Annotated in this window: 64 protein-coding genes; 43 read left to right on the top strand and 21 right to left on the bottom strand. The window is 64.5% G+C overall.

Features of this window, described 5'->3' with window-relative positions; all coding sequences use genetic code 11:
* From AAGA68_17540 to eda, 5 genes are all read left to right on the top strand, one after another.
* The coding region (locus tag AAGA68_17540; protein MEM9386868.1) for a copper chaperone PCu(A)C at positions 1-531 on the top strand (531 nt) is incomplete at its 5' end.
* A gap of 34 nt (positions 532-565) precedes the next feature.
* On the top strand, positions 566-2,041 hold the full coding sequence (gene zwf / locus AAGA68_17535) for a glucose-6-phosphate dehydrogenase (protein MEM9386867.1): 1,476 nt from the start codon (positions 566-568) through the stop codon (positions 2,039-2,041).
* Complete coding sequence (gene pgl / locus AAGA68_17530) at positions 2,038-2,742, top strand: 6-phosphogluconolactonase (GenBank protein MEM9386866.1); 705 nt, start codon at positions 2,038-2,040, stop codon at positions 2,740-2,742. Before zwf ends, pgl begins: the two co-directional genes overlap by 4 nt.
* A gap of 15 nt (positions 2,743-2,757) precedes the next feature.
* A complete protein-coding gene (gene edd / locus AAGA68_17525; GenBank protein ID MEM9386865.1) occupies positions 2,758-4,629 on the top strand; it encodes a phosphogluconate dehydratase in 1,872 nt (623 codons plus the stop codon).
* 23 nt (positions 4,630-4,652) lie between these two features.
* Positions 4,653-5,276 (top strand): bifunctional 4-hydroxy-2-oxoglutarate aldolase/2-dehydro-3-deoxy-phosphogluconate aldolase, encoded by a 624-nt coding sequence (eda, locus tag AAGA68_17520; protein MEM9386864.1) that lies wholly within the window; start codon positions 4,653-4,655, stop codon positions 5,274-5,276.
* 206 nt (positions 5,277-5,482) lie between these two features.
* On the opposite strand, the gene AAGA68_17515 is transcribed toward eda, so the two are convergent.
* Positions 5,483-6,256, bottom strand: coding sequence for an amidohydrolase (locus AAGA68_17515; protein MEM9386863.1), 774 nt, complete (start codon positions 6,254-6,256; stop codon positions 5,483-5,485).
* Positions 6,244-7,392, bottom strand: coding sequence for a methionine aminotransferase (locus AAGA68_17510; protein ID MEM9386862.1), 1,149 nt, complete (start codon positions 7,390-7,392; stop codon positions 6,244-6,246). Before AAGA68_17510 ends, AAGA68_17515 begins: the two co-directional genes overlap by 13 nt.
* A 74-nt stretch (positions 7,393-7,466) precedes the next feature.
* On the opposite strand from AAGA68_17510, the gene AAGA68_17505 reads away from it, so the two are divergent.
* From AAGA68_17505 to AAGA68_17485, 5 genes are all read left to right on the top strand, one after another.
* On the top strand, positions 7,467-8,162 hold the full coding sequence (locus AAGA68_17505; protein ID MEM9386861.1) for a hypothetical protein: 696 nt from the start codon (positions 7,467-7,469) through the stop codon (positions 8,160-8,162).
* The gene (locus AAGA68_17500) at positions 8,149-8,607 is read left to right on the top strand and encodes a hypothetical protein (GenBank protein ID MEM9386860.1); all 459 of its coding nucleotides are present in this window, start codon (positions 8,149-8,151) and stop codon (positions 8,605-8,607) included. The genes AAGA68_17505 and AAGA68_17500 overlap by 14 nt, the downstream gene beginning before the upstream one ends.
* 78 nt (positions 8,608-8,685) lie before the next feature.
* Complete coding sequence (locus AAGA68_17495) at positions 8,686-8,967, top strand: peptidylprolyl isomerase (protein ID MEM9386859.1); 282 nt, start codon at positions 8,686-8,688, stop codon at positions 8,965-8,967.
* Between the two features lie 79 nt (positions 8,968-9,046).
* The gene (locus tag AAGA68_17490) at positions 9,047-9,553 is read left to right on the top strand and encodes an OsmC family protein (GenBank protein MEM9386858.1); all 507 of its coding nucleotides are present in this window, start codon (positions 9,047-9,049) and stop codon (positions 9,551-9,553) included.
* A 3-nt stretch (positions 9,554-9,556) separates the two neighbouring features.
* Entirely contained in the window at positions 9,557-10,414 is an 858-nt protein-coding gene (locus tag AAGA68_17485) for a hypothetical protein (protein MEM9386857.1), read from the top strand.
* 59 nt (positions 10,415-10,473) lie between these two features.
* Here the strand turns inward: AAGA68_17485 and AAGA68_17480 are convergent, their stop codons facing one another.
* The 4 genes from AAGA68_17480 to AAGA68_17465 form a co-directional block, all read right to left on the bottom strand.
* Entirely contained in the window at positions 10,474-12,924 is a 2,451-nt protein-coding gene (locus tag AAGA68_17480) for a TonB-dependent receptor (protein MEM9386856.1), read from the bottom strand.
* Between the two features lie 148 nt (positions 12,925-13,072).
* Positions 13,073-13,747: a response regulator transcription factor gene (locus AAGA68_17475; protein MEM9386855.1), complete on the bottom strand. Its 675-nt coding sequence runs from the start codon at positions 13,745-13,747 to the stop codon at positions 13,073-13,075.
* Positions 13,744-15,159, bottom strand: coding sequence for an ATP-binding protein (locus AAGA68_17470; GenBank protein ID MEM9386854.1), 1,416 nt, complete (start codon positions 15,157-15,159; stop codon positions 13,744-13,746). Before AAGA68_17470 ends, AAGA68_17475 begins: the two co-directional genes overlap by 4 nt.
* A complete protein-coding gene (locus AAGA68_17465) occupies positions 15,156-17,195 on the bottom strand; it encodes a S41 family peptidase (GenBank protein MEM9386853.1) in 2,040 nt (679 codons plus the stop codon). The genes AAGA68_17470 and AAGA68_17465 overlap by 4 nt, the downstream gene beginning before the upstream one ends.
* Before the next feature lie 303 nt (positions 17,196-17,498).
* On the opposite strand from AAGA68_17465, the gene AAGA68_17460 reads away from it, so the two are divergent.
* Positions 17,499-20,405 carry an efflux RND transporter periplasmic adaptor subunit gene (locus AAGA68_17460; GenBank protein MEM9386852.1) on the top strand — a complete coding sequence of 969 codons (2,907 nt, stop codon included), beginning with the start codon at positions 17,499-17,501 and terminating at the stop codon, positions 20,403-20,405.
* Positions 20,406-20,738: 333 nt separating this feature from the next.
* Here the strand turns inward: AAGA68_17460 and AAGA68_17455 are convergent, their stop codons facing one another.
* The 4 genes from AAGA68_17455 to AAGA68_17440 form a co-directional block, all read right to left on the bottom strand.
* Complete coding sequence (locus AAGA68_17455) at positions 20,739-21,497, bottom strand: SDR family oxidoreductase (protein ID MEM9386851.1); 759 nt, start codon at positions 21,495-21,497, stop codon at positions 20,739-20,741.
* Between the two features lie 20 nt (positions 21,498-21,517).
* Positions 21,518-22,333, bottom strand: coding sequence for an SDR family oxidoreductase (locus AAGA68_17450; protein ID MEM9386850.1), 816 nt, complete (start codon positions 22,331-22,333; stop codon positions 21,518-21,520).
* Entirely contained in the window at positions 22,330-23,379 is a 1,050-nt protein-coding gene (locus AAGA68_17445; protein MEM9386849.1) for an alpha/beta hydrolase, read from the bottom strand. Before AAGA68_17445 ends, AAGA68_17450 begins: the two co-directional genes overlap by 4 nt.
* Positions 23,380-23,585: 206 nt before the next feature.
* Positions 23,586-23,894, bottom strand: a complete 309-nt coding sequence (locus AAGA68_17440; GenBank protein ID MEM9386848.1) for a phosphopantetheine-binding protein — start codon at positions 23,892-23,894, stop codon at positions 23,586-23,588.
* A gap of 404 nt (positions 23,895-24,298) precedes the next feature.
* Here AAGA68_17440 and AAGA68_17435 point away from each other — a divergent pair, with 404 nt between their 5' ends.
* The 12 genes from AAGA68_17435 (at position 24,299) to AAGA68_17380 (ending at position 46,455) form a co-directional block, all read left to right on the top strand.
* The gene (locus AAGA68_17435) at positions 24,299-25,474 is read left to right on the top strand and encodes a tetratricopeptide repeat protein (GenBank protein ID MEM9386847.1); all 1,176 of its coding nucleotides are present in this window, start codon (positions 24,299-24,301) and stop codon (positions 25,472-25,474) included.
* A gap of 380 nt (positions 25,475-25,854) precedes the next feature.
* Entirely contained in the window at positions 25,855-26,424 is a 570-nt protein-coding gene (locus AAGA68_17430; protein ID MEM9386846.1) for a hypothetical protein, read from the top strand.
* A 57-nt stretch (positions 26,425-26,481) separates the two neighbouring features.
* Positions 26,482-32,937, top strand: a complete 6,456-nt coding sequence (locus AAGA68_17425; protein ID MEM9386845.1) for an SDR family oxidoreductase — start codon at positions 26,482-26,484, stop codon at positions 32,935-32,937.
* Between the two features lie 109 nt (positions 32,938-33,046).
* Positions 33,047-37,957 (top strand): beta-ketoacyl synthase N-terminal-like domain-containing protein, encoded by a 4,911-nt coding sequence (locus AAGA68_17420; protein ID MEM9386844.1) that lies wholly within the window; start codon positions 33,047-33,049, stop codon positions 37,955-37,957.
* A 37-nt stretch (positions 37,958-37,994) separates the two neighbouring features.
* Positions 37,995-38,927 (top strand): TauD/TfdA family dioxygenase, encoded by a 933-nt coding sequence (locus AAGA68_17415; GenBank protein MEM9386843.1) that lies wholly within the window; start codon positions 37,995-37,997, stop codon positions 38,925-38,927.
* A gap of 5 nt (positions 38,928-38,932) precedes the next feature.
* Positions 38,933-39,877, top strand: coding sequence for a sulfotransferase (locus tag AAGA68_17410; GenBank protein MEM9386842.1), 945 nt, complete (start codon positions 38,933-38,935; stop codon positions 39,875-39,877).
* A gap of 76 nt (positions 39,878-39,953) precedes the next feature.
* Positions 39,954-41,432, top strand: a complete 1,479-nt coding sequence (locus AAGA68_17405; protein ID MEM9386841.1) for a hypothetical protein — start codon at positions 39,954-39,956, stop codon at positions 41,430-41,432.
* Positions 41,429-42,331, top strand: a complete 903-nt coding sequence (locus AAGA68_17400; protein ID MEM9386840.1) for a sulfotransferase — start codon at positions 41,429-41,431, stop codon at positions 42,329-42,331. The genes AAGA68_17405 and AAGA68_17400 overlap by 4 nt, the downstream gene beginning before the upstream one ends.
* 3 nt (positions 42,332-42,334) lie before the next feature.
* A complete protein-coding gene (locus AAGA68_17395; protein MEM9386839.1) occupies positions 42,335-43,222 on the top strand; it encodes a sulfotransferase in 888 nt (295 codons plus the stop codon).
* Positions 43,215-44,579 (top strand): hypothetical protein, encoded by a 1,365-nt coding sequence (locus AAGA68_17390; protein MEM9386838.1) that lies wholly within the window; start codon positions 43,215-43,217, stop codon positions 44,577-44,579. The genes AAGA68_17395 and AAGA68_17390 overlap by 8 nt, the downstream gene beginning before the upstream one ends.
* A gap of 10 nt (positions 44,580-44,589) precedes the next feature.
* Positions 44,590-45,558: a PHB depolymerase family esterase gene (locus AAGA68_17385; GenBank protein MEM9386837.1), complete on the top strand. Its 969-nt coding sequence runs from the start codon at positions 44,590-44,592 to the stop codon at positions 45,556-45,558.
* 30 nt (positions 45,559-45,588) lie between these two features.
* Complete coding sequence (locus AAGA68_17380; GenBank protein MEM9386836.1) at positions 45,589-46,455, top strand: phytanoyl-CoA dioxygenase family protein; 867 nt, start codon at positions 45,589-45,591, stop codon at positions 46,453-46,455.
* An 86-nt stretch (positions 46,456-46,541) separates the two neighbouring features.
* Here the strand turns inward: AAGA68_17380 and AAGA68_17375 are convergent, their stop codons facing one another.
* Both AAGA68_17375 and AAGA68_17370 read right to left on the bottom strand, forming a co-directional pair.
* Positions 46,542-47,072 (bottom strand): hypothetical protein, encoded by a 531-nt coding sequence (locus AAGA68_17375; protein MEM9386835.1) that lies wholly within the window; start codon positions 47,070-47,072, stop codon positions 46,542-46,544.
* A gap of 74 nt (positions 47,073-47,146) precedes the next feature.
* On the bottom strand, positions 47,147-47,857 hold the full coding sequence (locus tag AAGA68_17370; protein ID MEM9386834.1) for a sulfotransferase family 2 domain-containing protein: 711 nt from the start codon (positions 47,855-47,857) through the stop codon (positions 47,147-47,149).
* Between the two features lie 358 nt (positions 47,858-48,215).
* Here AAGA68_17370 and AAGA68_17365 point away from each other — a divergent pair, with 358 nt between their 5' ends.
* On the top strand, positions 48,216-50,603 hold the full coding sequence (locus tag AAGA68_17365) for a PQQ-binding-like beta-propeller repeat protein (GenBank protein MEM9386833.1): 2,388 nt from the start codon (positions 48,216-48,218) through the stop codon (positions 50,601-50,603).
* A gap of 80 nt (positions 50,604-50,683) precedes the next feature.
* The gene (locus AAGA68_17360) at positions 50,684-51,748 is read left to right on the top strand and encodes a hypothetical protein (protein MEM9386832.1); all 1,065 of its coding nucleotides are present in this window, start codon (positions 50,684-50,686) and stop codon (positions 51,746-51,748) included.
* A gap of 35 nt (positions 51,749-51,783) precedes the next feature.
* Here the strand turns inward: AAGA68_17360 and AAGA68_17355 are convergent, their stop codons facing one another.
* A complete protein-coding gene (locus AAGA68_17355; GenBank protein MEM9386831.1) occupies positions 51,784-52,758 on the bottom strand; it encodes a sulfotransferase in 975 nt (324 codons plus the stop codon).
* A 274-nt stretch (positions 52,759-53,032) separates the two neighbouring features.
* Here AAGA68_17355 and AAGA68_17350 point away from each other — a divergent pair, with 274 nt between their 5' ends.
* From AAGA68_17350 to AAGA68_17340, 3 genes are read left to right on the top strand one after another with little or no spacing between them, the layout of a single operon-like run.
* Positions 53,033-53,593: a hypothetical protein gene (locus AAGA68_17350; protein MEM9386830.1), complete on the top strand. Its 561-nt coding sequence runs from the start codon at positions 53,033-53,035 to the stop codon at positions 53,591-53,593.
* The gene (locus AAGA68_17345) at positions 53,594-55,219 is read left to right on the top strand and encodes a hypothetical protein (GenBank protein MEM9386829.1); all 1,626 of its coding nucleotides are present in this window, start codon (positions 53,594-53,596) and stop codon (positions 55,217-55,219) included.
* Between the two features lie 53 nt (positions 55,220-55,272).
* Positions 55,273-56,160: a class I SAM-dependent methyltransferase gene (locus tag AAGA68_17340; protein ID MEM9386828.1), complete on the top strand. Its 888-nt coding sequence runs from the start codon at positions 55,273-55,275 to the stop codon at positions 56,158-56,160.
* An 8-nt stretch (positions 56,161-56,168) separates the two neighbouring features.
* Here the strand turns inward: AAGA68_17340 and AAGA68_17335 are convergent, their stop codons facing one another.
* The 3 genes from AAGA68_17335 to AAGA68_17325 are packed head-to-tail and all read right to left on the bottom strand — an operon-like array spanning position 56,169 to position 59,551.
* A complete protein-coding gene (locus AAGA68_17335) occupies positions 56,169-56,996 on the bottom strand; it encodes an ABC transporter permease (GenBank protein MEM9386827.1) in 828 nt (275 codons plus the stop codon).
* Positions 56,993-57,928: an ABC transporter permease gene (locus tag AAGA68_17330; GenBank protein MEM9386826.1), complete on the bottom strand. Its 936-nt coding sequence runs from the start codon at positions 57,926-57,928 to the stop codon at positions 56,993-56,995. Before AAGA68_17330 ends, AAGA68_17335 begins: the two co-directional genes overlap by 4 nt.
* 12 nt (positions 57,929-57,940) lie before the next feature.
* Entirely contained in the window at positions 57,941-59,551 is a 1,611-nt protein-coding gene (locus AAGA68_17325; GenBank protein ID MEM9386825.1) for an ABC transporter substrate-binding protein, read from the bottom strand.
* A gap of 89 nt (positions 59,552-59,640) precedes the next feature.
* Between AAGA68_17325 and AAGA68_17320 the strand changes: the two genes are divergently transcribed.
* The 4 genes from AAGA68_17320 (at position 59,641) to AAGA68_17305 (ending at position 62,887) form a co-directional block, all read left to right on the top strand.
* Positions 59,641-60,291, top strand: a complete 651-nt coding sequence (locus tag AAGA68_17320; protein ID MEM9386824.1) for a hypothetical protein — start codon at positions 59,641-59,643, stop codon at positions 60,289-60,291.
* Between the two features lie 85 nt (positions 60,292-60,376).
* Positions 60,377-61,150, top strand: coding sequence for a pyridoxine 5'-phosphate synthase (locus AAGA68_17315; GenBank protein MEM9386823.1), 774 nt, complete (start codon positions 60,377-60,379; stop codon positions 61,148-61,150).
* A 392-nt stretch (positions 61,151-61,542) separates the two neighbouring features.
* Positions 61,543-62,121: a hypothetical protein gene (locus tag AAGA68_17310; GenBank protein ID MEM9386822.1), complete on the top strand. Its 579-nt coding sequence runs from the start codon at positions 61,543-61,545 to the stop codon at positions 62,119-62,121.
* Complete coding sequence (locus AAGA68_17305) at positions 62,111-62,887, top strand: SprT family zinc-dependent metalloprotease (GenBank protein ID MEM9386821.1); 777 nt, start codon at positions 62,111-62,113, stop codon at positions 62,885-62,887. Before AAGA68_17310 ends, AAGA68_17305 begins: the two co-directional genes overlap by 11 nt.
* Before the next feature lie 16 nt (positions 62,888-62,903).
* On the opposite strand, the gene AAGA68_17300 is transcribed toward AAGA68_17305, so the two are convergent.
* From AAGA68_17300 to purB, 4 genes are read right to left on the bottom strand one after another with little or no spacing between them, the layout of a single operon-like run.
* Positions 62,904-63,728, bottom strand: coding sequence for an NAD(P)-dependent oxidoreductase (locus AAGA68_17300; protein ID MEM9386820.1), 825 nt, complete (start codon positions 63,726-63,728; stop codon positions 62,904-62,906).
* 55 nt (positions 63,729-63,783) lie between these two features.
* On the bottom strand, positions 63,784-66,453 hold the full coding sequence (gene acnA / locus AAGA68_17295) for an aconitate hydratase AcnA (protein MEM9386819.1): 2,670 nt from the start codon (positions 66,451-66,453) through the stop codon (positions 63,784-63,786).
* 41 nt (positions 66,454-66,494) lie between these two features.
* Entirely contained in the window at positions 66,495-67,658 is a 1,164-nt protein-coding gene (gene mnmA, locus AAGA68_17290; protein ID MEM9386818.1) for a tRNA 2-thiouridine(34) synthase MnmA, read from the bottom strand.
* Between the two features lie 17 nt (positions 67,659-67,675).
* Positions 67,676-69,082, bottom strand: coding sequence for an adenylosuccinate lyase (purB, locus tag AAGA68_17285; protein MEM9386817.1), 1,407 nt, complete (start codon positions 69,080-69,082; stop codon positions 67,676-67,678).
* A 107-nt stretch (positions 69,083-69,189) separates the two neighbouring features.
* Between purB and AAGA68_17280 the strand changes: the two genes are divergently transcribed.
* The 10 genes from AAGA68_17280 to AAGA68_17235 all read left to right on the top strand — a co-directional run bounded on the left by AAGA68_17280 (position 69,190) and on the right by AAGA68_17235 (position 81,311).
* Positions 69,190-70,599, top strand: a complete 1,410-nt coding sequence (locus tag AAGA68_17280; protein MEM9386816.1) for a class II fumarate hydratase — start codon at positions 69,190-69,192, stop codon at positions 70,597-70,599.
* 21 nt (positions 70,600-70,620) lie between these two features.
* Positions 70,621-71,286, top strand: coding sequence for a CoA pyrophosphatase (locus AAGA68_17275; GenBank protein MEM9386815.1), 666 nt, complete (start codon positions 70,621-70,623; stop codon positions 71,284-71,286).
* A 16-nt stretch (positions 71,287-71,302) separates the two neighbouring features.
* Entirely contained in the window at positions 71,303-72,085 is a 783-nt protein-coding gene (gene mazG, locus AAGA68_17270) for a nucleoside triphosphate pyrophosphohydrolase (GenBank protein MEM9386814.1), read from the top strand.
* A 125-nt stretch (positions 72,086-72,210) separates the two neighbouring features.
* Entirely contained in the window at positions 72,211-72,762 is a 552-nt protein-coding gene (locus tag AAGA68_17265; GenBank protein ID MEM9386813.1) for a glycine zipper 2TM domain-containing protein, read from the top strand.
* A 101-nt stretch (positions 72,763-72,863) separates the two neighbouring features.
* Positions 72,864-73,271, top strand: a complete 408-nt coding sequence (locus AAGA68_17260; GenBank protein ID MEM9386812.1) for a PepSY domain-containing protein — start codon at positions 72,864-72,866, stop codon at positions 73,269-73,271.
* 48 nt (positions 73,272-73,319) lie between these two features.
* Positions 73,320-74,003, top strand: a complete 684-nt coding sequence (locus AAGA68_17255) for a response regulator transcription factor (GenBank protein ID MEM9386811.1) — start codon at positions 73,320-73,322, stop codon at positions 74,001-74,003.
* Entirely contained in the window at positions 74,004-75,371 is a 1,368-nt protein-coding gene (locus tag AAGA68_17250; GenBank protein MEM9386810.1) for an ATP-binding protein, read from the top strand. It abuts the gene before it with no gap.
* Complete coding sequence (gene hrpA / locus AAGA68_17245) at positions 75,361-79,377, top strand: ATP-dependent RNA helicase HrpA (protein ID MEM9386809.1); 4,017 nt, start codon at positions 75,361-75,363, stop codon at positions 79,375-79,377. Before AAGA68_17250 ends, hrpA begins: the two co-directional genes overlap by 11 nt.
* A 174-nt stretch (positions 79,378-79,551) precedes the next feature.
* On the top strand, positions 79,552-80,313 hold the full coding sequence (locus AAGA68_17240; GenBank protein ID MEM9386808.1) for a hypothetical protein: 762 nt from the start codon (positions 79,552-79,554) through the stop codon (positions 80,311-80,313).
* Between the two features lie 44 nt (positions 80,314-80,357).
* On the top strand, positions 80,358-81,311 hold the full coding sequence (locus AAGA68_17235; GenBank protein MEM9386807.1) for an NAD(P)-dependent methylenetetrahydromethanopterin dehydrogenase: 954 nt from the start codon (positions 80,358-80,360) through the stop codon (positions 81,309-81,311).
* A 63-nt stretch (positions 81,312-81,374) separates the two neighbouring features.
* Here AAGA68_17235 and AAGA68_17230 read toward each other — a convergent pair whose 3' ends face one another.
* On the bottom strand, positions 81,375-82,907 hold the full coding sequence (locus AAGA68_17230; protein MEM9386806.1) for an aldehyde dehydrogenase family protein: 1,533 nt from the start codon (positions 82,905-82,907) through the stop codon (positions 81,375-81,377).
* Between the two features lie 177 nt (positions 82,908-83,084).
* On the opposite strand from AAGA68_17230, the gene AAGA68_17225 reads away from it, so the two are divergent.
* A complete protein-coding gene (locus AAGA68_17225; GenBank protein MEM9386805.1) occupies positions 83,085-84,455 on the top strand; it encodes a 3-deoxy-7-phosphoheptulonate synthase class II in 1,371 nt (456 codons plus the stop codon).
* Positions 84,456-84,534 lie beyond the last annotated feature (79 nt).

Raw genomic sequence — 84,534 nt, 5'->3', positions numbered from 1 at the left:
GGAGCCGTCCCCCAAGTGCCCTCGCAACGCCCCAACTCCAGTTTCCTAGGCGCTCTTTGCACCTGCCTGCTGATCCTGCTCAGTGCCGCCTGCTCGCCGAGAGCGGGCGACGAGCCAGCCTCCTCTGCGCTTCCGCCAGGCGCCGAGGCGTTGGGGGATAGCGGCCTGTGGGTCAGCGCGCCGCTGCTACGACCGATGCCTGCCATGAGCATGGGGGCCGCCTACTTCAGTGTTCACAACCGCAGCGGCCACGACGATCAACTGCTCGCGGTGAGCGTGGAGACCGCGGGCGGCGCAGCGCCCATCGAGGCGTCACTCCACGAGACCCGGATAGTCGACGGCATCTCGCGCATGCGATCGCGGGCGGAGGGTTTCGCCTTGGCCGACGGCGCGGACCTGGTCCTAGCGCGCGGTGGCGCGCACGTGATGCTGAACGGTGATCTGGCGCCCGAAACGCCCCTGGCGATGACCTTGCGCTTCGAGCGTGCCGGTGCCTTTACGATTACCGTGCCGACTGCCGACAACCAATAAGTTGAGACGACCCTGACCCTAATCCGGAGCTCCCATGGCTAAGTTCGTACCTGTCGAGCCCTTCGACCTCGTCATCTTCGGCGGCACCGGTGACCTTGCGATGCGCAAGCTGTTGCCCTCACTGTTCCATCGCGACATCGACGATCAGATCTCCGATGACAGCCGCATCGTCGCCGTTTCTAGGCGCGAGATGAGTCACGAGGCGTTCATCGAGACGGTGCAATCGGCGCTTCGCCGATTCCTGCCGGAGGGGCATTTTGACGAGAGCGTATGGCAGCGCTTTGCCTCGCGCCTTAGCTACTACGCGGTCGACGTGCTCGAGGAAGATGGCTGGGGCGAGCTGGCGGGCGCGGTCGGCGCACACACCGATCGGGTGCGCGTCTTCTACCTCGCCACTGCGCCGCAATTGTTCGGCCCGATCGCCACGGCACTCGGTCGCCACGAGCTGCAGCACGGACAGACCCGGATCGTGCTGGAGAAACCCGTCGGTAGCGACCTCGAGTCGGCGCGCGCGGTTAACGGCGCCGTTGGCGCCGTATTCAGCGAAGATCAGGTTTACCGCATCGATCACTACTTGGGTAAAGAGTCGGTGCAGAATCTGCTCGCCCTGCGCTTCTCCAACTCGCTGTTCGAACCGCTCTGGCGTCGAGGAACGGTGGATCACGTGGAGATCACCGTGGCAGAGGACATCGGCGTCGGCACCCGCGGTGAGTTCTACGATCGCACAGGTGCCCTGGTCGATATGGTGCAAAACCACCTGCTGCAGCTCCTTTGCCTGGTGGCCATGGAGCCGCCAGCAGGTCTGGATCCGGCGCAGATTCGCGGCGAGAAGCTCAAGGTATTGCGCGCTTTGCGTCCGATCACCGAGCTCGATGTGGAGGCGAGCACCGTACGTGGCCAGTATCGGCGTGGCGCGGTCCACGGTGAGGCAGTGTCCGGCTACGGCGAAGAGACCGGCATCGAGAGCAGCAGCACGGAGACCTTCGTCGCGATCAAGGCGATGATCGACAACTGGCGCTGGGCCGACGTGCCCTTCTACCTGCGCACGGGCAAGCGCCTGCCGATGAAGACTTCCCACATCGTGGTGCAGTTCTCGCCCGTCGCCCACTCGATCTTCCCGCCGCAGACCGGGCGCCCGGAGCCCAATCAGCTAACGATACGATTGCAGCCGGATGAGGGCGTGACCCTATCTCTCATGACCAAGGAACCAGGTCCCGGAGGATTCAATCTAAGGTCCTTGCCCTTGAACCTGACCTTCTCCGAGCAGTTCCACGTGCGTTACCCCGACGCCTACGAGCGCCTGTTGATGGAAGTGCTGCGCGGCAATCAAGCCTTGTTTATGCATCGTGAGGAGGTGGAGTCCGCGTGGGCCTGGATCGATGATGTTCGCAACGGCTGGGAGCAGCGCGGCCAACCGGTTGTCCCATACGCGGCCGGCACCTGGGGACCCACCGATTCCGCCTTGCTCGTAGGCCGCGACGAGCGTCGTTGGTTGGATCCGACCGAATGAGTACGCGTAGTAACCCCACGATTGAGCGCTTCGCTACGCGCGAAGAGGCCACCTCCGCCTTGAGCGGCGTGATGGCGGTGGCCATCGAGCGGGCCGTTGGAGCTGATCGACGCGCCTGGTTATGCCTGAGCGGTGGATCATCGCCAGTGAGCCTGTTCCGGACCCTCGGTCGACAGACCCTGCCGTGGGGCAGCGTCGACCTGACGCTGAGCGATGAGCGCTGGGTGCCCGTCGATCATGCCGACAGCAACGAAGCCCTCGTGCGCCGTGAACTTCTGCAGGGCCCGGGCGCAGCGGCGCGCCTCCACGGTCTTTACCGAGAACAACCGGCTCCGGAAGACGCCGTAGACGCAGTCAACCGCCATTTCGCCACGCTCGACGAGCCCTTCGACTACTGCCTGCTCGGCATGGGCGCGGATGGGCACACGGCCTCCCTGTTCCCCGATGCGACCAATCTCGCCGCCTTGCTCAGCGAACGCGAGGCAGCTGCGGCGGTCTACGTGCCGCGCCTCTCGCAGCCGCGCATCACGCTGAGTCCTCCGCGCCTGCTGGCTTCCCGTGAGATCGGCCTACTGCTGTTCGGCGACGAGAAGCTCATCGTGCTTGAGCGCGCGATGGGGGGGGATGATCCGGCGGAGTTACCGGTGCGATGCGTGCTGCAGCAGGCCCGTGTTCCTGTCACTTGTTATTGGGCGCCTTAGCAGGAGACTCATGCGATGAGCGACCAGACCTTACATCCCACCCTGGAGAAGATCACCCAACGGATCGAAGCGCGTAGCCAGGTCGCGCGGGCCGCTTACCTCGAGAAGATCGAACACGCGCGGCGCAACGGTCCCCACCGTGGGGTGCTCTCCTGCGGCAACCTGGCCCACGGGTTCGCTGCCTGTGCGGAGGACGGCAAGGAGGCCCTGTCCGGCAGCCGGCGCGCCAACATAGGGGTCATCTCCGCTTACAACGATATGCTCTCCGCGCATCAGCCGCTCGAGATCTATCCCCGTTGGATCAAGGAGGCTGCCTGGGCGGCGGGAGGTATGGCGCAGTTCGCCGGTGGCGTGCCAGCCATGTGCGACGGGGTCACGCAGGGCCAACCGGGCATGGAGCTGTCCCTGTTCAGTCGCGACGTCATCGCGATGGCCACCGCCGTTTCGCTCTCGCACAACATGTTCGATGCGGCCATCTGCCTCGGTGTGTGCGACAAGATCGTGCCCGGATTGCTGATCGGTGCTCTGTCCTTCGGGCATCTGCCGGTGATCATGGTGCCGGCAGGGCCGATGCCCTCCGGGTTGCCAAACGATGAGAAGGCCCGCGTTCGCCAGCTGCATGCCGAGGGCAAGGTGGGGCGTGATGCGCTGCTCGATGCGGAGTCGAAGTCCTACCACTCACCGGGGACCTGCACCTTCTACGGCACGGCCAATAGCAACCAGCTGATGATGGAGTTCATGGGGCTGCACTTGCCGGGGACGTCCTTCGTGAACCCGGGCACGCCCTTGCGCGAGGCGCTGACGCGCGCTGCCGCTGTGCAGGCCCTGCGCATTACGGACTTGGCGGACGATGCGGGTGCTTACCGTCCCATCGGCCAGGTGTTGGACGCTAAGGCGATCTTAAACGGCATGATCGGCCTACTCAGCTCCGGCGGCTCCACAAACCACACGATCCATCTCGTCGCGATTGCTCACGCGGCGGGCATTCAGATCGATTGGACCGATTTCGCGGAGCTGTCCGACGTGGTGCCACTGCTGGCGCGCGTTTATCCGAACGGCTCGGCCGACGTGAACCACTTGCACGCGGCCGGCGGTATCCAGTTGATGATGCGCGAGCTGCTCGGCGCAGGCCTCCTGCACGGTGATGTCCTCACCATCATGGGCTCAGGGCTCGATGCCTACCGAGACGAGCCCTACCTCGCCGGCGACGATCTCGAATGGCGTGGAGGTCCAACCAGGAGCTTGGACACGGACGTGCTGCGCCCGGTCAACGAGCCCTTTTCACCCACGGGTGGCATTAGGCTGATGGAAGGGAACCTCGGGCGCGCGATCGTCAAGGTGTCGGCGGTGAAGGACGAGCACCGCGTGGTGGAAGCACCTGCGCGAGTGTTCCAATCCCAAGGTGCTGTGCTCGAGGCCTTCAAGGCAGGCGAGCTAGACCGGGACTGTGTAGTGGTCGTGACCTACCAGGGTCCATCGGCGAACGGCATGCCCGAGCTGCACAAGCTCACGCCGAGCCTAACGGCCGTGCAGAGCCGCGGTCACTCGGTGGCCTTGGTCACGGACGGGCGCATGTCTGGCGCGAGCGGTAAGGTGCCGGCAGCGATTCAGGTCACGCCCGAGTGCCTCAACGGCGGACCCCTCGCCAAGGTGCGCGACGGGGATTTGCTGCGCGTAGACACTCACGCTGGCGAGCTGTGTGCCCTCGTCGACACAGCCCAGTGGGACAGTCGCGAGTCCGTGCCCTGCGCCACGCGCGATACGCTCGGCATGGGGCGCGAACTGTTCGAGGTGTTCCGCAACGTGGTCACGGGGGCGGAGCAGGGTGCTGTGTACACCGGTGCGGCGGATGAGATTCAAGCGACTAGCATGCCCCAAGACGGCTGAGCCAATTTACGCGAGAGACTGATATGGACATTACGATCGATACGGTGCTGGAGCGCTCTCGGGTCGTCCCCGTGGCCAGTATTCCTGATGCCACCTACGCCGTGGCTATCGGCGAGGCGCTGATGCAGGGCGGCGTGCAGATCATCGAGGTGACCCTGCGCACCCGCGATGCCTTGGCGGCGATTGAAGCCCTGCGCCGCGAGCTTCCTGATCTGCTCGTCGGAGCGGGCACCGTGTGGACAGCTCACGACTGGGTGCTGGCCGAAGAGGCCGGAGCGCAGTTCATCGTCTCGCCCGGATCACCCCCGGAGCTCGTGGCCTCGGCACGCCGTCGTCGCTTGCCCTACCTGCCGGGCGCTCAGACCCCGACGGAGGTGGCGAGCTTGGTGGCCTCGGGCTATACGGCGGCCAAGTTCTTCCCGGCGGGACCTGCCGGTGGGGTCAGCGCGCTCAAGGCCATGTCCGCCGTGTTCCCGGGGATTCGATTTTGCCCGACGGGCGGGATCTCCCTGGATACGGCGCCCCAGTACCTCGCGCTCGGCGCTGTCCCCTGCGTGGGCGGCAGCTGGTTGCTGCCCCGCGAGGCGGTGGATGGACGCGACTGGTCGGGGATTGCGGAGCTGGCGCGCGGTGTACGCGAGCTCTGAGTTAGGTTGCATCGTTCATCGTCGATTGCATTGACAGGTGCTGCTGGGCTGCGCCGCGCGCGGCGCTTAAGCGCCTGAATCGCGACCCTCTGTGTGGCGTTGGCGCGGTCGTTGCAGCTACTTCCCAAAAACGCGCAGGGTTGCGCTTATGTCAGCGAGACGGTCGGAGCTTCCCCTCCCTTCGCCGTCTCGCTGGCCCCCCTCTCTCAGTCGTCAAGCGCGAACGTGTCCGCATCGAGGTGGAAGGGGAATCGATCGCGGAAACGCATCAGCGGATCGCGCTCGATCGTCACGCTCACGTGCGTTTCCACCTCCGCCAGGGTGGCGAGCGGCTTGCCTAGGTAGTTGATCACCGCCGAATCGCCGCCGTAGGGCACGCCGTTGCCATCCTCTCCCACTCGGTTCACCCCGGCCACGTAGCTTACGTTCTCGATCGCGCGGGCGCGCAGCAGAGTCTGCCACGCCGTGCGCCTTGGCGTCGGCCAGTTGGCGACGACGATCATCAGGTCGTACTGCTGCGTGTTGCGGCTCCATACGGGGAAGCGTAGGTCGTAGCAAACCAACGGCAAGATCCGAAAGCCGCGGAAGTCGACCGTGCATCGGGAGGCTCCCGCCGCGTAGTGCTCATGCTCGCCCGCCATGCGGAAGAGGTGGCGCTTGTCGTAGGTGGTCAGCGCGCCGTCGGGCGTCACCCAGCAAAAGCGGTTGTAGTAGAGACCCTCTTCAACCACGATCAGCGAGCCGCACACGGCAGCATCGGTGGCGCGTGCCTGCGCGCGCAACCAGCCCACCGACGGGCCGTCCGTGGGCTCGGCCAGAGCCGCCGCATCCATGCTGAAGCCCGTGCTGAACATCTCCGGCAGGACGATTACATCGCTCGGGGGTAGGCGCTGGATATGTTGGCTTAGTACCTCGTGGTTGCGCTCAGGGTCGTGCCAGGCGAGGTTTGCCTGAATCAGGCTGAGGGTTAGAGCTGACATAACTTCTCCGCCGCTTGACGTAGGGTGTCGTCGTCCTTGGCGAAGCAGAATCGCACCAGGCGACGGTCAAAGGACTCGCAGAACACGGAAACGGGGATTGCCGCGACGCCGACGTCTATCGTGAGTTGGCGCGCGTAGGCCACATCGTCTAACTCACTTAGGGCGCTGTAGTCGGCGAGCTGGAAGTAGGTGGAAGGTGTCGGCGTAAGCTCTAGGCGCGAGTCTTGTAGGAGCGACACGAACAGGTCGCGCTTGCCCTGGTAGAAGGACGGCAGTGCCTCGTGGTGCTCGGGGTGCTGGGTCGTGAACTCAGCCAGTGCGTGCTGCATGGGTGTGCTCACGGCGAAGGGAACGAACTGATGAACCTTTCGAATCTCTTGGGTGATGGGTGAAGGCGCCGTGCAATAGCCAATCTTCCAGCCCGTGCAATGGCAGGTCTTGCCGAAGGAGGATACGACGACCGCGCGGGTGGCGAGGGCAGGTCGGGTCAGCAAGCTCAGGTGCGGGCGCCCGTCGTACACCATGTGTTCGTAGACCTCGTCGCTGACCACAGTGAGCGGATGGCGCTCGAGGAGAGCTTCCAGGGTGTCCAAGTCGTCGTGCGTTAGGATCGCCCCAGTGGGGTTATGGGGGAAGTTCAGCATTAGCAAGCGGGTGTTCGGCCGGATCGCGTCCTCCACCCGTTGCCAGTCGACGCTGAAGTCCTCGCTGCGAAGGGCGACGCGTCGCACGGTGCCGCCGGCCAAGCGGACGGCGGGCTCGTAGGCGTCGTAAGCAGGGTCGAGCACTATGACCTCATCGCCCGCATGCACCAGGGCTTGCACGGCGCTGAAGAGTGCTTCGGTGGCGCCGACCGTGACCGTCAGCTGCGAGGCCCAATCGCCCTCATGGCCATAGAGGACGCGGTGTTTCTCGCCCAGCGCTTCGCCTAGTGCTGGGAGGCCAGCCATGGGCGCGTACTGATTGGCGCCGCTGTTGACGGCGCGGGTCAGGCCGCTGAGCAGGGCTTGCGGCGGATCGAAATCGGGGTAACCCTGAGACAGGTTGATGGCGCCGTGCTCGGCGGCCAGCTGGCTCATTACGGAGAAGATGGTAGTGCCGACGTCCGGCAGCTTGCTTTGAATGGATGCGGACATGGGCGGGCGAGTACCTAACATCGAAGGGTGGATCGCCTCCGGTACGGCCGGAGTTAAGGACTAGGATACGGGATATGAACAGCGAAGCGCACAAGCCCGCGACAGACACGCAAGATCAGGCGCGCCCGCCGCAGGAAGCAGCCTTGATGGCAGACGAGTGGCAGGCGGCCCTCGGTCAACTCCGTCAGGCGATGCACGGGGCGATAGCGGCCGGGGCGGTCGGGCTGGTGAGCTTGTTGGGAGCCTTGGTCCTCGGCGGTGCCTGGAAGTGGATCGTGGCGATCCTTGGCGCGCTGCTCGTCGCCGGTGCCTTGGGCTTCGTGGTGTTAGTTCACCGACGTATCGATCAGGAAGCACGTGGCGCTATCGATGAGTACCGCGGGGCGCTCTCGCTGCTTGCCTCGCTACAGGAGACCTCCGGCGCGATGGGCGAGTTACTCGGCGCGATGCGTACGACCAGCGTAGATGGGTTGCTGCTGCTCGATCGCACGATCACGCAAGTCTCCAACGTCGTGCGGCGCATTCCCTTGCTCTCCAATCCACTGACGGATCTCGGACTGGACGCCGTCGCTGGGGTCAGCCGGCTGGTCATCGATGGCGCGGATCGTGCGGCGCAGTTGGCGCAGGGATTGGAGGAGGCCGTGGCCAGCCTCGACGTGACGGCTATGGAACGCCAATCGCGGGCGATGCGACAGCTAGCCGCGGATCTGCGCCAGGGGGTCGACGGCTCCTCAGGCTCGGGCGGCGGAGCGAGCCGTGTCGGCGGGTAAGCGGCGGACCTCTCTGGTAAGCGGTGCGCTCTACGGTCTGACCGCCTCAGGGGCATGCGCCGCGGCGGCTTGGCTAAGTCCCCTGCTGCCGAGCGAAGGACGCTGGATCGGCGCGGCGATCTTCTCGGCTGCAAGCCTATGGTTCGGTGCTAGCTACGGGGCTCGCTACGTCACTCGCCACCCTGGCCGCGACCGTACCCCGCTGTGGGTGTTGCTCTACGCGGCGGTGCTCACCGCGGTGGCGTGGGGCTACGGTTACGCCTGGTTTTTTGATCCGGCCGTGACCCCCTTATCGATCATGGCGCCGTTCGTGGGGATCGCCCGGGGCGTGCACTTCACTGCGCTATTGCTCCTCTCCGCCTCTCCGCTCCTGATGCCGGCGTGGTGGGCGTGCCACCGCTTGCTGCAGCGTGTCGCCGAACGCATCTACATCTCTGCCCTCTAAGCAGAGCTCGGCGGGCCGGTTGTTCCTGATGCAGGCGTCCGCTACGCTGCTCGGCCTTTGTCCTTGCGGAGATGATCGATGGCACAGGCTAGTGCGCGGCATATTCTCGTTCCGACGGAGGCGCAGTGCCTCGAGCTTAAGCAGCAGATCGCCGATGGTGCGGCGTTCGCCGAGGTGGCTAGGGAGCACTCCCAATGCCCTTCCGGCAGCCGAGGCGGTGAGCTCGGTAGCTTCGGGCGTGGCCAGATGGTGCCAGAGTTCGACCGGGTCGTATTCAGCGCTCCGCTAAACGAGGTGCAAGGCCCGGTTCAGACCCAGTTCGGCTTCCACCTCTTGGAAGTGACTGCCCGACAAGACTGAAATCGCATCATCCGACCCGGCGTCCTGCGAGCTACTCGAGGGGCGTCGGATGAGCGACGGCTGTAAGGAGTGTTCTCGCATGTCCGATCACCGCGTCTCTATCGAGTGGGCCCGTGGCGCGCACGCGTTCACCTACGAAGAATATTCACGTGATCATCAATGGTACTTCGACGGCGTCGGCGCGCCGGTAGCCGCCTCGGCGGCGACCCAGTTTCTGGGTAACGGCGAACTGGTGGATCCCGAACAGGCCTTCGTCGCGTCGCTCGCCAGCTGTCACATGCTCACTTTCTTGGCCGTGGCGGCGCGACGACGGTTGGTGGTGGAGAGCTACCGGGACGACGCGGTGGGCGTACTCGCGCGAAACGGTGAGGACCGTTTGGCGCTGACCAGCGTGACCCTGCGGCCGGTCATACGGTTCGCCGATGATAGTGAAGCACCGGACCCGGCGGCCCTGCGCAGCCTGCACGAACGGGCTCACCGCGAGTGCTTCCTAGCCAACTCTGTGCTGTGCGAGATTGAGGTAGATCTATCGACGCAATGGGCGACCAGCGATGGTGCGCCGGCCCTAGACGGCGCTGACGGCTAGGCGATGGGCCGGATTGCGCTGCTCACCTGTCGCGATCTTCCCGAGCCTGATCCGGACGAAGCACTCACGCTGCAGGCCTTTCGTGCGGCGGGATACGACGCCCAGCTGCTGGCGTGGAACGCGCCCGGCGAGTCACCAGGGGCCTTCGATCTGTGCATTATCAGATCCACCTGGGACTACATTTGGCACGTCGAGGCCTTCGACGCCTTTCTGTCTGAGACGGCGCGCGTCACCCACCTGTGCAATTCCCTGGAGGCTGTGCGATGGAACGTCCACAAGCGCTACCTAGCCGCGCTGGAGGCAGCCGGCTTGCCAGTCACCCCCACCTTGCACGTGGGTCGCGGCGAGCCCCCCACGATGCATGAGTTCGCCCAGCTCGATTGGGGCTCGGTCGTGGTGAAGCCGGCAGTCTCCGGCAGCTCCTACGCCACCCGGCGCTTCGCAGCCCATGCGCACGACGAGGCACTCGCGTTTCTGCGTGATCTCACGGCGCGACGTGACGCCATGGTGCAGCCCTACATATCCACGGTGGAGCAGGGTGGGGAGCGAGCGTTAGTTTGCATCGACGGCGAGCTCAGTCATGCGATTGTCAAAACTGCACGTTTTAAAGGGGATCAGGAGCAGGTGTCGGCGGCCCACGTGCCCACCGGGCAGGAGCGTGCGTTCGTGCAACAGGCTCTGGCCTGCCTGCCGGCATCGCTACGCGAAGGCTTGCTCTACGCGCGCGTCGATGTCTTTGACGACGGAGCGGGCGGTCTGCTCTTGAGCGAGCTCGAGTTGATCGAGCCGTCGCTTTACTTCGTGCAGGCGCCAAGGGCTTTGGACGCCTTTGTGGCGGCGGTTGAGCGCCGCCTCAGGTAAGGGCCCGGCTGAACAGGTGGCTAGACGCCCGTCCAGCCGGGTTGGATGGCGGGACTGGATTACTTGAGTGAGAAGGTCACTCCCACCCACGCTGCCAGCGGTGCCCCAGGGGTGAGAAAGCGCGAATCCTCGAAGTCGTCCCCGAGCACTTCGTCGGCTTCGCCGAGCAGACCGAGCGTGGCGTATTCCTCGTCGAAGAGGTTCTCCACGGTGACGAAGATACGCGCCAGGTCACTCAGGCGATACTCACCCCGCACGTTCACCGTGGTGAAGCCGTCGAGCGTGGGCAGGATGTTCGCCTCGTCCCCGCGCAGGAAGCGCTCTGAGGAGTAGTTGATGTCCGCACCGAAGGTGAAGCGTGGCGTCACATCGTAGCTAAAGCCTGCCTTGGCCAGATGCTCCGGAATGCCCGGCAAGCGATCCCCCACCTCCACGTCGATCTGCCCGTCCTGCGCGAGGGGATTGTTGGGGCTCGACACCGCGAAATTCTCGTCGAACTCTGCTTCGAGGTAGGTGTAGTTGGCGAACCAGCTGCCGCGGCTACCAAAGTTGCCATTGAACATCACTTCCACGCCGTCTCGCGTGGTGTTGCCCACGTTGTCGAAGAAGCCCGAGTTGGTGAAGGGGCCGGCGCTGATGAAGATGATGTCGTCGCGGTTGCGCGTGTGGAAGAAGCCCACGCTCCAGTCGAGGTACCCGTTGGACCCGCGGATACCGGCTTCTATCGTGCGTGCCACCACCTGATCTAGGGGGGGATCCGCGAGGAACGCGTTCGGCAAACGGCAGGGATCGTCCGGATCGGCGCAGGTGAGCTCTACCGGCGTGGGTGCCCGGGCGGACTCGAAGTAGCCACCGTAGAGCTGGATGCCGTCCGTCACGTCGAAGGTGATGCCGCCGGCGGGGTTGAAGCGGTAGAACGAGTGATCTCCGTTCAGCGCCGTGCCAAGCTGGTCCTCGAGCACGATATTGGTGGCGTTCCACTGACCCGAGAGCAGGATGCTGACCCTGTCGCTGGGCGAGAAGGTGTTGATGAAGAACGCGCTGTAGTTCTCCGTTTCCGTTTCCAGGTCCGTGAAGGCCTCGTTCACGAAGAAGCCGCTGCCGATGGCCTGACGAGTGTCGTCCAGGGTGCCGAGCTCGGTGCTGGCATTGAAGTCGATGGCACTAGAGACGAAGTTACCGCCGATTACGAACTGATTGCCGCCGCCGTTGGCGAAGGTGCTCTCCAGAGACACCTGCAGGTTCAGGCCGTAAGTGTCTTGCTCAGTGTTGGTGCGGTTGACGGTGCCGCCGATCGTGTTGGCGTTGGCCGGGATCGGGTTGCCGTTGGCGTCGACGACGACTTCCTCTTCCTCGTCGTCATCGTCATCGCCGTCGTCATCATCGTCGTCGTCGTCGAAGTCATCGTCATCATCGAAATCGTCGTCGTCGTCACCGAACTCGTCGTCGTCGTCGTCGTCATCATCATCGTCGTCGTCGTCACCCTCGCAGATAAACCCGATGTTGTCGTCGTCGGCACACTCGCCGAAGTCGGAGTCGTCGCCGTTAAAGGATGAAATGTCGCTGCGACGGTAGTAGGCGTTCCAGCTCACCTTGGCCGCGCCGAAGGCATGAGACCCTCGGAAGTTCAGGGTGAAGAGGTTGTTCTCAGTCTGATCAGGCCGCGTGAAGATCGCTTCTCGGTCCTGGTCAGCGAGCTCGAAGGGAATCGCACCGTTACCGATCAGATCCGTGTCCGCCCAGGTGATGTCGGCGTCCAGCGTGCTGTTGTCGCCTTGCCAGGACACGTTGGCAAAGACTCGGGCAGCTTCAGATGGCGAGAAATCGCGCCAGCCGCTTTCTTCGAAGTAGGAGCCGTTGATGTAGAAGCTTACATCCTTGTCGTCAGTGAACGCGCGGCCCGTTTCGAAGTCCGCGGTTACCCGGCCCCAAGCGCCTGCGCCAGCCTCGACGTTGGTGCCGGGGTTGGTGAAGCCGTTCTTCGTGCGGATGGCGATGGCGCCGCCGAGGCTATTGAGCCCGAACACGGGATAGGCGCCGGGAATCAAGTCGATGCTGGCTACCGCGGATTCGGGCATCAGCGCCCAGTTCACCGTGTCACCGAATGGTTCGTTTAGGCGGACGCCGTCCTGGTAAACAGCCAGCCCCTGGGGTAAGCCAAGTAGGGGAGAGGCGGTGTAGCCGCGGAACTGGATGTCCGGCTGTAGTGGGTTCGTCGTGCCTTCGTTGACGAAGACACCGGCGAAGTTGCGATTGAGGTAGGCACTCAGGTCAAGCAAGTGCTGTGCCTGGATGTCCTCATCTGTGGCGCTGCGGACGTTCGACGGCAGCTTGTCGCGGTCTAGCCCATCGGCGCCGAGGGGCGTAATGCCAATGACCTCCACTTCCTCGTCGACGTCAGCGTCCTGTCCAACGGCCGTGTGCCCAGCCAGATTGACCGCGAGCATGAGACCCAAGGCCACTACCCCAGGGCGCAGTCGGCCCGCTCTCGTCCGTGTCGTATTTATCATTCCTACCCTCAAGGTCATCGCCAAGTCGTTGTCGGAGCCCCAAACTCCTGAACTAAAACTCGGTAAAACAGTGGCATAGGATAGGCGCTATTACCCCTGCTGGAGGCTCCCCTCTGGACGAGTCGGGAAAAAATCCTGCTGCGACGCGTCAATCTACGGCAGTGGAATTCGGAACCTCTGGTGAGTCCACAACCCCTTGACTTACCGCGAAATAAACGAGCTCGGTCCGGTTCTGTACACCGAGTTTCTTGCGAATCTGCGTGGCATAGTTGGCGACAGTTTTTTCGCTCAGGCGCAAGCGCTGACCGATCTCCGAGTTGCCGTGGCCTTCCGCCAGCAGGCGAAAAATGCTGAACTCACGTGGCGAAAGGGCGTCGATCGCCGCACGTTGGTCGCTCGCCGGGGTGATATCGCCGAGCCGCGGATCCAGGAATTTTCCTCCGCAGACCACCTGGCGGACCGCTTCGACGAGCAACTCGGGAGCACCTCCCTTGGTCACGTAGCCCTTCACGCCCACGCTGAGTGCCTGGTGGACGAAGGCGGATTCCTCGTGCATCGAGAACACGATGATGCGAGCCTTCGCGTCTCGCATGAGGATTCGTCGCGCCGCTTCCAAGCCGCTGATCCCCGGTAGCGATACGTCCATTACCACCACGTCCGGTTGCTCCTCCACGTAGCGTTGGCAGGCCAGCTCGCCTGTGTCCGCTTCCGCGATGAGGGCCATGTCTGGCGCATCCGCCAGCAGTACGCGATAGCCCGCGCGCACCACCGCGTGGTCATCGACTAGTAGCACACGCACGGTCTTCGGTAGGGGGTTCATCATGCCGGTGTCACGGTCTGCATAAGTGGCGAGCGGCGGCTCGCGGGTTCTGCTTCGTGGGTGAGCGATTCACCATGGGGGATTCGTGCGTAGACGATTGTGCCCCCATCGTCGTGTTGCCGATCCAAGGTCAGCGTGCCGCCGAGGGATTCTATTCGCTCGCGCATCCCCACCAACCCGAGGCCCTTGCGTAAGGTCGCGGGGGTGATGCCGACGCCGTCGTCGCCCACGAGCACGGTCAGTTCGTTTTCATCGATGGCGATATGCACATCAACCCTGGTGGCGCCCGCATGTCGTGCCACGTTGGTGAGCGCTTCCTGCACGATGCGATAGATCTTGATCGTTACGTCTTCGTGCAAGTCAGCCAGCTCCCCATTGATGGTAAGCTGAGTCATCGCGCCATGGTGTCTGTCGCTCCAATCCTCCACCAGCTTCTCGATGGAAGCGCGCAGCCCTAAATCATCGAGGGCAGCGGGTCGAAGCTCGCTCATAAGGCGGCGCACTACCGAATACATTTGATCGCTCACATCGCATATTGTAGACGTGCGCTCAGTAACCGCTGTCGCATCGCCCGCGCGCTGGCGCGTGGAGACCGCCAGCGCTTTGATCGCGGAGATGGCCTGGCCGAGCTCGTCGTGTAGCTCCTGGGCCAGGTGGCGACGCTCCGCCTCCTGGATGGCCAGCGCCTGGCGACTCAGCTCCTGGTTCTCCTCGGCCTGCTCGGACAGCGTGGTGGCGACGTGGTTCAGGCGGTCTGAGATGCGCTGCAACTCGGGTAGGTCGAAGCGCTGTACACGAGTGGAGTAGTCGCCTTGCTCGAGGCGATCTAGGGCGCGTAGCACCTTGTCCACGGGACGTAGGGCGCGATGGCTCATCCAACCCGTAAGTAGCATTACGAGGAAGGCGAAGCTCACCAGTAGGGCGAAGGTGGCCCGCGACTCCTTCCATGCCTCATCGACTTCATCGCCGGGGCGTGGGCGCAGGGCGATACCGACGCGACGACCCTGAAGGGCGAGCTGGTAGCGGTACTCGACGGGCTCCGGTTCGACCAGGCGAGCAAACCAGCGCGGCGCGGATCCCTCAATGCCCATGCCGGCAGGGACAAAGGGCTGCATGCCATCGTTTCGAACCAGGCCGATGTCCACGTGACGCACATCACGCAAGCGCGACACGCGGGCGATCAATGCTGAGACCACGGCGTTGTCGCTCGGCAGCGCAGCTGCCTGGGATTCAGCGCTTAGATCCGCCCCAGCGCCGGACAGCGCCTCGAGGAGCTGTAGGGTCAGCGTGAGGGCCGAGTCGGTCTCTTCGGCGACCGATTCCCTCGCCTGCGTCAGAATTAGGCTGACGGCGCCACCGAGGAGCAGGAGCAGCGCCAGGGCCACCATCAGATTGAGGCGAAAGGCGAGGTTCATTGCTGCTGAGGGGGGGCGACGGCCGACGGTGCGGCCGAATGGTGGGAGGCGACAGGCTCCGCGTTGTCCTCATCGACCAAGCGTCTTAAGAGGGTCAGTGCGTCCTGGCGCACCAGCGTGCTCCAGAGAATTGGCAGCGGGGCCGTCATATCCAGCCCGTCTTCGCCGAGGCGCTCGAGCAAGCGACCGCGAAAGGCCTTCCGCTGGGATCGAGCGGCGGCGTGCGAGTCGATGGTCACGACTGGCTCGGCATCTTGAGAGGCACGCAGGTAGGCCGGGCGCGTCTGCCACAAGCCCGTGCTCTGTAGGGGTAGTTCGTCCGTGGGTAAGGCCATGGCCGACAGCGTCTCCGCCTGATACTTCGCCGCCGCGATGCGGTCTGCGGACATCGGCCAGTACTCGAAGCGCTCGCCGTAGCGGCCGTTGGTCAGGGAGGCGGGCAAGGCGATATCGGGCGTGACGCCATTTAGCTGAGTGCTCTCGCCGTTAACCCGAAAGAACTTGGCGGTGGTGAGGGACACCCGGCCGACGGCCTGGGCGAAGCCATCGGCGTTGCGCAGGTCGAAGGGCTCTTGGACCGAACCTTTGCCGTAGGTGAGTTCGCCGATCACAGTGGCGCGCTCGTAGTCTTGGAGGGCGGCGGCGACGATCTCCGAGGCGGACGCTGCATAGCGGTCGACGAGCACGGCCAAGGGGCCCTTCCAGGCCCGTCCCGGCTGGTCGTCGTCGAATACCTCCACGCCGCCATTAGCGTGTCGAACGCGCACCACCGGCCCCTCATCGATGAACAGGCCAACCATGCGTACCGCTTCGATCAGTGCGCCGCCACCGTTGCCGCGCAGGTCGAGGAGTATCGCACCGAGGGAAGGGGCATCGCGCCGCAAGCGCACGAGGGCTTTGGCCACGTCAGAGGCTGCACTGTCGTAGTTCGTTTCCCCGCGACCCAACCCCGCATAGTCTACGTAGAAAGCGGGCACCCGAATGATGCCAATTGGCATTCCGTCGACCTTCACAAGTTCCGCCGACACGCGACTGCGATCGAGTACGATACGGTCGCGCATCAGGCTGACGCGGGCAGGCAAAGAGGACTCCTCCGCCCCCCGTGGTAGCACCTCGAGCGTAACCTCGGAGCCGCGAGGCCCGCGGATGACGTTCGCCACTTCCTCTATCGCCCAGCCGACGACGTCGAGTGTCGCGGCCGGGTTTTCACTGTCCGTGACCGAGAGAATGCGGTCCCCGGCGTTCAGTAGGCCGCTTCGTTCTGCCGCGCCGCCGCCGAGCAGCCGTTGTAGCTGGATGTAGTCGCCATCGAAGGCCAGGGTGGCGCCAATGCCGAACAGATCGCGTGGAGCGGGCCGTCCCCCGCGCGCGCGGCGCGGGGGGGATCGGTAGCCCGAATGGGGATCGAGGGCGGCGAGCATTGCATCGAGGAACAGTTCCAGTTCTTCCATCGGTGTGCGTGCCGCGGCGCGCTCCGCGAGCCGTCGGTAGCGTTCGACCACCACCGCATCGGCCTGTCCAGGAGACTGACCGTTCGCGAGCAACCAGGCGAGCTCCTGCGCTCGCCTGGCGGTCCAAAGTTGATGCGCTTGCTCAGCGGCGGTCGCTTTAGGCTCCTGACGGGCGGCGCCTTCCTTGCCCAGCTCACGCACCCAGGCGGCACGTTGCACTAGGCGGTCGCGCTGGCGAGCGGCAAGTGCGTGGACAGCGTGCAGATCACCACTGGCGAGGGCCTCGGCGACGGCCTGATCGTCGAGCAGCGCCAAGTCCTCTTCCAGCAACAGGTCGCCCCGGGCGTCGAGTTGGCGGATAAAGGCCTCGCGGGTCCGGCGCAAGTGCTCCTTGACGACAGCAGCGTCCAAGCGGTCGCCAAGGTAGTGGTTGTCGCGTGCCAGCGACACCACCGCGCGTACCGTATCGACCGCGATCGGATCAACTCTCGGGGTGTCCTCGGCGATCGTGCAAACCCAAGCACCGGAGGCGAAAGCGACCAGTGCAAGGTGGGTCAGGGCGCGCCTGGGCGTGCGGCAGAACATGCGTCCCTCGGGTCCGTCGACATAACGCTGTCGGCGTCGGGTCGAGCGTTTACAATGGGTGAACAGAATAAGCCACGGTAGCACCAGCCATGTGATGGATCGAATGCCGTGCATACCTGAGAACGCGGCCCAAGCCGGAAGCGGGAACTGCGACCTTGCGTCGCAGCGATCACAGGGGATACTTTCCATCCTGTCTCGTCAGGATGTTGCTTCGCGGCATCAAGCCGCCCACCAGGATTACAACAATCGGCGGCGCCTGCGATTGCGCCCTGACACTCTCAGACCAAGCTCGAGGCTCAGCGTTTGCTAAACCAAGAAAAAGAAACGGCCGCCGCTCCCTGGCCGTCGATGCGCGATGACCTGCAGATAACGCGGGCGCGCGTCGCCGACGGCGGTGGGTTCCTGGTCACCGATCTCGCCAGCGGCGAGCTGTTCGAGTTTAGTCAGGAAGACTACTTCCTTCTTCGCTGTATGGACGGGCGCTCCGGCGCGGAAATGACGATCCATCTGTTCGAGCAGCGCTTCGGCCAGCGCATCACGCCGGAGCAGCTGCGTCTGTTCATCGCCATGGTGGACGAGTGGGGCTTGCTGCGAAACGGCGGCGCCTGGGTGGATCGTACGATCGATGGTCAGACCGTCCCCGACAGCCCGGCACTCGAGATGGATCCCGATGCGGTAGTGCCCGTCGGCGCTGGCGCAGAGCGGGGCGGGCGTCGTCGCGGTGGCGCCGGTGGCCCGCGCGGGCGAGCCCGGCCTATAGCATCGGCGGACGACGCGAGCGGGGCGGATTATGAAGCCATGCTCCGCAGCGAGGTCTCAGGCGATGGCCTCGACGAGGACGAACTGGCCGGCATGCTCGGTGATGACTTCGGTCTCGGCGGCGGCCCGGGCGGCCGGCGCCGCGGCCGCGGTCGCGGTGCTCGGGGTGGCATGGGGGGAGCCGCGTCGCTAGAGGGGGGCGGTGGCTTCGGGGGCGGCGGACGCTTCGGCGGCGGCGCGCGGGCTGGTGCCTTCGGCGGTGGCGGCGGCGGGCCCGGTGATGGCGACGGTGGCGCCTACGAGATTCCCCTAGGGCCCGGTGCTGCGAAGGAGGGCGATGGTCCCTGGGCGGCCTTCGAGGCGGACGAGAAACGTATAGCGTTCACGCTGTTCCGCCCTCAGGGCCTGTTCCGTTTCATCGCCTCCACGCTGATGCCCTTCCGGATCATCTTCATGCTGCTGCCCCTGATCGCTGGCATCGGTTTGGCGACAGTGCTCAGCAACTACGACGTATTCGCGCAGGATGTGGCACGCGAGCGCGGCGGCATTCCCCTGGTGCTGCGCCTGATCTTTAGCTTCCTGACGGTAAATCTAGTTACCGAGATCTCTCGCGGGGTGATTGGCGCCGGCTTGGGCGGCGAAGCCTACAAGTTCGGTATTCGGATGTTCCTTGGGCTGATCCCGCGGTTCTACACGGCCGTACGTGGAATCTCCTGGTTCACGCGACGGGACATACTGTGGCTCTACGGTGGCCCGATCCTGGCGCGGCTCGTGCTCTTCGGCATCGGGGTAGTGACTTGGTGGGGCACGCGCGGCGACGGTACGTTGATCTCGACCGGCGCTATCTTGCTCTCGGTGGTCTCCGTGATCTCCTTGATCTTCAGCTCCAACCCGCTCGCCCGTAACAACGACGGGTATCACGTGCTGGCCGCGATTCTGCAGATTCCGGATCTGCGCAAGCGCGCCAACCGTGCGCTGATGGCGAAGATTCGCGGTAAGAAGGTCCCCGGCGAGGAGACTGATCCTGACTCCGAGCGTGCCCTTCGTGCCTACGCGGCGGGCTCCATGCTCTTCGTACTCATCGTCATCGGGATCGTGCTGTTCATCGCGGCACAATGGCTCGAGACCGAGTATCAGGGCACGGGCGTCGCTATCTTCCTCGCCTTGATGCTCTACATCGTGCTGCACCTTCGCGGGCAGATTCGCCAGCAGAAGGCGCGTGTTGAGGAGTGGAAAGCGGAACAGCGCGCTGAGCGCGTTCGCTCGGCGCTCGCCCAGCGTCGCGGTGGCGGGGTCCCCGCGCTGCCGGGCCCGATGATGGGGGGCGGCGGAGCCGCGCCCGGCGCAGTGCCAGGCGGTGCCGGTGCTGTCAGCGCACCAGGGGCGGGCGCAGCAGCGGCCGGCGGCGGCGGGCGATCGGATAGTAAGCCGAAGTCCAACCCGCTGGTAGGCTGGATACTGATCGCCGTGCTCGGCGTGATCGCTGTTCTGCCCTACAACATTCAGCCCGGCGGGCCTGTGCGGATCATGCCGTCGCAACAGCGCGACGTGCATTCGGAGATCTCGGGCATTGTCGAGGAAGTGTACGTGAGCGGCGGTCAGTACGTGGCTGCAGAAGAGATTATCGCCCGCATCACTAACGCCGAAGAACAACGTAAGGTATCGACCACCAATGCCAGCATTGCCGAGCAGCAAGCAGTGCTCGAGGAGTTGATCGCACGACCTCGTCCGGAAGACGTGCGCCTGGCTCGCCAGGAGCTAGAGACCGCGCGCGTGCAGCTGCAATTCAGCGCAGAAGAGGTGGATCGCCTCAAAAAACTCAGCGATGAGGGCTTTGTCTCCAAAGACGAGTATCAGGAGGCGGTGAAGAAGCGCGACGTCGATCGGGCGCAGGTCGCCGAGGAAGAGGCCAACCTGACTCGTGTGAGTACGCCTGCGCACCCGAAGGAGATCGAGGCCGCGGAGGCACGTCTTTCCGGCCTGCGGGAAGAACTCTCCTACTACCAGGGGCAGCTCGAACGTACGGAACTGCGTATGCCCTTCGATGGCCGAGTGGTCACCCTGAATCTCGAGGACAAGGAAGGCAGGTTCCTAGATAAGGGCGAGTTCTTCGCCACGGTCGAGAATGCCGAGTCCGTCCGCGTCCAGTTCAAGATCCCCCAGTCCGACGTCTCTGAGATCGGCGTAGGGGGCTCGACCTTGGTGAAGTTCTACTCGTATCCGAATCGCACCTTCGAGGGTGAGATCGTGGATATCTCTACGGCCGTGGAGGAGGAAGAAGCGGGTGAGGTGGTGATCGTTACCACGGTGATCCCGAACGAGGACGGCCTGCTCAAGACGGGCATGACGGGTTTCGGCAAGGTGCAGGGAGAGCAGAAGACGGTGATCGAGGCCTTCTCCCGAGCCATCGTGCGGTTTTTCCTAGTCGAAATGTGGTCCTGGCTCCCCTGATGCGGGCTCAGGGTGCGAGGTCCTGTGTTGTCGGGCCGCCGCGAAATGCTCGCGCCGCGGGCGTGGCGCTCTGACCTGTCCAAACTGCCAAAGCGGCCGCGGGGCGCAGGCGCGTGCGCCGCGCCGCGCCTCCTTGCGCAGGCCGTGAGGATTGCGCTAGTGCCGGTCCTGCCTGCACCTGGCGGCAAAGCTAGCTGGGCGGCGGATACGCTCAGCTGTTCGCTCCTGACTTCTACTCCGCTCGAGACCCTCAGCGAGTCCGTAGCGGCAGTCTCGGAGTAGCTTCAGTCAGCCTGGCGGAGCTTAGCGGGTTCTCCCTTGGTGCCCGCGCCCCTAGCCTTTGCGCCTTTTCTTTGCCTTGAACGGGGCGATGACCGGGTTCATCAGGTAGGTGTCGCGCGGCATGGCGAGCAGGTAGGCGATGAATTCGCCGACGCGCTCAGCGGGCAAGGTCTGAGCGGGCTTCAGGGCACCGGGTCCGTTCTGGTCCCACAGCGGTGTAGCAACAGCGTCGGGCAGAACAGTCTGCACTCGAATGCCGTAGCGGCTGACCTCTTCCGCCAGCGATTCAGTCAGCCCCACGATGCCGAATTTGCTCGCGCAGTACGAGCCGTCGAAAGGGCGCCCCTTGAGACCAGAGGTGGAGGAGATGTTGATGATGTCACCTTCGCGCTGTTCCATCATCGCTGGCAGTACGGCGCGGTTACTGAGGAACGTGCCGGTAAGGTTGGTCTCGACGATGGTGTTCCATGCCTCAAGGGTGGTGTCTGCGACGGTCTTCAGCTCGCTTCCCACGCGCAAGATGCCCGCGCAGGCGACGAGGGCATCGATTCGCTCGAAGCGAGCGATGGTTTGCTCGGCCATCCGCTGCATGTCGGCCTCGTCTCGAATGCTGGCCGCCATGGTGAGCAGGTTGGACTCGCTGACACCCGCGCCTAGGAGTTCGCCCTTCACTTCGTTGAGGCCGTCATCGCGCAGATCTACGAGTGCTAAACGGGCCCCTTGGGAGGCGCAGATGTGAGCGCACGCGCGGCCAATGCCGCTGCCGGCGCCGGTGATGATGACGACTCGATCGCTCAGGGGATGACTCATAGCGGGCTCCGTGATCATTGCTATTGTTGGGTGGCGGGCGGGCGCTGCTTGGCGGCAGCTTGCTCGAAGTAGCCACGAAACGGCAATAGGTGGGGGTGCACCAGCACACCGTCGACTGGGTGTCGGGCCAGGAACACCACCGCGTCTGCAAAGTGCTCGGCCTTTACGGCGCCGCCGAAGGGTCGTGCCAAAATGGTCTGATCCACCAGCGGCGTTTCGACCGGGCCGGGGAAAATGACCTGGGCGCGGACACCGTGGCGCTCTTCCTCTTGAGCGATCACTTCCGTTAGGCCGACCATGCCGAACTTCGAGGCGCAGTACGCGGGGCCGAAGGGGGTGCCACGCAGTCCTTGCGGGGTTGTAGATGAGCCGACATTGATGATCTGGCCGCGTCCCTGCGCGCGCATGGTCGGCAGTACCGCGCGGTTGCTCAAGAAGATGCCGCGCAGGTTGACGTTGATCACCTCCTCCCACTCGCTGAGGGGCAACTCGGCGGTGGGGTGGGGCATTACACGCTTTGTGTCTGCTCGCTTGCCCAGGCCGGCACTGGCCACGAGGAGGTCGATGCGTCCGAAGGCGTCCACGGTTCGGTCCGCCATGGCCCGCATGTCCACATCTTTGGCGACGTTGAAGGGCAGGCCTAGGGGTTCAAAGGGCTGGCGCGCCTGCGCGCTCGCTGCGCCAATCAGGGTGAGGCTTTGGGTGAGTCGCTCCATGGAGCGACCGACGACGGCGACTCTCCAGCCGTCTGTCGCTAAGGCGACCGCCACCGCCTGGCCGATCCCGCTGCTGCCACCGGTGACCACAGCAACGGGTGCCTCGGCGCTGTCGATCATCGTAGGCCGGTTTGGCGAGCGCGAGCGGCGATCGCAGCCGCGCGTTTGCGTCCGACCGGCAGGGCTTGGGCTGCGCTTGCACCCGGATGCTCACGCAGGAAGTGATCCAGCAGCTTCACAAAGCGTCGTGGTTTGACCGCTGGGTGAAAGTGGCCGGCTTCCGGCACGATGGCGACGTGCGTACGCGGAATGAGCTTCTCAAGCTGTCGACAGGATGGAATGCAGTGCGAGAGCGCGCCGTACATGGCGAGGGTCGGCACGCGGATTCGCGCGATGGCCTCCCGGGTCAGCGGCTGTTCATCGGCGAATTCCGCCTTGGCGCTCGTCTGCTCCATGAGTTCCGTCCAGCGCGCGGCTCCCTTACGCCCCATGTCGCGACGGCGTAGGGAGGGGGCGCCTTTGCCGGCGCCGCGTGCGCCGGCGGCCGCCGCGCGACGCGCTGCGCGCTTCTTGTTCAGCGGCGCCGGGAGCTGCGTGTCCTCGGTGAGGGCTGCCGGGGAGCCACTGGCGAGGGCGCCGTGAGCGAAGCCGGAAGACAGGTCGTTAAAGTGCTTCAGCAGCTCGAAGGTGATGATTTCCTCGTCGTCGGGAAGCCCTCGGTGACCCATATCCACGAGTTCGCGCTTCCACCGAGGCCAGTGCGGCCACTCGCGCAGACGCATCGGGCCCTGCAGGCACTTCGCCTGAGTATCGGCGATCGTGAGCGTCGCTTGGCGGTGCGGCGCGAGTACGGCGTGGGCTAGGGCCACGCGAGCGCCGAAGCTGTGACCGACGATGTGGGCCCTCTCGATCTCCAGGTGATCGAGCAGGCCATTGAGGTCCTCTACCATGTGCGGCAGCAGGTAATCGTGGCGAGGCATGTCGCTCCCGCCGTGTCCGCGCAGGTCGTAGCAGACGATATGGTAGTCGCGTGCCAACACGCGCCCTACGCTCATGAACCAGAAAGCGAGGTTGGCGCCCAGACCGTGGATTAGCACAATGGTCTCGCCAGCACCTGCGCGCTGGAAATGGATGGTGGGCTGGTTGCCGACGACCAGGTTGGGCATCACGTACTCTCTGCTGAGCGCGCCTTAGGGGCGACGCCGGGCTGGTGGCGGTCCCGCGCCCGTCGGGAACCCCGCCGAGGGCTAGACCTCACCTACGTGCACGCAGGCTCCTCGAGACCGACCCGAGGCCCGGTGCGCGCAGCGACGGCGCTGCCGGAAGCCAGTCGGCGCAGCGCCCCGGCCATCGGCCGGGGCACTGCGAACGATCAGCTGGCGAGCTTGTCGCGTAAGAACCCGGCGATCTCCTGGATCGTCAGGTCGTCGACGTAGTCCCCATCGCGCATGAACAGCTGCTCGAAGGGCAGGCCGCTCTGCTCAAAGTGCTGCTCTAGATGTACGGCGAGCTGTACGATATCGATCGATTCGAACTCGAGATCTCCCATCAGGCTGGTGCCCGGCGAGATGGCAGAAACGTTGTCCAGGTCCCAGTCGGACACCATTTCGTTGATCACTGAGATGACGCCATTCTCGACGTCGTCGCTGCCCTGTGCTGCGGTCATTTCGTTGTTTGACATAGTCCTTAGAACTCAAGGAGTGATGGGTTTGAACGCGTGCTGACGGGCTTGTCGCGCGGTAACGACAACGGGCCGTCCGCAAGACTTCCTATCGCAGTGCATCGCGAATCATCCACGCTCGGATTTGGGTTGTCAACGAATCAGTTCGCACAAAAACGAGTGCGACAAAAACGCTCATAAACTCGCAAAGAGTCGCTCATTAACAACGAGTTAACACGACGTAAGGCCGTGTGATAGCTCTACTACGAACTCGTGCGGAAAACGCGATCAGTGCAATTGACGTGGCGCAGCAGAGCGCGCACACTCACTTTCCTTCACCGCCGAACTACAAGCGCTCCGGACGGTGTGTGCGGCTCCACGCACGGCCGTTCGGGAGGCAACATAAACGAATAGAGGTCAATTGGATGGCTACTTCTTCCTCGGGAGAGTGGACTCCCAAGGCCCGACGACTCGGTCGCGGCGTCAAAGCGCATATGGAGCTCGGCAAGGCTCATATGCAGGCGGAGCGCTACGACGACGCCCTGGCCGAGTACGAAGCGGTCATCGAGCAGAATCCAAACCTTGCCCCGGCGCACGTCGCCATCGGCAACGTCTACTACAAGCAAGGCAACTTCGAGGGTGCGCTCAAGCACTATCAGTCAGCCGTCACCATCGACGAGAAGCTCGCACCGGCCCATATGCTGAGCGGCAATGCGCGACTCAAGCTTGGGGACTCCGCCGGTGCCCTCGGCGAGTACGAGCAAGCGCTCAAGCTCGACCCGAAGCTCACCAGCGCGCAGGTGCGCGCAGGTCAGCTATATGCAAAGGAAGAGCGCTACGAGCCTGCAGAAAAGGCCCTGCGCGAGGCGCTGCGCCTCAACCCACAACTGACTGCTGCCCGCCTGCTGATTGCCAACATCAAGCAGAAACAGGGCGAGGATGAAGCGGCAATCGGCGAGCTGCAGCACGCTGTGCGCAGCAAGGCCGACCTCTGGGCTGGGCACTACCAGCTCGGTCGCCTGCACATGAAGAAGTCTGATCACGGGGCCGCTCGAGACGCCTTTGAGCACGTGGTCAAGCTGCAGGCGGACAACCCGTTAGGGCATTTCTGGCTCGGTATGGCACAACGCGAACTCGGCGACAACGCTGCCGCTGAGCAGGCGCTGCGCGAGGCGGTACGATTGAACCCTCAGATGCCTGCCGCAAAGATGCAGCTCGCCCGCACGCTGCAGTCGAGTGAGAAGTACGACGAGGCCCTGTCGCTGTTGAGGCAGATGGTCAAACATAAGAGCGACTCCGTCACCATCCATGTCATGATCGGGGACGTCCACTTTGCGCAGGGGCATCACCAGGAAGCCGTAGAAGAATATGAAGCGGCCATGCTGCACGGCGAAGACCTGGCGGAGAAGTACCCCGAGTTAGAGAAGGTCAAATCGTCATCGCGAGATGTGAAGGCGAAAGCGCAGGCCTACCGGGATGCCTTCGCAAAGGTCACCGCCGAACGCGTGGAAGACCGCGAACAGTCCCGAGAAAAGCCGCAGCAAAAGCGTCGCAAGCGGCGCGCGCTACGCCTTCGCAAGCGCGGTGGTGCTGGCAGCTAGGTCTGCGCAACGAACAAGAAACAACAACAACCAGGTGAGCGGGTGAGCGGTGCGTCGGCTTCGGCGCAGCTTCAGGAACTGCGACAGGTGACGGCGACGCTGCGGGTACCCCGTCGCGTAGGATCGACGCAACAGGGCGAGATTGTCCGCGTACATCGGCTAGATTCACGAACGAACCGATACGCCCACGCAGCCCACTCGAGACGACAGAGATCGACGGTGGCGGCCTGGTGACTGAAGCGTCAACCCATACCTCGTGCCGATGTCCGCCGCGACCGGGTGGTGGCACGAGCAGGCAGCCCCGGGGGCGGTCTCGGCGCTCACACAGCTAACGCCGGCGGCGCGCCGCTGACATACGACAACGCCAGGAGCACATACCCATGGCAGAGACCAATGCGAACGAGTCGGCGGATCAGCGCCGCGAGAAACTGAAAGCTTTGCGCGAGCGGCGCGGCCCCGGGAACCGCAAGCCCGCTGCGGCAGGCCCTGGTGCTGGGGCTGGCGGTGGCGAGGGCGGTGATCGTCGCGCGAAGCTGCGCCAAATCATGCAACAGCGCGCCGACGGCGGCGCCAAAGCCGGCGCCAAGGCCGGCGCCAAGATGGGCAAAATGGGCGGCAAGATGGGGGCCAAGGCTGGCGGTAAGATGGGCGCGAAAGCCGGCGGCGACAAGCGCGCCAAGCTCATGAAGGCCATGAAGAACCCTCAGCAGCGAGAGAAGCTCATGGAGCGCTTCCCGCAGCTGCGCGAGAAGATGGGCGGCGCTGGCGCCAAGGGTGGAAAAGGTGCCAAGGGTGCGAAAGCGGCCCGCCGCGGTGGAGCGGCCGGCGGCGGCGACAACCCTGCCTTAGGCCGCCAGGTAAAGGCCCTCGAAGGTCGCGTGGCTGAGCTCGAGCGCGAACTGAAGAAGGTTCGCGTCGACGATCCGAAGAAGCCTAACAGCGCAAAATAAGAGAACAAAAAGACTCCCGATCGACGGGGTGAGTTGAGCATGTCCGGAGACAGCCGAATGGACGAACAGACGCGAGCGGAAGCGCAGTCCCCGCGCGGAAGGCGGCAACAACGGCCAGCCGATGTTGCCATCATCGGAATCGGTGCGGCGCTGCCCGGTGCGCGCAGCGCGCGGGAGTACTGGGAGAACATCCTCGATCGCGTAGACGCGATCACCGAGATCCCCCCTCACCGCTGGGACTGGCGACTGTACTTCGATGCAGATCGCAACGCGCCGGACAAGATTTACTCCAAGTGGGGCGGCTTCCTGCCGGACATGCCCTTCGATCCTCTCAAGTACGGCATTCCGCCGAACGCCATCAAGGCCGTCGATCCGCTTCAGCTCATGACTCTTGAGGTGGTACGTCAGGCCCTCGAGGACGCTGGCTACGGTGAGCGTGAATTCGACCGCGAGCGGGCGTCGATCATTCTCGGCGCGAGCGGCGGCGCCGGTGATGTGGGCGCTCAGTATGCCGTCCGGTCAGAGCTGCCGCGATTCGCGGGCGCGCTCGATGGTGAAACTGCCCAGCGCCTGCCGAGTTGGACCGAGGACAGCTTCGCGGGAATCTTGCTGAACGTGGCTGCCGGCCGCGCCGCGAATCGCTTTGACTTCGGTGGCCTGAACTACATCGTCGATTCTGCCTGCGCCTCTTCGCTCACGGCCGTCTATCAGGCGGTGAGCGAACTAGAGGCGGGCCGCAGCGACCTTGCTGTCGCCGGCGGCGTCGACACGGTGCAAGGTCCGTTCGGATACCTGTGTTTCTCGAAAACTCAGGCGCTAAGTCCGCGCGGGCGCTGTCGTACCTTCGACACGTCTGCTGATGGCATCGTCATCTCCGAGGGGATCGCGATGCTCGTGCTCAAGCGCGTCGAGGACGCGGAGCGCGACGGCGACCGGATCTACGCTGTGATCAAGGGCGTAGGGGGATCGAGTGACGGTCGCGCGCGCAGCATGACGGCACCGCACCCGGACGGTCAGATCCGCGCCCTAGAGCGCGCCTACGACGCAGCCGGTTACTCCCCGCAGAGCGTCGGACTATTTGAAGCCCACGGCACGGGTACCGTCGCCGGCGATACGGCTGAGCTTGAAACCGTGACCCGCTTGCTCGGCGAGCACGGGGCCAAGCCGAAGCAATCCGTGATCGGTTCGGTCAAAACCATGATCGGGCACACCAAAGCCTCGGCCGGCGTCGCCGGGCTGATCAAGACCTCCCTCGCCCTGTATCACAAGGTGCTTCCTCCGCATGCGAATGTGGAGAAGGCCAACTCCCGCATCGCGGATGCCGATAGCCCCTTGACCATCGTCGATCAAGCGCAGCCTTGGGTGAGCGATGGGCCGCGACGGGCTGGGGTCAGCGCGTTTGGATTTGGTGGCACCAACTTCCACGTCACCCTCGAGGAGCACGCAGCGGAGCGACCTGCGCACGAGGGGGCAGCCCTTCGCGACGCGTGGCCCGCGGAGCTACTGATCTTCTCAGGTTCTGGCGTGCACGAAGTGGGCGAGCGCATCGAGCAGGTGGCGGCACAGCTCGAAGCCGGTGCCCAGCCGACCCTGCGTGACCTGGCTTACTCGCTCGCTCGTCAGTACACGCCAGGCGATCGAGTGGCGACCCTCGTCGCACGGGCCGGCGACGATCTGCCTACTTTCCTACGTATGCTGCTGGCGCATGTTCGAGCCCCCGAGCGGGCCCCGTTGCCGCCGCAGGCTGCGTTCACGGCCAGCCCGCTCGCTGGTCGCGGTCAGTTAGCGGTTATGTTCGCCGGCCAAGGGTCGCAGTACCCGAACATGTTGCGCGAGGTGGCGCTTGCCTTCCCGGAGATCGCGCAGGTTCTCAAGGGTGCGGATCAATGGCTCGCCGACGAGATCGAGCGGGCGGTGCCCGGCAGCCGCTTGTCGCGGCTCATCTACACGCAAGCCTTGTTGTCGCCGCAGGAGGAGCAGGAGGCGGTCGGCACCCTGATGCGTCCGGAGATCGCCCAGCCGGCTCTAGGCGTGGTCGAGGCGGGTCTGTGGCAACTTCTACAGCGCTTCGGCCTCAAACCCGATATGGCGGCCGGTCACAGCTACGGCGAGTACGCCGCCCTCTACGCGGCTGGCGTTGTCGATCTCGAGTCCTTTATCCGCCTCTCCGAAGCCCGTGGTCGCTTTATTGTCGAGGCCGCGAAAGGGCGCGATCTCGGCACCATGGCGGCCGTGCAGGCTGACAGGGGCGATGTCGAGCAGATCGCCCAGGATTACACCGACGTCCTGGTGGCTAATCACAACGCGCCCAAGCAGAGCATCCTCTCAGGTTCGCGTGAGTCGATTGGCGCCGCCGTCGAGCGCTTGCTCGAGGCAGGCTTCGACGCTAAGCCGCTCAAAGTGGGGGCGGCCTTCCATTCGCCCTTTGTCTCGCCGGCCGCTACCGAACTGGCCAACTTCATGGCGCAGGTACCGTTCCGCGTGCCGGATTTCCCCGTTTACTCGAACACCACTGCGAGGCCGCACGAGCGCAGCCCCGAGGGTATTCGCCGGATCCTCGCGGAGCACCTCGGCTCACCGGTTGAGTTCGTGGCCGAGGTTGAGGCCATGTACCGGGATGGCGCACGGGTCTTCGTCGGTCTGGGACCAAAGAACGTGCAGGCGAGCTTAATCGATCAGATCCTCGAGGGTCGCGAGCATTGCGTTGTGCGTATCGATGATCACGAGGGTGGTCTGAAAGGATTGGTGCAGGGTGTTGGTACCTTGCTTACCCAGGGCGTTAAGCTGGATGTTAGCCCGCTGTTCGCACAGCGAGAGTGCCGCGAGATCGATCTAGCGAACCTCGCGTCTGCATCGCGCGAGCAGGAGATTGGGCCGCACATCTGGATGCTCAACGGCAGTGCCGCACGCCGCGCCCTCGACGCGCCGCGCCAGCCGCTGACCGTTGAGGAAGTCGCCGATCGCCAATCAGCGCTCAGCTCGAGCTCGCCTCCAGTCATGACAGGCACGTCCGCCGCGTCGGCGCCGGCGCCGAGCACGACTGCCCCCACGCCAACTTCCCCGTCGACTGCTCCCACCCCCGCCCCCGCGCAGGCACCTGGAGCGGCGACATTCCCGGGCGTCGCCACGGCGACCGCCCACCCGGTAGCTAGCCCTCTGACCTCTCGACCAGAACAACCATTGCACAAGGAGACAACCGTGTCTGAACGACCCGGAAGCGGTGATGCACCGCCGGCGCAGGATTACTACGCGCCCTTAGAAGGTGAGCGGGAGTCCGTGCTCGCGCTCTACCAAGACACGATGCGCCAGTTCCTGGCTACGCAGGAGAGCGTGATGACCGCCTACCTGACCGGCACGCCTGCGGCGTCTCGCGAAGGCGGAGCGTTGCTTGCGGCTCGGCGCGCGGCACCGCGCGTGCGACGGGTGGCTGCACCGGTGGTGCCCCAGGTCGCGGCGCCTGCCCCGACTGCGGCGCCGGTGGAGGTGCCCGCGCCAGCAGCCGTAGTCGCTCCCGCCCCAGCGCCCGTTCCCGCACCCGCACCCGCACCCGTCCCTGCGCCCGTCGCGGCCGTGCCCCCACCGCCGCCTACACCGGCACCAACGCCAACGCCAGCTCCGACACCTGCGCCGGCGACAGCCGCCGCAGCGGGCAGTGGCGACCCGGAGTCGGTCAAGAGCTTGCTGCTCGGCATCGTGGAAGAGCGCACGGGTTACCCGCAGAGCATGCTCGGCCTCGACCAGAACCTGGAGGCCGATCTCGGCATCGACTCGATCAAGCGAGTTGAGATCGTCGGCGCCCTGACCAAGCAACTCCCGGCGGCGCTCGTCGGAGGCCGGGAGGACGAGGTCACCGAGGCACTAAACGGTCAGACCACGCTGCAGGGCATGATCGACTGGCTAAGCGCAGGTGCAACGCAGAAGGAGGCTGCTGCAGCCCCTTTTGAGTTGACCGGGGCGGAGGAAGCGGGCTGCGCCGCTCTGCCCCGGTTCATCGTTCAGGCGCAGCCGGAGGGTGTTAGTGGGGTGACGGTCGATCCGCTTGCCGCTGGCCTCTTCGTGATTACACGGCATAGCGGCTTATCGGCGCAGGTGGCCGACGCCGTCGAGGCTCAGCTACAGGCGGAGCCTGGTGTTGCAGTCGCCTACTGGGACATTCCGGCGGCCGTCGATGAGACTGCGTTCGAAGCGTGGCTCGCGCAGGTACAAGCCGAGCATGGTCCACTTCGCGGTGTGATCCACACCGCGTGCCTGTCGGCGCCCGTACTGGCGTTGGGGAGTACCTCATTGGAGGGGTTTGGCACGGTCACCGGGTGGACGGAGAAGGCCTTTGCTCAGCTGCTTCGCGCCGGCGGGGCGGAGCTGTCGCAGGGCGGCCGGGTAGTCGCCGGTACAGCGCTCGGTGGTCGCTTCGGCCGTGGCCAGGATCGGATCGGCGGTGTCGCGCCCCAGGGGGGCGTCGTGGGCCTCATAAAGTCTGTAGGCGAGGAATGGCCTGAGGCACAGCTCAAGGTGGTCGATCTGGATCCTGCTCGACCGATCGATGAGTTGGCGACCACGCTGCTGACGGAGCTGCGCTTGCCCGGTGGGCGGATCGAGACGGGATACCCCGGCGGGGTTCGCCACGTGTTCCGATCCGTTGCTGTGCCGGTACAGCGCAGCGAAGCGCCCAGTCCCCTGCGCTTGCCTTGCGCGGATTGGATCGTGTTCGCTACAGGCGGTGCCCGCGGGGTGACGGCAGAAGTGCTGCGGACGATCGCAGCCACCGGAGCTACCTTGGTGCTGGCTGGCCGCAAACCGTTGCCCGAGGCGACCCCAGCGGCCTACGAGGGACTGGACGCGAATGCACTGCGTGGTCAGCTCCTGCGAGAGGCCCAAGCAAGCGGTGAAGCCCTGCGGCCGGTCGATGTGAATCGGCGAGTCCAATCGATCCTGCAGGATCGGGAAATCTTAGCCAACCTCGCTGACTTTCAAGCCCTGGGGGCCACCGTCGAGTATCGCGTTTGCGACGTCCGGGACGAGGCGCAGGTCGCATCGACGCTAGACGACCTGTACGCTCGTTTCGGCCGCGTCGATGGCGTCGTACATGGCGCCGGTATCCTCGAGGACAAGCTCCTCGCGGACAAAACGCCCGACAGCTTCGCTCGCGTCTTCGACACGAAGGTCGATAGCGCCTTTCTCCTCGCCCGGCGCTTGCGTACGGATACGCTGAAGTTCTTCGCGCTCTTTACTTCGGTGGCCGGTCGCTACGGCAACAGTGGGCAGACGGACTACGCTACGGCAAACGAGTTACTCAACCGCATGGCGTGCCAACTGCACGCCCTGTGGCACGGGCGGGTGAAGGTATCCGCCATGAACTGGGGGCCCTGGGAGGGCAGCCGGCACGGCCAGGGGATGGTCACGCCCGAGACGCGACGTAAGTTTGAGTCGCGCGGGGTGCGCCTGGTGCCTGCTGCGGGCGGTGCCGCCGCTTTCTTCGACGAGATCGTGCACGCCCCCTTGGAAGATGTGGAAGTGGTGTTTGGCGAGGGTCCCTGGGAGCAGCACGAGCTAGATGCGGGCGCCTGGCGAGCCGAAAGCGCTACGCCGCTGATCCAGGCCGTGACCGGGGAGGGCCCGAAGTGGCCACTGCTGGCGGGCATGCAGTCGACGTCCAGCGAGGGCGGGGTGCTGCTGTACCGACGAATCCACACGGGCCTGGACCACTATCTCGCCGAGCACCTGCTAGATGACATTCCGGTGCTACCCGCTGCGGTCGCGGTCGAGCTGTTCGCCGAATGCGCTGGCAGCCTATGGCCGAATCGCTACGTCACCGAGGTGGTGGATCTGCGGGTGATGCGCGGTTTGCGCCTAGATGACGGTGGCTTCGACGCTCAAGTGCTGGTCAGCCGGCCCGTGACTGAGAGCGGGGATGCCGACTTCGAGGTGGCTCTGGAGCTGCGTACGGCGGGGCTGGCCGGACCGCCGCACTACCGCGGCATCGTTCGCCTGGCCAGCGAGGTCCCTGAACCCACGGCATACCAGTCTGTCCTGCACCCGGCGGCGTCGCCGGTGTCGGCGCGCCAAGCCTATCAGGAGCGCCTGTTCCACGGTCCCTGTTTCCAGACTGTTACCCGCCTAGCGGGGATCGATGCCCACGGGGCCTTGGCTGAAGTGCAGGCGAGCGAGCCAAGCGAGTGGCTGCCGCAAGTACGGGCGTCCAATGGCTGGTTGTTTGATCCAGGCTGGACCGATGCGGCTGCCCAGATGGGTCTGCTTTGGGCCCACGCCATGGAGGCGGAGTCCGCTCTGCCAAGTCGCTTCGGCCGCGTACGGCGCTTTGGTGAGGGATCGCTCGGGCCGTCGCGTATGCACTTCCTAGTGTATCCGGAGCGCCCGCCCCATCAGGTGCGGGCCGATGTCGCTTTCGTCGACCAGGACGGTCGGCTGCGCCTGTACATCGAGCGTCTGGAGTGCACGTCCAGTCCAGCGCTCAATCGTCTGGGTGGCACCTGGAAGGGCGAGATCTGCGTCTGACACGGTGGCGCAGTGCCTGCGCGGTACTGCGCCCCGGTTCCTAACGAGACGGCAAGGTGCGTGCGCCTCACAGGCATCACCACCATGAGACCGCGAGGCACGCAATACGATGAGCGATCACGATCCGATCGGCGGCACGGCCGAGCCAGAAGCGAACACCGCCAACGCGGATGTCGCCATTGTGGGCATGGCTTGCATGTTCCCCGGAGCTCGAAACCTAGAGCACTTCTGGTCGAACATCCTCGGCCAGGTAAGCGCGATCGGTGAACCGTTGCCGGAGTGGGGTGCTGAGCGCCACTACCTGCCGGACGATGCAGACCGCAATCGGATCTCCACCACTGCTGGAGGATTCCTGCGCGATCTCTACGCCTTTGACAGCCTCGAGTTTGGCATCATGCCCAACTCCGTAGACGGCGGTGAGCCCGATCACTTCCTAGCCCTGAAGATCGCTCGAGACGCGCTGGTGGACGCGGGCTATCTCGAGGCGGATCACACCAAGACGGGCGTCATTCTCGGTCACAGCACCTACCTGCATCGCGGCAATGCGAACGTCGTTCAGCACGGGGTCGTCGTCGATCAGACCGTGGAGCTCCTGCGCGGCCTCCTGCCAGATGCACCCGATGATGCCTTCGATCGCCTGCGCGAGGAGATGCTCGCCAAGCTACCCCCCTTCAATGCCGACATTGCGCCAGGCTTGGTACCTAACGTGATGACCGGGCGTATTGCCAATCGCCTCGATCTAAAGGGGCCGAACTACATCATCGATGCCGCCTGTGCCTCGTCTCTGCTCGCCGTGGGTGCAGCCATCGAGGAGCTTCGGCGTGGCGATAGCGACCTCATGATCGCCGGCGGCGTCAACGCTAGCATGCCGGCAGAGGTGCTCGCGGTGTTTACGCAGCTAGGCGCACTCTCGGATAGCAACGCCCCGCGACCCTTCGACGCTCGGGCCGACGGTACGCTGCTTGGGGAAGGCCTTGGCGCTGTAGTGTTGAAGCGCCTGGATGATGCTCGCCGCGACGGCGACCGGGTCTACGCGGTGGTGAAGGGCGTTGGTCACTCCAGTGACGGGCGAGCCCTAGGCTTGCTTGCCCCGAATCGCGACGGCGAGATCCTCGCCATGCAGCGCGCCTACCGCCAAACCGGTGTTCCCGTGGAGAGCGTCGGCTTGCTCGAGGCTCACGGTACTGGAATACCCCTCGGCGACAAGACTGAAATCGGCGCCCTGACGGAAGTGTTCGGTGGTCGCGAGGGGCGTCTGCCATCCGCAGCCATCGGCTCAGTGAAGTCGATGATTAGCCATACGATCCCGGCGGCAGGGGTGGCCGGGTTGATCAAGATGGCGCTTTCGCTCTATCACCGCACCTTGCCGCCGACCTTGTGCGAGGATCCAAACCCTGCGCTCGAACTCGAGCAAACGCGGTTCTGCGTGAACACGGACACGCGACCGTGGGTGCAAGCGGGGGAGGCGCCGCGCCGCGCCGCGGTGAACGCCTTTGGTTTCGGTGGGATCAATACCCACGCCGTGCTCGAGGAGTTCGACAGTAACGTCGAAGCTGAGGGCTCCGCGCTCTACGAGTGGTCGAGCGAGTTGGTGGTCATGAGCGGTGACGACCGCGAGGCCTTGGTGAGCGAGCTGGAGACGGTAGCAGCGGATTGCGATAAGGCAGGCGCGCGCTTGCGCGACATCGCCTACACGGCGTCGGAGCGCAGCGAAGGCGGTCGTCAGCGTTTGGCGATCGTCGCTACCAGCATAGAGGATCTGCGCGACAAGCTCGGCCGCGCGCGAAAGCGTCTCGCCGATCGCGGTCGATTACAGTTCCAGACGCGCAGCGGCATGTATTTCAGCGCAAAGCCGCTCGGCGGCAAGGTCGCTTTCCTGTTCCCCGGTGAAGGGGCTCAGTACCACGGTATGCTCTGTGAGCTCGCTCTCGCGTTTCCTCAGGTACGCCAGTGGTTCGACTTCTGGGACGGCATCTTCGCCGGACAGCGCGAGTTCTCACCCTCCAGCGCCGTGTTCATGCCTCCCAACGGCGTCACGGACGAGAACCGCGAATGGCTCGCATCGCAGCTGCACACGTTGCGCATCGGTTCCGAGTCCATGTTCATCGCCAACCAGGCAATCTTTCACCTGCTCAAGGCGTGCGGGGTAACGGCCGACGTGATGGTGGGGCACTCGAGTGGCGAGAACAGCGCGCTCGTGGCTTCGGGCATGATCCGTCTCGAGAGCAAGGACGAGCTGCGCGATCATATCCGCAACCTCAACCGTATGTACGAACCCATGGAGGCGGCCGGTGCCGTGGCCCGCGGGGCGTTGTTGACGGTTGGGGCTGTGCCGAGGGAAGACGTACAGTCGCTCATCGCGCAGTCCAACGGCGAGGTGCACCTGGCGCTCGATAACTGCGCGAACCAAACGGTTCTGTTCGGTTCTCAGGAGAAGATGGAGGAGGTGGCCGCGGAGCTTCGCCGTCGTGGTGGCCTTTGCGTGTTCTTGCCCTTCGACCGGGCGTACCATACGCCGCTCTTCTCGCCCGTGGCGGAGGCCGTCGAGTCCTTCCTGCAGGAGGTGGAGTTCGTCGAGCCCGCGGTGCCCGTGTACTCCTGTGTGAATGCTGAGCCTTTCCCCGCTGAGGCTGGCCAGAAGCGGCACCTGGCAGCGGTACAGTGGGCGTCCACCGTGAAGTTCGTCGAGACCGTTGAGCAGCTGTACGCGGACGGCGTACGCCACTTCTTAGAAGTGGGGCCGTCCGGCAACCTCACCTCCTTTGTCGACGATATTCTGCGCGACCGACCGCACGTGGCCGCTTCCGCCAACAGCCGCTCGAAGCCTGATCTACAGGTCTTGCAGCAGCTGCTCGGTCGACTCTACGCCGCAGGCCAGTCCATGCGCTGGGAAGCCCTCTACGCCGGGCGCCAGGTATGCCGCACGGACGCCGAGCATTACGCGGGCAAGGGGCTGCGGCCCGCATTGCCTGTGCCCAACACGTTGCCCTACATCCGCTTGGACGACGATACGGTGGCCGAGCTGCGCGAGGCGATGGTGCCGAAGCTGCCCGCCACCGTCCACGAGGCCCTGCCGGCGGCGCTCCCTGTTCCGGAGGGGCGTTCCCTAGCACCACCCACGGCTGATACGGCTGATACGGCTGGCGAGGGTGATGCGGCCACCGACCTAATGCGCGCGCACCTCGGTTTGATGCAGGACTTCCTCCATCAGCAGACGCGCGTCTTCGACGCCCTGGGGGGAACGATTCCGGGCACCACCGTGTCGGTCTCCCAGCCCCCGCATGTGCAAGCCGATGTTCCCGCCCTGGCCGCCCCGCAGGTTGAACCGCCCGCGCCCGGCCGTGCCCTTGTCTCTCGCATCCTCACGCACTCGCAGACGGAGGTGACGGCCGAGTTCGACTTCGACCTCGCGCGTCAGCGCTTCCTACGTCATCACGTACTCTATGCGCGCAGCGTATCCGACCTCGATCCGTCCCTGATGGCGTTGCCCGTATCGCCGCTTAGCGTGAGCCTTGAAATGTTGGTGGAAGTCGCGGCTCTGCTCACGGATCAACCGCTCGTGGTGGCTCTGGAGAATGTCCAAGCCTTCAACTGGGTGGCCGTAGATGCGGGGACGCGCACGATTCGCCTACGGGCTAAGCGGGGCAACAGCGGCGCGCGCGTAAGGGCTTGGCTGGAAGATGAGATGGGGCAGCTATTGGTGGAGGGCGAGGTGATCTTCGCCGAGGCGCCCCTGCCTGACGGTGGTCTAGTGGAAGCGCTGCGCTCGCCGCGTGCGCCCCTGTGGGAGGACGCGGACCTCTACACCACGGGCATGTTCCACGGTCCCCTGTTCCACTCCGTAGCGAGCCTCCTGGCCTTCGATGAGACGGGTATGGATCTGCGGCTTGCCAACACGCCAACCGGCGGCTTCTTCGAGGAGGAGCACGCCAACGGGTTCTTCCTAAATCCCGTGCTACTCGATTCGATCGGCCATCTGACGGCCTTTTGGTTGGCGCAGAGTCTAGGCACGGATTTCTCGTCCTTCCCCTCCAGCATCGGCCGTATCGAGCTACTGCAGGCCCATCGCGAGGACACGGGTGACTGCTACCTGCGTGGTCGCCTCGGCTTCCTCGATGGCGACGCCTCCAACGCCCGCTTCCTCGGCGGTAGCTTCGACTGTCTCGACAGCGAAGGTCACGCCGTCCTGCGCATCAGCGGCTGGCGCGACCGTTTCTTTCGCGTGCCCCACAGCTTTTATGAGGCGCGAACGAACCCGCGCGAGGGTTGGTTCGGTGAGGACTGGACGCCACTCTTCCCGGAGGCCGAGGCCGACGCTGTCGTTTGGTATCTGCCCGCGTTCCCCCATGGGTTCTTGGAGGATGCCGGTGCCGTCTGGAAGCGCCTGCTCGCCTTCACGGTGCTGAGCGCTGCTGAGCGGGCCGAGTGGCATGAGCTGCGCCTAAATCCGAAGCAAATGAGTGAGTGGATCGTTGGCCGCCTCGCACTCAAGGAGGCCGTTCGCTACTGGCTCGCGCAAACCGAGGGTCTGCTCCTATGCCCGGCAGACATCACGGTCGGCCACGACGGGCAGGGTCGGCCCCAGGTTCACGCAACGGGGCTGGACATTCAGATGCCCGCCGTCTCCCTCGCCCACGTGGGCGGTATGTGCCTGGCAGCGGTTACCCACGGACAGCACGAAGTGGGCGTTGATCTGGAGACGCTCGGACGCGTCGAACTTGGCTCGTTCCTCGACGGTGCCTTGACTGCCGCGGAGCGGGCGTTGGTGGCGTCCCGGCCAATGGATGCGCGCGAAGACTATGCCCTGCGCCTCTGGTGTGCCAAGGAGGCCGTGGCCAAGAGCTTCGGCACTGGGTTGCAGGGTCGACCCTCCGACTTCGAGGTAGCCACTGTGGATGAGACGCAGCAGGTGGCGACAGTGGTCGCCCACGGGCGCACCGTAGCGGTCAGCGTGCGTCGACACGAGGATAAGATCGTCGCCCTGGTTCGGGGTGGCGATGGTTCACCCTTGGCGGCATGATGCCGCCGCACGACGAGAAGAAGATGGAGTGCCTGCGATGAGTGACATCATCATCGAGCCGTTTACTGATGTGGCTGGCGCCGTGGCGCGCCTGAGCGATCCTGTGGTGGATCTGGATGCGCTAGACATCGCGCCCGCGCAGCAAGCGCTGAAGGACTTCGGTGCGGTCGTCTTCCGCGATTGGAAGATCAGCCTCGAGCAGTTCGAGGCGTTCTCCAATCGTTTCAGCGATGACTACATGGACAACACGGGCAGTGGCTCTTACCGCAAGAATGCCGAAGATGGCAAGGACGGCACGATCCAAAACGTGGCCTACGTCTACGGTGTCAAGAAGCAGCGCACCTTCGGCCTGCCTCTGCACGCGGATCGCGCCTACGTGAAGACCCAGCCCGAGCTGATCTGGTTCTACTGCAAGCGACCAGCTGATGAGGACGGCCTAACGTTCATCGCCGACGGCGAGCGCATTTGGGAGAGCCTGAGCGACCACGCGCGTGAGGTGTTTGAGGCGCGTCGCCTGAAGTACATCCGGGACTACCCAGATGGGCAATGGCAGGTGGCCTTCCACAGCGATGATCCGAAGGAGATGCGGGCCTATTGCGAAGACAACGATCTCGCCCTGGAGATGCGTGACGACGGCTCGGTCGTGACCGAGTACGTGAAGCCGGCGGTGGTGCCGAGCACGCGTTTCCGCGATCGAAAGGCCTTTGTGAACAGCATTCTGATCCAGCACTGGCAGGAGGAAGGCCTCGGGCGCAAGAACGCCCTCGTGCGCCTAGAGGACGGCGAGCCGATTCCTAGTAAGGTGCTGGACGAGGTGAAAGAAGTAGGCGCACGGCTGACTCGCGAGATTCCGTGGGCGGCGGGCGACTTTGCCATGATCGACAACACTCGCATGATGCACGGCCGCACGTCCTTCGAGGACCACGAACGCGACGTGTACGCCCGCATGTGTCGCAGCGTAGCGTGGTGAGGTAGATGACCGCCGCTGCCCTAGCTCCTCTATTTATCTTGGCGCCACCGAGGTCCTTCACCTCGGTGATCTGCGGGATGGTGGGGCAGCACCCCGATCTCATGGGGCTGCCAGAGGTGAACCTCTTTGCAGCCGACAACTACTCCGGGCTCAACGATGGCATCTACAAGCTGCGACCGGGCTTCCGCCACGGCTTGCTGCGGGCGGTTGCGGAGATCGGTCTCGGGGAGCAAACGGCGCAGAACATCGATGCGGCCGCAGGTTATCTAGAGGACAACAGCGAACTGCCAAGCGGGGAGATCTTTAAGGATCTCGCCACGTGGGCGATGCCGAGGCGTCTGGTCGACAAGAGTCCGATCTACGTCTACAGCGAGTCCTCCCTCGCGCGCATCGCCGAGACCTTCCCCGACGCCCGCTACCTTCATCTAACCCGTCATCCGCGGGGAACTTGCGAGTCTGTGTTCAAGCTGCGCGAACGCGTGCAGGGGGCAGTATCCCGCCTACGGGGCGGCGCCGGCGGTGAGCGCCCCGGCAAGGGACGCGGTGGCAATCGCCTCGCGGAGGTGGAAGATCCTGAATCCATGTGGCTCGCGCCGCACCGGCGCATCATGCGCTTTCTAGGCGATGTGCCCGAGCCGCGGCGCCTGTGGTTCCGCGGCGAGGATTTCATGGCTGCGCCCGAGGAACACCTCAGGCAGGTAGCCGAATGGCTGGGCGTGGACGCGGATGCCCAGGCCATCGAGGCGATGAAGCACCCCGAGAACTCACCCTTCGCCTCCCTGGGACCTCCAAACGCTCGCTTTGGCAACGACCCGAGCTTTATGGAAAGCCCCGAGCTGCGCCCCTACGAGCCGCGACCGCAGCAGCTCGACGGAATCCTAGCGGGCAGTGACGGTATCGAACTCAGCGACGCGGTCAAGGAATGCGCACTCGGGTTTGGCTACAGTTGAGCCCTGCCTCGAAGCAACACGCGATCGGCCTGAGCGGACCGATCCCCACGAACCACCCAATAGCGATCCTCACACAATGAGCAGAGACCTCGCCGACAAACTGGAGCCCCAGAGCATCCACCACGATCCGAATCAGGAAGGCCTTCAGCTGGAGGACTTCGAACTGATCGATCTGCCGCCCTGGAACTCCGCGACCCGAACCAGCCAGGCCGCCCTCTGGTACAAGGGCGCCCTTTACGTGGGCACGGGCCGCGCCATGCTTGGCTTCATGGGCCGCTACACAGCGCGCCAGGGCTCGGGCCTACAGGATCAGGGCCGCTTCGGCTCCATGCGTGCTGACACGGGCGGCAACGATGACGAGGGCGCGCAAATCTGGCGCTACGACCCCACCACCCGCGAGTGGAAGCTGCTCTACGACAGCCCCATGGTCGAGGGTCGCGATGGCACCACGCGCGTGCGCGATCGCAGTATCCGCGCCGGTGGCATCTGCCAGGCTAAGGGCGATAAGGAGCCCGTGCTCTACATGGGCATCGGTACCTTGGAGTACCAGTGTGTGTTCTTGCGCTGTGAGGACGGCGAGAACTTCGTGGAATGCGACCAGCAAGGCTTCGGCCTCGGCGATGAAGACGTGCCGTCCGTGCGCAACATAGAATCCGTCAACGGCAAGCTCTTCTCCACGCCTACGGGCAAGAACTTCGGTCGAGGCATGTTCGATGACAACCTCACCGATTTCCCCTACATCTACGAGACCGAGGATCCGCTGCACGGGAATTGGGTGCCCACCTGCGAACGAGCCTTTGGCGATGAGACCAACCTCTCGATCAACGAGATCAAGGTTTTCAACGGCCACCTCTACGGGGCCACGATCAACAAGCGCAAGGGCTTCCAGATCTGGAAGTGCAAGCCCGAGGGCAAGCCGCCGTACAAGTGGACCAAGATCGTGGAGAACGGCGCCTGGCGCCCGATCAGCTCGGTTCCCTCATCGATGACCGTGTTCAACGGTGCGCTCTACGTCGGCTGTACTCTCCAACGCCAGGGACGTGGCGGACGCGATCGCTTCGGCCCCTTCCCAGCGGAGATGATACGAATTCACTCCGACGACAGCTGGGATCTGGTCACCGGGCAGCCGCGCTTCACGCCGCACGGCTACAAGCGCCCGACCAGCAACCGTCTCGGCGGCCTCGACGACTTCTTCACCCACGTGTTCTGGCGTTTCGCCGAGCAGGACGGTTGGCTTTACCTCGGTACGGCGAGCTGGAAGTGGATGCCCACCTATCTGAAGGACCGCTGGGATCTCTCGGAAGAGAAGTACGCCTGGCTGGAGGAGGAGACCGCCAAGCGCGAGGAGGGCGAGTTTCGCCTCTGGCGCACGCGCGACGGGAACGACTGGGAGCTTGTCAGCGACGTCGGGTTCCCTGGCGGCAACCCCCTCAACTACGGCATCCGAGAGGTGGTGGGTACGCCCGTGGGCCTGTTCGTCTTCCCTACTTGTAAGGCCGGCGCCAACAAGGGCGGCGGACTGGAGATCTGGCACGGCAAGAAGGTGAACCCATGAGCGCGCCTGAACCGCTCTTTATCCTGGCACCGCCGCGGTCGTTCACGTCCGTCGCGTGCGCCATGATCGGCAGCCATCCGCAGATGTGTGGGCTGCCCGAGACCAACCTGTTCGCCGCTGATAGCTACGAGGAGCTCACGCGGCTGTATCGCCTGCGGCCCCGCTTCCAGCACGGCCTGCTTCGCGCCGTTGCCGAGCTCGGACTCGGCGGTCAGGCCGAGTCGGACATCGAAGCAGCGAAGCGCTGGCTCGAGGAGAATTCCCATCTCACTTCGGCCGAGATGTTCAACGACATCCGCAACTGGGCCGCGCCGCGCGCCGTGGTGGAGAAAAGCCCTATGTTCGTGTTCCTGGAAGGCGCCCTCGACCGCATCGTCGACGCCTACCCGGAGGCCCGCTTTCTGCACCTCACGCGCCATCCGCGCGGCACCCTCGAGTCGAACTACGAGACGCGCCAGATGCAGGAGAAGGCGACCGGCAAGATGGGCCTCGGTCGCAGCGACGAGGGCGATGACAACATGACGCCGGAGAAGATGTGGCTGCAGCCGCACCTGCGCGTCATGGAGACGCTCGAGACATTGCCCCCTGACAACTACATGACGCTGCGCGGCGAGTCCTTCATGTCGGCGCCGGACGTGTACCTGCCACAGATCTGTGAGTGGCTCGGCATCAGCACGGCGCAAGCCGACGTGGACCGGATGATGAAGCCGGAACTCTCGCCCTTCGCCTGCATGGGGCCGTCCAACGCACCGCTCGGCAACGATCCTAACTTCCTGCGTAGCCCGGAGCTGCGACCCTACAAAGAGAAGGAGAGTGATCTCGACTCGCCGATGAGTTGGGATGACTCGCTGCACTTCGACGAAGCGGTGCAGCACTACGCTATGTATTTCGGGTACTGAGCGATGGCCGAAGAACGTAGAGCGCCGCTGATCATCCTGTGCCCCATGCGATCGTTCTCTTCGGTCGTGTGTGCCGTGCTGGGCCAGCACCCACAGACCTACGGCTTGCCGGAGGTCAATCTGTTCATGGCGCCGACGGTAGGGGAGCTGATGAACGCCCACGCCTCACGCCCCCACGGCGCCCATGGGCTGCTGCGCACGCTCGCCCAGCTGCAGCACGGGGAGCAGACCGAGTCGACCGTGGCGGCCGCGCAGGGATGGCTAGACGAGCGATCCGACTGGACGACTGGGCAAGTCTTCGAGTTCATCTGCGAGCAGGTGGCACCGAAGATTGCCGTCGATAAGACGCCACGCACGGTCCTGAGCCCGGCGTATCTGGAGCGCGCCTACGAGAGCTTCCCCGACGCGAGCTTCCTGCACCTCACGCGCCACCCACGTTCGACCGGCAAGTCCCTGCTCAACAACCTGAAGCGCAACAGCGAGTGGGGCGGCACCTTTGATGCAGACCGTGTGGATCCGGAGAACATCTGGCTCCGCGCCCACACCAACATCACCGAATTCGCCAGCACCCTGCCTGAAGGCCAGTGCCTGCGGATAAAGGGGGAGGACTTGCTCACTGACCCCGACCTCTACCTGCCGCAGATTTGCGAGTGGCTCGGTATCGACACCAGCGCGGAGGCGATCGACGCTATGCTCCACCCGGAGCGCTCGCCCTACGCCTGCTACGGCCCGGAGAACGCGAAGATGGGCAACGACCCTGAATTTCTCGAGAAGCCGGCCTTCCGCCGGGCAGTGGTAAAGGAGCCAGAGCTCTACGGTCCGCTCGACTGGTCCGGTGAAGAGTTCCGTAAGGAGACCATCAAGCTATCTCGGGAGCTCGGTTATGCTTGATGGCAGCCGTTTCACGGAGATCGGTGCCGGCGGCATCGGCAACCCCCGCAGCCTGGTCGCCCAGTCCATGGCCTGGTACGACGGCCACGTGTACCTCGGCGTGACTCACCCCACGGGCGAAGGGCCCGAGGACGCCGCGCGCATCTTGCGCTACGACGTGCGCGCGGATGAGTGGGAAGTGGTCTACGAATCCCCCCTCGTGCAGGCCGATGAGAATGCCATCGTCAAAGACGTCTACCGCGGCGAGGGCGCTCGCGCCCTTGGTAAGCTCCAAGACGAGGAGCAGCTCGTGCCGCAGTACCGGGGCTTCCGCTGCATGGCCGTGTTCCAGAAGGCGGGCTCCGACAGACCCGTCCTCTTCGCGAGCACGCTTTCGCATTGGGGCTCGCAGCTGATCGCCAGTGAGGATGGTCGCAATTTCCACGCCGTGTGCGAACCCGGCTTGGGCGATCCCGACACCTTATCTTTCCGGTCCATCATCACCTTCAAGAACAAGCTCTTCGTCTCGCCCGTGGGCAGCGTGAAGGAGGGCGTCATGGATCGGAACTTTGGCGATGTCGCAAAGCTGTTTGTCTCTGACGACCCCCTGAACGGCGGCTGGGAAGAGGCCATGCCGCACAGCTTCGATGATGTGACCAACCTCTCGGTCTTTTGCATGGCGGTCTACAACGATCAGCTCTACGCGGGGACGGGGAATCCGGAGCGCGGTTTCGAGCTTTGGCGAACGGATGCTGACGGTAAGCCGCCCTACAAGTGGACCCGCGTGCTGACCCGAGGGGCGGAGCGCTTCAACGTCAACGAAACCACCGCGTCGATGACGGCGTTCAACGGCGCCCTCTACGTGGGCAGCGGGCTGCCGGGGCTTGGCTACGACAAGGCGCACGACGTCGGACCGGCGGCGGCGGAGCTGATCCGCGTGAACGCGGACGATAGCTGGGAGCTGCTCGTCGGTGCCTCCCGCTTCACTAGGGACGGCCTGAAGATACCCCTCTCGCTGATGGGCCCCGGCTACGACGATCACGCCAACTCAGCCCTTTGGGCCATGGCGGCCTACAAGGACGCAATCTACGTTGGTACGCACCATTGCCAGGCCTTCCACGACGCTCTCGGTGGTGCCGAGCACATAGGCGGTGGTTTCCAACTGTGGACCAGCCAAGACGGGGAGCACTGGGAGGCGGTGACGATGGACGGCTTCGACGATCCGTTTGCCACCGGTGTTCGTACCTTGCTGCCCACCCCGATTGGGTTGTTCCTCGGTACATCGACGCACCGAGAGGTTCAGCGCCTTTGGACCAAGCGCACCGGACTTCCGATCCAGCGGGAAGGCACCGGACTATCGGTTTGGTTAGGTAGATAGGTCGGTCGGTATGATCCTAGATCGCAGCCATCGGTGGCACCAGAGCGTTCGAGTGTGGTCGCTGCTCGCCCTAGGGGCTCTAGGCGTTCTCGCTGGCGGCGGCTGTATGGAGTCAGGGGATGCCGTCGCAGCAGCCTCTGCCTTCGACAGTCGCACCCTGACCGTCGGCAAGGAGCGGCGTCAGTACGCGCTGTACACGCCGCAGCGACTGCCGCCGGCCGGAGAGCGCTCGCTGGTGCTCGTCTTTCACGGCGGCGAGGGCTCGCCGGACAAGATCGCGCGCCAAACGGGCTTCAACGAGGTGGCGGATGCGCAGGGTTTCCTCGTCGCCTACCCGCGCTCGATCGAACACTGGAACGATGGCCGCGCAACGACACAATCCTACGGAGATGACATCGGCTTTGCCCGGGCGCTGATCGACGCGTTGGTGGCGGACGCCGGAGTCGATCCGCGTCGCGTATACGCCACCGGTGCTTCCAACGGCGGCATGATGACCCTGCGCCTAGCCTGCGAAGCAAACGATGCGATCGCCGCCTTCGCACCGGTCATCGCGAGCTTCCCCGTGCCTTATGTCGAGCGCTGCCGACCAGAAAGGGCCGTTGATATACTCATGATCAATGGCCGCAAGGACCGCTTGATCCGCTGGGGCGGAGGGCGTATTCCGAAGGGACGTCGCGCGGGCGTAGGCGGGGAGGTCATCCCGGTAGCGCAGACCGTGGACTGGTGGCGCACCCATAACGGCTGCGCGAGTCCAACGCGCGATGATCTCGCCGATCGGGTGGATGACGGTACCACCGTCGTGCGTGAGCGTAACGGCGCTTGCGAGCGCGGCGGTTCAGTGATTTTTTTCGCCATAGAAGGTGGGGGTCATACCTGGCCCGGGTCTCCCGTTCCAGCCAACGCGCTGGCCGGGCGAATAAGCCAGGAGCTATCCGCCAGCCAAGTCATCTGGCAGTTCTTCGCCGACAAGCGGCTGTAGATGACAAAAACAACTATCAAAGGTGAGCAGATGAGTTCGTCCGCCAAGGATGCAAGCAGCGCGCAGGAGCAGTACGGCCTGACGCAGGAGCAGATCGACTTCTTCGAGGAGAACGGTTACCTCGGGCCGATGGAGGCGATCGGTGAAGCGGAGATGGGTGAGCTGCGTAGCTGGATCGACAAGCTTGGTTTTCTCGATGGCCCGTCGCCCGTGTATGACATGGGTGCTGACTACAAGCACCGCATCCTGCGAGACTGGCATCTGGTGTACAAGGAGCTGATGGAGCTTTCCTCGCTGCCCGTCATCGTCGAGGCGATGGCGTCGCTAATGGGGCCCAACCTGGTCCTTTGGCGCTCCCAGTTCCAGTACAAGGATTCTGGTGGCGGCGCGGTGGCCTGGCACCAAGATCTCGGCTTTCCTGGGCACCTGTTTCGCCCCGCCATCGATCCGGTGAAGAACATCTCCGCGTGGATCGCCATCGACGACTCCAACCTCACCAACGGCTGCGTGCGGATTGTGCCTGGCAGTCATAAGCGGGAGATCGAGCGGCGTATGAGCCGCGTCGGTCCGGAAGACAAGGGGCTGTTCGGTCGCCGCTACAAGGTGGAGTACGTAGTCGACACGAGTGATGCGGTCGCTCTCGTGATGAAGCCTGGCCAGTTCTTCCTGTTCAATGAGAGCTCTCTGCATGGGTCGACGGGTAATCCTACGGCTAAGCGTCGGATGGGCTTCTCAACGCGCGTCACCACGCCCGAAGTGAAGATCTATGAGGGGCAGGACGTGGACGGTCAGGGGTTTCCCCTGGACCACTACTCGCCAGTGCTGATTCGCGGAGAAGACAAGTACGACCAGAACGGAATCGTACAGGCGTCCGATCTGGAGTTCGTGACCCAGTAGGGGCTTGCTCGGAGGGTCGTTGCCGTCGGCTCCTCCCTCGAGTCTTCCAAAGGGAGCGCGATCAGGGCGATCGCGTTCCCGTCGTCTTAGCCCTTGTAGCTATCGAGCTCTTCGCGTAGGCGAGCCACCTCGTTCTCAAGCGCTTGGTAGCCGCGGGCGACGCCCTTTAGCGCCTTGTGCAGCGGCTTGTTGTCCTGGCCTTGCGTGTTCATGCGGGCGATCACTTGCTTGAGAATCTCCTTGCCCTTCGCCGCGGCGTCGTCACCGCCTGCGTTGGCGGCAGCGCCGCGACGCGCTTGGAGGGCGGCGCGACCGCCCCCGCCACCTGCGGCACGCCGCGCAGAGAGTGCACCGGACGGGCCCCCGCGGCCACTCCCCGGACGGGGACCGGTGCCGGAGCGTCGGGCACCAGCGATCGCCGCGCTGCCCTCGCCACCGGTGCGGCGCTCGCGAAAGGCGCTGAGGCGATCGTGGAGTGAGCCGCTCTCACTGTCCGGATTCGATTCTTCGCCCTGGGTTTCGCTCGGGGCGACCGCGCCGGGGATATCGTCGACGCTCAACGGCTTGTCTTCTTGTACGGCGGCAGTCTCCTGCGCCTGCGCCTTTTTCTTGCTCATCTCGTTCGTCCTCTTGTTGTTTGCCGACTGGTGTCGACGCAGGGCTTCCATGATGCGTGCGCTATCGCTCATCGTCACAGACCGCGGCGCTCGCACTCTTCGTCAAACCAGCCGCACACCTGGCTGTAGATCTCGTAGTCCCCGTCGTTCAATGAGCGCAGCTCGTCCAGGAAGTCATCGCGCACGTCCTGACGAGTAAAGCGCTTGGTCTGAGACACATTGGCCTCTTCCAAGCGCAGCACGCCTAGTTCGGGGTACACGTTCTGCAGGAGTTCGAGGCTGCGACCGTACTGCTCGGTGATGCCGATGAAATCGAAGTCAGAGATGTACTCCAAGACGCCGTGAGATTCGTACACGTTCTGAGTCCGTTCCATCCGTACGAAGTCCTCGAAGGATAGCTGCTCGGCTCGATCAGGCATGGTCACGAACATGTGGTTGTAGGCAGAGATCAGGCGTTTCAGCGGATCGCGCAAAAAGGTGATGCAGCGTGCGTTCGGGAACAGATCGCGCAGGGCGAATAGGGTGTAGTGCCCGTGGATGCAGGCCACTCCGTTGGTCTCGCAGTAATCGACCAGGGCTTGAGCGTCGGCATCGGCCAGGTGCTCGAGGGAGCGACCCTGAAAGCCACAGACGTAGTCGTTGCCGCACATCACCCGACCCAGGTAAGTGAGGGCGACCCGATCCTCGCCGAGTTGGGCCTGCAGCGCCTGCCGGAAGGAAGTGCCAGCAGTTTTCGGAATATGCACAGAAAGCAGCATCGCCAGATCATCCAGGGACACGTTCACGGAGCGCGATGTTACACCGGCGTGAGATGCCTCGATAGCGCCGAGCCTGCAAAGCGGGCATTCGGGCTGTGCGGCCGGTCCGCTGCGCCCGCGGGGCCTCCCGTAACGGACAATAAGACGCTGCACCTGCGCATGGATCGGGCATTACGTCACATTTTTGGCAGGTGGGGAGCCTTGAAACAAGGGCTTACGGCGGCTGTGATCTCCATGTGACCCGGCTCACGCTCTGCGAGGCTACAATCCTCGACAGGATCAATCCTTGGTCCAAAACCAAGAGTCCGGCTAACTGGACCTTCAAAGTACGGAGACCCCCAATACCATGCGACTGAATGGTTCTGAGCCTGGGAAGGCTACTTCAATGCTTAATGTCCTCGCGCCCGCGATCGCCCTTAGCCTGGGTATCACCGTAGGCGTGCCCGCGTTGGCCGACTTTGTCGTCGACGATCAGATCATCTCCGATATCTCTAGCGACCTCCCCGCACCGGAGTTCGACGAGTCCGAGAACCGGATGATCTGGCAAGACCGTTTCAATCAGCTTTGGATCGCCCGAGTCGATCCTATCACCGGCGACATCAGCCCCCTGGACGGCCGCGGTACGCTGGTCGATTCGGGGCTCGCATCTGTGGGCGAGGTGGGCAACACCCCGCGCATGAGCTACGGCGAAGAAGACGTCCTGATCTACACCAAGGATGTAGAGGGGACGAAGTGGCTCGCAGTAGCGCGTAACGTGGCGCCGAGCGTCTGGACCACGGAGCTGCTAGAGCAGGGCGATAACCGTCTGCGAGCGAACGGCACGCAGCCTGGCTTCAGCGGCACGGCGCGGATGGTCTACAACCGCATCCAGCCCGATGGCGAGATCGTCGTGTCCTGGCGCGACTGGAACGATCCCGCCAGTGAGGGCAGCGCCACGGTGGTCGCGGAGGGCGGTCGCTTCCTAGGCACTGAGCCTACAGTGCTCACCCTGGCCACGGATCAGATCGGTCGCACGCAGGTCATGCAGATCGATCTGGCCACTGGCGACGGTGAGCTCATCACCTCCTCGCCTAACAACAAGATCAACCCGTTCATTTGGTTTGCGCCGGAGTTCAACGATTTCGCGTTCGTGCTGATGATCAACTTCACGGACCTCGCGGTCTATCGCCGCGTCGACGGCGTATGGACCGAGTACAACCGGTTTGTGATCCCCAGCGATAAGCAGCTGCTGAGCTCGCCGGAGGCCTTCTCCCTAAACGGCCGATCCTACGTCACCGTGGTGGCCGCGGAGGAGCTAGGGCAGGGCGATACCTTCCCTGGTCAGCCCGTTGGCCCAAGCGAGATTTGGCTGGCCGGCATCGACCCGGACGCCCCGTTCTTCCGCCGCATCGACGATCCGCTCACCGACGAGCAGCGCTCGGAGCCTGAGCCGTACCTACTGCCCAGCGGGCCTGTCGCTTACTACACTGAGCGTCTTGCGGGCTTTCCGGGCACACGCTTCCTGCGCCGCGCCGACACCGGTCTCGGTCCGAGCTTCGAGTACGATCTGCCCGTGAGCTACGGTGGCCCTTGGGCGGGTAGCAATCGTGACAATCGCAACTGCAACTGCGTGCCCTTCGCCATCAGCGACACGTTGGTGGCAGGTGAGCCCATCGACCTGCCGGGTGCCCAGTTCGCCTGGTCGTCACTCGCCAGCGACGGCACCTTGCTCTACAGCAACCGCAACAACAACCTGGGCGTGACCGAGCTGATCGCCCTCGACACCAACACGGGCACCGAGAAGTTCCGCATCGATCAGTCTCAGACGGGCACCCAGCTGTCCCAGGTAGGGGCGCTTGTAGATCGCGATGGCAACTTCTTCGTGACTGCTCAAGAAGCCATCACGAAGTTCGCTCCCGATGGTACGGTGCTCTGGTCAACGGCGGTGATCGGTCTGTCTCGCGGGGCGCAGTTCCTGCCGGACGGCCGCCTGGTGATGTTCACGTGGAACGCTCAGGCCTACATCCTGGATCCCGCCGACGGAACGGTGCTCGGTGAGCAGCAGCTCTCGCCGAACCGCAACTTCCCGGCTACGCCAAACTGCTTGCTCGGCGGTGCCGAGGCCGCCTGTGCCTACTCCTCAGGCATCGCGGTGGAGTCTAGCGACGGCACCGTGTACGCGTCGCTGACGCGTGGTACTGGCTCGGGACTCCTGCAGGCGTTCGACTACGATCCTAACACCGTGACTCTCACTAGCCGTTGGGGCTTCGCCTCGCCCGCCCTGGCACGACCGGCAAGTGCGCCGGTGATCAGTCCAGCCGGTGATGTGATCTACACCCAGGAGCGCAACGGCACCTTGAGCGCAATCAACCCAGCCGCCCCAGCGATTCGTTGGCAGGTGAGCACGGGCATCTCCACCAAGGATACGCCGGTGCTGAACGGTAACCTGATCCTCCCCGCGGGCACCGCGGCGGAAGGAGCGACCGGCATCACCGTGTATCGCAACACCGGCGCTGCGGCGGAGGTGGCATTCCAGAGCACCGACTACCTGCCACGCTCGCTGGGCGCGGCCGCTGGCGAGGGGCGTTTCGTCTTGGCTGTCCAAGAGGTGGCAACAGGCGATCTGCAGCTAGCCATCATCGACGTCACTGCGGGTACGCTCAGCACGTCGCCTTGGGCCACCGGCGTGTCGCCGAACACGCTGCGGGCGCTGACCGTGCGTCAGGATGGCGCCGTGGTCGTGCAGTCCTGGGGTCGCAGCGACAACATCGTAGTGTTCAGCCCCGCACCTTGAAGACCCCTACGGTGAGGGTGGGGCATTCATTGTCCCACCCTCGATGTGAGGATCACTCGTAGGCAGACGTCGAGCGCCCTATGCTGAGAATCCTAAAGCGTTTGCTAGGCGGGGCACCGACCGCTAAGCCTGCGCCGCGGGCGAAGCAGCGAGTCGGTGCGAGGGACGCACCGGCCCCCGCCGCCTTGAGCGATGAGCATCGCGCGCTGGTAGAGGCGGCCGTGCTGCCGCGGGCGGCCACGCGATCGCCACCGCACGGCGGCCCTTTCCCCGTCAAGACGGTCGATTCCCTATATCTGTGGGACGCGGCCAGGGCGCGGCTAATCGAAGTGCGCATCGCGTTTCCCGTGGGCGGTCGCGACCCGCAACCGCTGATCGTGTTCTCCCACGGTGCACGTGGTAGCAAGGACGACTACCAGCTGCTCACGCAGTGCTGGGCGAGTTGGGGCTACGTGTGTATCCAACCTAGTCACTCCGATGCACGGCTCGCCGTGGAGGCGGAGATTGCGGATAGCCCGCCGGCCAGCGCCTTTGGCGATTGGCCTAACAGACCTCGTGATGTGACCTTCATTCTCGATTCGCTTATCGACATCGAGCATCGCACGGCAGGGCTCAAGGGGTTGATCGATCGCGATCGTATCGGGGTGGGCGGGCACTCCTTCGGCGCGAGCACGGCCCAGCTGCTTGGCGGCGCTTTGGTAATCCGTGACGGTCGTCGCTCACGCCCCTACCGAGATCCGCGGGTGAAGGCCCTCGTGATGATCTCACCCCAGGGTCGCGGTCAACTGCACGCGGATGGGTCTTGGGATGAGCTGGACCTGCCCGCGATCACCGTCACCGGCACGCGGGACCGCGGCCGTGATGGGCAACCTTGGGAATGGCGCCTTGAGCCCTTCCACGCCGCGCCGGCCGGTCGGCAGTACGCGGTGGTCCTCGAGGAGGGCGCCCACGATATGGGGGGGCTCGATCGTGCGTCCGTGCACCTACCGAACCTATCGGACGAAGCCATCGCGCAGCTCGTCTTGGAGAGCACCCTGCAGTTTTGGAATGCCTGGCTCAAAGAGCGCGCCGGTGATCAGGCGTCCTTGCGCCAGTCCCGCACGCTCTTTCAGGGGGGTGCAGAAGCGCGCCTGATGGTCCGATGAGCCGGTGCCGCTCGCCGAGGCGGCAGGCGCGGGCCCTAGGAGTAGCCGAAGCGCTCCGCCATCGCCCGCACCTCATCGCTGAAGCCCACATCGTCCTGGCGCCAGGGCAATGGGCCCTCGAGGGAACTCGGGCGTATCCGCGCATGGCGCAGTGCCGGGGAGCGCAGGTAGTTGATGTCGTTTCCAAGGTGGGCACCGAGCGGGCCGAGGCTGGCGTAGGGCGAGTCCTCGGGATGCATCATCGCCTCCAGAGCCTCGTCATCTGTGCGCAGTCCGAGCCAGCGGCAGATTTTACGCAGGGCGCTGCTGGGGGCGTTGAGCACGTCTTCGCCCCGGAGTGTCATCTGCCGGTGCGCCGGCACGTTGGCGAGGGCCTCGACGATGTTCTGCTGCACGTCCAGCCAGGAGATCTGCGGATCGACGACCGGTGGATCGGCCGAGTAGTCCACGGAGTTGGAGAGGATAGCCATCATGCCCTTGGCGATCTTCATGATCGAAACGCCCTGGGTGCGCGGATGGCGCAGTAGATGCAGGAAGTAGGCGTCAGGGAATGCCTCCATCAGGCGCGCCAGGTATTCCGGTTTGGAGCTGTAGACAGGGCTCTTATCCACGACTCGCAAGGGCGCGACCCGTTCACACAACTCCAGGTAGACGTCCTGGGTGCTGTGATCGAGGCGCGTGAGCATCCAGCGCTTGGCCATATCTACCGACACCAGGCTCTGTTCAGCGCCGTACAGCTGGGCCACGACGCGCATCAGGCCGTGAATCTGGATTTGCCGATAGCCGGCAAACTCCTCGATCAGATCACGCACGGAGTCGGTCACGAACAGGTTTAGCTCCGGCATCCCGTAGGCTTGGGGGTGCTGGCCCAACATGCCGTTGATCAGAGAAGTGAACGAGCGCGGCGAGCCCAAGATGAAAAGAGGCGGCGGCGGCGGCTCGACCTGCCTGAGGGGCACCCCACCCGCGTGAGCGTTTAGGGAGGAGCTGTCGGGTGCGGGCGAGGACATGGGAACCGTTGGCGTCTCAGCGATCGTCTAACAGGGAGTCGAAGCGCGGCACCTTACCAGAGCGGCGCCGCCTTGGGAGTGATCTGCGTGTCAGGCCTCGAAGAGGTGAGAACCGTGCGGTGCGCCCGGGAACTGGCGTTGCTCCTGGGGCACACTCTCAAGCATTTGCCGTATCGCGGTATCATATTGGTTTTGCGGAAGTAACCGAATAACCAACCGGGTGACAGGCGACCGACGTCGGCGCCACCCACCGCACCATCTATCGAGAAGGCCGTTGGAAACAAATCGCAGGCTCAACACCGTAGATGCCGATCAGCTTAGCGAGGAAGAGAAGGCCCGCCAGCTGCGTCTGCTCGCCCTGCGTGAGCGGATCTCTCCCGATGCGTCGGTCTCGCCGCTGCTCTCGGGGTCCCCGCCGCCGCCGCCGCGCGCCGGCGATTCTCAGGCCGGGGATGCCCCGCCGGTGGGAGAATCCGGGGATGAAGGCGAGGAGATCAACGCTTTCCTCAAGACCTTGGTGGATAAGCGCAAGGCGCGCCACCACCAGCTGCAGATCATCCAGGACTTCTTCGAGAACCCGGTCGAATTTGGCGTCGAGATCGACTTCATACCCAGCGGCACACCGCTGAGCGAAATCAAGGCTCGCAAAAAGGAGCTGAGTTACCGCGTGAAGCTGCTGAACAGCGTGCTTGACGCCTTCCAGGGTGAGCTCGCGATGCTCGAGCAGGCTGAGCGCTCCGCCTTGAGTCCCACCGTTGATGAACCCGGGGAGGGTGCTCGTACGCGCGAGGACATCCATCCCCAGCTGCCCGCGGCCGATGGTAAGGAGAGCTGAGTGGCCAGCGTGATCGCTAGGCCGCGTCCCTACGAGCCGGCGCCCAATCCCGGATTGGGGCTGGATCAGTTCCGCATGATCGCGCCGAACGGGTTCGGTGACGGCCACAACAGTTTCCCCCACTCGGTCGCTTGGTATCGAGATCGCGTGTACGTCGGAACCACGCGCTCGAATTTCCAGATGATCAAGATCCAGCACACCTTTAAGAACATGCCTGTGCCCCTGTGGCCGGTGGAGGGGCCCGACGACGCAGAGGGGCTCTACCGCGACTTGGATCGACGCGCGCAAATATGGGCCTTCGACCCAAAGACCGGCGTGTGGGATATGGTGCACGTAGCGCCGGAGGTGCCCGCGATCGGCGGCCACTTCGGCATGGTTGCTCGCGAGACCGGTTTTCGCAGCATGGCCGTTTTCCAGGGCGAATCTGATCCCGAGCCCGCGCTGTACGCGGCGACCTGGGCGGTGAGTCGATCTCCGGGCGCGCTGCTGCTGCGCTCCACGGACGGCAAGGAGTTTCACCCGGTGTCCCCATTCGGCATCATCGAGGGTCTGCCGGTCACCGCGACCCGAGTGCTGATTCCCTTCAAGGGGCGCCTTTTCACCTCACCCACTGGCACCCGCGGCTTCGACGTCAAGTTTGTGATCAACGTGTCCGGGAACCCGGTGATCTACGAGAGCCGAGATCCTGCCAACGGCAATTGGGTGCCCGTGAACGAGCCAGGCTTCGGCAATCCAGATAACCAGGGCGTACTGATGCTCTGCGAGTTCCAGGATCGCCTCTACGCCACCACCTTCAACAACAATGGCTTCGAGGTGTGGTGGAGTGATTGTGAGGGCGAACCGCCCTACCGCTGGGAGAAGGTGCTAGACAAGGGCGGCGGCCGTGGTGCTGAGAACCAGATCGGCGTCACCATGCACGTGTTCAAGGGCGCCCTCTACATCGGTACGGCGATTCAAAATGGTGGCAACGATCTCAACAACAAGATCGGACCCGCCGGTTCCGAGGTGATTCGTATCAATGCGGATCACACCTGGGATCTAATCATTGGCAGCGCGCGCTACACCGATCAGGGCAAGAAGATACCGCTAAGCGGCGTCGCCGCCGGCTTTGGCAACGTGTTCAACGGCTACTTCTGGTCAATGACCGCGCACGACGGCTGGCTATATGTTGGGTCCATGAACTCTACGATCTGGGTTCGATTCTTGAACAGCGATACCTACAATGCGGGCATTCGTAACGTGGTTGGCCACGTAGGTGCCGAGAACATCGTGGACAACGAAGGTGGCTGCTCCCTGTGGCGCACGGCTGACGGTGAGAACTGGATGCCCGTCACCAAGGTCGGCTTCGATAACAGGTACAATCTCGGTATCCGGAACCTGCTTTCTACGCCCCACGGCCTGGTGGCCGCCGTGGCCAACCCCTTCGGCCCTCGCGTCGCCGTACGCGGCGAGAACGAAGAGTGGCACTACACGGACAACCCTCGCGGCGGCTGCGAGATGTGGTTCGGACGCTTCTGGGATGAGGATCCGCCGGAACACCCGCTACGCCGGTGCGCCAAGAGCGTGTCGGATTGGCTGGAGTCTTCACGGGGCGAGGCAACCGCCTGGTTCGGCGGCGAAGAATAACTCCTACACGTAACACCCACCATCAACAACACACACAAATGGCGGCAGACCCAATGGAAGTTGTAACTACTTACGAACCGTACGCACAGGAGCCGGAGTACATCGGGGCCAACAAGGCCCTGCTTGAGACCATCGAGCTCGGGCCGGTTAAGCGCGTGCTCGACCTCGCTTGCGGCACGGGCCTGATGACCGATCTGCTCATGCAGCTCAAGCCTGGAATTGCCGTCAACGGTATCGATCTTTCCGGCGAGTCCCTCGCCATTGGCCGTCGTCAGCTGCGTGAGAAGGGCGTACTGGTCGAGTCTCAGGAAGAGCTGGACGCGGCCGCCGCTGAAGGGCGCAGCGCCATGTACATGGTGGAAGGCAGCGCCATGGACCTCGACCATTTTGCCGATAACACCTTCGACATGTGCATGATCGGCAATGCCATCCACCTGATGCCAGACAAGGATCAGTTCGTGCGCAACGTGTACCGCGTGCTCAAGCCCGGCGCCCCGTTCGCCTTCAACTCGGTCTTCTTCACCGGCACCTTCGGTGAGGGCAGTGAGCCGGTGTACAAGGAATGGATGATGGGCGCCGTGAGCATTCTCATGGAGAAGAACGCGGAGCTGATCAAAGAGGGCAAGGCGCCGATCAAGCGCAAGCGCGGGACGGCAGGCAAGGCCTTTGACAAGGACTGGAAGACCCCTGAGGGCTGGGCCGGTGTACTCGAGCAGGCGGGCTTCGACGTAGAGCGCGTTTACAAGCGCCCGATTCCGATCGACCAGCGTGGCCTTGAGCTCGTGGGTGCCTACGGCGGTCTCGCCGAGGTGCTGATGAGCGGCTACCCCGTCGACATCTCCAGTGAGTGCCTGCAATACGCGGTCGGCCCCGCCTTCGAGAAGATGGGTGTGACCGAGGTCGTGCGCTACTGGCTGGAAGTGACCGGCGTCAAGAGATAGCAGCGCTCCTAGGCGCGGCGTGCCTGACCGTGGGGCGCGTTCGCCGCATCGCCTAGCAGGTTGAGCGCCATCACGGTGAGCACCATCGCACTCGCTGGCGCTAAGCATACGTGGGGGCGAGTCTCTAAGGAGGCTCGCCCCTCTGCGATCATGGCCCCCCAACTCGGTGTTGGCGGGCTGACCCCAAGGCCCAGGTAGCCGAGCGCGCCTTCCAAAACAACCACGACCGCTGCCACTAACGTGCACAGGGTCAGCAAGGGCGGCAGCACATTCGGTAGCACGTGATGGCGTAGCACGGTGAGGTGGCTCGCCCCGAGCGAGCGGGCCGCGTCGACGTAGGGCAGCTGGGCGATGACCCGTGTTCGCACGCGCGCGACGCGCGCGAACACAGGCGTGCTGAGTAGCCCGAGCGTCCAAACGAGCGTGGTTACCGATCCGCCGATGGATACGGCAAGCAGCATCGCAATGAGCAGAGCGGGCAGGGCGAGTAGCGTGTCGGTGAATAGCCTCGCTATGCGTTCGGGCCAGCCGCCAAGGTAGGCGGCTAGTACGCCTAGGGTGCCTCCCACCAGCAGTCCGAGCAGGGGGCAGAAGACGGCCACCGCAAGGGAGATGCGCCCGCCGTAAAGGACGCGGCTCAGAAGATCACGACCGAAGCTGTCAGTGCCTAATGGATGGCTTATGCTCGGCAGGGCGCGCCGATCTCCAAGGGCCATCGCCGATGGGTCCGCCAGGGGCCAGAGATCGGCGCTCAGTGCGCCACCGCCGATCAGCGCCAGCCAAAGGCTAGCGAGTGACAGCATGCGCCGAGGGTGGTTGCTTGCCTTGCCGTTCATGCGCCCAGGCCGCGACTTCGTGGATCGAGCCAGGACGCTAACGCGTCGGCCAGCAGATTGGCCAACACGAAAGCGGCAGCTACGATCAGGACGCAGCTTTGCACCGTGGGCAGATCCCGCGCGAGAACCGCGTCCTTGAGGAGGCGGCCCATGCCAGGTAGGGCAAAGATTGACTCGACAACCACGGCGCCCGCCATCAGGTGACCGGTGTTGAGCGCTACCAAGGTGATCAGCGGCAGGCAGGCTGCGCGCAGCACGTCGCGCACCAGAAGCGAGCCCTCGCTGGCGCCGAAGGCCCGCGCAGTTCGAGCCCAAGGTTGATTTAGCAACTGCAGCAGTTCTCCTCGCAACATGCGCAGGTAGATGGGCAACTCCACCAGGGCAAGGCTTAGGGCTGGCAGGATCAAGGCGCGTAGAGGCCACATGACGCCGGCCGCGTCAGCGGGGTAGCCGCTCGCGGGGAACCATCCGAGAGTGATCGCGAAGATCAGGATCAAGCCCAAGGCGAGGATGTATGCGGGCGTCGACAGGGCGATGAAGCTTAGGGCGCCGATCAACTGATCGAGCATGCTGCCTGGGCGGCGGGCACTGAGTAGGGCCAGTGGTACGGCGAGGCCGAGGGCGATCACCTGGGTTAGAACCATGAGTGCGGCCGAGACTCCAAGTCGGTTCATGACGGCGGGACCGACGGCCTGCCCAGTCCGCGTGGAGGTGCCGAAGTCTCCTCGCGCTGCGTGACTCAGCCAGTCGGTGTAGCGCGCCGGCCAGGGCCGATCTAGTCCCAGCTCTGCGCGCAGGGCATCCACTTGAGCGGCTGTCGCGCTTTCGCCCAGCGCCGCCAGGGCGGCATCGCCCGGAAGGGCGTCAGTCAAAAGGAAGCCGCCGAGGCTCGCTAGCAGCCCCACCACTAACAGATGTAATAGCCGCTCCAAGGTGGCTATGCCTCAGGGGATGGCTTGGGAGGATGGGGCGATACCGCGAAGACTGAGCAGTCCCCCGCGCAGGGAAAGCTCGCCCGCAAGATCCGCTCGGGCGATGGCGAAGTAGGTGTTCTCGGCGAGGTAGAGGTAGGGCACTTGATTGGCCAGATAGCGTTCCAACGCACAGTACGCCTCGCCTCGTTGGGTGGGGTCTATCGTATTGCGTGCGGAGGTTAACAGTCCGTCGAGCTGCGCTGACGCCAGCCCGGTGACGTTAAAGGGGCTAGTCGAGTGAAACAGCCCGTAGAGATCCGGGTCTGGATCGACCGAATCGCGCAGGCGCCACGGGCCGACCTGAAAGCGGCGGCGGAACACGCTCGCCACCAGCTGCACCTGCTCCATCGGCTGCAGTGTGACCTCGACGCCGACCGCCTGCCAGAACTGCTGGAAGATCTGCCCCGCTGCTTGGCCACGGGGAGTCGCCGTGTGGCCGAAGGTCACGGCCACGGGCGCGCCGTACTCGGCGAGTAGGCTTTTGGCCTTTGCGGGGTCGTGCTCGGGCCAGTGGGAGTCGCAGTGAAACGGCGAGCCAGGACCGTAGGGATCGTCGGCGGCAAGGACGCCGTCTTCCGAGACGGCGGCGACGTAGGCCGCCGAATCGCTGGCGTGAGCTAGGGCGCGACGCACCCTCACGTCGTCGAAGGGCGCTTCGCGCGTGTTCAGGACCAGCAGGCGAGCTCCCGCGCCGCGTCGGCGTTGCACGCGTAGGCCGAGCGCCTCCGCACGGGCCGCGCTGCTCCCGTCCAGGGTCCAAATGACGTCCACATCGCCGGCCCGTAGGGCGGCGAGGCGGCCCTGCTGATCGGGCAGAATGCGGTACTCGAGGGTGCCAGGGCGCAGGTCGATCTCATCGCCTTTGGTGGCCCAATACTGGTCATTGCGGGTCAGGGTCACCACCTCGCCGTCGCGCCATTCGGTGAAGCGGTAGGGGCCCGTTCCTACGGGGGCGCGGTTGAAGGTCTCGCCGTCACCTAGGGCGGCGGGGGAGCCGATTAACGACACGACTGACGGCTCGCCGAGTACCGCAGGCAGCGCTGCCCAGGGGCTGCTCAGCTCAAAGCGCAGCTCGTACTGCCCGCTGACCACCACCTCTCGGAGGGGGCCGAGAAAGGGTCGACAAGCGCAGCGATTGGCGGGGTCGATCAGGCGCCGAAAGTGGTTTGCGACCGCCGCCGAATCGAGCGCGCTACCATCGTGAAAGGTCACGCCCTGGCGCAGGACCAGGGACCACACTCGCAGGTCCGCCGAAGGCTCTAGCGAGAGGGCCAGACGCGGCTGGATCGCGCCGCGCTCGTCTAGGGTGATCAGGGTATCGAAGACTGCGTCTGCCACCGTGAGCGTGCTGACGCCCATGAGGCGTGTGCGCAGGGGGTCGAACCCCTGCAAATCGGCCTCGAGACCGATTCGCAGGGTAGCGGGCACGCTGGCCGCTGCGGCGGGCTCACCGCCGCCGGGGGCGTTGGCAGGGGGCGCGGGTGAGCACCCGGCCAGACCGAGCACGGCGATGACGAGGAAGGCATCGCAGACCCTCGGCGAGCGCGTCTTGCGGGCAGGCGGGCGGGAGATCGAATGCATGTACGAGAGTTTACATCGCGCTCGCGGCGGCTTCGGGTAGAATTCGCGCATCGCTGAAACGGATCAGCGGCCCATCAAAGGAGTGTTCTATGAACTTCAGCCGTACCCTCGCTGCCGCCGCCCTAGCTGGCGTTGTCGCGTCTGCCGCCGCTTACGCGCAGGACGAGCGGTCTTCCCGCTGGGACGAGCTCGATCCCGACACCCAGGCAAAGCTGCTCGAAGAGTGGGAGTCAAAGTCTCCGGAAGAGCAGGCCGCATTCAAGCAGGGCGTCCAGGAGCGCCGTGCCCGTTTCCAGGAGCTCTCCCCGGAGCAACAGGAAGCCATGCGTTCTCGCCGTGAGGCCAACAAGGCCGAGTACCAGAACCTGAGCGACGAGGAGAAAGCCGCTGCTCGCGAGCAGGCTAAGGACCGTCGTGCGCAGTTCCGCAACATGTCCGAGGAGGAGCGCCAAGAGATGCGTGCCCGCCGCGGCGAGGGTGGTGCTGCAGGCCGCGGTGGCAACCGCGACCGCATGGTCGAGGGCATGCAGGAGCGTGCGAAGGACATGACGCCGGAAGAGCGCGAGGCTGCCCGCGAGCAGATGCGCTCCCGCGCCGGTGAAGTGTCCAAGGAAGATCGCGCTGCGCGCCGTGAAGAGATGCGTGGCCGAGCCGCCAACATGACCCAGGAAGAGCGCGACAACGCGCGCAAGAAGTGGGAAAACCGCAAGGAAAAGGACGACGGCGATAACCGTCGCTAACATCTGACCCACGCGACTTCTCGCGCGAGGGCCGGGGCGAAAGCCTCGGCCCTCGTTTCGTTTTCTCTCCGCCTCAGGGAGCGCCATGACAACCGTTCTTAGCGTCAACGTGAATAAGGTGGCGTGGCTGCGCAATGCGCGAATGGGACACGACCCAGACGTGCTAGAGATGGCACAGCTGTGCGTGGATGCAGGCGCGGACGGGATTACGGTGCACCCACGCCCGGATCAACGCCACATTCGCCCCGATGATGTGCGCACGCTGGCAGCCGCGCTGGGCCCACAAAGGGTGGAGTTGAACGTCGAGGGCAACCCCTTTAACGGCCCCACCGACGAGGGGTATCCGGGCTTCCTCGCCCTATGTCGGGAAGTGCTGCCCACGCAGGTGACGCTCGTGCCCGACGCTGAGGATCAGCTGACCTCCGACCACGGGTGGCAGATCGCCCCTAACGCACAACGCCTGGCACCGATCGTCGCTGGCCTGCGCGAGCAGGGCGCGCGGGTGTGCCTTTTCGTCGATCCTGGATGTTCGGAGCTGGAGGCGATTGCAGCCCTCGGCGTCCATCGAATCGAGCTGTACACGGAGGGCTACGCGCGACTGTTCCGGGCCGAGGAGGGTACAGGAGAAGCCTTGAGTGAAACCCTGGCACTGTATGCGGCGACGGCGCGGGAGGCACAGGCGGCTGGCTTGGAGGTCAATGCAGGGCACGATCTGAACCTGCACAACCTGACGACCTTTTGCGCTGCAGTGCCGAACATCCTCGAAGTGTCGATCGGACAAGCATTGATCGCCGATGCCCTGCGCTTTGGCCTCTCGGAAACGGTCCGGCGCTACCAGGCAGCGATCGCGCGCGCCTGAGCGGCAGCGCGGGAAAGGGGCGAGGCCCGCGCACGTCCAGCACACTGCTCCCTTAGGGGGCACAGGCCGCCCCGAATCCGAGCACCGTGAACAACTTGCGCAAATGCGTGAGTGTGCAATGATGTGCTCGTTGCCAACGATACGCGGTGAGCTAGGGAGAGGCCGTCGCGAGGTGACGCTCGACGCCGCGTACGCGTTCGCAGGTACGCATCGTCGTTCCCTATAAAAAGACTCCAAGAAAATTCGGACACATCCCGGGGGGTGCTATGGGGAATCGCGTCTGCGCGATCCTGGTCGCCGCCGTTGCAGCTGTCGCAGCAGGTTGCAACGGGGCGGTGAGCGAAGACATACGCGTGCTGGCAGGAACGACCAGTCACGCCGGAGCGATAAGCGTGAACGGCGACGTGCTCGTGGCGGAGCACGTCGCGGCTGGCGGGGGCGCGTTTCGTACGGTCAATGGAGATATCCACATCGGCGCCGGGGCGCAGGTGGATGCGTGTACGTCCGTCCATGGGCGGATTACCGTGGGTGAGGGCGCGAGGACCGGGCCCCTAGAAGCTGTCAACGGTGATCTAGCCGTGGCCCGTGCCGCCTTGGTGAATGGCCCCATTAACTTGGTCAACGGCAGGGTGTCGATCGAGGACGACGTACGGGTCGTCGGCGGCGTCGGTACGGTGAACGGGGAGATCAAGATACGCGGCAGCGTGGTGGGAGGCGACGTGGTGAACTACAACGGCGCGATCACACTGACGGAGGGCACGGAGGTGCTTGGCGATGTCATCGTGCGTGACACGGTGGGGGTGAACGGCCAGCGCGTGCCCCGCGTGGTGATCGGTCCGAACAGCGTTGTGGCCGGTCGGCTCGTGTTCGAACGCCCCGTGCGACTGTACATCCATGAGACGGCAACGGTGGCGGACACCGGTGGCTTCGCGAGTGCGACCTTCTCCACCGCTTCCTGGGATGGCCGCTGAGCAACCCGCAAGCGGGGGGCAGCTAGCCCTGCCGGAGCACCAACCTACCGGCAACGTGCTGGAGGGGTTGCGTATCCGTGAGAGCACGCGAGCGAAGCGGCTGTCGATTCACGTATGCCCGCACAAGGGCGTGGAGGTGGTCGTCCCGCGTGCGACGTCTGCGGCGCGCGTTCAACGCTTCGTGGAAGAGCACCGTGGCTGGATAGAGCAAACGCGCGCGCGCCTGATCGCCTCGCCATGTGCTGCTTTCGATCAGTCCCTGCCCGACCGCGTGGATCTGCGCGCGATCGATGCTGCCTGGCGCGTGTTGTTGGAGCCGGAGGAGTCCGCGCTCGAGGGGCGCGTGCGCTTAAGCGAGTCTGCGACGGACCTGATTCTGCGTGGAAACACCGGCCACACGGGGAGGGCTCGCGATGAGCTGCGTCGGTGGTTGGCCGCCAAGGGGCGTACATACCTGGTGCCCTGGACCGCGCGCCTCGCCAAGCATCATGGTTTCGAGCACGGGCGCATTCAAGTTCGCGGCCAAAAGACGCGTTGGGGCAGCTGCTCTTCGCGCGGTACCTTGAGCCTGAACTATTCGCTCCTATTTCTGGAGCCGTCTCTGGTGCGCTACGTGATGTTGCACGAGCTGGCGCACACCCGGGTCATGTCGCACAGCGACCGGTTTTGGGCGCTTCTATGCGCCATGGAGCCGCGGGCGCGGCAGTTAGATCGCCAGCTCAACGATGCCTGGCGCGACATTCCCGGGTGGGCGATCCCGCGCTGACGGTTCCGTGGCTGCATCAGTTGATAAACAGGTCGTTGATCAGCGGCTCGCCGGGCTCCACGGCGTAGTCGCGCAAGTCATCTACGCCCTCCTGGCGGAGCACCTGCTCGTCCGTGTAGAAGTTGCCTGTGCAGCTGCTCGCCTCGCGGGTGACGACCGCGTGTGCCGCATCGGCCATGATGCTCGCCTTGCGCGTGTGCTTGTGGTCGACAGGGCCGCTGGCCATGATTAGCGCCGACGTGGCGATCGCCGTGCGTGGCCACAAGGCGTTGACGCCTATGCGCGGCGACCCGCACTCCGCGGCAAGCCCCATGGCGATCATGCTCATCGCATACTTCGACACGGTGTAGGCCGTGTGATCCTTGAACCACTTCGGCTCCATGCTTATCGGCGGTGAGATGTTGAGGATGTGTGGATTGTCCGCGCGCTCCAGGCTGTCGAGGCAGGCGCGTGACATGGCGAACACGCCGCGCACGTTGATGTCGAACATGAGGTCGAAGCGTTTCATCTCCGTCTGCTGAGCGCGGCTTAGGCTGATGGCGCCGGCGTTGTTGATCAGCACATCGATACCGCCGAAGGTCTCGACTGCCTTGGCCACTGCCGCCTCAATCTGATCCTCGAAGCGCACGTCCATCTTGACCGCTAGGGCCTTACCGCCGGCCGACTCCACATCACGCGCTGCCGTGTGGATTGTGCCGGGAAGCGTGGGGTGCTTTTCGTCGGTCTTGGCCGCGACGACCACGTTCGCACCGTCGCGGGCGGCGCGCACCGCGATGGCGTGACCGATGCCGCGGCTGGCGCCGGTGATGAAGACGGTCTTGCCGCTCAGTGTTCTCGACATGGACTTACTCCGATGCAAGCGGGACGCTTGTTCCTACTGTTGGGGGCTAGCTGGCTCACTTCGCCGCCAGCTGACGCAGCACGTATTGCAGGATACCGCCGTGGCGGTAGTAATCGCGCTCCTTGGGGGTATCGATACGCACGATGGCCTCGAAGCCGCGCTCCGTACCGCCGTCGGGCAGCACGCGGATCGTGACACGCTCGGCGTCGCCGCCACCTAGGCCATGCACGTGGTAAGTCTCCTCGCCGCTCAAGCCCAGGGAAGTCGCGTCCTCCCCGTCGATAAACTGCAGGGGCAGCACGCCCATACCGATCAAATTCGATCGGTGGATGCGTTCATAGCTCTTGGCGAGCACTGCGCGCACGCCCAGTAGGAGGGTGCCCTTAGCGGCCCAGTCACGGCTGGATCCGGTGCCGTATTCCGCCCCGGCGATCACAAGCAGGGGGATACTGTCCTCGGCGTAGCGGATGGCGGCATCGTAGATCGATAACTGCTCGCCCGATGGTATGTGCCTGGTCCAGCCGCCCTCCGTGCCCGGGGCCAACTGATTGCGCAAGCGGATGTTGGCGAAGGTGCCGCGCATCATAACTTCGTGATTGCCGCGCCGTGAGCCGTAGGAGTTGAAGTCCTTGGCCTTGACCCCGTGGTCGATCAGGTAGCGCGCTGCCGGTGAGTCCTTGGCGATGCTGCCCGCGGGCGAGATGTGATCGGTAGTTACCGTGTCGCCCAGCAAGGCGAGGACGCGAGCGCCCTGAATGTCGCCGATCGGGTTCGGTGTCGCTTGGAGCCCGACGAAGTAGGGCGGCTTGCGTACGTAGGTGGAGTCGTCTTCCCAAGCGAATTGACCGCCCGTGGGCACGGGCAGCGCCCGCCAGTGCGCATCACCGGTGAAGACATCCTCGTAGGTGGAGGAAAACATGTCAGCGTCGAGGGAGGTGCCCGTCGCCGCCTGGATGTCCTGCTGTGAAGGCCAGATATCGCGCAGGAAGATCGCATTGCCGGCGGCATCGTGGCCGAGGGGCTCGTTCGGTAGATCGATCTGCATGGTACCGGCGATGGCGTAGGCCACCACCAGCGGAGGTGATGCCAGGAAGTTCATGCGCACGAGGGGGTGGATACGACCCTCGAAGTTGCGATTGCCGGAGAGTACGGAGCAGGCGGTCAACTGACCTTCGGTAACGGCATCTGCGATCTCCCTGCGCAGGGGGCCGGAATTGCCGATGCAGGTGGTGCAGCCGTAGCCCACCACATGGAAGCCCAGAGCCTCCAGGTCGGCGAGCAAATCTGCTCGCTCGAGGTAGCGGGTCACCACTTGTGAGCCAGGGGCCAGGCTGGTCTTGACCCACGGCTTGGTGCGCAAGCCCCGCGCTCGAGCGTTGCGGGCGAGCAGGCCGGCACCGATCATGACGGCCGGATTAGAGGTATTCGTGCAGCTGGTGATCGCGGCGATAAGCACTGCGCTGTCGCGCAGAGTTTCGGTCTCCCCGGCGGGTGTCTCAAAGGTGATACTCGCATCGCTCGCCCCCGCTTGCCTTAACAGTTCGGTGATAGTCGCCTTCGCCTGGCTGATGGCGATGCGATCCTGGGGGCGGTGAGGGCCTGCGATGCTCGGCTCCACGCTGGCGAGGTTCAGCTCGAGTAACGCCGAGTAACGTGCCGGCGGCGCACCAGTCTCGCGCCACATGCCCTGAGCCTTCGCGTAGTCACGCACCAGCGCGATGTGCTGTTCGCTGCGCCCGGACAGTGCCATGTAGCGCAGGGTCTCCTCATCGATGGGGAAGATGCCGCAGGTTGAGCCGAACTCCGGCGCCATGTTGCCAAGGGTCGCGCGATCGGCCAAAGGCAGGTGGTCAAGTCCGTCACCGAAGAACTCTACAAACTTACCGACCACGCCGAGCTCACGCAGCATCTGCGTGCAGGTGAGCACCAGGTCTGTCGCCGTAGCCCCCTCGGCGAGCTTGCCCGTGAGTCGGAAGCCGACGACTTCGGGCACGAGCATCGTGATGGCTTGACCGAGCATCGCGGCCTCCGCCTCGATACCGCCCACGCCCCAACCGAGTACGCCGATGCCGTTGATCATCGTGGTGTGCGAGTCGGTGCCTACCACCGTATCCGGGTAGAGTAGGGCACGGCCGTTGGCGCCGTTGGCCTCGCGCCGAAAGACCACGTGCGCAAGGCGCTCGAGGTTCACCTGGTGCACGATGCCCGTGTTCGGCGGTACCACGGCGAAGTTATCGAAGCCCCTTTGCCCCCAACGCAAGAAAGTGTAGCGCTCACGGTTGCGGTCGAACTCGATCTGCGTGTTGCGCGCCAGCGCGTCTTCCGCGCCATACACGTCCACCTGCACAGAGTGATCGATGACCAGTTCCGCCGGGGATTGGGGATTGATCACCAACGGATCACCGCCGAGCTCGGCGACCGCATCGCGCATAGTGGCGAGATCAACTACCGCCGGCACGCCCGTGAAGTCCTGCATGATCACGCGCGCAGGGGTGAAGGCGATCTCCCCGCCGCGGCCGCTCTGCGGATCCCACATCGCCAGCGCCTTGATGTCATCGGCCGTGACGTCCGCGCCGTCTTCGTGGCGAAGTAGATTCTCGAGGAGGATCTTCAGCGAGTAGGGGAGACTGGGTAGATCGATGCCAGGGATTGCACTCAGGCGATAGTAGTCGTACTGCTGACCGTCGGACTCGAGCGTGTCGCGCGCTTTGAAAGAGTCAGTCATGCCGTCTCCGGTGCTGTCGGGACCCGCCACAGCCTGAGCTGTCAAGAAGTATAGTGATCGGCCGATGTGCTGTCGGTTACCGGTGCCCTTGCATCACGCGTTCGATTGGCGCTGGCGCCGGCGATGATGCGCCGCTCGCGGTGGATGGTGGCGCCGCCGAGGCAGCGCTCGCCGTCGTAGAACACAACGAACTGTCCCGGCGTCACGGCGCGTTGGGCGTCGTCGAAGCGAACCTCCAGCGCGCCGTGTTGGTCGGCGCTGGCGAGCACCTGGCAGGCCTGGGGCGCCTGCCGGTAGCGAACGCGTGCTTGCAGCGTGGCGGGAAACACGGGCGGCGTGTCGCCGATCCAGTGAGGGGCCTCGGCCCACAGTCGATCGCTCAGGAGCTGGTCATCATCGCCCTGGGTGACGATCAGCCGGTTCTCTTCCACGTGCTTGTTCACCACGTACCAAGGGGCATCCTTGCCGTCGGCACGACCGCCAAGGCCCAAGCCCCGGCGCTGGCCCAGGGTATAGAACATCAGGCCCTGGTGTTCCCCGACTTGTTCACCTGCAGGCGTACACATGGGCCCTGGTTGCGCGGGCAGATAGCGCGCCAGGAACTCGCGAAAGGGTCGCTCGCCGATGAAGCAGATACCCGTGCTGTCACGCCGATCGTGGTTGGCCAATCCCGCCTGTCTCGCCTGCTCCCGCACCTCCTGCTTGTGCAGCTCGCCGAGGGGAAAGTAGGTGATGCGCAGCGCTGCCGCGCTGACGGCGTGCAGAAAGTAGCTCTGGTCCTTGTGCGGGTCCACGCCCTTGAGCAGCTGGGGGCTCGATCCGGTGTGGCGAACCCGCGCGTAGTGGCCGGTGGCAATGGCCTCGCCACCTAGCCGTCGTGCGTAGCGTAGGAACACGCCGAACTTGATCTCTCGGTTACACAGCACGTCGGGGTTAGGGGTGCGGCCGCGTCGGTACTCCTCGAGCAAGTAGGTGAACACCGACTCGCGGTATTGGGTCGCGAAGTTCACCCGGTGCAGCGGGATGCCCAGTTCGCGACAGCAGGCAGCGGCGGACTGCACATCCTCGGCGTTGGTGCAGTACGCGTCGTCGTCGCCGTCCCAATTGGTCATGTGCAGGGCCTGCACATCGTGCCCCTGTTCGAGTAGGCGCAGGGCAGCGACCGCCGAGTCCACGCCACCGGACATGCCAACGATAACCTTCACGCTAATGGGTTTCCTGGCTAGGATTCGTCGCCGGCGAGCAGCGGCAGCACTAGGGCCTGGGCCTGCTCCGCCGCATTGCCCGTGTAGTCCGCCGGCTCCATCGCTAGCAGCCGCGCCCGCGCGTCGTCCGGGATGTCGAGGCCGCGGATAAACTCGCGCAGCGTCTCAAGATCGATACGGCGGCCGCGGCTCAAGGCCTTCAGCTGCTCGTAGGGTGAGTGGAGGCCGTAGCGACGCATGACCGTCTGCACCGCCTCGGTCAGCACTTCTACGTTGCCGGCGAGGTCCTCTGCCAAGCGTTCTTCGCCGGCGGCCAGCTTGTCGAGGCCGCGCATCAGGGAGACCCAGGCCAGCTGCGAGTAGGCCACGGCGCTGCCCACATTACGCATGACGGTGGAGTCGGTGAGGTCACGTTGCCAACGGGAGATGGGCAGCTTGGCGGCGAGGTGTTCGAGTAGCGCGTTGGCGAGGCCGAGGTTGCCTTCCGCGTTTTCGAAGTCGATCGGGTTGACCTTGTGCGGCATGGTGGAGGAGCCCACCTCGCCAGCCACTGCGGCCTGGCGGAAGTAGCCGACGGAGATGTAGCCCCAAACGTCGCGGGCTAGGTCGATCAAGACCGTGTTTAGGCGGCGCAGGGCATCGCAGTACTCGGCGATCCAATCGTGCGGTTCGATCTGCGTGGTCAGCGGGTTAGGCGTGAGGCGCAGCTCGGTGATGAAGCGCGCACTGAGGCTTGGCCAGTCCACCTGTGGATAGGCCGCATAGTGGGCGTTGAAGTTCCCCGTGGCGCCGTTTAACTTGCCGAGGACGGGTACCTGCTGAAGTTGGCGATGTTGGCGCATGAGGCGATGAAGAACGTTGGCCAACTCCTTGCCAAGGGTGGTTGGGCTCGCGGGCTGACCGTGAGTGCGGGCCAACATCGGCGTGGCTTGGTAGCGATGGGCGAGCTCCGTGAGGCGTTCGCGGAGCTGGGTCAATGTGGGGTCGATCACCTCGTGGCGCGCGGATGCGAGCATCAGCGCGTAGGCGAGGTTGTTGATGTCCTCGGAGGTGCACGCAAAGTGTAAAAACTCAGCCCCAGTCGCGAGGGACTGCCGTTCGGCAAAGCACTCCTTCAGGAAGTACTCCACGGCCTTTACGTCGTGATTGGTGGTGGCTTCAAGGGCCTTCACACGGGCTGCGTGGGCCTCATCGAAGCGCGCGTCAATCTCGCGCAGGTAACCGCGATCCGCATCGGACAGGGCGGCCAGCTCTTCGATCTGGGGTTCGTCGCTGAGCGCTTCGAACCAGGCCAGCTCTACTTTGACTCGATGATGGATTAGGCCGAATTCGCTGAACAGGTTGCGCAGAGCGCTCGTGTGGCGGGCGTAGCGCCCATCGAGGGGGCTGATCGCCGTAAGGCTGGAGAGTGCGAGTGGCTCCACGGAGGGGGTCTGTTACCGGCCTGGGATGATGGCGCACTATATCGCAAAGCCAGGGCCGTCGCCGCGGCGACGGGTCTTCAGGATCACCGAGATGACAGGGAGCTGCTATGACCGATGAGGGTGCGAAGTTTCGCGTTGAGAAAGACAGCATGGGGGAGCTGCAGGTGCCGGCGGCCGCCCTGTGGGCCGCCCAAACGCAGCGCGCCGTGCAGAACTTCCCGATCAGTGGCCTGACCATGCCGCGCGCGTTCATCCGCGCACTCGGGCTCATCAAGGGCGCCGCCGCCGATGCCAACGCCGGCCTGGGCTTGCTGCCAGTGTCGCTAGCGGAGGCGATTCGCGGCGCCGCCGAGGAGGTGGTGGCGGGGACTCACGATGCGCACTTCCCGGTTGACGTGTTCCAGACCGGTTCTGGCACCAGCTCCAACATGAACGCCAACGAGGTGATCGCCCACCTTGCCAGCGCACGCCTAGCGCACGGTGAGACTGCGCATCCCAACGATCACGTGAACATGAGCCAGAGCAGCAACGATGTGGTGCCTACGGCGCTGCACGTGAGCGCCGCGTTGCTGTGTCACGAGTTGCTGCTTCCCGCCTTGGACGACTTCGTCCAGGTCGCGCGAGCGCGGGCGACCGCGCTCGACGGCGTGATCAAGACCGGCCGGACTCACCTGATGGACGCCATGCCGGTGTCCTTCGGTCAGGAGATCGGCGCCTGGGCCGCTCAGGTGGCCGCGGGCAAGGCACGGGTGCAGGCGTGCCTGCCGCGTCTGCACGGATTGGCCCAGGGCGGCACCGCTGTGGGCTCGGGGATCAATGCGCACGAGGAGTTCGCGGATCGCTTCGCGGCGGCGCTCTCCGGGGCCACGGGTATCGACTTCTGTCGGGCGGACGACCCCTTCGAAGCGCAAGCCACCGTAGACACTGCCGTCGAGCTTTCTGGCGCCTTGCGTACCCTGGCCGTCAGCGTGATGAAGATCGCCAATGACCTGCGCTGGATGAACAGCGGCCCGCTAGCAGGTCTTGGGGAGATCACCCTGCCAGCCCTGCAGCCTGGGAGCAGTATCATGCCGGGCAAGATCAACCCGGTCATCGCCGAGGCGGCGGCCATGGCCAGCGCCCAGGTGATCGGCAACGACGCCACGATCACCATCGCGGGCCAGTCGGGCAACTTTCAGCTCAACGTCATGCTGCCGGTTACCGCCTATAACCTGCTGCAGAGTATCGAGCTCATGGCGCGAGTCACCCGCGCTCTAGCCCACGATGCGATCGCGGGCTTCGAGGTCAACCACGAGCAGGTGGAGCAGGCTTTGGCCCGCAATCCCATCCTGGTCACGGCGCTCAATCCCGTCATCGGCTACGAGAAGGGTGCCGCTATCGCCAAGAAGGCCTACGCCGAGGGTCGACCGATCATCGACGTAGCCCTGGACGAAACCGATCTCGATCGCGCCACTTTGGAGCGCCTGCTCGATCCCGCCCGCCTGGCACAGGGGGGCATCGTCGGCAATGGCGGTTAGCACCCCGTGGGCTGTCGCCAGGTGAACGACGGACCGCCATCGTCGTCTGATGATCCCCTGCTGGCGCGACTGCACGCCCGCTTGCTCGGCACCTCGCCAGGCCTCGCGCCTGAGTCGTTCCGCTTACCTACCCGCTCAGGAGCAGGCCTGCTGAGGCGGCGGATCGGCGAGGCCGGGAGCTTGCGCCAGTCGGCCGTGCTGGTGCCGCTGGTGGAGCGCAATGGCGGCACCACGGTCTTGCTCACCGAGCGCAGTTCAGGGCTCAAGCACCATGCGGGGCAGGTCTCCTTCCCCGGCGGGCGTATCGAGTCCCACGACGAGGACCCGCGCGCCGCCGCGTTGCGGGAGACTGAGGAGGAGGTGGGAATCGCCCCGGCAGAGGTGCAGGTGATCGGCTACCTCGATACCTACGTGACCGGTACCGGGTTCTCCATCGTCCCCGTGGTCGGGCGGGTACGGCCCTATCGCGAGCTCGATCTTGACGCCACGGAAGTGGCGTCGGCCTTCGAGGTTCCCCTGGACTACCTGATCGACCCGGCAAACCAGCGAATTGCCTCCCGAGAGTTCTACGGCGAGCGGGTCGAGTTCTATGAGATCGACTACGGCGGCCGCCTAATCTGGGGGGCGACGGCTGGAATAATCGTTGGGCTTTACGAGAAATTACAAGGTTTTGAAGATAAAAATTGAGAAACTACTAGAGATTATGGCGCAGCTGCGCCATCCCGACCGAGGATGTCCATGGGACGTGCAGCAGTCCTTCGCCACGATTGCGCCGTACACGGTAGAAGAAGCGTATGAGGTGGCAGATGCCATCGAACGCGATGATCTCGAGGATCTTTGCGACGAGCTTGGCGATCTACTCTTCCAGGTGGTGTTCCACGCCCAGATGGCCAAGGAGGCGGGCGCTTTCACCTTCGACGACGTCGTGGCAGGCATTGTCGCCAAGATGATCCGTCGCCATCCCCATGTGTTCGACGCCAAGGGTGCCCTATCCGGTGGCGCCGACGCCGTGATGGGGGCCTGGGAGGAGCATAAGAAGGCCGAGCGCGCCGCGAAAGCGCGCGCCGGTGGGCTGCTTGGCGATGTGCCTCGAGCCCTTCCGGCGCTGAAGCGCGCGGCGAAACTGACCAAACGTGCGGCGACTGTGGGCTTCGATTGGCCCGAGGTGGAACAGGTGCTCGGCAAGCTGGAGGAAGAACTCGGGGAGCTGCGCGAGGAGATGGCGGCATCGAGTGATGAGGCGGAGCCAGAACGCCTGCAGGAGCGCCTGGCCGACGAACTCGGTGACGTGCTGTTCGTGCTGGCCAACCTGGCGCGCCACCTCCGAGTGGATCCAGAGTTCGCGCTGCATCGCAGCAATGCCAAGTTCGTGCGCCGTTTTGGCTACATCGAGGGGGTGCTCGCAGCACGGGGCCAGCGCCCGGAGGAGGTGGATTTGGCCACCATGGATGCGCTCTGGGACGAAGCCAAGGTGCGCTTGGGGTAGGCGGCATCTCTGTTGGTAGACCGAAAGAGCGCCTATTCAGGATCGATTCAGCGAGGCCTCCGTAACCTCCACTCCAGCGTCGCAGTGGTCGGCGCGTCTCAACCCCCGAGTGGAGGACACGAACAATGAACGCAACACCCGCCGGAATCGCCACCCTGACGGCCGGCCTTCTCGCCACCATGCTGCTGACCCCCGCCGCCCACGCCGGCGATCGCATCGGTAACGGTCGCAACCTGGAGTATGCCCGGGTGGTCGATGTGCGGCCCATCGTTCGAGAAGTTGCGGTGGAGTACCCGGTGCAGGACTGCTGGACCGAAGTGGTGCACCGCCAGCCGCGTCGCCGCGGCGCGCCTGCCGCCACCCTCGCCGGTGGTGTCATCGGAGGCCTGGTCGGCAACCAGTTCGGTAGCGGCAAGGGCAACACGGCGGCTACCGTGGTCGGCGGCCTGCTCGGTGCGACGATCGCCAATGACGTGGCACGTAACAACCGAGATCGCGACCGGGGCTACAGCGAAGAAGTGCGACGCTGTGAGACGGTAACGGAGGTTCGCTACGAGGAGCGTGTGGAGGGATACGACGTGACCTATCGCTACAACGGTCGTACCTACCAGACACGTACCCAGAACCATCCGGGTGATCGCATCGCCCTGCGGGTGTCCGTGACCCCCGTCGGGTAGGGTCTGGGACAAGCACATGGGGCGGTTCTCCCACACTTCTTATCGTTCGGAGACCACCCCGAATCATCCATCGCAAGAGGACTTCGCGCATAATGACGGGCATGAAGATACACGCAGCGCCAGCTCTCGCCCCCGTGGGCGCGATGGTCGTCGCGTTGTGCCTGGTGTTTGCCGGAGTGCTGGCGAGCCCAGCCGACGCGCTTACGACGCACGATCGTGCGTCGCTCACGCAGGAGGGGAGGGATGGTGATCGCTCGCAGATCGTGCAAGCGCTCTCTGTCTTGGCGACGGGGGATCGTCGCCCCCTGCGCCTGGCCCAGAGCGAGCGTCCACGCGTCTCCTTGGACGATGCAGTTTCTAAGGTGCGTACCCGCTACCAGGGGCGAGTGATCCGCGCGGAAACGCGTTACGCCCAGGACGGCCGACCGACCCATTACGTCAAGCTCCTGTCTCCGGACGGACGCGTGCGCACCATCCGCGTGGACGGTCGTACCGGCCGCATCCGATGACTGCGGGCGCAGCCACGGCTCAGCGCCCCGCCCCTCGAGACCACGCCGATGCGCTTACTCATCGTTGAAGACGAACCGACGCTGCTCAGCTCTCTGAGCGATCAGTTCCGCGCTGCCGGCTTCGTGGTCGACGCGGCCGCTGACGGCGAAGAGGGCTTGTACCTCGGCCGAGAGTATCCGGTGGATGCGGCCATCGTGGACCTCGGGCTGCCAAAGCTATCCGGGATGGAGGTGATCTCCTCGCTGCGGGCGGATGGCAAGTCCTTTCCCATCTTGATTCTCACGGCGAGAGATCGTTGGCAGGAGAAGGTGGCGGGGCTCGAAGCCGGCGCCGACGACTACGTCACTAAGCCCTTTCAACCGGAAGAAGTGCTGGCGCGCATTCAAGCGCTCTTGCGACGCTCCGCCGGTTTCGCGAACCCTGTGCTTAACGCCGGTCCCATCGCCCTCGACACGCGAAGCCAACAGGTCACGCTCACGGAGGAGGCGGTGGAGCTCACCTCCTACGAGTACCGCGTGCTCGAGCATTTGATGCTGGCGGCGGGCAAGGTGGTGTCCAAGACCGAGCTCACCGAGAGTCTCTACGACCAGGACTTCGAGCGGGACTCGAACGTCATCGAAGTGTTTGTCGGACGCCTGCGGAAGAAGCTCGATCCGGACAACGCCCTGAAGCCCATCGAGACCTTGCGCGGGCGAGGCTACCGCTTTGCCCTCGAGGTGGACAGCGGCTGAATGGGATCGCTCAGCGGACGGCTGCTGTTGGCCGTCAGCCTGCTGCTTACGGTTTTCTTCGGTATCACCATCGTGCTGCTGGACAGCGCCTTTCGCGCCAGCGCGGAGGAGGCGATTCGCGATCGGCTGGACGTGCAGCTCATCGTGCTGCTCGCAGCCGCTGAGCCCACCGCCACCGACCCCCCGTCGCTGCTCATCGCCGATGCCCTGCCGGAGGCGCGCTTCGAGACGCCGGGCTCTGGGCTTTACGGCCAGATCTCCGATCGCCGGGGCCAGGCCCTGTGGCGATCGCCGTCGGCGATCGGCAGCGGGTTGCAGGGTGTTGAGCCGCTGGTCGCTGGCGGTCGACGCTTCGCGCGTACGATGACGGCGGATGGTGTGGACGTGTTCGCCCTCAGTCTCGGTGTGGTGTGGGAGTTTGCCGACGATCTTGAGACGGCCTTCGTCTTCACTGCGGCTGAACATCTCGAGCCCTTCCGGCACGAGGTGGATGGGTTTCGCCGCGCGCTGTTCGGCTGGTTCGCGCTGCTGATGGTGTTTCTTCTGGTCGGGCAGGGCGTGGCCCTGCGCTTGCTGTTGCGCCCCTTGCGGCGCGTGCAGGAGGAGATCGTTCGCATCGAGCAGGGGCGCTCCAGCGAACTAGGGGATGACTACCCGCGCGAGCTGCAGGGTGTGACTGCGAATCTCAATGCCCTGATCGCCGGCGAGCGTGAGCGCCTTGCCCGCTATCGCGACACGCTCGGCAATCTCGCGCACAGTCTGAAGACTCCCCTGGCAGTCATGCGCAATGCGGTGGCCAACGATGAGGCCTCGCCGCAGGTGATGGAAGAGCAGCTCGATCATATGCAACAGATGGTGGGCTACCAGCTGCAGCGCGCCGCCGCTTGGGGAGCGGCGTCCCTCGGCGCCAAGCCCATCGACGTGGCGCCGATAGCCGAGCGCCTACAGCGCTCCCTCGCCAAGGTCTACGCCTCGAAGGACGTCGCACTCGTCGTCACCGTGCCGGCCGAGGCAGCGTTCTTTGGCGATGAAGGCGACCTGATGGAAGTGCTGGGTAATCTCTTGGACAACGCCTGTAAGTGGTGCGCTCGCCGCGTCAGCCTGAGCGTGGAGGTTATCCCCGTGAGTGCCCAGCGGCGACGCCCGGGCGTGCGCCTGCGGGTGGAGGACGATGGGCCAGGCATCGATCCGGCCCAAGCGGAGCAGCTGACCGAGCGCGGGGTGCGTGCCGATGAGCGCGTGGCTGGACATGGCATCGGCCTCAACATCGTACGCGAGATCATCAATCTCTATGGCGGTCAGCTGCGCATCGATCGGTCTGTTTCCCTAGGCGGCGCCCAAGTCGAGGCGGTCTTCGATGTCGAGTGAACAAAGCCCTGCGTCGGGTACGGAGGCCTCGCAACCCGAGGGCGCACCGGACCCGGTAGAGCAGCTCGAGCGCCTACGGAGCATGTTAGCGCATTGCATGCTAGCGGACGCGGGACGCTTGCGCACCCGCATCCAGCGCCTGCTCAAGCGGGCTCGCAGGGGGCAGCCCGTCGACCGTGGAATGGGGGAGGTGATCGAGGCGATTAGCCAGTCCTCCGCGCTGCGCAAACGCCGTGCGCAGGCCCGACCGCACATCGTCTTTCCCCAAGAGCTGCCAGTTTCGAGGCGACGCCAGGACATCGAACACGCTCTCGCCGAGCACCAGGTGGTGGTGGTGTGCGGGGAGACGGGCTCGGGCAAGAGCACCCAGCTGCCCAAGCTGTGTTTGGCCGCCGGCCGCGGCGTTGCCGGGACGATCGGGCACACGCAGCCACGGCGCCTCGCCGCGCGCTCCCTGGCTAAGCGGATTGGCGAGGAGACCAATCCTAAGGTAGTGGGCTACAAGGTGCGCTTCACCGACGAAACCAGCCCTAGCTCCCTGATCAAGTTGATGACCGACGGTGTATTGCTCAACGAGTTGCGCAGTGATCCTCAGTTGCTCGCCTACGACACGCTGATCATTGATGAGGCTCACGAGCGCAGCCTGAACATCGATTTCCTGTTGGGCTACCTGAAACGGTTGCTTCCGCAGCGCCCCGATCTAAAAGTCATTGTGACTAGCGCCACGATCGATCCGGAACGCTTCTCACAGCACTTCGACGACGCGCCCGTGGTGGAGGTGTCTGGGCGGGGCTACCCGGTGCGGGTGACCTACTTAGAGCCCTCACCGGAGGAGGACGAAGAGGAGGAGGGCAACGCCCAAGCTCCTCGGGGTGAGGGCAAGGGTCGGCCAAAGCGCAACGCTGCAGAACGGCCCGACGGCGAGGGAACGGCCCTGTTGCAGGGGCTGGAGCTGGTGGCTGCCGATCCCGACGGTCGCAAGGGCGACGTTCTGGTGTTCCTGCCGGGCGAACGACAGATTCGGGAGGCCGCGCTGTTGCTCTCGCGACATCTGCCCAAGCGCCCCGTACTACCGCTGTATGCGCGGCTCAGCGCGGCGGAGCAGGACAAGGTGTTCTCCGGCGCGGGGAACGGACGCATCGTGCTGGCCACCAACGTCGCCGAGACTTCCCTGACCGTACCTGGAATCACCGCGGTGATCGACAGCGGGCTCGCGCGCATCAGTCGCTACAGTCATCGCGCGAAGATCCAGCGGTTACCAATCGAGCGCGTCGCCCAGGCGAGTGCCGAGCAGCGCAAGGGGCGCTGCGGGCGCATCGGCCCGGGCTTCTGCGTGCGTCTGTACACGGAGGCAGACTTCGGCAAGCGTCGCCAGTTCACGGAGCCGGAGATCGCGCGCACCAACCTTGCTAGCGTGATCTTGCGCATGGCGTTGCTAGGTCTCGGTGATATCGAGCAGTTTCCCTTCGTCGAGCCACCTGAGCGGCGGCTGATCAACGACGGCTACCGCTTGCTGCAGATCCTCCAGGCCATGGATGAGGATCGGAACATCACAGAGCTCGGTCGGCGGATGGCGGAGATTCCCGTGGATCCGCGCCTCGCCCGGGTGCTGCTGGCGGGGGCTGATCACGATAGCCTAGCGGAATTACTAATAATCTGCAGTGGCCTGGCGATCGCTGACCCTCGCGAGCGTCCGGCGGAGAAGGCGCGCTCGGCGGATATTCAGCATGCCAAGTTTGCTGTCGATGGGTCAGATTTCCTTACCTTCCTCAAGATCTGGGAGGCCTACCAAGTGCGCTTGCGCAGCGATGGGCGTAAGGCCGTACGGCGCTGGTGCAAGAAGCGCTTTTTGAACGCGGCGCGTATGCAGGAATGGGAGGAGCTGCACCGGCAACTCGCAGACGTGTTGACGGCGATGGCAGGGGTGAGCGTCAACGAGATGCCAGCGACCCCCCGTCGCATCCACATCCCGCTCCTGCGCGGCTTCATCGACATGATCGGTCAGCGCGTGGAGAAGCACACCTACCAGGGGGCTCGCAGCCTGCAGTTCCGGATCTTTCCCGGCTCCGGCCTTCACGGCGGGGCACCGCGCTGGATTATGGCCGCGGCGATCATCGATACCTCCCGGCCCTACGCGATGACCGTGGCTCGGATTCGCCGTGGTTGGATGGAATCGGCGGGGGAGCATCTGCTTAAGCGTTCCTACTTCGATGCCCATTGGAACGAAGTGAAGGGGCGCGTGGATGCCTACGAGCAGGCGACCCTGTTCGGCCTACTAGTCTATACAAAGCGTCGCGTCGCCTACACGGACCTGGCACCCGATGAGTCCCGAGCAATCTTCATTCAGGACGCGCTGCTTCGCGACAAGGTGGAGACGGAAGGTGAGTTCAGTGCCCGCAACAAGGCCCTGCGCGATGAGTTGGAAGGTTTGGAGAATAAGCTGCGCAGTCGCGACATTCTCGCGAGCGAAGGGCAGTTATTCGCCTTCTACGACGAGCGCGTACCGGCGGGGATCGCCAGCAATCGGGCCTTCGAGCGTTGGCGTCGAGAGGTAGAGAGCGAGTCGCCGGGCCTGCTGGTCATGGCCGAGGGGGACGCGCGGCGTCCCGGCGCCCGGGAGGCGAGTACGCAGGACTACCCAGATACGCTGGTGCTCGATGGCAATGAGCTGCCGATCAGCTACCGCTTCGACCGTGAAGATCCTGCGGACGGCGCCACCCTCACCCTCCCCGTGGCGCTGCTGGGCCACCTGACCCAGGGCATTCTCGATCGTCTCGTGCCGGCGTGGCTCGAGCCGCTCTTGGTGCAGCTCTTACGCGCCTTGCCGAAGGCAACGCGCAAGCGCCTGCCGCCAGCGCCCGACACGGCACGTTGGTTGCGCGATGACGTGGTGGCGGACATGCGCCCGGTGCCCGAGGCCTTCGCCGCGGCAATCGAGAAGCAGTACGAGGTGGCCGTGGATCAAAGCGCGTGGGATCGCAAGCAGCTAGAGCCGTGGTGTTTGGCGCGTGCCCTAGTGATCGACGAGCAAGGCAGGGTGCTCGGCGCTAGCCGCAGCGTGTGTGACCTGCAGGCCCGCTTCGCTCACCTCGCAGAGCGGGTGTCCTCAGGTCATGACTTCAGTCGCGAAGGCCTGAGCACCTTCGACATAGATGAGTTGCCCGAATCGATGCGATTGCAACAAGGTCCAGTGGAGGTGACCGCCTATCCCGCGCTGGTGGACCGCGGCAAGACGGTCGCGCTGGAGCTGCTCGCAGAAAAGGGTCAGGCTAAGCGAGCGACCCGCGACGGCCTGGTGCGCCTGTTCATGCTGGCGCTCCCGCAGCAGGTGCAACTGCTGCGCAAGGACTTTACGCGGGACCAGCGCCGAATCCTCATGGCGCAGGGGCTGGGGGCCCTGGAGGCGATGTCGAGCGATCTAGCCTTCGTCGTATTCCGCGATGCATTCACCTTCGCACTGCGTGCGCCGATCCGCACGCGCGAGGCCTTCGAGGCGGCCCTAGAGCGTGGTCGCGCGCAGGTGCTCGCACTCGCCGAGCGCCGCCAGGCCATGATGTCGCGAGTGCTCGAACGCTACTCGGCCGTTCGTTCACGCCTGGCGCAAGCCCATCCGGCTGCAGCCGAGGCTGTGAACGACGTGCGCAACCAGCTCGAGGTGTTGCTCGCACCCGGGTTCGTGCGTCATACGCCAGAACCGTGGTTGGGGGAGATCCCGCGCTACCTCGAGGCGATGCGCATACGCCTGGAGAAGTTGGCGCAAGCACCGACGCGCGATGACGAACCGCGTGAACTGGTTCGCGAGTACTGGCTGCGCTACCTGCGCGTTGCGCCCTCGCAGGCCCAATCGCTCGCGTCGAAACCTGAACTCACGCTTTTCCGTTGGCAGGTGGAAGAGCTGCGCGTATCACTCTTTGCCCAGCCGTTGGGCACGCGAGTGCCCGTGTCGCCCAAGCGCCTGGACAAGCAGTGGGCCAAGGTGCAGGCCGAACAGCAACGTAGCAGCTGAGAGGGAAGGCGGCGCACCGCAAAGTGTCGATCGGTATGCAGTTCTGTATGCCACACCTCAATTGGAGCGTCGTGCGATGGCTCAGTGCCGTGAGGCTGTGACTGGGCTCGCGGCGATTACGCGACTTCCGTCGCTATCGTTCGTCCATTGCCAACGACCGTGAGGTTACTTCAAGTGATTGACCTGGATGCTGCCGGCCGTTCGGGCCGGACTCTGCTTTGCTCGACCGCCGCCTTGGCCCTCGCCACTGTCACTGCGACTGCGCCTGTTATCGCAAACGCGCAGGGCGTGGACGACGATGGTCGTCGGGGGCGGGGTGGAAGTAACGTAGGCAGCAAGCGCGATAGCTTCTACCTCTCCGCTAAGGTCAGCACCTTGGGGGTGGGCGTGGACTTCTCTCGCAGCTTGGCCAACCGCTTTGCTTTTCGCGTCGGCTACAGCGGATTCTCTACCAGCTTCGACGAAACGGAAAGCGGCATCGACTACGACATCGACCTGGATCTGCGCTCCTTCGCGGTTAGCGGCGATTGGCACCCTTGGCAAAACGGGGTGTTTCTCACCGGTGGAGCGCTCATCAACAACAATGAAGCTAACGCACTCGGTAATGGTGACGGCGTCGATATCACCATTGGCGATCTCACCTTCGATGCGGGTTTGGTCGGTGATCTCACCGCGCAGGTGGACTTTGACGACGTCGCGCCGATGGTCGGATTCGGCTGGAACAGCGCCTTTGCGAAGCGTCGCCTGGGCGTGGTGTTGAGTGCTGGCGTGGTCTTTCAGGGCGAGCCTCGAGTCACCCTGCAGGCGGATGGCGCGATTGCTGACGATCCGCTGTTCCAACAAGAGCTGCAGCGCGAGCAGGATGAACTCCAGGAAGACCTGAATGACTTCACCCTCTACCCCGTCGCGTCCTTCGGTTTGAGTTACCGCTTCTAGAAGCAGACAACAACAGACTTACGCCTTAGCTAGGGAGTACCCCGATGACCGATCAACGCATCCTCCACGTGCTCGTACCAGGCGGGCAAGTAAGCCCCTTCGATTTGACCATGGCCCTGGATGCGGGCTACGACAACGTCCTTCCCTACACGGGCGCGGGAGCCGATGAGGTAGTTCCTCTCGTGCAAGACGCGATCTTCTGCCGACCGCCAAAGCGCTTTGCGAGCACAGGGGTGTTGATCGCCGGTCACGACGTCAACCTCGCGACGCAGATGCTGGAGCTTGCGCAAGGTGCGCTAGTGCCCCCCTTCCAAGTTGCCCTATATGCAGATCCCAACGGGGCGTATAGCACCGCGGCCGCGCTCGTCGCGATGATCGAGCAGACGATCGATGAGCGTGACTCGAACGGCTTCAAGGACCGGAAGGTGGCGATCTTCGGCACTGGCCCGGTCGGGCTGTGCACGGCGGTACTCACGGCGAAGTTAGGAGGGCAACCGATCCTGTGCCAGCTAACGGAGAGTGACGACGTGAACGCTGCGGTGCGCTTTTGCGAGCATTACGGTGTGGTCGTGCCTTGGGTGTCTGCCCTGAGCCAGAGCGGCAAGATCTCTGCGGTCGAACATGCAGGCGTCGTGGTGACGGCGGCGAAGGCCGGCGTACAGATTCTGTCCAAGGACGTGCTAAGCCACGCCAAGCAGTTGGTGGTCGCGGCGGACCTGAATGCGGTGCCGCCGAGCGGCATCGAAGGCATCGGGGCGATGGATAACAACGTTCCCATGGACGTGGCGCAAGATGTGTTCTTCGCCCTAGGTGCCCTCGCCATTGGCGACATGAAGTACAAGCTTCAAAAGAACCTGTTCCGCCGCATGATCGATCCCAACAAGCCGGCCGCGGTGATCGACTTCATGGGTGCCTACGACGAGGCGACCAACATGCTCAATCGTCAGAACATGTTGGTCCAAGGCGATGGCGAGGGGCAGGCGGCAAAGGCCGGCTGAGGCCTTTGCTAGCGGTGCCGCCGGCGGGTTGGCCATTACAGCCGACCCGCCGGCGATCGAACGCTAGAGCTTAAATTCGATCCCCTGCGCCAAGGGTAGATCGCTCGAGTAGTTGATGGTGTTGGTCTGGCGGCGCATGTAGGCCTTCCAGGCATCAGACCCGGCTTCGCGACCACCCCCGGTTTCCTTCTCACCGCCGAAGGCTCCACCGATCTCGGCGCCCGAGGTACCGATGTTGATGTTGGCGATGCCGCAGTCGCTGCCGGTGGCGGCGAGGAAGGCTTCCGCGTGCTGCAGGTTGTTGGTGAACAGCGCCGACGACAGCCCTTGGCGCACACCGTTCTGCATCGCGATAGCCTCGTCGATGTCCTTGAAGGGGATCACGTAGAGGATCGGTGCGAAGGTCTCGTCCTGCACCACGTCCCAATCGTTGCGGGCGCTTATCAGCGTTGGCTCCACGAAGTTGCCTGCGCGGTCCGTGAGCACGTTGCCGCCGTACACCACTTCACCGCCCGCCGTGCGAGCGCGCTCGATTGCGTTCTGGTAACGCTTGACCGAGTCCTGATCGATCAGTGGTCCCATCAGCGTGTCACTGTCCAGGGGGTCGCCGATACGTACCTGTGCATAGGCGCTCTGCAGCTTTCCGAGCAGCGCGTCGTGCAAGGATTCGTGGACGAACAGCCGACGCGTGGTGGTACAGCGCTGGCCAGCCGTTCCCACCGCGCCGAACACGGTGGCGGGGATGGCGAGTTCGAGATTGGCGTCCTCGTCGATGATCAGGGCGTTGTTGCCGCCGAGCTCCAGCAGGCACTTGCCCATGCGGGCCGCCACCTGCTTGCCGACCTGGCGGCCGACGGCGCTGGAGCCGGTGAAGGAGATCATGTCCACGCGCTCGTCGTCGACGAGGGCGCTGGCGAGACTGTTGTGAGCATCAATGAACGTCTGGAAGATGGGCGGCAGACCCTGCGCTTGCAACACGTCGGCGCAGATCTTCTGCACGGCGATGCCGCACAGGGGCGTCTTCGGCGAGGGTTTCCAGATCGAGACGTTGCCGGCGATCGCTGCGATTAAGGCGTTCCAGGACCACACGGCCACGGGGAAGTTGAAGGCGCTGATGATGCCGACGAGACCTAAGGGGTGCCACTGCTCGTACATGCGATGGCCCGGGCGCTCCGAGTGCATCGTGTTGCCGTAGAGCATGCGCGACTGGCCGACTGCGAAGTCGGCGATGTCGATCATCTCCTGCACCTCGCCATCACCCTCGGGCTTGATCTTGCCCATCTCCAGGGCCACCAGGCTGCCGAGGGCATCCTTGTGCTCGCGCAGGGCTTCGCCGCACAGGCGGACCGCTTCGCCGCGGGCGGGGGCTGGCGTGCGGCGCCAGGTTTCGAAGGCGGCGCGGGAGGAGGCGATGATGCGCTCGTAATCGGCCGCGCTAGCACTGCCGACGCGGGCGATCACGTCCCCGCTAGCCGGGCTCTCGCTGGCGAGAATGGGGCCCTCGCCGCGGGTCCAGCCGCGCTCGCCGTCCCACACGCCGGCGAGGATGCCGTCGCTGTCCGCTTTCATTCCCAGAGAATCAAGAATAGATGACATGGATGTCCTCCCACAGACGTGGCCGGAGATGCGGCGGCTCGCGGGGAGCGAGGGCGGCCGCGGAAGAGCGCGCATTGTGCCAGAAAACCGACCCAGGTCGGCGTTCCGAGTACCGTTATCCATGTCATGGAATCTTCGGTGTTGCAGAGCCAAAAAGCGCGGTAGCATCGAGACACTATGACTCGCACTAACTCCTTGGCCGATTGGCACCCCACGAGCTGGACGCGCAAGACCGCACTCCAGCAGCCGACCTACCCAAACCAGGGTGCGCTCGAGCGCACGCTTGGAGAGCTTGGGGCCCTGCCGCCCCTAGTCACCTCCTGGGAGATCGAATCGCTCAAATCCCAGCTGGCCGAGGCCCAGGCGGGCCGTGCATTCCTCCTCCAGGGCGGTGATTGCGCGGAGAGCTTTGCCGAGTGCACTTCGGAGCTGATCGCGAAGAAGCTAAAGATCCTTCTGCAGATGAGCGTGGTGCTCCTCCACGGCATGCGCAAGCCCATCGTTCGCGTCGGGCGGATGGCGGGGCAATATGCCAAACCGCGCTCGGCGGACACGGAGACCATCGACGGCGTCACCCTGCCGAGCTACCGCGGCGACCTGGTAAACCGCCCTGAGTTCACGGAAGCCTCCCGCGTGCCCAACCCGGAGCAGATGCTGCGCGGGTATGAGCGGGCTGCTCTTACGTTGAATTTCGTTCGCGGCCTGGTCGACGGTGGGTTCGCCGATCTGCACCACCCGGAGAACTGGAACCTCGACTTCGTCCGCCACTCGCCGCTCGAGGCGCAGTACAACCGCATCGTCGATTCTATATCCGACGCCCTCGACTTCTACGCCCTGGTGGGCGGCCACCCGGCCCACGAGGCGAGCCGAATCGATTTCTTCGCCAGCCATGAGGGCCTCCACCTGCACTACGAGCAGGCCCAGACGCGGCTCCTCGCGCACCGCGGTCAGTGGTATAACCTGTCGACGCACTACCCGTGGATTGGCATGCGCACGGCGGCCGTCGATGGCGCGCACGTGGAGTTCTTCCGCGGTATTGCCAACCCCGTCGGCGTGAAGGTAGGGCCGGGGATGACCGTGGAGTGGCTGCAGGAGCTGGTGGCGCTACTGAACCCCAACAACGAGCCCGGTCGCCTCACGTTGATCCATCGTTTCGGTGCCAACAAGATCGAATCGGGCTTGCCCAAGCTGATCGAGGCGGTGCGTGAGACGGGACATAACGTGCTGTGGGTGTGCGATCCCATGCACGGCAATACGGAGAAGACGGCGCAAGGCCTGAAGACGCGGCGCTTCGATAACATTCTGGCGGAGGTCGAGTCGGCCTTCCGAGTGCACCAGGAGATGGGGAGCTACCTCGGCGGCGTACACTTCGAACTCACGGGCGATGACGTTACCGAGTGCACGGGGGGCGCGCGCGGGTTGAGCGATGCGGATCTGGCGCGGGCGTACCGTTCACAGGTGGATCCGCGCCTGAACTACGAGCAGGCCCTCGAACTCGCCATGCGGATCGCCGGCAACCGGTCGACCGCGACAGGCCCGCGTACCTAGTGGGCCGCTTGGCAAATAAGGTAACGCTCAGTCTGCGTAGGGGCAGCGTCAGCAAGGCGCGTCGCGCAGCCAATGGCAT

Source organism: Pseudomonadota bacterium, assembly GCA_039193195.1.
Taxonomy (GTDB): domain Bacteria; phylum Pseudomonadota; class Gammaproteobacteria; order Steroidobacterales; family JBCBZW01; genus JBCBZW01.
Note: the sequence above shows the minus strand (reverse complement) of the source record. Positions and strands in the feature narration are given on the sequence as shown.

Excerpts from the sequence above, each read along its gene's own strand:
- zwf (MEM9386867.1), top strand. The coding sequence starts at position 566 with ATGGCTAAGTTCGTACCTGTCGAGCCCTTCGACCTCGTCATCTTCGGC.
- pgl (MEM9386866.1), top strand. The coding sequence starts at position 2,038 with ATGAGTACGCGTAGTAACCCCACGATTGAGCGCTTCGCTACGCGCGAA.
- edd (MEM9386865.1), top strand. The coding sequence starts at position 2,758 with ATGAGCGACCAGACCTTACATCCCACCCTGGAGAAGATCACCCAACGG.
- eda (MEM9386864.1), top strand. The coding sequence starts at position 4,653 with ATGGACATTACGATCGATACGGTGCTGGAGCGCTCTCGGGTCGTCCCC.
- AAGA68_17515 (MEM9386863.1), bottom strand. The coding sequence starts at position 6,256 with ATGTCAGCTCTAACCCTCAGCCTGATTCAGGCAAACCTCGCCTGGCAC.
- AAGA68_17510 (MEM9386862.1), bottom strand. The coding sequence starts at position 7,392 with ATGTCCGCATCCATTCAAAGCAAGCTGCCGGACGTCGGCACTACCATC.
- AAGA68_17505 (MEM9386861.1), top strand. The coding sequence starts at position 7,467 with ATGAACAGCGAAGCGCACAAGCCCGCGACAGACACGCAAGATCAGGCG.
- AAGA68_17495 (MEM9386859.1), top strand. The coding sequence starts at position 8,686 with ATGGCACAGGCTAGTGCGCGGCATATTCTCGTTCCGACGGAGGCGCAG.
- AAGA68_17490 (MEM9386858.1), top strand. The coding sequence starts at position 9,047 with ATGTCCGATCACCGCGTCTCTATCGAGTGGGCCCGTGGCGCGCACGCG.
- AAGA68_17485 (MEM9386857.1), top strand. The coding sequence starts at position 9,557 with ATGGGCCGGATTGCGCTGCTCACCTGTCGCGATCTTCCCGAGCCTGAT.
- AAGA68_17480 (MEM9386856.1), bottom strand. The coding sequence starts at position 12,924 with ATGATAAATACGACACGGACGAGAGCGGGCCGACTGCGCCCTGGGGTA.
- AAGA68_17475 (MEM9386855.1), bottom strand. The coding sequence starts at position 13,747 with ATGATGAACCCCCTACCGAAGACCGTGCGTGTGCTACTAGTCGATGAC.
- AAGA68_17470 (MEM9386854.1), bottom strand. The coding sequence starts at position 15,159 with ATGAACCTCGCCTTTCGCCTCAATCTGATGGTGGCCCTGGCGCTGCTC.
- AAGA68_17465 (MEM9386853.1), bottom strand. The coding sequence starts at position 17,195 with ATGTTCTGCCGCACGCCCAGGCGCGCCCTGACCCACCTTGCACTGGTC.
- AAGA68_17455 (MEM9386851.1), bottom strand. The coding sequence starts at position 21,497 with ATGAGTCATCCCCTGAGCGATCGAGTCGTCATCATCACCGGCGCCGGC.
- AAGA68_17450 (MEM9386850.1), bottom strand. The coding sequence starts at position 22,333 with ATGATCGACAGCGCCGAGGCACCCGTTGCTGTGGTCACCGGTGGCAGC.
- AAGA68_17445 (MEM9386849.1), bottom strand. The coding sequence starts at position 23,379 with ATGCCCAACCTGGTCGTCGGCAACCAGCCCACCATCCATTTCCAGCGC.
- AAGA68_17440 (MEM9386848.1), bottom strand. The coding sequence starts at position 23,894 with ATGTCAAACAACGAAATGACCGCAGCACAGGGCAGCGACGACGTCGAG.
- AAGA68_17435 (MEM9386847.1), top strand. The coding sequence starts at position 24,299 with ATGGCTACTTCTTCCTCGGGAGAGTGGACTCCCAAGGCCCGACGACTC.
- AAGA68_17430 (MEM9386846.1), top strand. The coding sequence starts at position 25,855 with ATGGCAGAGACCAATGCGAACGAGTCGGCGGATCAGCGCCGCGAGAAA.
- AAGA68_17425 (MEM9386845.1), top strand. The coding sequence starts at position 26,482 with ATGGACGAACAGACGCGAGCGGAAGCGCAGTCCCCGCGCGGAAGGCGG.
- AAGA68_17420 (MEM9386844.1), top strand. The coding sequence starts at position 33,047 with ATGAGCGATCACGATCCGATCGGCGGCACGGCCGAGCCAGAAGCGAAC.
- AAGA68_17415 (MEM9386843.1), top strand. The coding sequence starts at position 37,995 with ATGAGTGACATCATCATCGAGCCGTTTACTGATGTGGCTGGCGCCGTG.
- AAGA68_17410 (MEM9386842.1), top strand. The coding sequence starts at position 38,933 with ATGACCGCCGCTGCCCTAGCTCCTCTATTTATCTTGGCGCCACCGAGG.
- AAGA68_17405 (MEM9386841.1), top strand. The coding sequence starts at position 39,954 with ATGAGCAGAGACCTCGCCGACAAACTGGAGCCCCAGAGCATCCACCAC.
- AAGA68_17400 (MEM9386840.1), top strand. The coding sequence starts at position 41,429 with ATGAGCGCGCCTGAACCGCTCTTTATCCTGGCACCGCCGCGGTCGTTC.
- AAGA68_17395 (MEM9386839.1), top strand. The coding sequence starts at position 42,335 with ATGGCCGAAGAACGTAGAGCGCCGCTGATCATCCTGTGCCCCATGCGA.
- AAGA68_17390 (MEM9386838.1), top strand. The coding sequence starts at position 43,215 with ATGCTTGATGGCAGCCGTTTCACGGAGATCGGTGCCGGCGGCATCGGC.
- AAGA68_17385 (MEM9386837.1), top strand. The coding sequence starts at position 44,590 with ATGATCCTAGATCGCAGCCATCGGTGGCACCAGAGCGTTCGAGTGTGG.
- AAGA68_17380 (MEM9386836.1), top strand. The coding sequence starts at position 45,589 with ATGAGTTCGTCCGCCAAGGATGCAAGCAGCGCGCAGGAGCAGTACGGC.
- AAGA68_17375 (MEM9386835.1), bottom strand. The coding sequence starts at position 47,072 with ATGAGCAAGAAAAAGGCGCAGGCGCAGGAGACTGCCGCCGTACAAGAA.
- AAGA68_17365 (MEM9386833.1), top strand. The coding sequence starts at position 48,216 with ATGCTTAATGTCCTCGCGCCCGCGATCGCCCTTAGCCTGGGTATCACC.
- AAGA68_17360 (MEM9386832.1), top strand. The coding sequence starts at position 50,684 with ATGCTGAGAATCCTAAAGCGTTTGCTAGGCGGGGCACCGACCGCTAAG.
- AAGA68_17355 (MEM9386831.1), bottom strand. The coding sequence starts at position 52,758 with ATGTCCTCGCCCGCACCCGACAGCTCCTCCCTAAACGCTCACGCGGGT.
- AAGA68_17340 (MEM9386828.1), top strand. The coding sequence starts at position 55,273 with ATGGAAGTTGTAACTACTTACGAACCGTACGCACAGGAGCCGGAGTAC.
- AAGA68_17335 (MEM9386827.1), bottom strand. The coding sequence starts at position 56,996 with ATGAACGGCAAGGCAAGCAACCACCCTCGGCGCATGCTGTCACTCGCT.
- AAGA68_17325 (MEM9386825.1), bottom strand. The coding sequence starts at position 59,551 with ATGCATTCGATCTCCCGCCCGCCTGCCCGCAAGACGCGCTCGCCGAGG.
- AAGA68_17320 (MEM9386824.1), top strand. The coding sequence starts at position 59,641 with ATGAACTTCAGCCGTACCCTCGCTGCCGCCGCCCTAGCTGGCGTTGTC.
- AAGA68_17315 (MEM9386823.1), top strand. The coding sequence starts at position 60,377 with ATGACAACCGTTCTTAGCGTCAACGTGAATAAGGTGGCGTGGCTGCGC.
- AAGA68_17305 (MEM9386821.1), top strand. The coding sequence starts at position 62,111 with ATGGCCGCTGAGCAACCCGCAAGCGGGGGGCAGCTAGCCCTGCCGGAG.
- AAGA68_17300 (MEM9386820.1), bottom strand. The coding sequence starts at position 63,728 with ATGTCGAGAACACTGAGCGGCAAGACCGTCTTCATCACCGGCGCCAGC.
- acnA (MEM9386819.1), bottom strand. The coding sequence starts at position 66,453 with ATGACTGACTCTTTCAAAGCGCGCGACACGCTCGAGTCCGACGGTCAG.
- AAGA68_17280 (MEM9386816.1), top strand. The coding sequence starts at position 69,190 with ATGACCGATGAGGGTGCGAAGTTTCGCGTTGAGAAAGACAGCATGGGG.
- mazG (MEM9386814.1), top strand. The coding sequence starts at position 71,303 with ATGGCGCAGCTGCGCCATCCCGACCGAGGATGTCCATGGGACGTGCAG.
- AAGA68_17265 (MEM9386813.1), top strand. The coding sequence starts at position 72,211 with ATGAACGCAACACCCGCCGGAATCGCCACCCTGACGGCCGGCCTTCTC.
- AAGA68_17260 (MEM9386812.1), top strand. The coding sequence starts at position 72,864 with ATGAAGATACACGCAGCGCCAGCTCTCGCCCCCGTGGGCGCGATGGTC.
- AAGA68_17255 (MEM9386811.1), top strand. The coding sequence starts at position 73,320 with ATGCGCTTACTCATCGTTGAAGACGAACCGACGCTGCTCAGCTCTCTG.
- AAGA68_17250 (MEM9386810.1), top strand. The coding sequence starts at position 74,004 with ATGGGATCGCTCAGCGGACGGCTGCTGTTGGCCGTCAGCCTGCTGCTT.
- hrpA (MEM9386809.1), top strand. The coding sequence starts at position 75,361 with ATGTCGAGTGAACAAAGCCCTGCGTCGGGTACGGAGGCCTCGCAACCC.
- AAGA68_17235 (MEM9386807.1), top strand. The coding sequence starts at position 80,358 with ATGACCGATCAACGCATCCTCCACGTGCTCGTACCAGGCGGGCAAGTA.
- AAGA68_17230 (MEM9386806.1), bottom strand. The coding sequence starts at position 82,907 with ATGTCATCTATTCTTGATTCTCTGGGAATGAAAGCGGACAGCGACGGC.
- AAGA68_17225 (MEM9386805.1), top strand. The coding sequence starts at position 83,085 with ATGACTCGCACTAACTCCTTGGCCGATTGGCACCCCACGAGCTGGACG.